115 protein-coding genes, 1 other RNA gene and 1 riboswitch (2 of these 117 cut by a window edge) are annotated in these 115343 nt (G+C 39.7%); of the genes, 21 read left to right on the top strand and 95 right to left on the bottom strand.

The window, feature by feature from the left end:
- Together IGI52_RS03645 and IGI52_RS03650 are read right to left on the bottom strand one after the other, a co-directional pair.
- A protein-coding gene (locus IGI52_RS03645; RefSeq protein ID WP_438780512.1) for a hypothetical protein crosses the window boundary here: on the bottom strand, nucleotides 1-381 show its 5' portion. The gene continues 237 nt to the left of window position 1, outside the view; only the first 381 of its 618 coding nucleotides appear in the window; the start codon lies at nucleotides 379-381; its stop codon lies beyond the left edge, outside the window.
- Between the two features lie 160 nt (nucleotides 382-541).
- Entirely contained in the window at nucleotides 542-1165 is a 624-nt protein-coding gene (locus IGI52_RS03650; RefSeq protein ID WP_438780513.1) for an NAD(P)H-binding protein, read from the bottom strand.
- A 191-nt stretch (nucleotides 1166-1356) separates the two neighbouring features.
- On the opposite strand from IGI52_RS03650, the gene IGI52_RS03655 reads away from it, so the two are divergent.
- From IGI52_RS03655 to IGI52_RS03665, 3 genes are read left to right on the top strand one after another with little or no spacing between them, the layout of a single operon-like run.
- Entirely contained in the window at nucleotides 1357-2154 is a 798-nt protein-coding gene (locus IGI52_RS03655; protein ID WP_242326893.1) for a bifunctional hydroxymethylpyrimidine kinase/phosphomethylpyrimidine kinase, read from the top strand.
- Nucleotides 2151-2645 carry an ECF transporter S component gene (locus IGI52_RS03660; protein ID WP_016180255.1) on the top strand — a complete coding sequence of 165 codons (495 nt, stop codon included), beginning with the start codon at nucleotides 2151-2153 and terminating at the stop codon, nucleotides 2643-2645. Before IGI52_RS03655 ends, IGI52_RS03660 begins: the two co-directional genes overlap by 4 nt.
- A 22-nt stretch (nucleotides 2646-2667) precedes the next feature.
- Entirely contained in the window at nucleotides 2668-3207 is a 540-nt protein-coding gene (locus IGI52_RS03665; RefSeq protein ID WP_016180254.1) for a TIGR01440 family protein, read from the top strand.
- Nucleotides 3208-3311: 104 nt separating this feature from the next.
- Here IGI52_RS03665 and IGI52_RS03670 read toward each other — a convergent pair whose 3' ends face one another.
- The 16 genes from IGI52_RS03670 to IGI52_RS03745 form a co-directional block, all read right to left on the bottom strand.
- Complete coding sequence (locus IGI52_RS03670) at nucleotides 3312-5546, bottom strand: AAA family ATPase (protein WP_438780514.1); 2235 nt, start codon at nucleotides 5544-5546, stop codon at nucleotides 3312-3314.
- Between the two features lie 23 nt (nucleotides 5547-5569).
- Nucleotides 5570-6049, bottom strand: coding sequence for a DUF6530 family protein (locus IGI52_RS03675; protein WP_016180252.1), 480 nt, complete (start codon nucleotides 6047-6049; stop codon nucleotides 5570-5572).
- Between the two features lie 683 nt (nucleotides 6050-6732).
- Entirely contained in the window at nucleotides 6733-7578 is an 846-nt protein-coding gene (locus IGI52_RS03680) for a DegV family protein (RefSeq protein ID WP_016180251.1), read from the bottom strand.
- An 81-nt stretch (nucleotides 7579-7659) separates the two neighbouring features.
- Complete coding sequence (locus tag IGI52_RS03685) at nucleotides 7660-8838, bottom strand: LCP family protein (protein WP_438780515.1); 1179 nt, start codon at nucleotides 8836-8838, stop codon at nucleotides 7660-7662.
- A gap of 97 nt (nucleotides 8839-8935) precedes the next feature.
- On the bottom strand, nucleotides 8936-9784 hold the full coding sequence (gene pheA / locus IGI52_RS03690; protein ID WP_438780516.1) for a prephenate dehydratase: 849 nt from the start codon (nucleotides 9782-9784) through the stop codon (nucleotides 8936-8938).
- Nucleotides 9784-10293 carry a shikimate kinase gene (locus IGI52_RS03695; RefSeq protein ID WP_438780517.1) on the bottom strand — a complete coding sequence of 170 codons (510 nt, stop codon included), beginning with the start codon at nucleotides 10291-10293 and terminating at the stop codon, nucleotides 9784-9786. Before IGI52_RS03695 ends, pheA begins: the two co-directional genes overlap by 1 nt.
- Before the next feature lie 98 nt (nucleotides 10294-10391).
- The gene (gene aroA, locus IGI52_RS03700; protein WP_438780518.1) at nucleotides 10392-11669 is read right to left on the bottom strand and encodes a 3-phosphoshikimate 1-carboxyvinyltransferase; all 1278 of its coding nucleotides are present in this window, start codon (nucleotides 11667-11669) and stop codon (nucleotides 10392-10394) included.
- A gap of 3 nt (nucleotides 11670-11672) precedes the next feature.
- Nucleotides 11673-12746 (bottom strand): prephenate dehydrogenase, encoded by a 1074-nt coding sequence (locus IGI52_RS03705; protein ID WP_438780519.1) that lies wholly within the window; start codon nucleotides 12744-12746, stop codon nucleotides 11673-11675.
- Nucleotides 12747-12762: 16 nt separating this feature from the next.
- Entirely contained in the window at nucleotides 12763-13923 is a 1161-nt protein-coding gene (gene aroC, locus IGI52_RS03710; RefSeq protein WP_438780520.1) for a chorismate synthase, read from the bottom strand.
- Nucleotides 13924-13929: 6 nt separating this feature from the next.
- A complete protein-coding gene (gene aroB, locus IGI52_RS03715) occupies nucleotides 13930-14988 on the bottom strand; it encodes a 3-dehydroquinate synthase (RefSeq protein ID WP_438780521.1) in 1059 nt (352 codons plus the stop codon).
- Between the two features lie 16 nt (nucleotides 14989-15004).
- The gene (aroF, locus tag IGI52_RS03720; protein WP_049219406.1) at nucleotides 15005-16045 is read right to left on the bottom strand and encodes a 3-deoxy-7-phosphoheptulonate synthase; all 1041 of its coding nucleotides are present in this window, start codon (nucleotides 16043-16045) and stop codon (nucleotides 15005-15007) included.
- A 21-nt stretch (nucleotides 16046-16066) separates the two neighbouring features.
- Nucleotides 16067-16945, bottom strand: a complete 879-nt coding sequence (aroE, locus tag IGI52_RS03725; protein WP_304569850.1) for a shikimate dehydrogenase — start codon at nucleotides 16943-16945, stop codon at nucleotides 16067-16069.
- 537 nt (nucleotides 16946-17482) lie between these two features.
- Nucleotides 17483-18265 carry an ABC transporter ATP-binding protein gene (locus IGI52_RS03730; protein ID WP_127979084.1) on the bottom strand — a complete coding sequence of 261 codons (783 nt, stop codon included), beginning with the start codon at nucleotides 18263-18265 and terminating at the stop codon, nucleotides 17483-17485.
- Between the two features lie 4 nt (nucleotides 18266-18269).
- Nucleotides 18270-19151 carry an ABC transporter permease gene (locus tag IGI52_RS03735; RefSeq protein ID WP_127979085.1) on the bottom strand — a complete coding sequence of 294 codons (882 nt, stop codon included), beginning with the start codon at nucleotides 19149-19151 and terminating at the stop codon, nucleotides 18270-18272.
- 4 nt (nucleotides 19152-19155) lie between these two features.
- A complete protein-coding gene (gene trpX, locus IGI52_RS03740) occupies nucleotides 19156-20169 on the bottom strand; it encodes a tryptophan ABC transporter substrate-binding protein (protein ID WP_304569847.1) in 1014 nt (337 codons plus the stop codon).
- A 393-nt stretch (nucleotides 20170-20562) separates the two neighbouring features.
- Entirely contained in the window at nucleotides 20563-21123 is a 561-nt protein-coding gene (locus IGI52_RS03745) for a hypothetical protein (RefSeq protein WP_438780522.1), read from the bottom strand.
- A 175-nt stretch (nucleotides 21124-21298) separates the two neighbouring features.
- Here IGI52_RS03745 and IGI52_RS03750 point away from each other — a divergent pair, with 175 nt between their 5' ends.
- Nucleotides 21299-22966 (top strand): phosphoenolpyruvate carboxykinase (ATP), encoded by a 1668-nt coding sequence (locus IGI52_RS03750; RefSeq protein ID WP_438780523.1) that lies wholly within the window; start codon nucleotides 21299-21301, stop codon nucleotides 22964-22966.
- Nucleotides 22967-23047: 81 nt separating this feature from the next.
- Complete coding sequence (efbA, locus tag IGI52_RS03755) at nucleotides 23048-24751, top strand: fibronectin-binding protein EfbA (RefSeq protein WP_438780524.1); 1704 nt, start codon at nucleotides 23048-23050, stop codon at nucleotides 24749-24751.
- Between the two features lie 26 nt (nucleotides 24752-24777).
- Here the strand turns inward: efbA and IGI52_RS03760 are convergent, their stop codons facing one another.
- The 38 genes from IGI52_RS03760 to IGI52_RS03945 all read right to left on the bottom strand — a co-directional run bounded on the left by IGI52_RS03760 (nucleotide 24778) and on the right by IGI52_RS03945 (nucleotide 63675).
- A complete protein-coding gene (locus IGI52_RS03760; protein ID WP_438780525.1) occupies nucleotides 24778-25794 on the bottom strand; it encodes an AI-2E family transporter in 1017 nt (338 codons plus the stop codon).
- Between the two features lie 261 nt (nucleotides 25795-26055).
- A complete protein-coding gene (locus tag IGI52_RS03765; RefSeq protein ID WP_118367996.1) occupies nucleotides 26056-26499 on the bottom strand; it encodes a cupin domain-containing protein in 444 nt (147 codons plus the stop codon).
- Between the two features lie 3 nt (nucleotides 26500-26502).
- Nucleotides 26503-27594, bottom strand: coding sequence for an ethanolamine utilization protein EutH (gene eutH, locus IGI52_RS03770; RefSeq protein WP_438780526.1), 1092 nt, complete (start codon nucleotides 27592-27594; stop codon nucleotides 26503-26505).
- On the bottom strand, nucleotides 27581-27877 hold the full coding sequence (locus IGI52_RS03775; RefSeq protein WP_127979090.1) for a EutN/CcmL family microcompartment protein: 297 nt from the start codon (nucleotides 27875-27877) through the stop codon (nucleotides 27581-27583). The genes eutH and IGI52_RS03775 overlap by 14 nt, the downstream gene beginning before the upstream one ends.
- Nucleotides 27828-28505: an ethanolamine utilization protein gene (locus IGI52_RS03780; RefSeq protein WP_438780527.1), complete on the bottom strand. Its 678-nt coding sequence runs from the start codon at nucleotides 28503-28505 to the stop codon at nucleotides 27828-27830. Before IGI52_RS03780 ends, IGI52_RS03775 begins: the two co-directional genes overlap by 50 nt.
- A gap of 13 nt (nucleotides 28506-28518) precedes the next feature.
- Nucleotides 28519-29145: an ethanolamine utilization phosphate acetyltransferase EutD gene (gene eutD, locus IGI52_RS03785; RefSeq protein ID WP_127979092.1), complete on the bottom strand. Its 627-nt coding sequence runs from the start codon at nucleotides 29143-29145 to the stop codon at nucleotides 28519-28521.
- Nucleotides 29146-29248: 103 nt separating this feature from the next.
- On the bottom strand, nucleotides 29249-29536 hold the full coding sequence (locus IGI52_RS03790) for a BMC domain-containing protein (RefSeq protein ID WP_016180229.1): 288 nt from the start codon (nucleotides 29534-29536) through the stop codon (nucleotides 29249-29251).
- A 42-nt stretch (nucleotides 29537-29578) separates the two neighbouring features.
- On the bottom strand, nucleotides 29579-31045 hold the full coding sequence (locus tag IGI52_RS03795; protein ID WP_438780528.1) for an acetaldehyde dehydrogenase (acetylating): 1467 nt from the start codon (nucleotides 31043-31045) through the stop codon (nucleotides 29579-29581).
- Complete coding sequence (locus IGI52_RS03800; RefSeq protein ID WP_438780529.1) at nucleotides 31036-31617, bottom strand: BMC domain-containing protein; 582 nt, start codon at nucleotides 31615-31617, stop codon at nucleotides 31036-31038. Before IGI52_RS03800 ends, IGI52_RS03795 begins: the two co-directional genes overlap by 10 nt.
- A gap of 14 nt (nucleotides 31618-31631) precedes the next feature.
- Nucleotides 31632-32285: an ethanolamine utilization microcompartment protein EutL gene (gene eutL / locus IGI52_RS03805; RefSeq protein WP_438780530.1), complete on the bottom strand. Its 654-nt coding sequence runs from the start codon at nucleotides 32283-32285 to the stop codon at nucleotides 31632-31634.
- A 17-nt stretch (nucleotides 32286-32302) separates the two neighbouring features.
- The gene (eutC, locus tag IGI52_RS03810; protein WP_438780531.1) at nucleotides 32303-33208 is read right to left on the bottom strand and encodes an ethanolamine ammonia-lyase subunit EutC; all 906 of its coding nucleotides are present in this window, start codon (nucleotides 33206-33208) and stop codon (nucleotides 32303-32305) included.
- 15 nt (nucleotides 33209-33223) lie between these two features.
- Nucleotides 33224-34588, bottom strand: a complete 1365-nt coding sequence (locus IGI52_RS03815; RefSeq protein WP_438780532.1) for an ethanolamine ammonia-lyase subunit EutB — start codon at nucleotides 34586-34588, stop codon at nucleotides 33224-33226.
- Between the two features lie 16 nt (nucleotides 34589-34604).
- The gene (eutA, locus tag IGI52_RS03820) at nucleotides 34605-36020 is read right to left on the bottom strand and encodes an ethanolamine ammonia-lyase reactivating factor EutA (RefSeq protein WP_438782224.1); all 1416 of its coding nucleotides are present in this window, start codon (nucleotides 36018-36020) and stop codon (nucleotides 34605-34607) included.
- A gap of 100 nt (nucleotides 36021-36120) precedes the next feature.
- Nucleotides 36121-37554 (bottom strand): sensor histidine kinase, encoded by a 1434-nt coding sequence (locus IGI52_RS03825; protein WP_438780533.1) that lies wholly within the window; start codon nucleotides 37552-37554, stop codon nucleotides 36121-36123.
- Complete coding sequence (locus tag IGI52_RS03830) at nucleotides 37547-38119, bottom strand: ANTAR domain-containing response regulator (protein WP_016180218.1); 573 nt, start codon at nucleotides 38117-38119, stop codon at nucleotides 37547-37549. Before IGI52_RS03830 ends, IGI52_RS03825 begins: the two co-directional genes overlap by 8 nt.
- Nucleotides 38120-38414: 295 nt before the next feature.
- Entirely contained in the window at nucleotides 38415-39542 is a 1128-nt protein-coding gene (locus IGI52_RS03835; RefSeq protein WP_438780534.1) for a 1-propanol dehydrogenase PduQ, read from the bottom strand.
- Nucleotides 39543-39816: 274 nt separating this feature from the next.
- Nucleotides 39817-39966, bottom strand: a riboswitch (adenosylcobalamin (AdoCbl) riboswitch).
- Nucleotides 39967-40010: 44 nt separating this feature from the next.
- Complete coding sequence (locus IGI52_RS03840) at nucleotides 40011-40586, bottom strand: cob(I)yrinic acid a,c-diamide adenosyltransferase (protein ID WP_127979100.1); 576 nt, start codon at nucleotides 40584-40586, stop codon at nucleotides 40011-40013.
- A gap of 25 nt (nucleotides 40587-40611) precedes the next feature.
- Complete coding sequence (locus IGI52_RS03845; RefSeq protein WP_438780535.1) at nucleotides 40612-41523, bottom strand: helix-turn-helix domain-containing protein; 912 nt, start codon at nucleotides 41521-41523, stop codon at nucleotides 40612-40614.
- A 245-nt stretch (nucleotides 41524-41768) separates the two neighbouring features.
- Nucleotides 41769-42395 carry an orotate phosphoribosyltransferase gene (gene pyrE, locus IGI52_RS03850; RefSeq protein WP_438780536.1) on the bottom strand — a complete coding sequence of 209 codons (627 nt, stop codon included), beginning with the start codon at nucleotides 42393-42395 and terminating at the stop codon, nucleotides 41769-41771.
- The gene (pyrF, locus tag IGI52_RS03855) at nucleotides 42396-43112 is read right to left on the bottom strand and encodes an orotidine-5'-phosphate decarboxylase (RefSeq protein WP_438780537.1); all 717 of its coding nucleotides are present in this window, start codon (nucleotides 43110-43112) and stop codon (nucleotides 42396-42398) included.
- Complete coding sequence (locus tag IGI52_RS03860) at nucleotides 43112-44029, bottom strand: dihydroorotate dehydrogenase (protein ID WP_438780538.1); 918 nt, start codon at nucleotides 44027-44029, stop codon at nucleotides 43112-43114. Before IGI52_RS03860 ends, pyrF begins: the two co-directional genes overlap by 1 nt.
- Nucleotides 44029-44817, bottom strand: a complete 789-nt coding sequence (locus tag IGI52_RS03865) for a dihydroorotate dehydrogenase electron transfer subunit (protein ID WP_370448000.1) — start codon at nucleotides 44815-44817, stop codon at nucleotides 44029-44031. The genes IGI52_RS03860 and IGI52_RS03865 overlap by 1 nt, the downstream gene beginning before the upstream one ends.
- A 33-nt stretch (nucleotides 44818-44850) precedes the next feature.
- Nucleotides 44851-48033, bottom strand: coding sequence for a carbamoyl-phosphate synthase large subunit (carB, locus tag IGI52_RS03870; protein ID WP_438780539.1), 3183 nt, complete (start codon nucleotides 48031-48033; stop codon nucleotides 44851-44853).
- A complete protein-coding gene (locus IGI52_RS03875) occupies nucleotides 48034-49113 on the bottom strand; it encodes a carbamoyl phosphate synthase small subunit (protein ID WP_016180209.1) in 1080 nt (359 codons plus the stop codon).
- A gap of 4 nt (nucleotides 49114-49117) precedes the next feature.
- The gene (locus IGI52_RS03880) at nucleotides 49118-50398 is read right to left on the bottom strand and encodes a dihydroorotase (protein WP_102872711.1); all 1281 of its coding nucleotides are present in this window, start codon (nucleotides 50396-50398) and stop codon (nucleotides 49118-49120) included.
- Nucleotides 50399-50411: 13 nt separating this feature from the next.
- Entirely contained in the window at nucleotides 50412-51338 is a 927-nt protein-coding gene (locus tag IGI52_RS03885) for an aspartate carbamoyltransferase catalytic subunit (RefSeq protein WP_016180207.1), read from the bottom strand.
- A gap of 41 nt (nucleotides 51339-51379) precedes the next feature.
- Nucleotides 51380-52651 carry a solute carrier family 23 protein gene (locus IGI52_RS03890; RefSeq protein WP_016180206.1) on the bottom strand — a complete coding sequence of 424 codons (1272 nt, stop codon included), beginning with the start codon at nucleotides 52649-52651 and terminating at the stop codon, nucleotides 51380-51382.
- Nucleotides 52652-52688: 37 nt separating this feature from the next.
- A complete protein-coding gene (gene pyrR, locus IGI52_RS03895; RefSeq protein WP_016180205.1) occupies nucleotides 52689-53225 on the bottom strand; it encodes a bifunctional pyr operon transcriptional regulator/uracil phosphoribosyltransferase PyrR in 537 nt (178 codons plus the stop codon).
- A gap of 387 nt (nucleotides 53226-53612) precedes the next feature.
- The gene (locus IGI52_RS03900; RefSeq protein ID WP_216407352.1) at nucleotides 53613-54521 is read right to left on the bottom strand and encodes an RluA family pseudouridine synthase; all 909 of its coding nucleotides are present in this window, start codon (nucleotides 54519-54521) and stop codon (nucleotides 53613-53615) included.
- On the bottom strand, nucleotides 54514-54975 hold the full coding sequence (lspA, locus tag IGI52_RS03905) for a signal peptidase II (protein ID WP_176674613.1): 462 nt from the start codon (nucleotides 54973-54975) through the stop codon (nucleotides 54514-54516). The genes IGI52_RS03900 and lspA overlap by 8 nt, the downstream gene beginning before the upstream one ends.
- A 2-nt stretch (nucleotides 54976-54977) precedes the next feature.
- Nucleotides 54978-55679, bottom strand: coding sequence for a CBS domain-containing protein (locus tag IGI52_RS03910; protein WP_016180202.1), 702 nt, complete (start codon nucleotides 55677-55679; stop codon nucleotides 54978-54980).
- 451 nt (nucleotides 55680-56130) lie between these two features.
- The gene (locus IGI52_RS03915; protein ID WP_118368028.1) at nucleotides 56131-56637 is read right to left on the bottom strand and encodes a DUF2922 family protein; all 507 of its coding nucleotides are present in this window, start codon (nucleotides 56635-56637) and stop codon (nucleotides 56131-56133) included.
- Nucleotides 56638-56668: 31 nt separating this feature from the next.
- Nucleotides 56669-57052: a hypothetical protein gene (locus tag IGI52_RS03920; protein WP_102871273.1), complete on the bottom strand. Its 384-nt coding sequence runs from the start codon at nucleotides 57050-57052 to the stop codon at nucleotides 56669-56671.
- 371 nt (nucleotides 57053-57423) lie between these two features.
- Nucleotides 57424-58566: an acetylornithine transaminase gene (locus IGI52_RS03925; protein ID WP_438780540.1), complete on the bottom strand. Its 1143-nt coding sequence runs from the start codon at nucleotides 58564-58566 to the stop codon at nucleotides 57424-57426.
- A complete protein-coding gene (gene argB / locus IGI52_RS03930; RefSeq protein WP_438780541.1) occupies nucleotides 58563-59312 on the bottom strand; it encodes an acetylglutamate kinase in 750 nt (249 codons plus the stop codon). The genes IGI52_RS03925 and argB overlap by 4 nt, the downstream gene beginning before the upstream one ends.
- A gap of 133 nt (nucleotides 59313-59445) precedes the next feature.
- Nucleotides 59446-60639: a bifunctional ornithine acetyltransferase/N-acetylglutamate synthase gene (gene argJ, locus IGI52_RS03935; protein WP_438780542.1), complete on the bottom strand. Its 1194-nt coding sequence runs from the start codon at nucleotides 60637-60639 to the stop codon at nucleotides 59446-59448.
- A gap of 22 nt (nucleotides 60640-60661) precedes the next feature.
- Nucleotides 60662-61693 carry an N-acetyl-gamma-glutamyl-phosphate reductase gene (argC, locus tag IGI52_RS03940; protein WP_438780543.1) on the bottom strand — a complete coding sequence of 344 codons (1032 nt, stop codon included), beginning with the start codon at nucleotides 61691-61693 and terminating at the stop codon, nucleotides 60662-60664.
- Nucleotides 61694-62001: 308 nt separating this feature from the next.
- The gene (locus IGI52_RS03945) at nucleotides 62002-63675 is read right to left on the bottom strand and encodes a formate--tetrahydrofolate ligase (RefSeq protein ID WP_049222019.1); all 1674 of its coding nucleotides are present in this window, start codon (nucleotides 63673-63675) and stop codon (nucleotides 62002-62004) included.
- Nucleotides 63676-63849: 174 nt separating this feature from the next.
- On the opposite strand from IGI52_RS03945, the gene IGI52_RS03950 reads away from it, so the two are divergent.
- The gene (locus tag IGI52_RS03950; RefSeq protein WP_016180194.1) at nucleotides 63850-64050 is read left to right on the top strand and encodes a cold-shock protein; all 201 of its coding nucleotides are present in this window, start codon (nucleotides 63850-63852) and stop codon (nucleotides 64048-64050) included.
- A 9-nt stretch (nucleotides 64051-64059) separates the two neighbouring features.
- Here IGI52_RS03950 and IGI52_RS03955 read toward each other — a convergent pair whose 3' ends face one another.
- Entirely contained in the window at nucleotides 64060-64494 is a 435-nt protein-coding gene (locus IGI52_RS03955) for an EbsA family protein (protein WP_049222018.1), read from the bottom strand.
- 37 nt (nucleotides 64495-64531) lie between these two features.
- On the opposite strand from IGI52_RS03955, the gene IGI52_RS03960 reads away from it, so the two are divergent.
- Nucleotides 64532-64912 (top strand): ribonuclease HI family protein, encoded by a 381-nt coding sequence (locus IGI52_RS03960; RefSeq protein WP_438780544.1) that lies wholly within the window; start codon nucleotides 64532-64534, stop codon nucleotides 64910-64912.
- Here the strand turns inward: IGI52_RS03960 and cls are convergent, their stop codons facing one another.
- From cls to IGI52_RS03975, 3 genes are all read right to left on the bottom strand, one after another.
- Nucleotides 64913-66373, bottom strand: a complete 1461-nt coding sequence (gene cls / locus IGI52_RS03965; RefSeq protein WP_016180191.1) for a cardiolipin synthase — start codon at nucleotides 66371-66373, stop codon at nucleotides 64913-64915.
- A 143-nt stretch (nucleotides 66374-66516) separates the two neighbouring features.
- Nucleotides 66517-69150 (bottom strand): alanine--tRNA ligase, encoded by a 2634-nt coding sequence (gene alaS, locus IGI52_RS03970; RefSeq protein WP_438780545.1) that lies wholly within the window; start codon nucleotides 69148-69150, stop codon nucleotides 66517-66519.
- A 266-nt stretch (nucleotides 69151-69416) separates the two neighbouring features.
- The gene (locus IGI52_RS03975; protein WP_118368045.1) at nucleotides 69417-70469 is read right to left on the bottom strand and encodes a DUF7278 family profilin-like fold-containing protein; all 1053 of its coding nucleotides are present in this window, start codon (nucleotides 70467-70469) and stop codon (nucleotides 69417-69419) included.
- Between the two features lie 70 nt (nucleotides 70470-70539).
- Here IGI52_RS03975 and IGI52_RS03980 point away from each other — a divergent pair, with 70 nt between their 5' ends.
- On the top strand, nucleotides 70540-70977 hold the full coding sequence (locus tag IGI52_RS03980) for a GNAT family N-acetyltransferase (RefSeq protein ID WP_016180188.1): 438 nt from the start codon (nucleotides 70540-70542) through the stop codon (nucleotides 70975-70977).
- 38 nt (nucleotides 70978-71015) lie between these two features.
- On the opposite strand, the gene IGI52_RS03985 is transcribed toward IGI52_RS03980, so the two are convergent.
- Nucleotides 71016-72365: a DEAD/DEAH box helicase gene (locus IGI52_RS03985; protein WP_438780546.1), complete on the bottom strand. Its 1350-nt coding sequence runs from the start codon at nucleotides 72363-72365 to the stop codon at nucleotides 71016-71018.
- Between the two features lies 1 nt (nucleotide 72366).
- The gene (locus tag IGI52_RS03990; RefSeq protein WP_438780547.1) at nucleotides 72367-73515 is read right to left on the bottom strand and encodes a VanZ family protein; all 1149 of its coding nucleotides are present in this window, start codon (nucleotides 73513-73515) and stop codon (nucleotides 72367-72369) included.
- A 314-nt stretch (nucleotides 73516-73829) separates the two neighbouring features.
- Between IGI52_RS03990 and IGI52_RS03995 the strand changes: the two genes are divergently transcribed.
- Complete coding sequence (locus tag IGI52_RS03995) at nucleotides 73830-74144, top strand: hypothetical protein (protein WP_016180185.1); 315 nt, start codon at nucleotides 73830-73832, stop codon at nucleotides 74142-74144.
- 13 nt (nucleotides 74145-74157) lie between these two features.
- Here IGI52_RS03995 and IGI52_RS04000 read toward each other — a convergent pair whose 3' ends face one another.
- From IGI52_RS04000 to IGI52_RS04025, 6 genes are all read right to left on the bottom strand, one after another.
- A complete protein-coding gene (locus IGI52_RS04000; RefSeq protein ID WP_049222008.1) occupies nucleotides 74158-74505 on the bottom strand; it encodes a hypothetical protein in 348 nt (115 codons plus the stop codon).
- Between the two features lie 112 nt (nucleotides 74506-74617).
- Complete coding sequence (locus IGI52_RS04005; protein WP_016180183.1) at nucleotides 74618-75262, bottom strand: HD domain-containing protein; 645 nt, start codon at nucleotides 75260-75262, stop codon at nucleotides 74618-74620.
- Nucleotides 75252-76415, bottom strand: coding sequence for a THUMP domain-containing class I SAM-dependent RNA methyltransferase (locus IGI52_RS04010; RefSeq protein WP_438780548.1), 1164 nt, complete (start codon nucleotides 76413-76415; stop codon nucleotides 75252-75254). The genes IGI52_RS04005 and IGI52_RS04010 overlap by 11 nt, the downstream gene beginning before the upstream one ends.
- A gap of 334 nt (nucleotides 76416-76749) precedes the next feature.
- Nucleotides 76750-77122, bottom strand: an RNA gene (gene rnpB, locus IGI52_RS04015) — RNase P RNA component class B.
- Nucleotides 77123-77136: 14 nt separating this feature from the next.
- A complete protein-coding gene (gene gpsB, locus IGI52_RS04020) occupies nucleotides 77137-77541 on the bottom strand; it encodes a cell division regulator GpsB (RefSeq protein ID WP_016180181.1) in 405 nt (134 codons plus the stop codon).
- A 68-nt stretch (nucleotides 77542-77609) separates the two neighbouring features.
- Complete coding sequence (locus tag IGI52_RS04025; RefSeq protein ID WP_049221672.1) at nucleotides 77610-78167, bottom strand: DUF1273 domain-containing protein; 558 nt, start codon at nucleotides 78165-78167, stop codon at nucleotides 77610-77612.
- A gap of 81 nt (nucleotides 78168-78248) precedes the next feature.
- On the opposite strand from IGI52_RS04025, the gene recU reads away from it, so the two are divergent.
- Together recU and IGI52_RS04035 are read left to right on the top strand one after the other, a co-directional pair.
- Nucleotides 78249-78854: a Holliday junction resolvase RecU gene (gene recU / locus IGI52_RS04030; RefSeq protein WP_048720491.1), complete on the top strand. Its 606-nt coding sequence runs from the start codon at nucleotides 78249-78251 to the stop codon at nucleotides 78852-78854.
- 4 nt (nucleotides 78855-78858) lie between these two features.
- Nucleotides 78859-81147: a PBP1A family penicillin-binding protein gene (locus IGI52_RS04035; protein ID WP_176674625.1), complete on the top strand. Its 2289-nt coding sequence runs from the start codon at nucleotides 78859-78861 to the stop codon at nucleotides 81145-81147.
- 23 nt (nucleotides 81148-81170) lie between these two features.
- Here the strand turns inward: IGI52_RS04035 and nth are convergent, their stop codons facing one another.
- The 5 genes from nth to IGI52_RS04060 all read right to left on the bottom strand — a co-directional run bounded on the left by nth (nucleotide 81171) and on the right by IGI52_RS04060 (nucleotide 86582).
- Nucleotides 81171-81824, bottom strand: coding sequence for an endonuclease III (gene nth / locus IGI52_RS04040; RefSeq protein WP_016180177.1), 654 nt, complete (start codon nucleotides 81822-81824; stop codon nucleotides 81171-81173).
- Nucleotides 81817-82530 carry a DnaD domain protein gene (locus IGI52_RS04045; RefSeq protein ID WP_176675738.1) on the bottom strand — a complete coding sequence of 238 codons (714 nt, stop codon included), beginning with the start codon at nucleotides 82528-82530 and terminating at the stop codon, nucleotides 81817-81819. Before IGI52_RS04045 ends, nth begins: the two co-directional genes overlap by 8 nt.
- Nucleotides 82531-82644: 114 nt before the next feature.
- Entirely contained in the window at nucleotides 82645-83988 is a 1344-nt protein-coding gene (locus tag IGI52_RS04050; RefSeq protein ID WP_176675739.1) for an NADH oxidase, read from the bottom strand.
- 263 nt (nucleotides 83989-84251) lie between these two features.
- Nucleotides 84252-86246, bottom strand: coding sequence for a transketolase (tkt, locus tag IGI52_RS04055; protein WP_176675740.1), 1995 nt, complete (start codon nucleotides 86244-86246; stop codon nucleotides 84252-84254).
- Between the two features lie 93 nt (nucleotides 86247-86339).
- Complete coding sequence (locus tag IGI52_RS04060) at nucleotides 86340-86582, bottom strand: DUF896 family protein (protein ID WP_016180173.1); 243 nt, start codon at nucleotides 86580-86582, stop codon at nucleotides 86340-86342.
- A 132-nt stretch (nucleotides 86583-86714) separates the two neighbouring features.
- Here IGI52_RS04060 and lexA point away from each other — a divergent pair, with 132 nt between their 5' ends.
- Together lexA and IGI52_RS04070 are read left to right on the top strand one after the other, a co-directional pair.
- Complete coding sequence (gene lexA, locus IGI52_RS04065) at nucleotides 86715-87338, top strand: transcriptional repressor LexA (RefSeq protein WP_016180172.1); 624 nt, start codon at nucleotides 86715-86717, stop codon at nucleotides 87336-87338.
- Nucleotides 87339-87443: 105 nt separating this feature from the next.
- The gene (locus IGI52_RS04070) at nucleotides 87444-87710 is read left to right on the top strand and encodes a hypothetical protein (RefSeq protein ID WP_016180171.1); all 267 of its coding nucleotides are present in this window, start codon (nucleotides 87444-87446) and stop codon (nucleotides 87708-87710) included.
- Nucleotides 87711-87813: 103 nt separating this feature from the next.
- On the opposite strand, the gene IGI52_RS04075 is transcribed toward IGI52_RS04070, so the two are convergent.
- The 8 genes from IGI52_RS04075 to obgE form a co-directional block, all read right to left on the bottom strand.
- The gene (locus IGI52_RS04075; RefSeq protein ID WP_016180170.1) at nucleotides 87814-88326 is read right to left on the bottom strand and encodes an adenine phosphoribosyltransferase; all 513 of its coding nucleotides are present in this window, start codon (nucleotides 88324-88326) and stop codon (nucleotides 87814-87816) included.
- Nucleotides 88327-88340: 14 nt separating this feature from the next.
- A complete protein-coding gene (gene recJ / locus IGI52_RS04080; protein WP_176675741.1) occupies nucleotides 88341-90620 on the bottom strand; it encodes a single-stranded-DNA-specific exonuclease RecJ in 2280 nt (759 codons plus the stop codon).
- A gap of 94 nt (nucleotides 90621-90714) precedes the next feature.
- A complete protein-coding gene (locus IGI52_RS04085; RefSeq protein ID WP_016180168.1) occupies nucleotides 90715-91143 on the bottom strand; it encodes a LapA family protein in 429 nt (142 codons plus the stop codon).
- Nucleotides 91144-91152: 9 nt separating this feature from the next.
- The gene (locus IGI52_RS04090) at nucleotides 91153-91941 is read right to left on the bottom strand and encodes an SDR family NAD(P)-dependent oxidoreductase (protein WP_176675742.1); all 789 of its coding nucleotides are present in this window, start codon (nucleotides 91939-91941) and stop codon (nucleotides 91153-91155) included.
- A gap of 39 nt (nucleotides 91942-91980) precedes the next feature.
- The gene (rnz, locus tag IGI52_RS04095; protein WP_016180166.1) at nucleotides 91981-92904 is read right to left on the bottom strand and encodes a ribonuclease Z; all 924 of its coding nucleotides are present in this window, start codon (nucleotides 92902-92904) and stop codon (nucleotides 91981-91983) included.
- Nucleotides 92905-92995: 91 nt separating this feature from the next.
- Nucleotides 92996-93547, bottom strand: a complete 552-nt coding sequence (locus IGI52_RS04100) for a DUF456 domain-containing protein (protein ID WP_176675743.1) — start codon at nucleotides 93545-93547, stop codon at nucleotides 92996-92998.
- 170 nt (nucleotides 93548-93717) lie between these two features.
- Nucleotides 93718-94452 carry a winged helix-turn-helix domain-containing protein gene (locus IGI52_RS04105; RefSeq protein WP_016180164.1) on the bottom strand — a complete coding sequence of 245 codons (735 nt, stop codon included), beginning with the start codon at nucleotides 94450-94452 and terminating at the stop codon, nucleotides 93718-93720.
- Between the two features lie 725 nt (nucleotides 94453-95177).
- Entirely contained in the window at nucleotides 95178-96491 is a 1314-nt protein-coding gene (gene obgE / locus IGI52_RS04110; protein ID WP_016180163.1) for a GTPase ObgE, read from the bottom strand.
- A gap of 266 nt (nucleotides 96492-96757) precedes the next feature.
- On the opposite strand from obgE, the gene gap reads away from it, so the two are divergent.
- Entirely contained in the window at nucleotides 96758-97768 is a 1011-nt protein-coding gene (gap, locus tag IGI52_RS04115; RefSeq protein ID WP_438780549.1) for a type I glyceraldehyde-3-phosphate dehydrogenase, read from the top strand.
- Nucleotides 97769-97923: 155 nt separating this feature from the next.
- A complete protein-coding gene (locus IGI52_RS04120; RefSeq protein WP_016180161.1) occupies nucleotides 97924-98673 on the top strand; it encodes a peptidylprolyl isomerase in 750 nt (249 codons plus the stop codon).
- 48 nt (nucleotides 98674-98721) lie between these two features.
- On the opposite strand, the gene fabZ is transcribed toward IGI52_RS04120, so the two are convergent.
- Complete coding sequence (gene fabZ, locus IGI52_RS04125) at nucleotides 98722-99171, bottom strand: 3-hydroxyacyl-ACP dehydratase FabZ (protein WP_016180160.1); 450 nt, start codon at nucleotides 99169-99171, stop codon at nucleotides 98722-98724.
- A 162-nt stretch (nucleotides 99172-99333) separates the two neighbouring features.
- Between fabZ and fabI the strand changes: the two genes are divergently transcribed.
- On the top strand, nucleotides 99334-100089 hold the full coding sequence (gene fabI, locus IGI52_RS04130) for an enoyl-ACP reductase FabI (RefSeq protein ID WP_016180159.1): 756 nt from the start codon (nucleotides 99334-99336) through the stop codon (nucleotides 100087-100089).
- Nucleotides 100090-100139: 50 nt separating this feature from the next.
- Here fabI and IGI52_RS04135 read toward each other — a convergent pair whose 3' ends face one another.
- Nucleotides 100140-101153 carry a branched-chain amino acid aminotransferase gene (locus IGI52_RS04135; protein WP_438780550.1) on the bottom strand — a complete coding sequence of 338 codons (1014 nt, stop codon included), beginning with the start codon at nucleotides 101151-101153 and terminating at the stop codon, nucleotides 100140-100142.
- A 157-nt stretch (nucleotides 101154-101310) separates the two neighbouring features.
- Here IGI52_RS04135 and IGI52_RS04140 point away from each other — a divergent pair, with 157 nt between their 5' ends.
- A complete protein-coding gene (locus IGI52_RS04140) occupies nucleotides 101311-102225 on the top strand; it encodes a mechanosensitive ion channel family protein (protein ID WP_271819487.1) in 915 nt (304 codons plus the stop codon).
- A 44-nt stretch (nucleotides 102226-102269) separates the two neighbouring features.
- On the opposite strand, the gene IGI52_RS04145 is transcribed toward IGI52_RS04140, so the two are convergent.
- The 6 genes from IGI52_RS04145 to racE form a co-directional block, all read right to left on the bottom strand.
- Nucleotides 102270-102860: a DJ-1/PfpI family protein gene (locus tag IGI52_RS04145; RefSeq protein ID WP_438780551.1), complete on the bottom strand. Its 591-nt coding sequence runs from the start codon at nucleotides 102858-102860 to the stop codon at nucleotides 102270-102272.
- Between the two features lie 89 nt (nucleotides 102861-102949).
- A complete protein-coding gene (gene rpsN, locus IGI52_RS04150; RefSeq protein WP_016180155.1) occupies nucleotides 102950-103219 on the bottom strand; it encodes a 30S ribosomal protein S14 in 270 nt (89 codons plus the stop codon).
- A 210-nt stretch (nucleotides 103220-103429) separates the two neighbouring features.
- Nucleotides 103430-103918 carry a cyclic-di-AMP-binding protein CbpB gene (cbpB, locus tag IGI52_RS04155; protein ID WP_016180154.1) on the bottom strand — a complete coding sequence of 163 codons (489 nt, stop codon included), beginning with the start codon at nucleotides 103916-103918 and terminating at the stop codon, nucleotides 103430-103432.
- A 91-nt stretch (nucleotides 103919-104009) separates the two neighbouring features.
- On the bottom strand, nucleotides 104010-104522 hold the full coding sequence (locus IGI52_RS04160; protein WP_016180153.1) for a metallophosphoesterase: 513 nt from the start codon (nucleotides 104520-104522) through the stop codon (nucleotides 104010-104012).
- Nucleotides 104519-105856, bottom strand: coding sequence for a ribonuclease PH (gene rph, locus IGI52_RS04165; protein WP_438780552.1), 1338 nt, complete (start codon nucleotides 105854-105856; stop codon nucleotides 104519-104521). Before rph ends, IGI52_RS04160 begins: the two co-directional genes overlap by 4 nt.
- A gap of 1 nt (nucleotide 105857) precedes the next feature.
- Nucleotides 105858-106679 carry a glutamate racemase gene (gene racE, locus IGI52_RS04170; protein ID WP_277956733.1) on the bottom strand — a complete coding sequence of 274 codons (822 nt, stop codon included), beginning with the start codon at nucleotides 106677-106679 and terminating at the stop codon, nucleotides 105858-105860.
- A gap of 140 nt (nucleotides 106680-106819) precedes the next feature.
- Between racE and IGI52_RS04175 the strand changes: the two genes are divergently transcribed.
- Entirely contained in the window at nucleotides 106820-107050 is a 231-nt protein-coding gene (locus tag IGI52_RS04175) for a hypothetical protein (protein WP_048719644.1), read from the top strand.
- A gap of 41 nt (nucleotides 107051-107091) precedes the next feature.
- Here the strand turns inward: IGI52_RS04175 and IGI52_RS04180 are convergent, their stop codons facing one another.
- Genes IGI52_RS04180 through IGI52_RS04195 form a run of 4 tightly spaced genes read right to left on the bottom strand, consistent with a single transcriptional unit; the run spans nucleotide 107092 to nucleotide 109988 of the window.
- Entirely contained in the window at nucleotides 107092-107742 is a 651-nt protein-coding gene (locus IGI52_RS04180) for an amino acid ABC transporter permease (protein ID WP_016180149.1), read from the bottom strand.
- A 20-nt stretch (nucleotides 107743-107762) separates the two neighbouring features.
- Nucleotides 107763-108407, bottom strand: a complete 645-nt coding sequence (locus IGI52_RS04185) for an amino acid ABC transporter permease (RefSeq protein ID WP_016180148.1) — start codon at nucleotides 108405-108407, stop codon at nucleotides 107763-107765.
- Complete coding sequence (locus IGI52_RS04190; RefSeq protein WP_438780553.1) at nucleotides 108407-109240, bottom strand: transporter substrate-binding domain-containing protein; 834 nt, start codon at nucleotides 109238-109240, stop codon at nucleotides 108407-108409. Before IGI52_RS04190 ends, IGI52_RS04185 begins: the two co-directional genes overlap by 1 nt.
- A gap of 10 nt (nucleotides 109241-109250) precedes the next feature.
- A complete protein-coding gene (locus IGI52_RS04195) occupies nucleotides 109251-109988 on the bottom strand; it encodes an amino acid ABC transporter ATP-binding protein (RefSeq protein ID WP_438780554.1) in 738 nt (245 codons plus the stop codon).
- Nucleotides 109989-110248: 260 nt separating this feature from the next.
- On the opposite strand from IGI52_RS04195, the gene trpS reads away from it, so the two are divergent.
- A complete protein-coding gene (trpS, locus tag IGI52_RS04200) occupies nucleotides 110249-111259 on the top strand; it encodes a tryptophan--tRNA ligase (protein WP_034877150.1) in 1011 nt (336 codons plus the stop codon).
- A gap of 65 nt (nucleotides 111260-111324) precedes the next feature.
- On the opposite strand, the gene IGI52_RS04205 is transcribed toward trpS, so the two are convergent.
- Together IGI52_RS04205 and IGI52_RS04210 are read right to left on the bottom strand one after the other, a co-directional pair.
- Complete coding sequence (locus IGI52_RS04205) at nucleotides 111325-112533, bottom strand: NAD(P)/FAD-dependent oxidoreductase (protein WP_016180144.1); 1209 nt, start codon at nucleotides 112531-112533, stop codon at nucleotides 111325-111327.
- 176 nt (nucleotides 112534-112709) lie between these two features.
- Nucleotides 112710-113612, bottom strand: a complete 903-nt coding sequence (locus IGI52_RS04210; protein WP_127979132.1) for a prenyltransferase — start codon at nucleotides 113610-113612, stop codon at nucleotides 112710-112712.
- A 180-nt stretch (nucleotides 113613-113792) separates the two neighbouring features.
- On the opposite strand from IGI52_RS04210, the gene IGI52_RS04215 reads away from it, so the two are divergent.
- Both IGI52_RS04215 and IGI52_RS04220 read left to right on the top strand, forming a co-directional pair.
- Complete coding sequence (locus IGI52_RS04215) at nucleotides 113793-114767, top strand: polyprenyl synthetase family protein (RefSeq protein WP_127979133.1); 975 nt, start codon at nucleotides 113793-113795, stop codon at nucleotides 114765-114767.
- 140 nt (nucleotides 114768-114907) lie between these two features.
- Nucleotides 114908-115343: the 5' portion of a glycerol-3-phosphate responsive antiterminator gene (locus IGI52_RS04220; protein ID WP_438780555.1), read on the top strand. It continues 134 nt past the right edge of the window; only the first 436 of its 570 coding nucleotides appear in the window; its start codon is at nucleotides 114908-114910; its stop codon lies beyond the right edge, outside the window.

Genomic DNA, 115343 nt, shown 5'->3' on the forward strand with positions numbered 1-115343 from the left:
TTCATCGAAATAACTTGTAGTTGCAACATTGATTACCAACGCAATCAACAGGAAATTATCTGTTACACTAGAACCGTCTAAATAACCATTGCTAAATAACCACATAACAAAGCAAATCAAAGCGATCATACTGAAAACCTGATACACTCTGAGTGCCTTTTCTCTTTCATTACGATCAGCGAATATGGGTTTTGCTTCATTAAACAAGGCAAGATAAAGATTATGCGCTTCAGCAAATTCAGGCTGTGTCTTAATTGCTGTATCGTACGCTTCTTTTTTTGTAAAGCCTTGCTGCTTCATGTAATATTTCGCAATCTTTCTTTTTCTGATCATTTGAACCCCCTCTTCGATTCTAAGATCATGGATATGTTGAAGATTCATAAGGCGACTCCTTAATCACGGAATTCTATGTTCGGCAGTCTCTATTTTATCATTAAGTTAGTAGAAAGACTAAGAAATTCTTTAATATTTTTCGCCTCGACTGAATTAAGAAAAGAGAAATCCACTCAGACTAGGATTCTCGTCGAGTGGACCAATTTCTTTATATTTTTTTTAGCCCTTCGTTAATTGGTGTATTGCCATCTCCCATTAAAATTACTTTCTTAATGGTATTTTCTTGTTCGAGCAGCTCTGCTAAAACAGCAGCAACGTTTTCAATAGAATTCTCAGATTTCTCTGTGATATTTGTAGTTATTTTTCCGCTTCCGGGAGTTTCTTTCAGACTGCCGGGTTGCAAAATTGTGTACTCTAAATTGGTTTTATCAATCAACCAATTGTCTGAGAAGAATTTTGAAATATTATAGTCAGTCAATGCGCCACTCCATTTGTCTGGTTGCAAAGCAAATAGCGAACTTAAATGAATGTACCGTTTAATTCCCTTTTTCTCAACTGCTTGCATCAATTTTACAGCGCCATATAAATCTGTTTGTAATAGATCTTTTCCTCGTGAACCAGCTACGAAATAAACTGCTTCTGCATCAGTTAATGTATTGGCGATTTCATCAATCGTGCCATGCAGATCTAAATGAACCGGGGTAACAGATTCGTTCGCTTCAATCGCGTCATCACGACGTGCGCCTGCGTAAACGGTGTGTCCTTTTTCAACTAAGTTTTTGATCAGTTCTTCGCCTACTCTTCCGGTAGCTCCGGCAACAAATATTTTCATATACATAATCCCCTTCCTCACTAGTTATGCTAACGTATTTCCCTAGCTGGTACAAATAATAGCACTTAAAATTGGATGAGTTAAGAAACAACCAATTGGCTGTTTCTTTTTTATTGTATAACTTTATAATGAGGTCATTGATTGAATTATAAAATAATTTGCATCTATACGTCTTAATTGGGGAGTTTTTTATGACAAGGACAATATTGACTATTGCAGGATCGGATACTTTAGCCGGTGGTGGTCTGCAATCAGATTTAAAGACATTTGAGGACTATCATTTATTTGGTTTGACTGCGATTACCTGTATTGCGGTTGTTAAAAATGGACAGTTTGCAATCACTAATTTGCCTACTGAACTTTTAAACGATCAATTGAATACAATAAAAGATAACCTTTCATTAGATGGGATAAAGCTTGGGCTAATCCATCAATTAGAGTCGTTGGAAATCGTCAAAAGCTTTTTGCGTTCATTTGATGGTCCAATCGTTTTAGATCCAGTTATGGCCTTCAAAGAAACTGATCATGTATATAATGATAGCTATCGAGAAAAATTGATTGAGCTATTTCCTTTTGCTACGGTAATTACGCCGAATTTAAAAGAGGCAGAGCTTTTAAGTCAGCAGAAAATTTCTAATCCGACGGAAATGGAGCAAGCTGCGAAAAAAATTATTGATCTTGGTGCACAATCAGTTGTAATTAAAGGTGGTCAACGTCTTTCTGGCAATTTAGCTTCGGACCTTTTTTATAATGGCGAGACTTTTCAGTATTTTTCTAAACCTAAATTGTCCAACGTAACGATTAATGGCGCAGGTTGTACCTTTGCATCAGCTATTGCAGCGAATTTAGTTTTAGGCAAAGATTTGGTTAACGCGATTGAAGATAGCAAGGAGTACGTTTATCAGGGGATCAAAAATGGACTACTTTTAAAAAACGGAGAGGGAAATGTTTGGTTTGGTGATAGCGTAAAATCGGAGGTTATGACATGAAAACAAAAGAAATGACAAAATTGGCGATGATGGTGGCTCTGACTGTCACTCTCTCAATTCTTTTCATTATTCCGATTCCTGCGACTAAGGGATTCGTGACATTATGTGAAGTGGGCATTTATGCTTCAGCTATGCTTTTTGGTCCGACTGGTGGATTTTTAGTAGGTGCGTTAAGCGGAGGCTTGATCGATTTGATTTCTGGATATCCGGAATGGGCAATTTTTTCGATTGTGATTCATGGACTACAAGGTTTCATTCTAGGTTATCTGTATAATAAATTTCCAAATCGAAAAGGATTATTTTTTGGATTCCTGTTTGCCAGTTTGTTCATGATTATCGGCTATGCAATAGCTACGGCATTGCTATTTGGTTGGCCAGCCGGTTTAGCCTCGCTGCCAGGTAATCTTGTACAAAATATTTTTGGTATCGCGGTGACCATTCCTCTTTATCACGCGTTGCAAAGAGTACTACGTCACCCTCAATATAAATAGTTAATAGAAGGAAGTCATTCAAATGGAAAAAGAAAAATTACAACAAGATTTATCAACGATTGTCAACGATGTTTTAGCAGAAGCCAACCTTAAAGCTGGTGACGTTTTTGTTTTAGGCTGTACGACTAGTGAAATCGTCGGTGGAAGGATCGGAAAAAATTCAAGTCAAGAAGTTGGTCAATGGGTTATCGAAACATTGAAATCGATCCTTGATCCTAAAAAGATCTATTTGGGTGTTCAAGGCTGTGAACACATTAATCGTGCTGTTGTTGTCGAGCGAGAGATTGCCGAGAAAAAGGATTGGGAGATTGTATCCGTTAAACCAGCGTTACATGCAGGAGGCTCTTGCTCTGTAGCAGCCTTTGAACAATTTAGTGATCCAGTGGAGGTTGAACATATTGTTGCTCAAGCAGGAATTGATATTGGCGATACTTCGATTGGGATGCATGTCAAACACGTTCAGGTTCCTGTTCGTCCTTCTATCAAAGAATTAGGTGGCGCTCACGTAACAGCTCTACGCAGTCGTCCAAAATATATTGGCGGACCACGCGCGACTTACTAAATCGATTTGAACGAACTTCTTTTAGAGAAATAGTTAAAAAGTTAAAGTCGAACACAGAAACACTTCCAATTAATAAGTGTCTCTGTGTTTGACTTTTTTAATCTTTAAATAAAACGGGCGATTAATTGAAGTAATTGTTGTGGCAAGGTAGAAATATCTGAAATATCAACAAAATTATTTTCACCATATAAAGCCCGCAACTGTTCCTTATCCTCACCAATCGCACAAGCAATAAAGAGAATGCCCTTTCGCTCATAGTCAGCTAACACGTTTTGGATATCTTGCCGAGCTTTTTCTCCAGTATAATCCGGTAATGCTTTCGGTTGTCCGTCGCTGATGGATAATAAAACTTTTGTATCCGCTGCTTGATGACTCAATTTTTCTGCTAATAATCGCAAAGGTACACCATCACGATTGTTTTGACGCGGCTTCATTGTAGACAGCTTTGCTGCTATGAAATCATAATTATCATCGAATTCCTTATAGGAGTATATCGATGTTTTTTCTCGCTGGCTAAGATCAGCAGAATCGCCATAAAGCATCAAAGGAATATTTGTCTTCTCGGCAAATAAACTTAGTGCAACAGCTGCTAATTTAGCATTTTGAATCCGGTCATCTCGCAGCATCGAACCTGATTCGTCGACACGGACGGCTAATGCCAATGATGGATTTTCACTTGGTGGATTTTTCTTGTCAAAATTCCGCAGATCACCATAGGCCACATGACTTGGATTAAAACGAGCCCCATAGTATTTGCCACTAGAAAAATCATTACTTACCTCTTTAGTCAGGAGGTCATTGATCACGCGACTTAAGCTTTCAACTTCTGGTAACACCTGCTGCGTTAATTCTTGACCGTTTTTGATGGCTGTCTCATTAATTGTTGGTCGATGAAGAATCGTTCCTTCCTTTGCATGAATTGTTTCCTTCAAGCATTCACGGATCTCGCGATTCAGTTCTTTTCGCTTCGCTTTATCGATTTCGGCCATTTCATCTAATGACATAGCAGAGCCGATTTTTTCTTCTTCATCAAATGAAGCGGAAGTACTTTCGGCTTCGACATCATTTCTGGTAGCATCATCAGGAATTTCTATAGAATCCGGTTGTTTTTCTTTTTCCGAAGCAACTTCTTCTGGCTTTGCTTTTTCCTCGTTTTCTACAGAGCCTTCAGTCTCTATCGCTTCATTTTTTAACGTTGCCTCTTCCGCCTCTTCTACGATATTTCGTTGGTCGGCTTCCGCTTGGCTGATTTTTCTGCCTTGCTTTAATTTTTGCTGATTTTTTACTTGTTGAAGTTCTGTTAGTAATCTACTTTGTTCTAAAGCATCTTGCAATATCTTTAATTCATTCTCATCTGTAGTCAACTTATACAGGACTTTAGGAAAAATACTCTCCAAAGGATCTTGTCCCTGCTTCAAGCTATTGACCCAAAAGAAATAGGAACGCATACCAGCAACCCCTTTGATTGCATTGGCTTTAGCTGTTTCATCTAATAATCGAATGATTTTAGCCATAATTTCCAGGTAATCATAGTCAGTAAAATTCGTTTTAGCCATTGCCCGGTCAATCATTACTTCAATAGTAGGCAGGTCCATTTTTTCTGCATGCTGCACCCGATCCCGCAAGGATTCGTTTAGCGGGCGGTTTCCTTGATAATTGCGATTGGTAGTGATGATAACGACACAATCAGGGTGTCGGCGAATGATCCCAGTTGGTATATTCAACAATCCGTTTGGCTCCAAAGCTGAGTTCAATGCAACCAAAACGGAAGCGTCACGAATAACTGTCGGTTCTTGGATTTCTAGCAAATAGCCCTTTTGCATTGCCCGAACGATTTCTGAGGGATAAAATTTATACTCAACACTTGTAGTATTATCCGCTTGATCGATTCGTTCGATTAGTTTACTTAAGCGTTCCTTTGCTTGGTTCGCATCAATTTGAAAGTGAGTTGCAATTACTGATAAAACTTCTTGTAAAGAATCCGTTTGATATATAGCTTCCAATAATTCTTGATCTTCATCGCTATCTGTTGAAACAACTGGCAATAGGGCACCGAAGACATCCGTTTTGTCCATATCAGCAAAACAAGTGACTTTGGTATACGGAAGCTGCAAATCATCTGATAAAGCTCGTGCCAGCTGAGTTTTGCCAGATCCGGCGTCTCCTTCTAGGAGCACATTCATGATCTTCATTTCAGGATCGAGCCAATTGTTTTTGATTTCTGATGCGATTCTTACTTCTTCCTGACTCGTTTTGTGACTAGCCGGTTTGCGCCAAATCATCTGTTCTTCTACTTTGGTAAACTTTCGTCCATTTGTAACGGCAAAAGAATGATCCATCCTTTCTCACCTCTTCCTTTGTTTTAGTAGCCTAGTTCATCCAAAAGACGTTTCAAGGTGCGATAACGCTGTGCAATCAAATCGCCATCTTTATTCATTGTATCGTTGAATAAAATGATATCTTCATCTATTTTTGGATTTTCTGTGTCAACTTGAACTTCCATCCGTCCTCCTTGTAGGCCGATAATTTCTACCTTAGGATTTTCAGGGTCATAAAATTTCTCATAGCGATAAGCATCTTGCAAATAGATACTTGATTGCGCTACTAAGATTGCCAAGTCCAAAATTCTCGTAATGGGTAATTCTTCTGATTGTCGGGACCACTTTTCACCAGTATGACGCCAAACTTTTCCAGAAATATCCACGCGGCCGCGATCGTTCCATTGTGCTAAGCCTAGCGTTAACCCTTTGGCGTCACTATCCCAGGCATGATGTCCGTCGATTTTATCATAATTTTCAACCAGAAAAACTGGTTTATGCTTTAAGTTAGTAGGGATTTTCATTGAACTTCCTCCTAGTCTGTTTCATTCATTGAATAAGTTTCTAATAATCGCACTAGTAATTTAGTAAATTACTAAACTACTAATGAAAAAAGAATACGAAATAAAACAAGTTTTTGCAACTAACTCCTACTAATGCATTCATTTTTTAAAACCCGAAAAAAAGAGTTTTATCTTCGTTGCGTGTACCATCAAACTAAACGGTTCTATTGAGATTTTGTGGGAATCGTTGTTCTCCACTTGTGCTGTATAAACTGTGAAAAGTTAGACTGGCAACTAACTCTTACTAATGTATTCATTTTTTAAAACCCGAAAAAATGAGTTTTATTTTCGTTGCGTGTACCATCAAACTAAACGGTTCTATTGAGATTTTGTGGGAATAGTTGTTCTCCATTTACGCTGAATAAACTGCGAAAAGTTAGAATGGTAACTAACTCCTACTAATGTATTCATTTTTTAAAACCCGCAAAAAATGAGTTTTATTTTCGTTGCGTGTACCATCAAACTAAACGGTTTTATTGAGATTTTATAGAGAATATCATTTTTTCGTTTGTGTTATGTTGAACTACGAAAAATACTACAAAAAAACCGACTGCCATATACCTTCGCAATGGAAAGATATAGGACGGTTCGGTTTTCTTTTTGTTAGTTTTTTTCTAAACTTGTTATAATCAATGAGCGGATAATTACTTCGCAACACCAAGAGCGATAGCTTTATCACCTAAATGAGTGCCGATTACTGGTCCAAATGTTCCGATTTCAATTGTCGCATCTGGATATTTTTTGCTTAGCTTTTCATATTCTTGTTGAGCCAACTCAGGATTGTTTCCATGGATTACGAAGATTCGTAAATCATGACCATTTTCCTGACGACGTTCTTCGATGATTTCTTCCGTACGTTGTAAGGCTTTTTTTAATGAACGAATTTTTTCTGCTAAAACAATCTTGCCATCTTCAAAGGTAAGGATTGGTTTGATTTTTAATAACCCACCAATAATCGCTGCGCCGTTCGTCAAGCGTCCTCCGCGAACCAAGTTGTCTAGATCGTCTACGATGATGTATGCATTAGTAGTGTCACGAATCTCATCAATCGCTGCCAATACTTCATCCAGTGATTTTCCTTCATCGCCTAACTCCAGTGCTTTTTCTACCATATAGCCCATAGGAACACTGGTGATTTTTGAATCATATGGAATGACCTGCAGTCCATCGATATCTTCTTTGATTGCTGTCAATGTGCGGACAAAACCAGAGATACCTTCAGACAAATGAATACTGATAACAGTATCGTAGCCCTGCTCCTTGATTGAGCGATACAATTCGAATACTTCGCCAAGTACTGGTTGCGATGTTTTCGGGAAATCCTTGCTGGTTTTCAATTTCTGATAAAACTCTTCATATCCAATATCTACCCCTTCTTCAAAAGGTTGATCATCTATGATGACCGGAATCGGAATAATAAATAAATCTTTATGATTGCGTATGCGTTCATTCAGATAGGCGGTACTATCTGTCACGATCGCTAATTTCATAATAGTTTTCCTCGTTTCAATCAAAATTTACAATAATTATAATATAGCACACTCATAGATTCATGGGAATCAAAAATCCAGTTACTTCCCTAAAAAGTCTTGAACCGCTTGAGCGTTTTGAGCAGTATCGACAGCTAATGCGCTGCCGGCATTCGCTGTATCAATGTAAGACCATGAACCATCAACGGGTAAAGTCAAGCGTTCGATTCCACCGACGGTTTTAGCAAAGTTGAATAGATTTCCTAATACAAACATGTTTGGCATGTCTGTCGATAAGTATCCCCAAATCTTTCCAGCTGCGTAAGGACCGCGTAATAAGACTAGTGGATTCTTTAATTGACCGAAGACAGATTGCATCACTTGCTGTTGTCTTCGAACACGGCCAAAGTCTCCTTCTTCATCCATTCGAAAACGAGCGTAGTTCAACAAAGTGTGTCCATTCATTCGTTGTGGGCCTTTCGTGATCGGCTCGTCAATATACGCACTCATATCCTTTTCAGCATCAATTTGTACTCCTCTTGGAAAAAGAGCATCAACACCTTTTTCAAATGTTTGGAAATCGACCATCGCATAATAGCGGCAATCAATTCCAAAGTTTTCTTTCAAGGTCTGTCGCACCAAATCTGCGCCGCCATAAGCGTAAGCCGCGTTCAGTTTATTTTCACCAACACCAGGGATATTAACATACATGTCCCGCATGAAGGAAACTAACTTAGGTTTGCCGCGACCATCAACCTGCAGCACCATCATAGAATCAGAACGTCCACTGATATTGTCCCGAGTATCGCTGCCTAAAAGCAGGATATTTTTTGAGCCGTTTTCTGATGCTGCACCATTAAATTCTTGTGTCTCCATTTTCGGCATAGAAGAATCAGTCTTGGCAGCAATATTCCCAACACCAAAGGCTACAACAGAATAGCCTAAGAGTGCGACTAAAATCATCACTAAAATTCTTTTCCAGCTGCGCTTTTTCTTAGGTTTCTGTTCATAGGGGTTTTTAGGTTTTCGTTTAAACGGATTTTTGATAGCCGGAAGCTTAATATTTGGCCGCTTCTTTTTGGATTCTTGATAATGATCCTCATAATAGAATTCTTCTTCTGGCTCTTGATGAGATTCTTCTACTTTTTCGTAATGAATGTCTTCAAAATCCCTTTTTTCTGTTTGCTTCTCTTTCTTCATCTCACGACGAAAGCCAAAAGGTTTTTTCTCTTCCTTTTGACTCTCCTCATGAATTTTTTTATATTTATCCATTCGGCTCATAGTGCACCTCTTCATCTTCATTGCTATTAGTATAAAAATAGCAAATCATCAAGAGTTTGTCTTATTTTTCACCAAAAAAATTAGAAAACCTTAACTACTAAGATTTTCTAAGATTCGGAAAATATGTTGGATAATTACCAATTAGAGTTACCGTAAAATGTTCCTCTTCAAATTGGCGTAAGACCCTCTGTAGCTTTTCTTGTTCAGGAGTTTCAAGATCAATAATAAAGAAGTACTCGCCTAATTTCGTTTTTTGAGTTCGCGATTCGATCTTTGTCAAATTAAGCTTCTCAGCTGCAAATATCGCTAAACACTGATACAGTGCCCCTGGATGGTCTGCAGCTAGATCAAATAAGACCGTCGCTTTGTTAATTCCTTTTTCTAAACTGCTGTTCAACGGTTGATTGCCCATTACCCAAAACCGTGTTTCATTTTCGCTGATGGATTGAATGTTTTCCTGTACGATTGTTAATCCAAATTGTTCCGCGGCTGCTCTTGAACCAATTGCTGCGTAACGTTTTTCTGGATGGTCTGCGACTTTTTGAGCACCCTGTGCAGTTGATCCCATTTGTTCAATAGTGACCGTCGGGAAATGATTCATCAGAAACACTTGGGACTGTGCCAAAGCCTGCTGGTGACTGCAAATTAATTCTGTATCCTGCCAAGAATTTGCATGGGCTGGATGCACCATCAATTGCTGCTGGATCGGCAAAATAATTTCTGCTTGAATTGTCGGCAGTGTCTGAAAGATCAAATCCAGCGTGGGTAATACTGAACCTTCGATTGTATTCTCGATTGGAACCACACAATAGTCTAAGGTTCCTTTTCTTTGCTCTTCAAGTAAGGCAGTCAAAGAATCATAAGGAGATAAAACCGTTTCCTCGAAAAAATTTGCCGCCGCACTATAAGTAAATGACCCTCTAGGTCCTAAATAGCCAACTTTCATTAGGAGATAACCTCGACTTGTCGAAGGATTTCACTAACGATCTCCGCAGGTGTTTTTTCTGAAGTGTCTACGGTAATTTTAGCCAATTTTTCGTAGAGCTTTTCTCTTGAAAAGAACAATCGTTTTAAATCGCCATCATCATTTTTTATGGCCAAAGGACGGATGTTTACCTTGTCTTCACGAATTCTTTTTATAAGAACATTCGCGTCAGCCTTTAAATAGACGACTAATTTATCGGCCAAGACTTTTTGATTTTCTTTTTGTAAAATGACGCCGCCGCCAGTGGCGATGACTGTCTCTTCATTTAGCGCTTCTTTTAAAAGCTTCGTTTCGTGCTCACGAAATGAAGCTTCCCCATGTTCTTCAAAGTATTCACTGATGGGTTGGCCGATCCGTTCAACTAAGATATCATCCATGTCTACCGAACGAGCGTTTAATGCAGTACTAAGTTCTTTACTGACAGTCGTTTTCCCGGCTCCCATAAAACCGATCAAGACAATTGATTTCATAAAACATTCTCCTTTTTCGTTTTCCTGTGAAAAGTTGGACTGAACTTTTTTGATAATGCTCGATTCAGTTATAAACCTTACCGCCAACATTTCCTCTGCTAATCTTCGATCAATGACTGTAAATCTGTGAAAAAGTTTGGATAAGAAATGTTAATCGCTTTTGGATTATTCAATTCAACGACATCATCTGTTAATAATGCGGCAATCTGCAGCATCATTCCAATTCGATGATCGCCATGACTATCGACATTTCCGCCATGTAAAGGTGTTGGTCCATGAATAATTAATCCATCGTCAGTCGTTTCGATCTTGGCACCTAATTTATTCAGCTCCTGAGCGGTAGCATCAATTCGATTCGTTTCCTTGACCTTCAATTCCTGAGCATCGCGGATAATGGTTGTCCCTTCTGCCTGAGTTGCTGCTAGGGCAATGATTGGCAATTCATCAATCAAACGTGGAATGATTTCTCCACTGATTTCTGTTGCCTTTAATGGCGCAGTCTTGATTAATAAATCCGCTGCTTGATTTTGCTTATCTAAAGCGACTTGTTTGATATTCGCGCCCATCTTTTCTAAAACATCTAAAATACCAGTACGGGTCGGATTGATTCCCACATGATTTAATTGCAGATTGCTATCTGGCAATAAACTTGCCGCTACGAGATAGAAGGCAGCTGAGGAAATATCTCCTGGAACGGTTACTTCCTGTCCGATTAATTGTTGCCCGCCCGTTACAGTAATGGTTTTATCAGCTACTGAAATAGTGCCGCCGAATTGTTTGATCATTTCTTCTGTGTGATTGCGTGATTTTTCTTTTTCAATAATAGTGGTTGTTCCTTTTGCTTGTAGTGCAGCAAAGAGAATCGATGATTTTACCTGTGCGCTCGCAATCGGCATTTCATAGGTGATCGCTGATAATTCACTGCCTTGTATGTCGATTGGTGGAAATTCACTGCCATCTTGCCCTTGCAAGTTGCCCCCCATTGATCGTAATGGTCCCATAACCCGTTCCATTGGACGCCGATTCAATGACGCATCCCCTGCAATTTTTGAAGTGAATGGTTGTCCTGCTAAAATTCCCAAAACCAAACGCATCGTTGTGCCGGAATTTCCTGCATCTAAGATTTCTTTAGGCTCTTGCAACTGCTCGAACCCTTTTCCCTCGATGAAAATATCTTTTCCGTCATCATGAATCGTTACACCTAATGCTTTAAAAACTGCAATAGTACTCATACAGTCCTCTGCTCTTAAAAAATTATGAACGATTGTTTTTCCATGACTGATTGCCCCAAACATAATACTACGGTGAGAAATCGATTTATCTGCTGGAATAGTCAATGCTCCAGTGAGACCTGCTTTTGTTTTTAATAATTTCATTTGTTAGCTCCTTCTGCGACACCGAAAATCTGCTTCTTCAATTAACAACTGCCCTTTTTCCAAGTCTGCTTGATTTTTAAAAGAAAGCTCTAAAACGCCGAAAATATCTTCTCGCGTTTCTTGGATTTTCAAATTGATAATAGAGATGTTGGCTTCACTTATGATAGTCATTACTTTAGCGATTGCTCCGGCGATATCTGGAATGTCGATGTAAAGATCGTAGAATGCCGGAATGACCCCGTGATCCTTGGTTGGTAAATGATCGCGAGAATGCTTTGCCTGACTAAAAAAGTCGTAGATGGCTGGCTGATCTTCCTGAACTAAGCTATCACGGATTTTGGACATTTCATCCTGCCAGTCGGAAATTAAATCTAGTAAAATTTCACGATTGGTTAATAAAATATCTGTCCACATTTGCGGATCGGATGAAGCAATTCGCGTAATGTCACGAAAACCTCCAGCTGCGAGCTGTGTTGCTCGTGGATGCTCTTCTGTTAGTTGATCACTCATTTTTACCAAACCTGATGCCACGATGTGTGGTAAATGACTCAAAACACCAACAATCTCATCGTGAGAATCAGGTTCGATCACAACAAATTTTGCCCGCGTCGGCTCTAGTAATTCCATTAAGGGATCGACATCTGCTCCTTCAGGTGGTGTCAAAATGTAGTAAGCTTCTTCAAAAAGATTCGGATTTCCTGCTTTGACTCCTGATTTATGCGAGCCCGCCATTGGATGCCCGCCGATGAAAGTAAACGGCAGACTCTGCGCCAATTTCATGACTTCATTTTTGGTGCTGCCGGTATCAGTAACAATCACTGACTCTTTTAGCGGCAAACGTGCCAACTCATGTAAATAGTGCAGTGTAGATAGAACGGGTACGGCTAAAATGATGACATCCATCTCAGGTGCTCTTTCAATAGAAGCAATGTGATCAACCAGTTCAACTCCACGAGCGATTTCACGAGTTTCAGGCGAATAATCCCAGCCAAACAACTCGATCGTTGGATTTTTAATTGCTCTGCAAAGTGAAGCGCCGATTAAACCAAGTCCTAAGACGAACACTTTCTTTCTCATAGACGTACCCTCTTTCTTAAAAGTTTTTGATTGCTTCACGGTATTCTGCTACTGCTTGTTGCAGCTCATCAATGGTATCTGACGAGAATTTTTCTAGAATTTCTTCTGCAAGAACGGTTGCCACCACATGCTCTGCTACGACAGATGCCGCGGAAACAGCTGTGCTATCGGAACGTTCAACGCTGGCTTTATATGGTTCTTTGGTGTCAATATCGACACTCATTAATGGTTTGTATAGTGTAGGAATCGGCTTCATAACGCCGCGTACGATGATTTGTTCACCATTGGTCATCCCACCTTCGAACCCGCCAAGATGATTACTTGTCCGACTGTAGCCGTTATTCCAAACGATCTCATCCATAACCTTTGAACCTGGTTGGTGAGCTGCTTCAAATCCAATACCGAACTCAACGCCCTTGAAGGCATTAATGCTTAACATGATTTGCGCGATCTTTCCATCAAGCTTTCGATCCCATTGGACATAGCTGCCAAGACCTGCGGGAACATTGTCGGTCCTTACTTCGACGACTCCGCCGATGGTATCTCCGGCTTTTTTGGTTTGATCGATTAATTCTTTGACCGCTTCTTCAACCGTTTCGTCTACCATGTTTACTTCAGAAGCAGCTGTTTTGGATTGAATTTCCGATACACTCATTTTTTCTGGTACGGTAGCTTCTATGCCGCCTAGTATGGCCACGTGGCTTGCGATCTCGATATCTACAGCAGCTAAGATTTGTTTCGCCAGTGCGCCGACAGCTACTCGCATCGTTGTTTCACGAGCAGATGATCGTTCCAAAACATTTCGCAAGTCGCTGTGATGGTATTTCATGCCACCAACGAGATCGGCGTGTCCTGGACGTGGTTTTGCCACTCGACGTAATTTTTCTGCTTTTTCTTCGACTGGTTTAACCGACATGACTTTCTGCCAGTTTTTCCAGTCACGGTTTTCTACGATCATGGTGATGGGTGAACCTAATGTTTTGCCATGTCGCACGCCTGATGTGATACGGATCTGATCTTTTTCAATCTTCATTCGGCCACCACGTCCATACCCACCTTGTCTGCGAGCTAATTCTTGATTGATGGCTTCAACGGAAAGTGTTAGTCCTGCTGGAACACCTTCAATAATTGTAGTTAATTCTGGTCCATGAGATTCTCCAGCTGTTAAGTAACGCATAAATGACTACTTCCCTTCTATTAAAAAGTCTTTGATTTCAGTTAATTTGATTTTTTGAATGCGAGCCTGACCGATTTCATCTAGTAGGATGATATTTAAACTTTCGCCCCGCGCTTTCTTATCATGGGTGATCGCAGAATAGAATTTCTCCGCTTCCCACGGCTGATAAGCATTCGGCAACCCGTATTTTTGATTCATCGCCTTGATTTCATCTGTGATACCCTTTGGCGAAAGTCCTTTTTCTTCTGCTGTTTGAGAAATTTGTACCATACCGATTGCGACAGCTTCACCGTGGCTAATTTTTCCATAGCCGGCAGTGTTTTCAATCGCGTGTCCGATAGTATGTCCAAAGTTCAGCAGTAGTCGGGAACCATTATCAAATTCGTCCTCTTCCACGACGGTTTTTTTCACGTTTAGCGCCTTTGAAATGATCGCTTCACTATGCTCCAGCAGATCTTGGAGTCCTGTTAGTTTCTCAAGATCCTGCCATAGTGAAGCATCACTGATCGCGCCGCATTTAATGATTTCCGCGATACCTTCACGTACGCGTAACTCCGGTAACGAGTTCAAGGTCTCCGGATCGATCATGACACCATCCGGCTGTGCAAAGGTTCCGATCATATTCTTGGCTTTACTTGAATTGACTGCTGTCTTCCCGCCAATACTAGAATCGACTTGCGCCAGTAAAGACGTGGGAATCTGCACAAACGCGATGCCTCGCATATAAGTTGAGGCAACAAAGCTTGCCAAGTCGCCAACGACACCGCCACCCAGAGCGATGATAGCATCGCTGCGGGTGAATTGTTGATCGGCTAGAAATTCATAGAGATTATTAGCCATGGTTAGAGATTTGCTGCTTTCACCAGCTGGTACGGCATAGTGACAGACCTCATAGTTAGTTAACTGATGACGGATTTTATCGCCATAAATCGGATAAACATTCTCATCGCTGATGATGGCGATTTTTTTATTTTGCCAAAGTGAGGCGATCCATTCACCGACGGAATCTAAGGCATGGCGTCGTACGATAATTTCGTAAGTTTTTTCTGGTAGAACAATTTCCATGAACGTTTCCCCCTGATTAGATAAGTGACGTTTCTTTGTTTAAGTCTTTGATTTTTTTCATTGCATCAACCATAACTTCAACTTCACTCATCATTTGCAAGTAATTTTTCTCATTCAATGATTGTTCTCCATCTGACCAAGCGTGTAATGGGTCTGGATGAATCTCCACGATCATTCCATCAGCTCCAGCTGCTACTCCGGCGCGAGCCATTGGTGCAACTAAGTCCCAAACACCTGTACCATGACTTGGATCAACGATAATTGGGAAGTGACTCAATTTTTTAATCAATGGCACAGCACTTAGATCAAATGTGTTTCGTGTAGCTGTTTCGTAAGTTCGAATACCTCGTTCAATGAAGATAATGTTTGAATTGCCTTGAACAGCAATGTATTCAGCGGCGTTTAACCATTCTTGGATCGTACCTGAGATCCCACGCTTCAAGCCAATTGGTTTGCCAGTTTTACCAACTGCTTCTAATAGACGGAAATTTTGCATGTTGCGAGCACCAATTTGGATAATGTCCGCGTATTGACATACAACATCGATATGGGCTTCATCCATCACCTCTGTTATCACTTTCAAGTCATGAGCGTCAGCGGCTTTACGCATGATCTTCAAGCCTTCTTCACCTAATCCTTGGAAAGCGTATGGAGAAGTCCGTGGTTTGTAAGCACCGCCGCGTAAAATTTTCGCTCCGCCAGCTTTTGCCATCCGTGCCGTTTCCATAATTTGTTCTTCGCCTTCAACGGAACAAGGACCAGCCATCGTTACGAAACTTCCGTCACCAATTTTTACTCCGTCAACGTCAACGACTGTATCTTGTGGATGGAATTCTCTTGATGTGATCTTGTAGGTATTTGAAATCGCCACTGCACGTTCAACTACACTGTAGGCTTGGAATGGTACATTCTGGATAATCTTTGGATCTCCTAAAAGACCAAGAACTAAACGATCTTTCCCATGATTGATTTGTACGCCTAACCCTTCTTCTTTGATACGAGATAAAATTGGGGATAATTCTGATTCTTGAATTCCTTTTTTAATAATTAAGATCATAATAATAACTTCCTTCACTTTTTATTTTTTAATTTCGTTTTCCAATAACGGTTGGATTTGATCGACTGGCATTTCCTTGCCTGTCCATAATTTAAAGGCGGCAGCTCCTTGGAATAACAGCATTCCTAAGCCATTAACAGCAGTTGCTCCAGTCGCCTTCGCTGCTTTTAAAAGTTTCGTTTCACCAGGATGATAGATGACATCGAAAACTGGCAAATCTTTTCTTAATACTTTTTCATCTGGAATTGGCATTTGATCGATATTAGGTGCCATACCAATATTGGTTGCGTTGATCAATAAGCTGCTTTTCGCTATCGCATCAGTCAATTGCCTTTCATCCGCTAAATCGTGTAATTGAATGTGACAGTTCGTTTCCTCTGCGATCATTGCCAGCTTTGGTTCAATTTTTTGATAGAAATCATCTTTGATGTTAAAAACATCAATGGCTGCTACTCCATCAATCGCCGCTTGGGTGATAATGGCAGTCGCCGCTCCACCAGCTCCAAGAATCGTCATTCTTTTGCCGATGATGTCAATTTTGTTTTGTTTCAGGCTTTCCATACAGCCAATTCCGTCTGTAATGTGTCCGATCAGCTTCCCATCTTGATTTACAATGGTATTGATCGCTCCGATTAATCGAGCGGCCTGACTAAGCTCGTCCATATGTTTGACAGCTTCCATTTTGTGAGGCATCGATAAATTGACTCCCAACATTTCAAGATCACGAATGGCTTGAATACTTTCGCCAAGTCTTTCTGGCTGAACATCGAAGCTTAGATAAACGGCATCCACCCCTGTTGCTTGAAACGCTGTTGTGTGCATGATCGGTGAAAAGCTGTGTCTTGCAGGCAGTGCATATAACCCGGCTAATCGTGTCTTTCCTGAAATTTCATTTTCCATCTTTCCTCACTCCTTCATTTTTTTCTTTTTTTGTTGCTTGTTATAACTCGCAGCTAGCTCGACTGATAGAAATTCATTTTTCTAAAACCGAGAAAAATGAACTTATTCTCGTACGCCTAACATCCAACTAAATTTCTTGTTCAAAAATTGATTTTTGATACTATTAATTTTCATCAAACTCAAAATTCTGCGAAAAGTTGGACTGACAAAAAAGGCCCACTGTAGAAAATCTACAATGAGCCTAGTCTCCCAAAAAAATACCAAAAGAAAAGCCACTATAGATTTTCATCTATGTGGCGTTAAGTCGAACTTAAAATCCTTAGCCATCATAGATACAAACTTGTTGTCGTTTGCATCCATGAACCATGAACACAAACCTATCTAAAATAGCTAAAGTAATAATTATTCAGTTGTGTGTGCGTACTCTTATTCTTATTCATAAAATTCGCTCCAAACTGATTTAAGATTGAACTTAGTATAGATTTGTTTTTCTCATAAGTCAACCCATTATTCTAATTTTCTGTAAAAAAAATTTTTTTACATTACTTCAGCTACTGTGTCACTCTCTTCAAATAGCAGGAATAGATCCGCCAATGTCATGCGTTTCTTCTCTTCGCCACTGATATCCTTAATGATCTCCCCTTTTTCCATCACGATCACGCGATCGCCGTAATGCAAAGCATCCTCCATTTTATGGGTGACCATTAAACAGGTGAGATTTTCTTCCTTGATTCGTTGATCGGTCAAAAGCATTAATTGCTTCGCGGTTTTCGGATCAAGTGCAGCTGTATGTTCATCTAGTAATAGTAAATCTGGTTTTGTGATTGTCGCCATCAATAAACTTAACGCTTGACGCTGTCCGCCAGAAAGGAAGCCCGTTGGTGTATCGAGATGATTCTCTAGCCCATTTCCGATCAGTTGGCAGAGTTCGCGATACATTTCCTTCTTTTGATTCAGCTGGCGTTGCCGCAAATGGCGTTTTTGTCCACGTTTTTCTGCTAAACCTAAGTTTTCTGCCACGGTCAAACGAGGAGCGGTGCCCATTTTTGGATCTTGGAAGACTCGGGCAATCGAGGTCGCTCGTTGTTCTTCAGAAAGCTTAGTTAAATCCTTGCCCATCACCGAAACTGTTCCATTGTCCAATTGCAGACTGCCGGAAATGCTGTTAAATAATGTACTCTTTCCTGCACCATTTCCCCCTAAGACTGTAACGAATTCCCCAGGAGCGATCGTTAAGCTGACATTATTTAAAATCTTGCGTTTGTCGTTCATGCCATTACTGATGGTTTTGCTGGCATTCTTTACTTCTACAGCGTTCATCTGACTACTCCCCCTTTTCTAATCCAGTCTTCAGGTTCAAGGCTTCTTTTAAGCGTGGAATCATCAAGCACAATGCCAAAATGATTGAAGAGAAAATCTTCAAATAGGTGGTATCTAAACCAGCTTTAATGATGACTAAAATTAATAATTGATAAATGATACTGCCTAAAACAATCGCAACTAACCGTTCAATGAAGGTCACTTCTCCGTACAAGACTTCTCCGATGATAATGGAAGCCAAACCGATAACAATCACACCAACACCTTTACCGATATCGGCATAACCGTCATTTTGGGCAATCAATGCACCGGATAAAGCGATCACGCCATTTGATAAGGTTAGTCCGATGACTTTCATGCGGTCAGTGTTGATACCAATTGAACGTGCCATATTTTCATTATCACCAGTCGCGATGTAGGCTTGACCGAAATCAGTAAAGAAGAAAAACAATAGCAGGCCTACGATAATTATGATTGCGATTAGCCCTAATAGGACGATATCAAAATGATCCGGCAGATTTAAATTCGTAAAGAAGTCTTGGATCTTAGGTTGTTTTAGTAAGGAAAGATTGGGTGTTTGCATAATAAACAGCATCACCGAGTTTAATCCCGACATAACGAGTATTCCAGCAAGAATGACCGGGATCTTTCCTTTTGTATACAGCATGCCGGTAATAAAACCTGCGCACATTCCAGCGACGATTCCTAACAGGGTCGCAAAAATTGGCGATACTCCGTTTGTAATTGCCGTTACACAGACTGCACCGCCTAACGGAAATGAACCTTCTGTTGTCATATCTGGGAAATTTAAGATGCGATAGGTCATGAAAATACCTAATCCTAAAATCCCCCATAGAAATCCTTGTCCGATTGCTGAAATAATCATCTGTCTACTCCCCTTTAACTACTTCTGCTTTTTCTTTGATTTTTTCTGGAATCGTGATCCCTAATTCTTTTGCTTTGTCTTCATTGATAATCATATCCCCATAATCAATCACGTTGACTGGTGTCGATGCAGGTTTTGATTTGCCGCTTAGAACATCTGCCGCCATTTTTCCAGATTCCACACCTAGCTCAAATTGATTCTGACCGACTGTCGCAATTCCGCCTTCTTTTACCATATTGTCTACGGATACAAATACTGGTTTTTTCGCTTTATCTGATTCATTGATCATCGTTTGAAAAGCACTGGCAATCGTGTTGTCTTGTGGAATGTATAAATAGTCGGTTTCTTGACAAGCTTGCTGTGTGATTTGAGCGATATCGTTACTTGAGCTGATTGCATATTTCTTCACGGTTAAGCCATCTTTTGTTGCGCGTTTTTCCGCTCGATCAATTTGTGATTTAGAATTTTCTTCTGAAGATGAATAGATCATACCGACTGTTTTCGCCTCTGGAAACATTTCCATCGCCATATCTAATTGCTGATCAACCGGTGTTAAATTATTGACTCCAGTGATATTTCCACCTGGCTTCTCAAGGTCTGTTACGAGGCCCGCGCCGATCGGATCGCTGATGGCTGACATAATAATCGGTGTATCACTGGTCGCGTTTGCCAATGCTTTAGCAGCTGGTGTTGCAACTCCGATTAATACATCGGAGTTTTTTTCTAATAATTGCTGACTCATACTGTTTAATTTGCTTTGGTCGCCTTGACCGTTTAAAAATTCGATTTTGATATTTTTACCGTCTTCAAAGCCTTCATCTTTTAGGCCTTTGATCACTCCGTCTTTGATTTGATCTAACGATGGATGACTAATGAATTGTAAAATTCCGACAGTTTTCAGTTCTTCTTTATTATCTGTTGCCGCGCCTGTTTGACGTGATCCCATTTGATAAGCAAAAACCCCGATTAATACAACTGCTAACGCGATGATTGATCCGATAATCCCTTTATTTTTCATGATAATTTCCTCCGATTTTTGTTTTTTAATGTATGCTTTTTCGATTTGCTAGTTGATTTAGAAAACAGTAAAGGACAACTACCTAAATATTTAACGGTAGTTGTCCTCGAAAAAAACAAAAACCGCATAGATGGTCTCTATGCGGGAATAAGCATGAAAAATATCCAGCATAGATACAAGATTTAGAAGTTGTCTAAACGTTGTATCTATGAGTGAATTCATAAATACAACTTATCTACGCCAGTTTTGCCAGCTATTTAATTGATTAGATAAGTTTGCGTGTTTCATGAATGTCACTCCTTTTTTAATGTTGAAGTTAGTTTAGCGGAAAAAAAATCAGGTGTCAACTCTTTTTATTAAAAAATGCTCATTTATTTTATTCGAAATCTCATTTTATTTTTTTAGCTTCCACATCGGCAATCGATTTAACTCAGGAATGAACTCATGATTTAAATCCTTTAGACTCTCCACCACAAAGCGATTTTTTTCTTTGCCATTGTGGAAGAAAATAAAGGTTACCTGTCTCGGATCTAGCTGATACTTTTCAGCAATCGTTTCACTATCATAGACGATCGGATAATAATAAAATTGACGGTTTAGCATAGGATTTTGTTCGGGATCATCAAGAATCGTCATGACATTGTTGAAGGATGTTCCATCTGGCTGGCTAAACATAATGGATATGGCTTTGGTCTCTTTTATTTTTTGATCCACCTTTTGATATTCAAGTGGAATGAGATGGTCTGATTTTAAAGAATCAAATACAAGCTCATTTAGTTGGTCTTGTCGAATCACCTTTTGTGCGAAAGCTGCAGAAGTTGAAAAAATGATTGCAAAGACAACAAGACTTGCTGCAATTAATAAGGATCGGCGTTCATTTTCTGATACAACAATAATAAATTTACGCCAAAAAATAAGGATTTTTTCTTTAACTATCGCTAAATATCTTTCCATAATAACGCCTCCTTGCTTATCATTATATTATTTTTACCTTAAGAGCGCTACCACCAGCGATCATTTTGGCTTTTTTTGCGTATTGGAGTTGAAAAAATCTGTTCTATATTGGATTGTTAGCGTTTTATTTTAATGCTATTATAATAATAACAATTGATTTCGGGGAGGTTTTAAGATGAGCAGTATTGAACATTTTTCGCACAAGGATATCAATAAAAAGAATCGACTTTTTTCGAATATTCGCAGTGTGATCGAGACAGCTTTTTATGGAAATAATGTGACGCGAATTCGTCACCTAACGGATGCCTATGCGTTGGCAAAGTCTAGTCCTGGAACGATCACCACTGATCTTGATGTTGCCTACACCAGTCGATTGCAGTTGCCTACTGATGCTAAGGTATTAGTCACAAATGATGGCAAGATTGTTGGACGAACAGCAGCCGCACGTCGAATTATTGGGCAAGAAGGAATTGATGCTGATTTTTATAGTGAGCTTTTACGAGAAGCAGTCTTTCAGGCAAGATCGAAGAAGTTCTATTCTGGGGAAGTCATCGTGGGTCTAGATGAAGAGTTTACGGTCAAATCACATTTGATGGTTCCTGCAGATTATAGCCCGAACCTCTACTCCTATTTATTGAATTTTCAAATTGGCGATGCGAAACACCTTTTCTATCAGCAATCGGACGAAATCTATACTGGAGATATCTTCATCTTTGCTGACCCGGACTGGGAGCATCCTGATTTTCCTGATGGTGTGGTGGTGATTGATCCATTACATAATTGTGCAGGAATTCTCGGGCTACGCTATTTTGGCGAGCTGAAGAAAGCGACGTTGACACTTGCTTGGGCAACTGCTCATCGCAATGGTTTTATCGCTTGTCATGGCGGTATGAAACAGTATCTATTAGAAGATAAAAAATACACGATGGCGGCTTTTGGATTGTCTGGATCAGGCAAGTCAACGATTACTTTAGCTAAACCAAAAAATAAAGGCGAAGTTCATGTTCTGCATGACGATGCGTTTGTCATTTCGAAGGATAGGGGCTCGACTACTGCGCTAGAACCTGCTTATTTTGACAAAACACAGGATTATCCGATGTCTAGTGAACAGATCAAATATATTGTTACGGCACAAAATGTTGGTGTGACCTTAGATGAAGAAAATAAGAAAGTGCTAGTGACTGAAGATATCCGAAATGGAAATGGTCGTAGCATCAAGAGTCGCTACGCAACGCCAAATCGAGTGGATCATATCGATGAAAAAGTCGACGGACTGTTTTGGATAATGAAGGATGACAGCCTTCCGCCAGTAATCAAAATCGAAGATCCTTCCCTTGCAGCGGTTTTTGGGGCGACATTGGCTACGAAGCGTTCAACTGCAGAAAATGTCGTTGGTGAAGTTGCCGATCAATTAGTCATTGAGCCCTTTGCAAATCCGTTCCGCTGTTATCCCTTACAGGAAGATTATCAGGATTTCAAAGACCTGTTCCAGAAGAAAAAGACGGATTGCTATATTTTGAATACCGGTGACTTTAAAGGACGGAAAGTGACGCCAGAAGAAACCCTTGGCAGTATTGAAAAAATCATTGATGGCTCCGCTGAATTTAAACCCTTTGGTCCGCTAAAAGGGATCAGCTATTTACCGGTCAAAAAGCATGAGCCGGACTTTAATAGTCATCACTATTTGATTCATTTAATGACCCGACTTGAAACTCGTTTAGCCTTTGTTCAGTCTCGGAAAACTTATCAAGGCGGCTATGATCGCCTGCCTAATGAAGCGGAGCAATTACTTTTATACCTGCTGGATCAGCTTCATAATTACAAAGAAACTATTACTGTCTAAGTTTTTGCCGGTGACTTGCTTGGTCACTGGCGTTTTTTTGTTTATAATAGAGCTATTATGAATAGAAATGAGGGATAAAAAATGTCCTTTGATGGAGTTTTTGCCCATGCGATGGTACGAGAATTAAAGGATCAGCTCGTTACTGGAAGAATATCGAAGATCCACCAACCTTATGAAAATGAAGTTGTTTTAGTGATCCGAGCTCAAGGAAAGAATCGGCGCTTGCTGCTTTCAGCTCATCCAAGCTACGCGCGAATTCAATTAACTGAAATTGCTTATACAAATCCAGACAATCCGCCGAATTTTGTAATGATGCTGCGGAAGCATTTAGAAGGCGCGATTTTAGAAGATATTCATCAAGTCGAAAATGATCGTGTGGTTCACTTCACCTTCAGTAAGCGTGATGAATTAGGTGATTTACAAAATATCGTCCTGATCGTTGAGCTTATGGGACGTCACTCAACGATTGTCCTGTTGAATAAGCAAACAGGAAAAATTCTTGATGCCATCAAGCATATTGGGCATTCACAGAATACCTACCGCTCCATCCTTCCCGGCAGCGAATATATTGAACCGCCGAAGCAAGAGCAGCTGAATCCATTTCACGCAACCAAGGAGCAAGTGTTCAAGATTCTTTCAACTGCCGAAACGTTGGATGGACGATATTTGCAGCAAAATTTCCAAGGATTGGGCCGCGACACCGCCGAGGAATTGGCTTATCGTATTGGCGAACGACCAAATGAAAAAATGGTTGTTTGGGCTGATTTTTGGGAAACAGTTCAATCCGAACTTACACCGACATTGGGACTCAAAAATAAAAAGGAATTCTTTGCACCGTTGGACTTTGAAACCTTCGAAGAAAGTACCGTATACGATAGTTTGAGCGCTTTGCTGGATGCTTTTTATGGGGAAAAAGCCGAAAAAGATCGCGTGAAGCAATTAGGAAATGACTTGATTCGCAAAGTTGAAAATGAGATCAAACGCAATCAGACAAAACTGGCTAAACGTGAAAAAACGTTAAGCGATTCTGAAAATGCCGAAGAATTCCGTCGCGATGGTGAATTACTGACCACCTTTATGGCGCAAGTTCCACGGGGAGCGGAAAGCATTGAATTACAGAATTATTATGAGGACAATGCGCCAATAACCATCAAATTGAATCCCGCATTAACCCCTAATCAAAACGCACAGAAGTACTTCCAGAAATACCAAAAGCTGAAAAATGCGGTCAAATTGATTTACGATCAAATTGCTGAGGCTAAAGACGAAATTGCCTACCTCGAATCCGTCCTAGCTCAATTAGAAATCGCTGGGCCGATGGATATTGAGGTCATCAAAGAAGAGCTGATTGCCAGCGGCTACTTAAAGAAAAAGCGCAGCAAGAAAAATCGCAAACAGGCCCCTTCTAAACCCGAGCGCTTTGTCGCGAGTGATGGCACAGAAATCTTCGTTGGGAAAAATAATCTGCAAAATGATCAACTGACCTTGAAGCAAGCACGAAAAAGTGATATTTGGCTGCATGCCAAAAACATCCCTGGCTCGCATGTCATAGTAAAAGATGACGCACCTAGTGAAGAAACGTTGCTGGAAGCTGCTGAATTGGCAGCCTACTTCTCAAAATTCCGGCAATCGGCACAGGTCCCGGTTGATTATGTCGCAGTTAAACATGTTCATAAACCGAATGGTGCTAAACCGGGATTCGTGATTTATGAAAATCAAAAAACATTGTTCGTAACACCAGAAGAATCAGTTATTGAGCAATTACGAAAAAATGGAACAGCCTAATCTGGCTGCTCCATTTTTTTGTTAGATTAGTCTTTTGTCAACTTCGTACGGATTTTAACTCCTAAGATTTCTAAGAAGAAATTGAAAATTGGAATACCCACGATCAATCCCCATACACCTAAAAATTTTTCACTGACTAATAAAATAACGAAAGTATAAAAAATCGGTAGCTTTGTCCGGCTCGACATAAACTTTGGATTCAAAATATAGGCCTCAATACAATGAACCACCACAATCAAAATTAATACATAAATGACGGTCTGAATCCCTCCTGTTGAATAAGCAATTAGCGTTAATGGAATACAAGAAAAAATCACTCCGGCAACAGGGATTAAGCTCAAGAAGAAAATCATGATCGCTAATGTTGGCAATTGTGTAAAACCAATCAGACCTAGACCAACTGTGGTAATTACTGTATTGACGATCGCAATCAGTAATTGAACCTCTACGACAACACCGAATGTTTCAACGAAGACTCTGGCAAAGTAAAACAAATCCTGGAAAAACCACGCATAATTACTACTCAGAAAATTCTTTGAAAATAGGATCGTTTTCTCTTTTTCTACCATGAAGAAAAAGCTCAATATAAACGAGACAATAAAAGCGATGGCTAAGCGACCAACATTTTGTAATTGTTCCAAAATAATTCCAGCACCGCTTTCAACCTTATCCTGCCAGTTATGATTCTTAAAATAACTAGAAATGAAGTTCGTTACCACGTCAGAATTGAATTCTTTATGCTGATAAAAATGAACGATTGAATTATAAGTCGAGACGACTTGATCGATCAAAATGGTTGAATATCTTGAGATTAAAAGATATAAAAGCCACAATTCAAACAGATAAAGAATGGTCGCCAGCAAGAATGTCGGAGCCTTGATATAGCGTTGAATAAATTTGACAATCTTAACGGAAATCAATGTAAAAATGAAAGTTAATAGGATGGGTGTCATAAAATCTCTGACTAAAAATAAAATGAAGATAACCAGTGCTAAGACTGTGAATCTTCGTAATCGAGTATTGCTTACAAATTTCTCATACATATTGGACCCTCTTATTCGTATTGATGTTTAATTTGCCTTTAGAAGAATCATTCTATTCGATAGTCGAAAAAGTTAAATAGGCTATCTTCTAAAAACTTCTGAAAATACTATACCATTAAACCTCATTTTCAGCTTCTAATATACTTTTCAATAGTATTAAATTTGATAGCTAGATCGTCATTTTTCTGATGCTTAACGTCTTTTTTGAAATATGAAAAAAACCGGTAGAATTACTTCTACCAGTCTCAAAAATAACTTATACTACTGACTTTGCCAATCAGCAGGATAGGTAACATAGATGAACCGTGCATCTCCGGTCACTGAAAACTTTATGCTGCTGCTTTTAGGGATAAAAATAATTTCGCCAGCTTTAGCAGATATTGTCCTGCCATCAATAACTACATCTAATTGACCAGAGATGATATAATCCACCTCATCGTATTCTAAAGTCCAATCAAATGTAGTGTCTTTCATTACCATTAATCCACAACCCAAACGAGGGCTTTCTTGAAGAGATACTAGATCTTTTGTATAAACGATGTCAGCGGGATTACCTGTGTCTAAACGATCCTCTTCCGCTACTTCAATTTCCGGTAATTTAATAGATAAAATGCCGCTTGGATCGACATTTTTTGTTGGCATCAAGTTTTCCATTACTAATTTCCGAATCAATTTTTCGAGCATTTCTTGATTCATTTCTGTCATTGTTTACCCCTCCTTCTTACCTAACACGCGATTTGCCATGAACATCCCTACAAAAATAGCAGTGATGCCAGCCACTAATTTGCCTACCATCATTGGAAAAATCATTTCTTTAGCAACACCTGCTGTAAACCCAAGATGATCTCCTAGCACGAAGGCAGCAGAAACGGCAAATGCCACATTGATAATTTTTCCTCTTTGATCCATATCTTTCATCATTTGGAACATCGGGATACTATTGGCTAAAGTAGCGACTAAACCTGCGGCCGCCACTTCGTTCATTCCCATGGCTTCTCCCAGTTTTAATAAGGGTTTACTAAAGACTTTGGTAATGACAGCTACTAAACAAAACGCTCCAGATAGAGTCAAAGCGATCCCACCAACTACTTCAATTCCTTCTGTAACTGGAGTAATTCCTTTGATAACGGTAATACCGACCAATTGTTGGATAGCGCCAATAACCAATCCGAAGATCGCTGCCGTTACCACGCCTTTTCCAAAAATTGTGAACCCCTTGATCATCCCTTTTGGCGCAAACCATAGACCAATCATGATTAATACAGCAAAAATTACGATCGGAATCAAATTGACTAAAATCATTCCAATAGGCATCCCCGCAGCTAGACCACCAGCCAAACACCCGATTGGAATTGTTACCATACCGCTTAATACACCAGTAGCTAAAAATTGTTGATCTTCTTTTTCAATGATTCCTAAAGCAACTGGAATTGTGAACACGATCGTTGGCCCCATCATGGCTCCTAAGATTGTTCCTGCAAAAAGACCCGCTTGCGGATCAACAGCCATCTGTTGTGCTAAAGCAAAACCACCCATATCATTTGCTAAAATAGTTGTCGCGAACATCGATGGATCAGCACCAAGCATACTGTATAAAGGAACGACAATTGGGCTTAATAAATTTGCCAAAATGGGGGCTAAGGTGATGATCCCAACCATTGATAATGCCAGCGACCCCATCGCCATGATTCCTTCTTCAAACTGCTCCCCTAATCCTAACTTCCCACCGATTACATGATCGACCGCACCAATGATCATGAAGACAACCATGATATACATAATTATTTCATTTATACTCATTCTCATCTCTCCTTGAATTATTTGTCTCCACCGAATCAACCACTCCAACAATCATGGCATCTATCGGGATTCCTTCATTTTCCGCGGAAATTCTTGCTGCCATTCCCTGCGTAATCAATACGAGGTCGCCAATTCCTGCTCCTGCATTGTCTGCAGCAACTAATAGTCCTTCTGCTTGTTCTAAGTTCATATTCCAAGTTTTTACCAGCATAAATTTAGAGCCATTTAATTTTTCATCTTTCCGTGTTGCCCATAAACTTCCTGTCACTTTTCCCAGCAGCATCCGCTTCTCCCCCAATCTGAATATTCATCTCTTGAACATAATCTTCAGCCAGAGGTGTCAACCGGCTGCCTTCAGGAATGACTAAAGAGTTCGTTTCTTTAGTCAATTCAATTAAATCTTTTTGTGTTAAGTATTTCGCTCGCTTGAAGGGGCTATCCTTGCTTTTTTGCTTGTGTATCCATTGATCGATTTTATCGATAGAAAATTCAAAGTCTAGACCAAATTGAACAGTTTCTTTTTTTAGTGCATCATATTTTTTTAATAACGCGAATTTCGCTTGTTTCTTCAATTTATTGTGATCGACTTCACTAGCCAGTACCCAAACTGGTTTTCCCTTTATTAAAAACCGAAGAATTGTTGCAGTTGTAGGATCGATCTCCTGAAGATTGGCTACAGCTGCAAGCTGCGATAAGGATAATGAGTTGACTAGAAGGGCACTTGCTGTAGGAGTATCAGTCTGTACCCAGTTCACTTTAGTGGAAAGACCTTCGATGACTGCTTTTGGGTACTCGCCAATTTGCCGAAGCAAAGCAATTGAAAGAGTTACGTCCGTTGTAGGAAGGCGAACGGGTTTTAGAACTTCTCGCGTTACTTTTTCAATGATGATTTCGATTTCATTTATCTTCATTACTGGCAATCTCCTATTTTACTATCACTCCCGTAACACCTTTCTTATATCCACAAGCGTTTGCCTCGTCATAATCAATATGCATGGCTGTAGCGAATTTTGAACTGACCCGAATTACCACGTCATCAAAAATTAAGGAGCGCTCACTATTTATTCTGACCTTGACGATTTCCTTATTTGAGACCTGTTGCTTTTTTGCATCCTCTGGTGTCATATGGATATGTCTTTTGGCAACAATCAATCCTTTGGTTAATTGAACGACCTGATCCCCGTTTAACACGGTGATGCCAGGTGTTTGTTCAATCATGCCACTTTCTCGAATCGGTGTATCAATTCCTAGAATTCGTGCATCGGTTAATGAAACCTCCACCTGGGATTCGTTTCGTTCAGGACCTAGAATTACTACATTTTGGAACATTCCCTTTGGTCCAGCGATGGTCACTCGCTCTTTGCAAGCAAACTGCCCAGGTTGAGACAGTTTTTTTGCCTCAGTAAGCTGATAGCCTTCTCCAAAAAGCTGATCGACATGTGCTCTTGAGAGATGGACATGTCTTCCTGATGCTTCTACCGGAATTTGCGACTGTTGTGTTTCCTTTATTTTTTTTACAATTTCATCGACAAGTGCATCATATTGCTTCACATTTTCGCCTCCTTCATTCAAGAATCTTTTTTACTGGAACTCAAAAGCGCTGCAAAAGGCAGTACGCTTTTGAGTAAAATTATTCGTGTGTTTGCTAGGAGACTTACTCTTGAATCATTTTTGGTAGAATTGCATCAACTTCGGTATGAGGACGTGGGATCACATGAACAGACAGTAATTCTCCTACTCGCTCTGCCGCAGCGGCTCCTGCATCGGTGGCTGCTTTTACCGCTCCTACATCGCCGCGAACCATGACTGTCACCAATCCACCGCCAACCTGCTCTTTACCCATCAATGTTACGTTTGCTGCCTTCACCATAGCATCTGCTGCTTCTACTGCACCTACTAATCCTCTTGTTTCGATCATTCCTAAAGCGTTTGTACTAGACATTATTATTTCCTCCTAAAAGTTTATTGTTAAAATTTTTTCAAATTATTGTAACCGTGCTAAAATTTGTGACACCAACGTATTAATTAATTCTTCGTTAGCTGTTAATGGGGATACTTCCTCATTTGTCGCCGTCTCATTACTACGAATCTCTTCTAACTCTGTGGTTCCATAAGCAACCCGTCTTAAATTGAAAAGATGCTGCGGGCCAATGTTATCAGATGTTGAGCTTCCTCCGATGCTACCGCAGCCTAGTGTGAGAGCGGGTACTAGATTGGTCGTTCCGCCGATACCGCCTAGCGCTGCTGGCGTATTCACTAATAAACGCGAGACGGGTTTTTCTAAGCCAAAAGCCTGAATAACCTTCCTGTTTTCGGTGTGAATGACCATCGTATGTCCAGCGCCTTCTTCCTTCAAAATTTCTTTTGAAAGATCGCAGGCGGCTTGCCAATTTTCAACTGTATAAAAAGCGATGATCGGTGCTAATTTCTCTCTGGAATATGGATATTTTGGTCCGACATGTTTTTCGTTGGCCACGATTAAGCGGCAGCTCTTCGGAATAGTCAAACCTGAAAGATCGGCGATATGTTGAACAGATTTTCCGACTATTTGTGGATTCATTGTTCCATTTGGTCGTAGAATAAATTTGGCTAGTTTGGCTGCTTCTTCCTCAGATAGAAAATATGCTCCCTGCTGAACTAATTCAGCTCGAACCTCTTTTTCATTAGCCGTCTCCACAATAATCGACTGTTCGGAGGCACAAATCGTTCCGTTGTCGAAGGTTTTTGAATCCATAATTCGTTTGACTGCTAGCTTGATATCAGCGCTGCGTTCGATATAGGCTGGTCCATTTCCAGGGCCAACCCCAATTGCTGGCGTGCCTGAAGAATAGGCCGCTTTAACCATGGCGTTACCGCCGGTTGCCAGAATCAAATTTGTGTCTTTATTGACCATAAGTTCATGGGTTCCTTCCATGGTAGGCATGGTCATAACGGATACACAGGCTTTTGGTATTCCTTCTTTTTCTAAAACTGTTTGAATAATTTTGACTGTCTCTGTGATGCAGCCTAACGCATTAGGATGTGGTGAAAAAATAATACTATTTGCTGCCTTAAGAGCAATCAGGGCTTTATAAATCACGGTTGATGTTGGGTTGGTTGAAGGAATCAAACCGACGATCACGCCTACTGGTACAGCTATCTCTGTAATTCTGTTTTCCACATCTTCTTTAATTACGCCAACTGTTCTCAGATCCTTAATATATTCATAAACTGTTTTTGACGCGAAGCTATTTTTGATCACTTTATCCTGCCAAATGCCAAAACCAGTTTCCTGATTAGCCATTTTCGCTAGTTTTTCCCGTTGGTTATAGGTTTCTTCAGAAATAGCCTGACAGATACGATCAATTTGTTGCTGTGACAAGCCCGCTAGTGTTTTTTGTGCTTTTTTGGCTTCATGGATCAAATTTCTAACTTCTTGAATCGATTGTAAATCTTTGTCGATTAATCCCAATCACTTTCACTCCCCTCGGATTCCATTAAAATAGCCTTGATTAAGCTCTCTTTTGTTGCAAATTTGATTTCCTTTTTCGTCAGTGATCGAAGGTTCATTTTATAGGCGATCGTTCGCAACTCAGAAACTTTTTTATCTACTAATTTTTTCTTCAACTCTTCATCTTCAACATTTTCGCGGATAATGGGCTGGTCGGGAATCTTTGCTTCTATAGTGGTTGCTTCAGCAGTTTCTTTCTCATTCATTTCTTGATGAGTCGTTTCTTCTGGTATTTCTTCACTATTCGTTTGAGAAGTTGTTTGTTCTGGCTCCCTCATCAAAGCTTTGGTTTGCTCATCTACACGAGCAATTACATGACTAGACAGAAGGCAATTTAAAATATTTGCCATTTGTGTCGCCGCCTCTACCGCTGCATTTACCGCCGCTACATCGCCAGTTAATTGAATGGTCGTTATACCGCCTCGAATGACTTCCGCGTTATTCAACGTTACATTGGCCGCCTTGAGTGCTGTATCGGCAACACTAACCGCTCCTAAATATCCACGGACTTCAATCATTCCTAGTGCTGTCATCTTGTATCACATCCTTAATAATCCTTGGGATCGGTTGCTACATTTTGAACATTTTGTGCGAATGCGTTACAAGCTGCTTTACAAGCTGATTGCGTACCAGATAACAAGGCGCCGCCGAAATTTGTTTCTGAGGGTGGGCCATAAAAGACCCCCATTTTTACATCTGCTGCTTTAAGAGCAGCGTCTAAACCTAGCATCGCTTCTAGTGGTGGCGCGATCAAGTAAGCGATCGCTTCTCCTTCAGTGATATTGGCTTCTTTGGATAGAAAACGGCCAGAACGTGAAATCACATGAGCAAAGTATGGAATGCTATCATCATCATTGGCACTGATAAAGCTCGCCTCATTTTCGATGACTTGAATAGCGATGGCTAAACCACTGCTCACTTCTGCTGGACTGGGACCAGCTAGGATCCCGATCACTTCACCCGCTAATTTTGTTGAAGCATTTCCAGCTCCTCCGTACATACTTTTAGCATAAACAACTTCGACTTCGGCAGCCTTCGTGGCTTCATCCAGTGCGACATAAGTCACATCATCGCAATCAGAAGTAATGATGCCCAATGATTTCATTCCTTTTGGCAGGTCAAACTGTTTTGCTAAGTCCTCGTCAGCATTGGCGATCATTTTTACACTTAGGACGTTTGCTCCTAAACGATCATTTCTCATTTTTTTCCCTCCTTCGGCTATTCCGCTTCCTTCAAATCAATTCCTGATTTCTTTTTCTGCAACATTTTATAGATCAGCTCGGCAATATAAGCACCTGCTTCAACGGCAGGAGTCCCGCCTTTATGAATATTGGAAATCACCGTTCGGCGCGCTTCTGGCATTCCTACTGTCGGACGATAAGCGATATAAGCACTCATGGATTCAGCGGTTACCAAACCAGGCCGCTCTCCAACAAGCAAGCAAACAACCTCTGCTTCGGTTAATTCCGCAATTTTATCCATTGCAGGAACTCGACAGTATTTAACAAATAGTACTTGGTCAAAATCCAGATCATACATTTTCAAGCCTTGTTTAATAGATGGGAGAATTTCTTTGACATTGGCTTCTATTGCCGCTGAGCTAAGTCCATCACCAACGACAATTTGTAATTTAGCGCCTTTTTGGCATTTGTCTTTGATCAGTTCGCAATTGGTTTCATCGAAAACTCGACCATAATCTGGTCTGGTTAAATACTCATCTTTACTTTGGCAAATGGTTTGAGTCGGAATTAAGTTCAACTCTTTAATTAATTCCTCTGAAACATCTGAAAACACTGCATCTTGTGCGGCAGCATGATCTGCGCGAAAGCGCAAGACGGATTGAGTCATATAACGTTGTCCCGCACGACCGACGCCGATGCGTGCCGGCGTAAAGGATTTCATTTTCAAATAGCCATCCGCATCATTTGGTTCAGTCACTAACAGTTGTTTTCTTAAATCGACTTCCGTAATGTCCGGGATACTACAGTTCTCATCAACGTTTTCGCATGCTTTATCATTTGCTGATTCCGAAACATTATTAATTGCTACTGCCGTATTTCCTTGCTGATCCACTAAATCGGTTAAAATTGATTCCACCATTTTCTTGATATCTTGTTCGTTCATTTTCTTCACCCTCTCTTATTTAAGAAATAATGAGGCATCGCCAGCTCGTTGAGTCAGCTTGCCATTTTCCATAATGCCCATTTTTTCCAACCATTCTTCAAACTCCTTGATTGGTCTTAAATTGAACATTTCGCGTATCGTCGCTGTTTCATGGAAGCCGGTGGTTTGGTAATTCAGCATGACATCATCCCCATGAGGAATTCCCATGATATACGTACAACCAGCTGAGGCCAGCAGGACGGTAAGATTTTCCATATCATTTTGATCAGCCTTCATGTGATTGGTATAGCAGACATCACAGCCCATTGAAATGCCTGTTAGCTTGCCCATAAAGTGATCTTCTAGACCTGCTCGAATAACCTGTTTGGAGTCATAAAGATATTCTGGCCCAATAAAGCCTACAACGGTGTTGACAATATATGGATCATATTTTTTAGCAAAACCGTAACAACGAGCTTCCATCGTAACCTGATCTGCCCCGAAGTTGGCTTCTGATGAAAGCTCAGAACCTTGTCCTGTTTCAAAATACATTACGTTTGGCCCTACCGCTTGTCCCTGCTGTAAAACTAAATCTCGTGCCTCTTGAATTAAACCGCCGCTAATTCCAAAGGCCGTGTTGCCCTTTTCTGAACCTGCAATTGATTGGAAGACTAGTCCTGTTGGAGCCCCTTGGCGAATCGCCTCCATTTGCGTCGTTACATGGGCGAGCACACAGGTCTGTGTCGGAATGTCCCATTCACTTCTGAATTCTTCAAACTTATTAAGGATACGCACGACACTTTCAGTTGAATCATCTACGGGATTTAGACCGATAACAGCATCACCGACACCGTATGACAATCCCTCCATGACCGAAGCCATGATTCCATCCACATTATCAGTAGGATGATTCGGCTGCAGACGAGCAGAAAATGTTCCTGTTTTTCCGATGGTGGTGTTCGCAGTTTTTTGGATTTTGATCTTCTTAGCACCAACAATCAAATCCATATTCGACATTAATTTACAAACCGCTGCTATCATTTCAGCTGTTAAACCTCTGGATATTCGTTTAATATCAAAGTCACCTGTTTTATCAGATAGAATCCATTCCCTAAGCTCCTCCACGGTCCAGTGTTTAATTGAATCAAAAATCTTAAGGTTGACTTGATCAACGATAATTCTCGTTACCTCGTCTTCATCATAATCAACAACTGGATGATTAAATAAATCCTCTAAAGTTAATTGCGCGAGAACTACTTTAGCAGCAATTCGTTCCTCGGAGCTCTCAGCCGCTACTCCTGCCAGCTTATCGCCGGATTTTTCTTCATTGGCTTTGGCTAGAACTTCCTTGACGCTTTGAAACTGATAAGTCTTACCAAAAAGCATGGTTTTCAAAATCATTTCTATTTCACTCCTTTTAATTAAATACTAGTGTTTTAACAATCACTGGCAGAACGGCTCCGCCAGCCATTGGTTTTCCGATATCAATATAATCGCCGTTTTCAACTAAGATCGAATCCAGACAGACAAATGGATAATTCCTTGGCAGCCGGGCATAGAGACTATGTCCTAGTGCTTTAGCCATATCTTCTTTGACGAGTACGATCAAAGGAAATTTTTCATCAATCATTGGCTTCAATCCTTTAACAATTCCGGCTGCGTATCTTTGAATTTCGATAAAACTGGGGTTCTTTTTCCCTTCAATAGCTAGAACGATTTGCGACAAATCGTCTTCCAACCGATGCCAGTTCAGTTTTTCCTTAATTTGAAGCGCCATCTGTTCTGTGTTTTGTGTTTCATCATTTCTCGAAAGCTTCAGAATCGGTAAATTTTTTAATGGCAATAACTTTTCTGTATAGGAAATGGTACTTCCGCTCACCTCAGCAGTATGAGAACCGGCTCCGACGACCGTTGCTCGAATGGTTTCTTCGGAAGGCAGGATCTCCAGCTCTGAAAATAATCTGGATTCTTTTAATTGCTGGCCTAACAATAAACCGATATCTCCGTATTTGAAGCAATCCTTTTCCTGACTTTCAAGACAATCTGCGACTCCGCCTGAAAATGTTAGAGAGGTAAGATCGTAATCCAGCTTTAAACCATGGTTAGTCATCAGCAAATCATAATAGACACTTTTTTCTCCTATTCCCACGCTGTTTTCAAGAACAGTTACTAACTCTGCAACGACCTTTTTCAACTCTTGCTTTTCTGCTGGTTGACCTTCTTCTATCAATAGCTTTTGCTCTTTGATGATTTGTTTGAGCTTTGGTGAAATGTATTGGATGATCTGTGTTTTTGAGTCTATTTTGATTAAGCGACCGCCAATATCAAAGCAAGCTGTATCTAACGTATCTCCGTCTCTAAAGGCTGCTAAATTTGTGGTTCCTCCACCAATATCTAAGTTGACAATGGTTCCTTTGTACTGCTTCGATAACTTCTCCGTTCCTGCCCCTTTTCCTGCAATAATGCTTTCCAAATCCGGTCCAGCAGTGGCTACTACGAAGTCTCCAGCATAACCGCTGAGTGCCTTCAACACTTTACTAGCATTTGTCTTTCTCGCCGTCTCACCTGTAATAATGACAGCACCCATTTGGATATCACCTTTTTCGATTCCTGCCTGTTTGTATTGTTCGGTCACGAATCGTTTGATGGGTTCATCATCGATTTCCTTTTGATTTATCAGAGGTGTAAAAATAATCTCACTACGATAAATGACTTTCTTCTCAGAAATCGTAATTCTGGGAACTGAGAAGGCAGATGCGTAATTTTCGATTGTCAGATCCGACAAGACTAGCTGCGTAGTTGATGTTCCTAAGTCGATGCCAACGGTTAACATTTTTTCTTTTCCCAAAACCTACCCTCCTGTCAAAACATAAAAAAGACGCTTAAAAAAGAGAAAATTTCTTTCCACTTTCTTAAGCGTCTTTGCTTAATTTTTAAACAACGTCAATGTTGTCATTTTCAAAGGTGAAACAGGCTTTTGTACCGTTTCTCCCCGATTCAATTTTTATCCTGCCTTTTAATTTATCCTTTACATAGCTAGTGATGATCATTAATCCAAGACTGTCGCCGTGATCCGCCTTTGGATCAAAGCCCTTCCCGTTATCCTCGACTGTAATGGAGATTAAACTCTTCTCCTTTTTGCCGATAATCCTTACTTGTCCCGATTGGTGGGAGTCAAAAGCATGATCGAACACATTTTGCAGCAATTCATTCACAATCAAAGAGATGGTGACCATTTCATCACTTAGAACCTGAATCTCCTGGTCAATATCTAAAGTCAAATCAATTTCTCGCTCTGGCGAACTTTGGATGATGTGACGAAAATTGAAGACAACTGCCTCCAGAGTTTGATACAGCGAAACTTGATCTTCAACCTGCTTAGAAAGTAATTCGTGAGAAGCCGCAATGGCCATAATCCGTGAAACGCTCTCCCGAAGAATTTTTTTGGCTTCTGTACTGCTAGTTCTTCTTTCTTGAATCCTTAATAAAGAGACGATCGACTGCAAATTATTCTTTACACGATGATGGATTTCTCTAATAACAACCGATTTGGAAATGATCTCGGCCTCTTTGCTTTTGACATCGGTATTGTCCTGGATAATGACTAATAATTTTCCGCCCTTTTCAATCCAGATCTTCTTAATGATAAAATAATAGCTCAAATAAGCTGTTTCATTTTCAATCGTTTGATTGGGAGCTTGCCGGCCGATTTGATACATGATGTAATCAAAGGTTGTGTAATCAAGGGTCAAATTATCGTAGTGCATATTCTTGATTCGATCTTTGTAGCCTAACCTGCGATAAAGGTTCTTCGCTTCTTTATTGCTAGAAATTAAAAATCCATACTTATCATAGACGAGTATCGCCTCAGGCAGCTGATTGACGAAGGATTGATCTAAATGACTTAGAGTTTCTGATGACGGAAGCCTATCAGAAATTCGATCATTGCTTTCTTTTATATCGTCTTCGGCTACCCCCTTTTCCAGAATGATCACGCCGATCGTTTTTCCGTTATTTTTAATTGGAAAAACCGATTGCTGAATTAAAATGTTTTCCTGGCTGACGGCCATGAGCTTCACCGAGTTTAAACCCGTTTCTAAGGTTCTCAATGCCCCCGGTTCATTTTTTAATAAGGCATCTTCGCCGACAATATCGCGTTTGTATAAGGATTTTTGAGTCTTTGGCCGCTTGTGATAAATCACCAATGCTTCTTTTTTCATTTCGTTATAAACATCGATGAACACATCGATTTCTTCGTAATGAGGATTCTTTTCAACCTGCTGAGCTGAATGAAGCAAGGCTTCGATGTCGTCAGGAGAAAGAGAGGTATATTCCTGACAAAGTTGAATCATTCCGGCATCACTCATCGTTTATCACAATCAATTCAGCAATTTCACTCATTGGACAACGCTTGTCCATGCTTAACTTACGAATCGTTTGGTAGGCTTCAGCTTCAGATAAGCCGTTTTCTTTACTCAAAATGCCTTTTGCTTTTTCGATGATTTTTCGCTCGTCTAATTTTGTCTTTAATTTTTCGACCTGCTTGATTAAATCTTGAGTTTCTTTACCACGAGCAATACTCATTTCCAACGTTGGGATCAATGATTTTTCATCTAAGGGTTTTACCAGATAGCCAATTGCGCCAAGATTCTTTGCTTTGGTCGTATTTTCAACATCACTGTAGGCTGATAGAAACACAATGCTGCTGGCTGTATTGTCCTGAATAATTTTTTTTCCTGCTTTTAGTCCATCTAAAACGGGCATTTGAATATCCATTAAAACAACATCCGGGCGCGTTTTCTTACAAATCTCAATGACTTCAAAACCATCTGCTGCTTCGCCAACGACTTCGTAGCCCGCTCCTTGCAGAATATCGCGAATATCAAATCTTGTAATTGGCTCATCATCCACTATTACAACTCTTCCATTCATCCCTTCACATCCTTACATTTTTTCAAGAATCCGCCTACTTCCCTTGTGCAAAAATAATCTCTAGTGATCTATCTAACAAACCTCATTAAAAAGTACGCGAAATTTCTTTTTTGTACTTCAACAAGTGCTCCTTTATGAGAGAAAAATAAATAAAGTAGACATAAAAAGCTCCCAAAATAAAAAACAATAACAAAATGTCTGTTTTCTATCAAGGAGCTTCATTGCTCTTAAATTTTGGGAGCACCTCGTTGTGCTAGTTCGATTATATGGTAGTTTGAAAGGGCTGTCAATGCTTTTATAAAATCTCTTGAATGATCGTTTCGATGTCCTGGAGAGATGGCACAACAGGATTTGTTTTTGTGCAAGCATCATTTATTGCTGCTTCGGCAATTGCTGGTATTACTTGTTCAACCTCTCTCTTTTCAAGGCCAAATTCTGAGAGTGTTGCTGGCATTTTTAAGCTGTTCCGCAACTGAATAATTTGACGAATCAGCGTGTTCACACCCATACGCGGATTGTTTGTTGATGCACCTAAGCATTTAGCTAGTTTCAAATATTTCATTGCTGCACGATTTTGGAGATGTCCTGACTCATTTAAATCAGCATTGAAGTGAATCACACTAGGTAATAAAATCCCGTTGACTCGACCATGAGGAATGTGTAAGCGAGCACCCGCGGCGTGAGCAATCCCGTGATTGATTCCTAATGATGTTTGATTAAAGGCGATACCAGCTAAACAAGATGCAAGATGCATCATTTCTCTTGCCTGTCGATCCTCACCATTTTTGTGGGCCCTTTCCAAATATTTAAAAACAAGTTTGACAGCTTTTTCACAATAAGCATCGGATAAAACAGTGGACTTGATCGAAACATAGGATTCGAGGATATGAGTTAAGACATCCATTCCTGTATCCGCAGTGATTGCAGGTGGGACGCCCATGACCAAGTTCGTATCTAAAATGGCGATATCCGGCTGAATTTCATCAGTAACTAGAGGAAATTTCGTTCCTCTTTCAGGAATCGTGATGATTGAAAAATTTGTTACCTCTGACCCCGTTCCGCTTGTCGTAGGGACAGCAATTAATTGATCAATCTTGTTTGTTAGTATTCGATTGGCAAAATACTTCATGGCTTTTGCTGCATCAATTGCCGATCCTCCGCCAATGGTCAATATAATGTCTGCTTGGAAATCAACGATTTGCTTCAATCCACTGACAATCTTTTCAACTGGCGGATCTGGGACGATATCACTAAATATCAAGTAGTCGTTATGATCAATGTGGCGAACGATTTCATTGATCTGGTCATTTTCGATCAAAAAAGGATCTGCTACTAAAAAGATTCGTCTATTTTTCAGCTCTTTAAGCCCCTCAAGAACCTCTGAACCCAGCCAGATCGTTGTCTTAAAATGGATTTTTTGCATACTATTCCTCCTTAAATAAAAAAGACACTCCAAACAATCATTCATTGTCTGGAGCGTCATTGCTCTGCATCATTACTACCTTGTAAAGACTGGTTATTTAATTATAAAAATTTCAATAAAAGGGAGTCAGCAGTACATCCTTGTACCTGTAATCTCTTTCCGCTTTGAAAGACCAGCCCATTCCCATTACTGTACAGCAATGTACAATAAAACGGTTAAAACAGTTATCTTATTTTAGTTGGGCTGGATCTTTTATCTTAACAAGGGTTTGTAAAGAAAACATCCTGCTTTGCAACGAAACAGCATGCCCGCTAATGAAAAGAATAAAAAGATCTGACTACAAAGCATGCGCTGCTTCTCACAGTGGCGGCACCGTACCAGATTTACACTGGTTTCCATTTATCCTTTTCATAAAATAACTATTGTTGACCTACAGATAAAATAGCATAATTCGTAAGCGAATACAATCTATAAGCCCGTACTTTTAATCTTATGGAAAACTTTTTCACCACGCTCGTAAAAGACGTCCTCTTGTTTTTCCCGCGCATTGATGACTCTCGCCAGTGCGTAAAAATAATCGGACAGACGGTTAATAAAAATGACAATTTCACTATTTAAGCTAGATGTCCAGCTTAAGGTCACTATAGATCTCTCTGCTCTGCGGGTGATTGTTCTGGCGACATGGAGCATACTTGCAGTTGTTGTTCCGCCAGGTAGAATGAAACGTTCAATTTCCGGAGCTTCATCGGTGTAGCGATCAATTCTTTCTTCTAGCCAGCAAGAACTTCCGGAATACAGGCGTCCTTCAGTTCTGGTACTTTCTGGTGTTGCTAAATCTGTTCCCAGATCAAAAAGCATTTGCTGAATTTCTTGTAGTTCTTTTTTGATTTGTGTGTCTTGGGTTTCTGAAATAATAAAGCCGATCCATGAATTTAATTCATCGATTGTTCCATAGCTTTCTACCCGATCGGAATCCTTTGCGACCTGAGCACCACCAACTAACTTTGTCATACCCTTATCGCCTGTCTTTGTATAGATTCGCATGCTATCCTCTCCTTTTTTTAAATTGTTAGACAGTCATCGTTTGTTTTAACGGTTGAGAATTTTCGCTGTTTATTTCTTTGCGAAAGCTAGAAGGAGATTTTGAAGTGATGTCCCTAAAGCTTTTGCAAAAATAGCTTGTTTGTGAGAAGCCGACACGTCGGGCAATTTCATCGATGCTCAAGTTTGAATGACGGAGAAACTCTTTGGCTTTGATTACTCGTTGGTATTTTAAATAGGTTATAAAATTCATCCCTAGTTCCTTTTTAAAAAGCTTGCTGAAATAGTACTGACTTAGATACACCTTGTTTGCGACCTCTTCTAGACAAATTTTTCGATGAAGATTTTTTTCGATATACTTTACTGCATTGATAATTTCTGTTTTTTTAGGAAACATCTCGATCATTTCATTGGCGTCTCTTAACTGTCCAACATCGATTTTTCGTTTAGGGTTCGAATTTGTTAAGGTACTTTGCGCAAGGCTGACAAATAGTTCGATAATTTTTTCCAATCTTTCTGCTGAAAAATAGGTTGTCATCCTCAATTCTTCAGAAACATTACTAGATTGATTTTTTTCAATCAGATGGCGATTCTGTGCCTCCGCCAACCGTCCAATAATGAGATATCCGACTAAAATATTGTTGATATAAACTGGCAAGGGAACATGAGTAAAGCCTGCATGGCAAAGATACTTGTTGATGCTTCTTCTTTTTATGGGATAAATCATCTGATGCATTTGGCAATTTTCACAGGCGGCTTTTTCTTTAGCAGTTGATTGGATCATTTCACATAGGCTATGACTTTCGGGAATCTCTGACTGTTGATACCCATTGATATCAGTAATAAAAAAACAAACACCGACCGCTAACGAATAATCCTTCATCAATTTAAATAACTGCGGCTCCTTTTCCTCACTTAATATGAAATAGCTCTTACTCATGCTTCCATCCCTTTCTGAAAAAGACAAAAAGAGACCTAGTATCAACAATTTTTGTTGAATACTAAGCCTCTTTGCTTATTTAATTAAATCCTCTATGATTTAACTTATTTAATTTTTTAACGTACTGCCTTTCAAGTGAACACTTCACTACGTTGTAAAGTGCTTTCAAGAACTTAACAATATTATATACTAAATAGAGGAAATCAGCTAGAGAAAATATATTAAATAACAATATTTAAATTTTGTTAGTTTAACCAGTTCTCAGGATCTTTCCGCCATTTTTTTAACAGCTCAAGCTGTTCCTGATTGATGTAATTTTCTTGTAAGGCACTTTCAATCAAGGTTGAATAGTTTGTTAAAGTGGTTAATGGTGTGTTAGCCTCTTCGAAATTTTTCTTGCCCTTATCTAGTTCGTAGGTGAAGATTGCTGCAACTCCTAAGACATCTGCGCCTTCGCGTTTTGCTGCGGCAGCAGCTTCCAGCACACTTCCGCCAGTTGAGATTAAGTCTTCGATTACGACCATCTTCTGGCCTTCAGTAATTCGGCCTTCGATTTGATTGCCGCGTCCATGGTCTTTGGCTTTACTGCGGATATAAACCATTGGTAAATCTAGAATTTCTGCTACCCAAGCAGCATGAGGAATCCCAGCCGTTGCTGTTCCGGCAATCACTTCTACGTTAGGAAATTCTTCTTTGATTTTTGCGGCTAAGCCTTGCGCGATGGCACGGCGTACTTCTGGATAGCTCATGGTTACACGGTTATCACAGTAAATAGGTGATTTGAGTCCGCTTGCCCAAGTAAAAGGCTCGTCGGGACTTAAGGAGACTGCTTCGATTGATAATAAGTCTTTGGCGATTTGTTCTGCGATCATTTATGCTTCACCATTCCATTCTTTTTTGATTTGTAAGTAACTTTCATAAGGATTTTCAGCTTGCGTGATAGGTCTTCCGACCACGATATAATTTGAGCCGATCTCACGAGCTTTAGCCGGTGTCATTACGCGTTTTTGGTCGCCAACGCTGGCCCCTTGCGGACGAATTCCCGGTGTTAAGCAGATAAAAGTATCATTTGTCGCGTGATGGATTTTTTCTACTTCATGGGCCGAACAAACAACGCCCTCTAATCCAGCTTTTTCTGCACATTTTGCGTAGTGCAGCACGCTTTCTTGCAGACTGACTTCAATTAGCTGATCCTCATGCATTTGTTCTTCGCTGGTAGAGGTTAATTGGGTAACAGCGATTAATTCAGGAATTATTTGACCCTCTTTTGTTCCTTCAGTCAACCCTTGCTTCGCCGCTTGCATCATTTCCACACCGCCGGCTGCGTGAACATTCGTGATTTTCACGCCCATCTTTGCGATCCCCCGCATTGCTTTTTGTACGGTATTAGGAATGTCGTGAAGCTTCAAATCAAGGAAAATGTCATGTCCTTGATTACGTAGAAAATTAACGATTGCTGGTCCTTCTTGATAAAAAAGTTCCATCCCGATTTTCACGAATAGTTTTTCACTGATGGGAAAATGGGTTAAAAAGGTTTCAATTTCCTGTTTTGAAGCGAAGTCAAAAGCAATAATCGGTCGATTTTCCATTAGAACCCTCCTCTAGTCTCTTGTCTTAGCTGCTCCAAAGATTCGATCCCAAGCTCTGCCATTCTGATCGGCAGCTCGTCGATTAGTTTTGGACAAATATATGGATCGGTAAAGTTGGCTGTACCAACTGCTACCGCACTTGCTCCGGCCATAAACATTTCTAAAACATCATCAACGGTTTGCACGCCGCCCATGCCGATGATCGGTAGTTCACTGACTGCTGCTACTTGATTGATCAGACGGATTGCGACTGGTTTGATGGCTGGTCCGGATAAGCCGCCGGTTCTATTTGCTAAGATTGGTTGGCGCGTTTTTAAGTCGATCCGCATGCCAAGTAAGGTATTGATCATAGTGAAACCATCAGCTCCGCCTTTTTCAATGGCCTTTGCGATCGGTACGATATCGGTCACGTTGGGACTTAATTTGACATAGACCGGAACTGTTGCGACTTCTTTGACTGCTTTTGTTAATCGATAAGCAACCTCTGGGTCGGTCCCAAAAGCGATTCCGCCGTGTTTTACATTTGGGCATGAAATATTTAATTCAATTGCTTTGACGTTTGGTGCATTACCGATTTTAGCGCAGACTTCGACGTAATCTTCTTCGCAGGCACCTGCCACATTGGCGATAATTGGCAGTTCCTGGTACTTTTCTAAACTTGGTAAGATCTCTTCTAATACGACATCCATGCCGGGATTTTGCAGGCCGATGGCGTTTAGCATCCCGCTTGGTGTTTCCGCTACGCGCGGTGTTGCATTACCAAAGCGTTCCTTTGGTGTAGTCGCCTTAATCATGATGGCGCCTAATTGATTCAAATCATAGTAATCCGCATACTCCTTGCCAAATCCGAAGCATCCGCTTGCTGGCATAATCGGATTCTTCAGGTCTAATCCGGGTAACTTCACTGCAATACTCATTAAAAGATGACCTCCCCTGCTTGGAAAACGGGCCCGTCTTCACATACTTTGACACTCTTGTTTTCATCCTCAGGTACATGGCAGACGCAAGCATAGCAGGCGCCCATCCCGCAAGCCATGCGGGATTCTAATGAAAGCTGCACATTGGCGACTTCACTGTACAATTGTTCGACTGTTTTTAAAAGACCGTTATTGCCGCAAGCAAAAACTGCATCTGGTTGACGTTCTTCTGCCAGCAATAAATTACCGACATTGCCTTGAATCCCAAGTGTTCCGTCATCTGTCGAAAAACGGGTTTCTCCTAGGGCTTGAAATTCATCCGCATAATAAACCACCTCTTGGGTCCCAAAACCCAGAAAATGAATCACCTTCACGCCCTTTGCCTTCAGCTCTTTTGAAAGTTGATAAAGCGGCGGTACGCCGATACCCCCACCAACGATAAAGGCAGTATCTCCAGCGTTTAGGCTGTCAATTTCAAAGCCATGGCCTAGTGGTCCCATCACATCTAGCTGATCTCCGGCCGACATTTCAGAAAAATATCTGGTTCCATCTCCTTCAACACGATAAATGATCGTGCAGGTTCCCATAGATTGGTCGTATTGATTAATACTGATCGGACGACGCAATAATAAGTCGCTTCTTGGTACGCGAATATGCAAGAATTGCCCAGGCGTTGACATTTCTTTGACTAATTCTCCGGTTAAAACCAGTTCATAGATTCTCGGAGCTAACTCTTGTTGACGAACAATCGTCATCATTTCCTGCTTCATAACGGCCTCCCTATAAATCGACAGAGTGAAGCATGCTTCACTCTGTGTGAATTAAATTTCTTGAATTGAAAATGCCCGTGATTCCATCACTCTTAAGATGGCATCCGCTGTATCTAAGGATGTGAATAATGGTACACCGTGCTCAACTGCTTCACGGCGAATGATAAAGCCGTCTTCGGATGAATTTTGGCGATTTTTATCGGTCGTATTGATGACCACTTGCGCTTTGCCCGTGCGAATCAACTCAATCACATTGTGATCATCTGATTCAGAGATTTTCGCGATTCGTTCCGCACTTAAGCCATTTTCTTCTAAGAAATTGGCTGTTCCATCTGTCGCAACTAAGCTGTAGCCGACATCCTTGAAGCGTTTGGCTAAATCTAAAGCTTCGTCCTTGTTTTCATCGGCTACTGTAAACAAGACTGCGCCGAAATCTGGTAAATGTAATCCAGATGCTGCGAAGGCTTTATACAGAGCTTTTGCTAAATTACTATCGGTTCCCATGACTTCGCCTGTTGATTTCATTTCAGGTCCTAAGTAGGTATCGACCTTTTGCAGCTTCGTGAAGCTGAAGACTGGTGCTTTAACGTGAACCATGTCGCTTTCAGGATAAAGTCCATCTTCATAGCCAAGCTCCTTCAGGCTTTGGCCTAAGATTGCTTTTGTTGCGATCTGTGCCATCGGAATATTCGTGATTTTACTCAAGAATGGCACCGTTCGACTCGCACGAGGATTGACTTCGATGACAAAGACTTCATCGTTATGGATAACGAACTGGATGTTCATCATGCCGATGCAGTTCATCCCTAATGCTAACCGGCGTGTATAATCTTCAATCGTTGCCTTCAACTCATCGGAGAAGGTTTGTGGCGGATAGACCGCCATCGAATCGCCTGAGTGAACCCCTGCGCGTTCGATATGTTCCATAATTCCTGGGATCAAGACGGTTTCGCCGTCACAGATGGCATCTACTTCACATTCCTTACCGACTAAATAGCTGTCGACTAAAACAGGATGTTCAGGAGAGGCTTTGACCGCGTGGGCCATATAGTCTTCCAAATCGGATTGGTTTTCAACGATTTCCATCGCCCGTCCGCCTAAGACATAGCTTGGACGAACCAAGACTGGATAACCGATTCTTTCAGCGATTTTAACTGCTTCTACCGCGCTCGTTGCTGTATCACCTGGCGGTTGCGGAATGGATAGACTTTTCAGCACTTGTTCGAACTGATCACGGTCTTCCGCGCGGTCTAAATCTTCGATGGTTGTTCCTAAAATTTTAACCCCGTTATTAACTAAAGGTTCAGCAAGATTAATCGCGGTTTGTCCACCGAATTGGACGATCACGCCAATCGGTTGTTCTAACTCGATCACGTTCATCACATCTTCAAGGGTTAACGGCTCGAAATAGAGCTTGTCTGAGATGGAGAAATCAGTAGAAACAGTTTCTGGATTGCTGTTCATAATGATCGCTTCATAGCCAGCTGCTTGAATTGCCTTTACTGAGTGAACGGTTGCGTAGTCAAACTCCACTCCTTGCCCGATTCGAATCGGACCTGAGCCTAAAACTAGAACAGATTCTTTGTCAGAACGGATACTTTCATTTTCAAATTCGTAGGTACTGTAAAAGTACGGTGTTTGTGATTCAAATTCCGCCGCACAGGTGTCTACCATCTTGTAGACTGGAACGATTTTTTCAGCAGTTCGGAATTCCCGCACTTCATTGGCTGTCATGTCCCAAAGCTGTGCGATCTTCACATCCGCAAAACCATTCTGTTTGGCTTTCTTCAATAGCTCAACATCTTTTTTGTTTTGGGCTAAAGCTGTTTCTAATTCAACAATATGAAGCAGCTTATCTAGGAAGAAGAGATCGACTTTGGTCAACTCATTGATTTCTTCGATTGAATAGCCGCGACGAATTGCTTCGGTTAGATAGAATAAGCGATCATCTTGTGCCTTGACCATTTTTTCAGTTAATTCGTCATCAGTCACTTCGCTTAGTTCTGGTAATTCCGCATGGTAAGTTCCAATTTCTAGTGAGCGAACGGCCTTCAATAATGATTCTTCGATGTTCCGACCGATCGCCATGACTTCACCGGTGGCCTTCATTTGTGTGCCTAAGACACGTTCGCCACTTTCGAATTTATCAAAGGGCCAACGCGGAATTTTGGCAACGACATAATCTAGAGCCGGTTCAAATTCTGCATAGGTCGTTTCTGTTACTGGATTTTTCATTTCATCCAGCGTCAAGCCTACCGCGATTTTTGCTGCCAACTTCGCAATTGGATAACCTGTTGCTTTACTTGCCAAGGCTGATGAGCGAGATACTCGCGGATTTACTTCGATTACATAGTAGTTGAAGCTATGTGGGTCAAGAGCCAGCTGCACATTACAGCCGCCTTCGATTTTCAAGGCGCGAATGATCGATAAGGAAGCATCCCGCAGCATTTGATATTCATAGTCAGATAGCGTCTGGCTTGGCGCGAATACGATAGAATCTCCGGTGTGCACACCAACTGGATCGAAGTTTTCCATGTTACAAACCACGATGGCATTGTCAGCTGAATCCCGCATCACTTCATATTCGATTTCCTTGAAGCCAGCGATTGATTTTTCAATCAAACATTGCGTCGCTGGTGAAAGCTTCAACCCGTTTTCAGCGACAGTCCGAAGCTCTTCTTCGTTGTCACACATCCCGCCGCCAGTTCCACCTAGTGTGAAGGCTGGACGAACGATGATCGGATAACCGATGGTATTGGCGAAGGCTACCGCTTCTTCAACGGTATTCACGATCTCAGATTCAGGAATTGGTTGATTCAATTCTTCCATTAATTGCTTAAACAAGTCGCGGTCCTCTGCTTGATCGATCGCCGACAATTTTGTTCCCAGCAATTCAATTTTTAACTCATCTAAAATGCCTGAATCTGCTAATTCCATTGCCATGTTCAAGCCAGTTTGCCCGCCTAATGTTGGCAGGATCGCATCTGGCAATTCTTTGCGCAGGATGCGAGAAACAAATTCGAGCGTGATTGGTTCGATATAAACACTGTCTGCAATTTCTTTGTCGGTCATGATCGTTGCTGGGTTTGAATTTACCAGAACAACTTCATAGCCTTCTTCTTTTAACGCTAAGCAAGCTTGTGTGCCGGCGTAATCAAATTCCGCGGCTTGTCCGATCACGATAGGTCCAGAACCGATCACCATGATCTTTTTAATATCTGTACGTTTTGGCATTTATGCTTGCTCCTTCCATGCATCCATCATTTCCATAAACTCATCAAATAAATGAACCCCGTCGTGTGGTCCCGGCGCAGCGTCTGGGTGATACTGAACGCTGAAGGCTGGGTAATTCCGATGACGAACCCCTTCAACCGTGCCATCATTGACTTCTACGTGGGTAACCATTAATTTTTCTGGATCAATTGTTTTTTCATCGACTGCAAATCCATGATTCTGTGAAGTAAAATCGATGCGACCGGTAGCGATTTCCCGCACCGGATGATTCAATCCGCGGTGTCCAAACTTCATTTTGTAGGTATCCGCACCGTTGGCTAATGAGAACAGCTGGTGTCCAAGACAAATCCCGAAAATCGGCACTTTTCCTTGAATCTGCTGAATCATTTCGATTGCTTCTGGCACATCTTTGGGATCTCCAGGGCCATTGGTCAACATCACACCATCCGGACAAAGGTCTAAAATCGTTTGAGCATCAGTGTTATAAGGCATCACAGTCAAATTACATTCGCGACGCGACAATTCTCGCAGAATACTGTGTTTTAAGCCGAAGTCGATCACGACCACATTGCGTCCCACACCTGGGCTTGGGTAAGGAGTAACTGTTGAAACTTGTGCAACTTGGTTCGTTGGTAAGACCGTTGCCTTTAGTTGATCAAACGAATGTTCAAACTGATCGGCTGGATCAACAATGCTGCCCTTCATGGTTCCAACGCTGCGTAATTTTTTCGTTAATGCGCGAGTGTCAATTCCGGAAATTCCTGGAATCCCTTTACGCTTCAAAAATTCGTCTAGCGTCATTTGGTTGCGCCAGTTGCTGGCTAAGCGGGCGTGTTCTTTTACGATCACGCCTTTACAGGTGGGTGCGATGGATTCATAATCATCGCGGTTCACGCCATAATTTCCGACCATTGGATAGGTGAAGGTAATGATTTGTCCATTGAAGCTTTGGTCCGTAATCGTTTCTTGATAACCGGTCATACTTGTGGTGAAAACCACTTCGCCGACCACATTTGCTTCGGCGCCGAAGCCTTCCCCTTCAAATACTGTGCCATCTTCTAATATTAAAAGTCTTTTCAACGTCTTAGTCCTCCTTGTTGTATACCAACTGACCATCCACGAAGGTCATCAGTGTCGCACCCTTGACTGGCCAGCCAGTGAAAGGCGTGTTCACTCCTAATGAAGCAAATTTTTTGTCATCGATTTTTTCTTCGTGACTAAGGTCAAATACCGCGATGTCCGCTGGCTGACCAATGTTTAAGGTTCCCACTGTCATTCCGAAAATTTCCGCTGGCTTGACTGCCATCCAATCAATCACTTGTTCTAAAGTAAAGCGTCCTGTTTCAACAAAGTGTGTATAGATTAATTGGAAGGCCGTTTCGCTGCCGACGATTCCGAATGGTGATTTCAAGAAGCTTTGATTTTTTTCTTCGAAGCCGTGAGGCGCATGGTCGGTTGCGATACAGTCGATCGTACCGTCAAGCAAACCTTCGATCAAGGCTTCGCGATCCTCCACTCCGCGTAACGGTGGATTCATTTTCCAGTAGCCGTGATCCTCTGGAATATTTTCATCGACTAAGATCAAGTGATGCGGAGAAACTTCTGCGGTTACGTGCACACCGGCTTTCTTCGCGTCGCGGATGACACGCACACTTTCTTTAGTAGAAACGTGGCAAACATGGTAGTGTACGCCGGTTTCCTCTGCTAAGATCAAGTCTCTAGCGATTTGTGAAGATTCAGTCGCACTTAAAATCCCTGGTAAATCAAGCTTTTCACTGATTTTCCCGTGATGCATTACGCCGCCGAATAATAAGGATTCATCTTCGGTGTGAGCGACTAGCGCCATATTATTTTCCGCGGCTTCCTTCATGGCTAGATACATGGTTCCAGCTGTTTGTACCCCTACTCCGTCATTCGTGAAGGCGAAGGCACCGGCTGCTTTCAAGCCTTTTTGATCGGTTAAGGTTTCGCTGCGAAGTTCCTCTGTAATCGGTGCGTATTGATGGACTTTTACGACTGCATCCTTATCAATGATTGCTTTTACGTCGTTGAATTTTTCAACGGTGTCAGGAACTGGATCAAGATTCGGCATGGCGCAGACTGTTGTGTAGCCGCCGCGAGCTGCCGCCTTTGAGCCATCCTTGATGGTTTCTTTATAAGTAAAGCCTGGTTCTCGTAAATGAACATGAACATCAACTAAACCTGGTGTGATTAATTGATTGTTTGCGTCGTACTCGTGATCAAACGAAATGCCCGAAAAGTCTTTGCCGATACCGGCGATAATCCCGTTCTCTAGCCAAAGGTCACATGCCATTGTTTGATTGTCTTTTGTTACGATCTTTCCATTTTTAATTAATGTTTTCATATTATCTGCCCCTTTACGCTTTTCCATTAAGTACTGCTTCTAAAATAGCCATCCGAATATAGACACCATTGGTCATTTGCGGAACGATTCGTGACTGTAAGCTTTCAACTAAACTGTCTGCAATTTCGACATCGCGATTGACTGGCGCCGGATGCATAATAATCGCTTTTTCTTTCAATTGCTTCCCGCGTTCAATCGTTAAGCCGTATTTTTGATGATATTCTTCCTTTGAAAAGCTTTCCTGTCCATCATGTCGTTCGTGCTGCACTCTTAAGAGCATCATGACATCCACCTCAGGTACAAGCTCATCCAATGGACGATAGGTACCATACACATCAAAGCTTTCGTCATACCATTCTTTCGGTCCAGAAAAATAAACTTCTGCGCCGAGGCGTTTCAACATTTGCATATTAGATTTTGCGACGCGCGAATGGGTAATATCTCCTGCAATCGCGACTTTTAATCCAGCAAAGCGGCCAAACTCTTGATAAATCGTCATTAGGTCAAGCAAACATTGAGTAGGATGCTGCCCACTGCCGTCCCCACCGTTGACGATCGAACATTGAATCGTTTTGCTTTGGATTAATTCATCGTAGTAGTTCTCATCGCTATGGCGAATTACTGCTACATCCACCCCCAATGCCGACATCGTTAATACCGTGTCATAAAGAGTTTCCCCTTTTTGAACCGAGCTGGTTTTGGCGTCAAAATCAATCACATCTAGTCCGAGTTTTTTCTCAGCGACTTCAAAACTTTTATGGGTTCGGGTACTATTTTCAAAGAAAAGATTGGAAACAAAGTATTGGTCCTTGTGGGGTGTCCATCGCGCACCTTGTTTGAACTGCTGCGCTCGACGAATCAGTCCCATCACCTCTTGATCGGTTAAGGCTTCCACCGTCAATAAATGTTTCAGACTGATCTCTTCAGACTGGATGATCATGAAATTTCCTCCTTTAATTCCTAGATAAAATGCTTGGCTGTCTATTTCTCGCTACGTGCCTGCTCCGGCAGGATTAAGTTCAAGATAATTCCTAAGACTGTGGCTAAAGCCATAGCAGATAATGTGAAGGTGCCTGCTTCAAAGACCAATCCGCCAATTCCAATGACTAGGATAGTTGAAGCAATCAATAGATTCTTTTTCTTATCAAAATCAATTTTATTTTCAATTAAAATTTTCAATCCGCTGGCTGCGATGACTCCAAACAAGATGAAGCTGATGCCTGAGATTACCGGCCCTGGGATACTTAAGATCAAGGCGCTGAGTTTGCCGACAAATCCTAATAAGACTGCGAAGATCGCGGCACCGCCGATAACGAACACACTGTGTACGCGGGTGATTGCCAGTACGCCGATGTTTTCTCCGTAACTGGTTACCGGAGGTCCGCCTACTAGGCCTGCGACGATTTGGGCTAAACCATCCCCCATCAAGGTGCGATCCAAACCAGGATTTTCGAAGAAATTGCGCTTCGTTAATTTATTTAATACCATCAAGTGGCCGATGTGTTCAGTCATGGTGACAAAAGCGATTGGCGCCATTGTTGTAATCGCGTTAACGTACAGTTTTGGCTGATAAGTAGCGAATGGCACACTGAACGCTGGCATCGCCAACCATTTTGCATCGATGATCGGTTGATAGTCGATGATGCCGAAGATCATTGCTGTAATGTAGCCGCCAACGATTCCTAACAGAATGGGAATCAATCCCAAAAATCCGGTGAAGAACATATTGAAGAAAATTGTTAAGGCTAAAGTAATCAAAGCAACTAACACATATTTGAAGCTGTATTCGCCGTTGTTATACATGGCATTTTGTGCAGCGTTGCTGGCTAGGCCTAAGCCAATAACCATTACCACTGGTCCAACGACAATCGGCGGTAAGATTTTATCCAGCCAGCCAGAGCCGATTTTTTTAATAATGAAGGAAACGATCAGGTAAACCAAACCGCAGGTCAAAGCCCCTTGGGCAACTGCTGGATAGCCGTCACTTTTCATTAATAATTTCATCGCCGCGATAAAGGCGAAGCTACTACCTAAGTAAGCGGGGATTTTCCCTTTGGTTACCGTTAAGTAAACCAAGGTTCCTAACCCCGAACTTACTAGAGCGATACTTGGATTGATTCCGACTAAGATCGGTACCAAGACGGTCGCACCGAACATGGTGAATAAATGTTGAATACTTAATCCGACCCAGTGGCCTGCACTTGGGCGGTCGTGAATATCTAAAACAACGTCATCATTGTGAAACTCTTGCATTGGATTTCCTCTTTCTAGTGTCTAAATATTTGTCTGATTAGTCTTCTTTTTGAATTAAGATGCGGTCCTGCCCGTCGTTTTCTTCCATTTCAACGACAATTTCCTCCGTCAAGGCTGTTGGGATATTTTTCCCAACATAATCCGCGCGGATTGGCAATTCGCGATGGCCGCGGTCAACTAAGACTGCCAGAGAGATACGGTTTGGACGACCTAAGTCGATGACAGCATCTAGAGCTGCACGAATTGTTCTGCCGGTGAACAAGACATCGTCGACCAAGATTACTTCTTTGCCCTCAATTGAAAAAGGAATATCTGATGAATGTAATTCCGGTTCAGCTTCCGCTACATTCACATCGTCCCGATACAATGTAATATCCAACTCCCCAACCGGGACATCGATGTGCTCCAATTGCTTAAGGCGTTCTGCGATTCTTTGTGCGATAAAAATTCCGCGGGTTTTGATCCCGATCAAGACGATATCCTGAACCCCCTTATTTCGCTCGATGATCTCGTAAGTAATCCGAGTCAACGCTCGTTTCATTGTTACCTCATCTACTACCTCTTTTTTATACATCCTGTCTCCTCCTTATTTGTTTTAATGAATTAATTTTTCAGGGAAAAATTAGTTCGATTCAAATGCCGTATATCATTCAACTAGAGTGTTCACGCGGATGATCGGCTCAGCTTTTGGAACTAGTTTCTCTTCCTAAAGTAAACTGCGAAAAGTTGAACTGACATCCTTATTCGTTTAAATGCCTTTATTTTTCGCAAAAAAAACTCCTACCCGTAGTTAGGTAGGAGGAATGTTATCGACTTCGTCAAAATGATAGTGTTAACCTAGGCGCACCTAGTCTAAATCACTATCTACTTCCTTCTTAGCCTCACGGGACTACTCTTAAAGGATTACTATTTAGTTATTTATTTCTTACTACAGACACTATACTATTCCTGATTTAAGAAATCAATCTTTTTCTTTTAACTGTTTCAAAGTTTTTTTGAAAATTTCTGGCAGCGGTGCTTCAAAGACCATCATCTCGCCTGTCGTAGGGTGTTCAAAGCCCAATAATTTCGCATGCAAAAATTGTCCATTGCCCTTCAAGGTTTTCTTTGGCCCATACAAAGGATCGCCAGCGACTGGATAACCGATGTATTGCATGTGTACTCTAATTTGATGAGTACGCCCCGTTTCTAGCTGTAATTCAATTAACGTGAAGCCTTCAAAACGTTTCAAGACTTCAAAATGTGTCACAGCCGGTTTGCCGTCTTCGATCACGGCCTGCATTTTTCGATTAACTTTTGAACGACCAATTGGTGCTTCGATTCGTCCCTTTTCGTGAGGAATCTCTCCGTGAACTAGCGCCACATATTTTCTTAAAGAGGTTTTATCTTTCAGCTGTTTCGCTAATGCTTCATGGGAGCGGTCATTTTTCGCCACCATCAATAAACCAGAAGTATCCTTATCGATACGGTGGACGATCCCTGGGCGAATCACATCATTGATCGTTGATAGGCTTTTGATTTGATACAATAATCCATTCACCAGCGTACCTTTGGGATGGCCCGCAGATGGATGAACCACCATGCCTTGAGGTTTATTTACCACCACGACATCGTCATCCTCATAGACAATATCCAAATCTAAATTTTCGGGAATAAGATCCAATTCTTCGGGTTCAGGAATCTCGATCAGGATTTTATCTCCAGCATTTACTTTGTAATTTGCCTTGATGACTTTGCCTTCAATGGAAACATGTTGTTCCTTGATCCATTGTTGAATCTGTGAACGAGAATAATCAGCCAGGCGGTCATTCAAGACCTTATCGATCCGCCCGGTTTCTTCTTTTATCATTACTTCAATTTGATTAGTCATTTTTCTTGTCTCTCTCATCTAATAGAATATAAATAAAAATCATAATGACACCTATCACTAAAGCCATGTCAGCGATATTAAAAATTGGAAAATTAATGAAATCAAAACGGAACATATCCACGACATAACCTAAACGGAAACGATCGATGAAATTACCGATGGCCCCAGCTAAAAAGAAGCTCAAGCCTAAGGTCAGCCATTTACTCTCCTGTAAATGTTTGACTAGATAATAAATCACCGCAACTACTGCAACAATCGTGATAACAATAAAAAAGATTTGCTGTCCTTCAAAGAGACTAAACGCGCCTCCGGTATTGCGAATATGGGTTAGTGACAAAATATTTGGAAGGATCGTTTGACTTTCGCCAAAATTATACTGATTGACGATCCACCATTTGAACCATTGGTCGAGCGCGATGATTCCTGCACTTAATAATAAATAAATGACTAACAAGCTTATTGCTCCCCTTCTTGACTATAAATATCTCGCGGCCGAATGATGCCCAACAGGTTGCCATCCGAATGTCCATCTTTGGTAATCAAGATCGCTTCTAAAATGGCTTCTGTCTGAAACATTTTTTCTACCTCAGAAACTTTTGTATCAGCTGAAACAAATTTGAAATTCGTGCGCTTGCCGTTTCCTAACAATAAATCTTCAGCTATACGACCCTTAAGACTAACAGAACCAGATAGACTAGCTTGGGCAAAATAAAACCCAATGGTTCTCAAAGTAATCAAGCCCATAAACTTTCCAGAGTCATAAACCGGAAACTGGGAAAAACGTTTTTCCGTGATGATTTTCATGATTTCTACCAATGGCAAATTTCGTTCAAATCCAGTGACTTTTTTACCAAACCTTGGCAACACCTTTTCTGGACGCAATAAGCTTTCCTCGATTTGTTTAATGCGTGTAACTGCCCAATCATTCGGCTCAGCAATAACAAAATCATCCGCCACTTGATCATGCACAATCGCATTGCGCAATTGTGCCAGCTGCAGCAAATCGTTCTCACTGTCGCCAATTAAGTTATCTCGCCGTTTTGATAAGCGTCTCACCGCTTCACTAAAGCTCATATTCACCGGATTGCCTAATTGTCGCTTTAGTTCCTTTTCAATCCGATTAAAGGTACTCAAAAAAATATCCGCCCGTTCTCCCATTCGACTGCTCCTTATTTCTTACTAATGAAATTTTTTCTTTTGAATCACCTAACTAGATTTTTCAAACGATTTCTGAAAAAATTTTTTTGATTCTAATTCAGGTAAAATTCGATAGCTCCAGTATAAGTGAAAAAAAGCGTGATGGAAAGTCTCAGGTGTGAGGAAAATTAGAAGTGAACATTTAGAGAAGTGTTTGAGGAATAAAGGTAAGTGAAATTTACTTGGTTCGCTGAACGTTACGCAGCTGACTCTCAGCGAAGTTAATAAAACTGTGAAAAATCGGACTCGTCAAATAACCCGCTATTTCAGCAGGTTTAAAAATTTTGATTTTTTTCTTACGCCAACTAAGCCTATTATTGTTGAATGTCCGCTTTATACCAACGTTGGATTTCTGATAAAGCAAACAAAAGTTTTATAAATGCTGTTTTTGTATTTTCTTTAAAATGATTGGTTAGCTTTTCAATCTCTCAATCAATGTAATTTGATTGTCTTCAAGCCAAACATCCTTCAGCTCAGCATTGACGTGCATGCAAGCAATTAGGATCGAAGTCGTCTGTTGATCATTCAATTCTTGAAGATCAATTCCCTTAGGCAGTCCAATTTTTTGGATCAAAATATCTGGTTCTGGTCTTTCTTCTGTAATGATCAGATCCTCTGGAATTCGAATCAATTGTTTTTCGGACGCCGCACTTTTTTCTTGAAGCGTATCTTCATCGTTTCGGTTATCAAAGATTTTTGACTCAGTGGTTTCGACAAATTTTGCTTCAACCGCTTTTTTGAAGAGTCCCACACCGTCTTGGTCAAATAGATCAACGATTGCTAGTTTTCCCAAAGAGGATTTGATTTTTTCTGCTGGCAAGTCACGATTGACGTCTTTGATACTAAAACGATGATAGTTTCCGTTGCTTTTTTCATATTTAACTTGTAATCTTATTCTCGTTTTGCCTATACTCTCCACCCCTTTTCTATTTATCCTGAAAAAATCAGCTTCATGAACCGACCAAGCTTTCCAAAGGCATTTTGGCAAAATGGGTATATAGTTTTTCTAGCTTATCGGCAATGAAATGTTTGACCGTAAATAATCTTCGTGATACCACTTTCCATTCTTTTTTATCAAAGTAATCTTCGAAAAAAATAGACAAACGGCGCAATAAACGCGTATTTTTAGTTTTCATGAAGATATGTTTGACGATATCCACCATCATAAAAGAAAAATCGTCATTGGTTAATTCTTCTCGTACTTGCAGTACAAGTAAAAATTCCAAGGTATCTTTTGCATCGCCAGTTTCAAAATAGTATTTTCTTATGCGCTTTTCTAACGTCTTTCGCTTCAGTGAAAAAAGCTGATTTTTGTTTAATAGATGCTTCTTCATAGACATCCTCCTCTCTTTAGATTATCTATAGTCAAGTATTGGCTGCTCTTCCTCAATAGCTGTGCACCGCCGTTGCTAAAAGAGAAGCGCGTACAATTGTTTTCTTAGTTAAGAATCGTTCGTGTTTATCTCACGCTTAAAAGATAGCTCTTTTTTTAACCGTTTACATTCCTAAATGTTTATTATTTTTTAAACATAATGATCATCACAAGTCAATTCGTTGGTAGAACAAAGTTTATTGGGTTTTAAAATAACGATGATAAATTCTATCTTTGTTGAAAATGTTGGGTTATTCTAACAAATCAACCAAAAAATCCTCAGCATCGAATAAAATGCTAAGGATTTTTTATGGATATTGAGTTAATATCGACCTATTTTAGTAATACAGAGTTAATAATTTCCAAGCCTTTTGTCAATTCTTCTTGGCTGATGGTCAAAGGGGGCAGTAGTCTAAGCACGTTTTTACCAGCTTTGATTGCTAAAAGATTTTGTACCTTCAACTCTTGAATTGTCTGTTGCAGCGTTTCTGGCGAATTTAACTCGATCCCCACCATCAAGCCTTTTCCTCGAACATCGAGGACTTTTTCAGATTTTTCACTCAATTTGATCAGTTCATCCAATAAATACTGGCCCTTAACAGCAACTTCTGCTAAAAATTCCGGCTGATTAATCTCACTAACTACAGTATCGGCCACCCTCATCGCCAGATTGTTCCCGCCAAAGGTCGTACCGTGAGAACCAGGGCCAAAAGCTTCAGCTAATTCGATCTTTCCTAGCATCGCACCCACTGGAATGCCGTTAGCCAAAGCTTTGGCGATCGTAATGATATCTGGTTCGATCTGATAAGCTTCAAACGCGTAGAAGGTTCCTGTTCTTCCCATACCGGTTTGAATTTCATCAATGATCAATAAACTGCCATTTTCTTTACATAGTTTTGCGACGGACTGAAGCCATTCTTTTTTCGCTGGTATGATTCCGCCTTCGCCTTGGATAACCTCTAACATGACTGCGGCCACGTTTTCATCTAACTGTTCCTTCAATGGAGCTAGTTCGTTGTAAGGAAGATAGTCAAATCCTTCGACGAGTGGAAAAAAGCCTGCTTGCAGCGCCGGCTGTCCCGTTGCACTCAAAGCCCCGTAAGTCCGTCCGTGGAATGATTGCTCAAAGCTAAAAATTTTCGAACGCCCAGTGGCTTTTCTAGCTAATTTAATCGCCGCTTCATTGGCCTCGGTTCCGCTATTGCAAAAGAAAGCTAAATAATCCTTTCCCTTGTTCAATTTTTCAGCTACCTGCTCTTGCAGATGATTGGAATACAAGTTCGAGCTGTGCCAAATTTTATCTGCTTGCTCAGCCAATGCCTGCATCACTTTTGGATTGTTATGACCTAAATTTGTGACAGCGATTCCGCTCATAAAATCCAGATAGCTGTTTCCCTCTTGATCATACACATAGCTTCCTGAACCCTTAATTAGATCAATCGTGTCTCTTGCATAATTTGGAAACAAATGACTCATGCAAAGACCCCCTCCTTTACGATTACAGTACCTGCACATTCGATACAATTGGTAATATGAACTTCTGAAACACCATTTTCTAACGCATCGACAGCACTATTTAGTTTAGGGATCATGCCCCCAGTAATCACTTTCTCCGCTTTCAATTGCTCAACTTCATGGATTGATAGTTTTTCAAGCCATTGTTCGTCTTGCTTCACTCCTGGTACATCTGTCAACAAATACAATGCATCTGCTTCAAGGGCTTCAGCGATTTTACACGCAGTATCATCCGCATTGATATTAAGCCATTGGCCGTTTGCTGTCATTCCTAAAGGAGCGATAATCGGAATGTAATTCTTATGCAAACCCCCCTCAATGGCTGCAGGATTAATTTCGGTAATCTCACCAACGTAACCTAATTTTTCTTGATCAATAAACGTTCCTTGAATCATATTATCGCTAGAGGCATTAAGACCAATCGTTCCAAAACCTTGCTGTTGGAATAACGTTGTAATCGTCGGCTGCACCTGACCCATCAGAACCATTTGAGTAACCTTTAATGCTTGCTCTGTTGTGACACGTAACCCTTCATTGATCATTACAGGGATATTTAATCGCTCCATCATTTCCGTGATGTAGTATCCCCCGCCGTGAACAATAATGATTTCATGTCCGTGAGCCTGCCATGATTCAATTTGCTCAAAAAAATTATTTGTTAAATTATCACTGGCTACCCCACCGATTTTTACAACTATTTTACCCATGCTTTTCGCTCCTTATATGAATTTATTTTTCCACCAGAAAAATAAGTCGTTTCCCATGCCATATATCATTCCTCAAAATTTCTTGCTTTTTGTCTTGGAGGAACTGAGAACTTGAACTGTCGATCTGATATTTTTATGTGTGGTACAATGCGTTCACTTCAACGTATTTATAGGTCAAATCACAACCCCAAGCCTGCCCGCTTTGCTCTCCGATATTCAGATCAACGGTAATATTGATTTTTTCTTTTTCTAAAGTCTGTTTCATGATGGTTTCGTCAAATTCTTGCGGCTGGCTGTTTTTCAACAGTTGCTGATCACCGATCCACATATCGATTTTTTCGGGATCAGTGTGTGAACCGGCATAGCCGACTGCGCAAATGATTCGTCCCCAATTAGGATCTTCTCCAAACATTGCGGTTTTTACTAAACTGGAGCCGACGACTTTTTTAGCGACTAAACGGGCTTCACTTCCGTTGAGCGCTCCGACCACTTGTGCTTCGATCAATTTAGTGGCTCCTTCTCCGTCTTTGGCAATCTTCTTTGCTAACGTTTCACTAACTAGCTGAAACATCGCCACGAATTGTTCAAACGCTTTGGAATTTTTTTCGATCACTGGATTTTCTGCCAAGCCATTGGCTAAGACTAACACCATATCGTTGGTGGATGTATCCCCATCTACAGTGATTTGATTGAAGGTTGTTTCAGTTTTAACTGCTAAAATTTCCTGCAGCAATTCTTCTGAAATTTGAGCATCGGTTGTAATGAATGCCAGCATCGTCGCCATATTAGGATGAATCATCCCTGATCCTTTGGCTACACCTGCCATTGTTACCTGCTGACCATTGATTTCTTCAGTAATGACGATTTCCTTTGTCGCTGTGTCAGTTGTTAAAATAGCTTCATGAAAAGCATAGGGTTCTGGCTTTTCCAGATCGATATTGCTGATTCCTGCTTCGATGATTTCCATTGGCAGTTGTTTACCAATCACACCGGTTGAAGCAACAGCCACGCTTTCTTGCGGGATATTCAAATGTGTCCCTGTTATCGCCTGCATCTCTTTTGCATTTTCCAATCCTAGTTTTCCGGTGCAGGCATTGGCGATACCTGAGTTGACTACCACTGCCTGAATGGTGGTATCCTTCATTGCCTCTTTTGTAACAAAAATCGGTGCTGCCTTTACTTGATTTGTCGTATATACTGCCGCAGCATTGGCAGGAACTTCTGAATAAAGAACTCCTAGATCTTTCTTCTCTTTTTTTAATCCTGCATGTAGGCCAGTGGCATAAAAGCCTTTGGGACTGGCAATCGTTCCATCTATGATTTGCATATTCTTCACACTCCGGCATTTTTTATGGATAAATTGGTACTAGGTTTAGTCCAGTAGTTTCTGGCCAACCTGCTAGATGATTTAGATTATGAACGGCTTGACCAGCTGCGCCCTTTACTAAATTATCCAAAACTGTAACAACAGTAATGATATTGGTCACTTCATTGTAAGCTACTCCAATATCACAGAAATTCGAACCGACGATCTGATGTAAGTTTGGGTAAACATCTTGATCTTGAACTCGGACAAATGGTTTTTCTTGATAGAAGGTTTGAAATAAATTTAAAACCTTTTCTTGTGTCAGTTTTTCCTTGCTGCGAGCATAGGTTGTAATGAAAATACCGCGAGTCACTGGAATTAGGGAAGTCGAAAATTGGATTGCTGGAATACTTTCGTTCCATTTTTTTAATTGCTGCATGATTTCTGGAATATGCTGGTGGCTGTTCATTTTATACAACGTCATATTTTCATTGCTGTTAACAAAATGACTAGACTCCGATAAATTCTTGCCTGCGCCTGATAAACCAGATTTTGCATCAACGATAATTGAATCGCATTCGATAATTTCTTGCTGAACCAGCGGTGCCAAAGATAAAAGTGTTCCCGTAGCATAGCATCCAGGATTAGCGATTAATTTTGACGTAGATTCTGCATAAAAATCAGCTAATCCGTAATGAGCGTTTTGTAATATTTCAAAGGGTGCACTTGAATTTTTATACCATTTTTCGTATTGCCCATCTGTTTTTAATCGGAAATCACCTGAAAGGTCAATAACTGGAAAATCTGCCTCTACAAAAGTTGTGGCGATCTCTTTAGAAATACCTGACGGTGTAGCGAAAAAAACTAAATCTGACTGCTCCATGATTTTTGTGGAATCAATTGGTTCCAGAGGAAGGTTCAACAATCGATTTAAATGCGGCAAATACTCATCAATATCTTTGCCATTTTGCGAATGACTGTGAATAGAACTAATCTCTACGTTAGGATGCTGCAATAGTATTCGGACCAGCTCGATCCCACTGTAGCCTGTCACTCCGATAATCGAAACTTTCAAATTAATCCCTCCTTTTTCTTCTGATGTTCAAGCCGTATATTATTCCATTAGCTTGGTGAACTTTTGGCGCGCCTTATTTTTTGTTCACTATATAGACCGCGAAAAGCGGAGCTGATATTCTTGGAATTGAATAATAATACGATTAGAAATCTGCTATTTCTGACGATTATACGTGTAGTATTTATACAAGTCAATGGTTTTTTATAAATTATTTTGCATATTTTAGTAAAAATATGCAAAATCTGCTTTTGAATATACAAAAATGGAGCAAACTCCCGCTTTCACGAGTGTTTGCTCCATTTGTCATGCTAGAACAAGCCGATAGCATTGCCCTTTTCATCAACATCCATATTTAAAGCAGCAGGCTTTTTAGGTAATCCCGGCATCGTCATGACGTCACCAGTCAGCGCTACGACAAATCCTGCGCCAATCTTCGGTACAAATTCGCGGATCGTCACATCAAAATCAATTGGAGCCCCTAATTTACTTGGGTCGTCTGATAATGAATACTGTGTCTTCGCCATGCAAATAGGCAAACGATCCCATCCATATTTCTTGAAGCTGGCCAATTGCTGCTGTGCTTTTTTACTATAGATAACTTCATTCCCGCCATAAATCTCGCGAACGATCGTTTCAACTTTTTCAGTTAAGTCATCATGTTCTCTGGTAAAGATTGAATGGAAATGATTTTCTTCATTTGCAATCGTCTCAACAACTGTCTTTGCTAAATCGATGCCGCCGTCAGGTCCTTTCTCCCAGACGCTAGCCAACTCGACCTTCACATCTTCTTGTTCGCAAAGTTCTTTTAATAGTGTAATTTCCTTGTCAGTGTCACTGATAAATTCGTTGATAGCAACAACTACTGGTAATCCATATTTGCGCATATTACGAATATGCTTGGCCAAATTGCTGAAGCCGTTTTTCAATGCATCAAGATTTTCCATACTTAAATCAGCTTTAGCCATTCCGCCATGCATCTTCAGTGCTCTGATAGTTGCAACGATCACTACAGCGTCGGGAGCTTTTCCTAAACTAGGAACTTTAATATCCAAGAATTTTTCCCCGCCAAGATCCGCACCAAAGCCCGCTTCTGTGACCACATAATCACCGCAGTGCAGAGCAGCTCGAGTTGCTAAAATACTATTACAGCCATGAGCGATATTCGCAAATGGTCCGCCATGCACAAACGCAGGTGTTTGATAAATGGTTTGAACCAAATTAGGTTTGATTGCGTCTTTAAGAACAAGCGCTAGTGCTCCTTCCACCTTCAAATCGCCGACTGTTACGGGCTCACGATCAAAGGTATAGGCAACAACGATATTTGATAAGCGCTGCTTCAAGTCTTCAATATCTGTTGCTAAACATAAAATTGCCATAATTTCGCTGGCGACAGTAATATCAAAGCCGTCTTCACGGGGAACTCCATTGATCGGACCGCCCAAGCCAACAGTGATATGGCGCAACTCACGGTCATTCAGATCAACAACCCGTTTCCAAATCACGCGCCGGGCATCGATGTTTAATTGATTTCCTTGATGGATATGATTATCCAGTAAAGCTGATAACGCATTATTTGCCGTTGTGATCGCGTGCATATCGCCAGTAAAGTGCAGATTAATATCTTCCATAGGTAAGACCTGTGCATAGCCTCCACCAGTTGCGCCGCCTTTGATACCCATCACTGGTCCTAAAGAAGGCTCACGAAGAGCGATCACAGTCTTCTTGCCTATTTTATTTAAAGCATCGCCTAATCCAATCGTAACAGTTGATTTTCCTTCCCCTGCCGGCGTTGGATTGATTGATGTGACAAGAATTAATTTGCCTTCTGGATTTTCTTTCATCCGTTCTAAAGCATCAAACTCAATTTTTGCTTTGTATTTGCCATGCAATTCCAAATCATCAAAAGATAAGTTGATTTTTTCTGCGACCTCCGTAATTGGTGCTAAAGTCGTCGCTTGAGATATTTCGATATCAGTTTTCATAAAAACTCCCTTTCCCGAACGTTACTCAGAAAAATACACTTTTTTATTCGTTCCTTTTTATTATAACGAATTTTTTAAAGAAAAACACCACTTAGAATTATCAAACGTATTGATTCGCAATTTTTGTTTCCTTCACGTATAATAAAACCAGCAATTGCAAAGGGGTGTTGCGTAATGAATAGTGGCATTGTTAAATGGTTTGATGAAAAAAAAGGGTACGGTTTTATTGCTTATGATGAAAATCAAGAAGTTTTTGTTCACTTCACCGCGATTGAGGAAGATGGATTCAAAAGCTTGGATCCGGGTGACGAGGTTGATTTTGTAATTGTGGAGGGTGCTCGCGGGATGCAAGCAGCTCATGTAAAAAAGAAATAAACGAAAAGATCAGTCATGACTGATCTTTTCGTTTATTTCTCTGATTTCAATTTCTGGATAAAACGTTATAAAGTCTTTTATAAAGGCTTCTTTTCTTTTTTTACGCATAGCAAAATGGAAAGCTGCTCCGCTAAGTCCTTTTCGCTGGATAATCACCCCGTCTTTACACGGTGTTAAATAATCGATATGCTCCCGTAAAAGAGTTTCACGGCGCCAAACTCTTGCGTATCGGACTCTTATACCGGTTTCGTCAATGTTCAAATAGCGATGAAGGCCGACAACAGCAAATAAAATGGCGATGCCGATCACAATATTACCCTGTAAATAAGGCCGTGTTTTCTCTAAGGTCAGAATCAAACCATAAAAAAGAACAATAAAGGTCAACGACCAATAAATAATGCTGATTGACAGCTCTGGTTGCCAAAAATAGCGTTTTGTCTTCATTCATATACTCCTACTCTTCTAAAAAAGGATGATCATTATGTTAAAAGTTTATACTGATGCGGCTACGAATACTCAAAAGAGCGGCGGCGGCATTCTTATTATTTCTGAAAAGCAAGAACAGCTTGCAATCTCACTGCCTGAAACCAACAATCATCAAGCAGAATTAGCAGTGATTCTCCATGCACTAACCTATTTGATCGACCAAAAGCTGAACGATCAAACGGTTTTACTTTATTCCGATAGTAAAACTGCAATAAAAATTTTAGACCAAGGACAAACAAAAAACAAGCTCTTTCAACCATATTTATCAGAGTTTAATGAATTAGCGCCGCAATTTCCCCTGCTGGTTCTACAATGGATTCCAGAAGCAAAAAATAAAGGGGCGGACAATCTTGCCCGCCAAGGTTTGCGAAAATAACTATAAAACAGGTGATAATAAACGTGAGAAGCGCTGTTTGAAATTCAACCAGTGAGATTGATTGGCGATTATTTCATCTGTTAACAGAATACATTCCTTCATATCCTCTTCAAAGATAGTTCGGAATAGCTGTGCAATCGCTGGATCATAGATGAAGCTGCTGACCTCGAAGTTTAACTCATAGCTGCGGATATCTTGATTGGTTGAGCCGAAACTAGCCAGCTCATCATCAACGACAATCGTTTTGGAATGTAAAAAGCCGTCTGCGTAATGGTAAATTTTTACGCCTCGTTGATGGAAATAATTAGCATAATATTGAGTAGCTCGGTAAATAAATGGATGGTCTGGCATATTTGGAATCATGATTCTTACATCAATTCCTGATCGTACTGCAATTAAGATAGCAGAAATCATGGTCTCATCTGGTACAAGATACGGACTTTGAATCCAGACACTTTTTTCAGCTGCTAAGATCATGCGAACAAAGCCGTCTTTAATAATCTGTTCGCTGGAATCAGGACCATCGGCCACGATTTGCATTGGTACACCTTTTTCAATCTGCTTTTGCGGTAAAACAAAATATTCTGGTAAATAACTCATCCGATCGGCTTTGTTCGTGACAGAAGCATTCCAATCGCGAATAAAAATTTCCTGCAACGTGAAACTAGCTGTTCCCTCGATCCGACCGTGAGTATCGCGCCATCTTCCAAAGCGTTTAGATTCCCCGAGATACTGATCTCCGACATTAAAACCGCCTGTCCAACTAATCTGACCATCTACCACAACAATTTTTCGATGCAAATGATAATTTAAGCGTGTCTTAGCCAAAATGTTTCTTGAGGTAATAAAAGGCGCCACCTTGCCGCCATTTTTAATCAAGGTTGAAAAAAAGCTTTTATTTGTTTTCGGCGCCCCCCACGGATCATAGATCATTCGTACTTCCACGCCTTGAGCTGCCTTTTCCTCCAAAATACGCATGAAGCGATTACCGATGCGGTCATTAAAGAAGGCGTAATATTCGACGTGAATCGTACTTTGCGCATTACGCAAATCCTCAAATAAGCGTTCAAATTTCGCCGTTCCATCTAGGAAAAATTCTAACTCGTTACGGATTGCCAACGGTGATTCATCCAAATTTTTAAAATATTTCACCATGGCTGTTGCTGCTGGATACAATTGATCTGGTTCGTTGTGGTCGACATGACGATTGTCTTGCTGGATAATTTCATTAATCTCTTTAACTCGAGCCTCGTCATCTTGCTCGAAAAGATACATGGTTTCGCCGTCAATACCACGACCGCAAAAGGCATAAATTAAAAATCCGATGACTGGCAAAAAGATCAAGGTCAAAAGCCAAGCCCAAATTGTTGTGATATTCCGCGGTTTACGAAAAACAGTAATGATTGCCCCCACTAAGTTGACAATAAAAATAAATAAAATAATTTGCTCAATAATTCCCAAATGGTCCCCTCTTTTCAGAAAAATAATTCTCTCATTTGAATTATACCTAAACCGCCTTAGTAATAAAAGAAAGTCGCTATGGAATAGTCATATTCTCATAAAAAAAGGACAGCGTCACAAAGATGCTGTCCTTTAATTGGAAATTATGCTAACCAGTTGGCCACTTCTGCTAATGCATCAGCTAGACCTGCTGGATTTTTCCCACCGGCTTGAGCCATGTCTGGACGTCCACCGCCGCCGCCGCCGACTTTTGGCGCAATCGCTTTGATCAGATCGCCAGCCTTCAAGCCTTTTTCATTGGCTGCTGGACTCATGGCTGCTAGCAGATTCACTTTCTCCCCTTGAACGGTTCCAAGAACCAACACATCAGACAAAGCTTTTTGCTTCCATTGATCCGCTAGTTGACGCAATTGATTCATATCTTTTACGTTAACCTGAGCAGTAATCACGGTCGTACCGTTGATTTCTTTGACATCCTTGAAGACGTCGCCTGCTTGTTGGTTCGCTAGTTTTGTCGCTAGTTGTTCATTTTCTTTTTGCAGCTCACGTAATTGCTGTTGCAATTGCTCAGTTTTGCTAACAACTTCTTTGATTTGTGGTGATTTCACGATTTGTGCCACTTGCATTAATTGTTCCTCTTCATCACGGAAAGCTTCATAGGCTTCTTTGCCGGTCAACGCTTCGATCCGACGTACGCCGGCACCGATACCTGATTCAGAGACAATCTTGAATAAGCCAATATCTTCTGTGTTCGCTACATGCGTACCTCCGCATAGCTCGATCGACCAGTCGCCGATGTTTACTACACGTACATCATGTCCGTATTTTTCACCGAACAAGGCCATTGCGCCCATATTTTTCGCTGTGTCGATATCGGTTTCGATTGTTACCACAGGAATAGCTTCCCAGATTTTTTGGTTGACGATTTTTTCCATTTCTTTTAGTTCAACCGCAGTTACTTGACCAAAATGTGTAAAGTCAAAACGTAAATGTTTGTCCGTCACTAATGAACCGGCTTGGTTCGCGTGATCGCCTAGCACTTCCTTCAAGGCTTTGTGCAGAACATGAGTCGCTGTATGATTTTTGATGATCTTATTGCGGTAAGCGGCATTGACTTGCAAAAAGTATTTTTCGCCTTCTTTTAGTGATCCAAGGACTTCAACCGTGTGCAAAGCTTGCCCATTTGGCGCCTTTTGGACATCGGTAACATTAGCGATAATTTTACCTGCGCTATCAACAATGATTCCTTTATCGGCGATTTGTCCGCCCATTTCAGCATAAAATGGTGTTTCCGCAAAAATCAAACGCGCTTCGCCTTCTCCAACCATATCAACGATGGCATCATCTTTCAGGATAACAAGCAATTCACTTTCACTTTCCAAATGTTCATAGCCGACAAACTTGCTTGCTACTTTGATATCACCCAATAAAGCCGTTTGAACGCCCATTGATTTTTCTGTTGTACGAGCAGCCCGGGCACGTTCTTTTTGCGCCTGCATTTCTACTTCAAAGCCTTGATGATCGACCTTCAAGCCTTCATCTTCTGCGACTTCTTCCGTTAATTCTACAGGGAAACCAAACGTATCGTACAATTTGAAAATAACTTTTCCATCTAACGTGGTTTCATTTTTCGCTTTTAATTCAGCTAACACATCGTTCAGCATCGATAAACCGTCATTGATGGTTTCATGGAAACGTTCTTCTTCTGTCCGAACGACTTTTTCAATGAAAGCCTCCTGTTGCTTCACTTCTGGATAATAGCTCACCATGATTTCGCCGACAACAGGAACCAGCTTGTACAAGAACGCTTGATCAATACCTAATTTCTTACCGTGCATGACCGCACGACGTAATAAACGACGCAAAACATAGCCACGGCCTTCATTTGAAGGTAACGCGCCATCACCAATCGCAAAGGCTAAAGAACGAATATGATCCGCGATAACCTTGAAAGAAATATCCAATTGCTTATCAGCACCATATTTTTTGTCGCTTAACTCCTCTACTTTACCAATGATTGGTAAGAATAAATCAGTTTCGAAGTTGGTAGGGGCATCTTGGATGATGGAAACCATTCGTTCAAGCCCCATCCCTGTATCAATATTTTGATGAGGCAATGGTTCATAAGTATCCTGTGGCGTATGGTTAAATTCTGAGAATACCAGATTCCAAATTTCTAGATAGCGTTCATTTTCGCCGCCAGGATAATTTTCTGGATCGTCTTCAGCTAGATCGTTGAAGGCTTCGCCGCGGTCATAGAAAATTTCTGAGTCGGGACCGCTTGGACCAGCGCCCAAATCCCAGAAATTGTCTTCAATTTCAACCACGTGATCTGCTGGAATTCCGACTTCTTCTAACCAGATCCGTTTTGCTTCTTTATCTTCAGGATAAACCGTTACATACAATTTATCTGGATCAAAGCCGATCCAGTCAGGTGAAGTTAAGAATTCCCAAGCCCATTCGATTGCTTCTACTTTGAAATAATCACCGATTGAGAAATTTCCTAGCATTTCAAACATCGTATGGTGACGCGCAGTTTTACCTACATTTTCAATATCATTTGTACGAATAGACTTTTGTGCATTGGCAATCCGTGGATTTTCTGGCACGACACTGCCGTCGAAGTATTTCTTCATCGTCGCAACCCCTGAATTGATCCATAGCAAGGTAGGATCGTTCACCGGTACTAATGACGCACTCGGTTCAATCATATGATTCTTGGTTTTAAAGAAATCTAAAAACATTTGGCGCACCTGTGCGCTTGATAATTTTTTCATCTGTTCTCCTCTTTTCTCAAAAAATAAAAACTACCACTGCAGTCAAGGACGAAAACTCGCGGTACCACCTTGATTGCAATGATAGTTTGATCATTACCTCTTCAGCTCGTTAACGCTGAGCAGCGTTGATTTTTCAATCAAAAAATGTCGGGAGCAATTCATTACACGCAACGTGCAGCTTTCAGCAATCGTGCACTTTCTGTGGAGGCGAAAATAATAAACCTTATCCTTTTAAGAGTATAGAAAAAAGTTTGTCAAAAGTCAAACTAGATCTTGATTAGAATTGCTTTACGATACAAATAATTACTTGGTGAGAGAATCTCCTCATGCATCATTGTTGTCGTATTGCTGTAATAACTAGATAGCGGCAGGAAATCAACAATTGGAATTCCAACATGATTCTTCTTATTCGTCAGTTTTAATACACCGGGATCTTCGGTAATTTCAAAGCGTTCCATTGAGGTATCAAAGAATAAGCCGAACATATTCTCTTGTTCCATCATCTTCCGAACGTTCTTGCCGCGATAAGGATCAGTGACATTTAGATCATTGCCCCACCGAAATAGACGGCGGCTGCCTGCACCATTAACGTATTCCCACTGATCTTCTGTTAATAAATCAAAATTTTTCTTGCGAATTTTCTTTCGTAGACTGGTGTAGGTATGCTCTTCATGACTAAACACATAGTAGCTGTCTGAATGAGGGATCATTTCAATATACCAACGTCCTTCTTTTAATACGTTCTTAGGAAAAGACCAAGTCATGCTTTCTTCCGGCGTCAAATTTGGTGACAAGACATTTTTAATTTCCTCTTCATAGGTAGAAAATTGATCTGCTTCTCCTGAAAAACTCCCAGTTACCGAATCATAAACTCCCAAATAGTTTGTTCCCGCTGGTAAAGCATGACGCTGAACAAACATTGGCGGGATTTGTACTTTACGCAAACTTGTTGTTTTATCATTTATTAGTTCTCCTAAAGAATCAACATCAAAAAAGTTATATTGTCCGCGTAATTCTTCTGGGATCATTATTTCTGGAGAGTTCGGTGCGGTTTCCAACAATGACAGACCTTTTGTTCCTAAGTTCCAGCCTAAAATGGCATCTTTATTTCCTGGGATAAAGACAAATTCCTCTTCATCAATCAGCAACTGAAACGTCTGACATTTGATACCGTACAAATCAAAATCCTTTAATTCAATATCTGAAATCTTCATTAATGGATTGACAAAATGAAGCAAAAGCTGGCTTAACAAGGTACGTTTTTCTTTTGGATTCAGTCGCTTCCAATAGGACCAGTCTAATTGATCTAATAAGTTCATAAATCTTTCTGCCTCCTCCAACACTCATATGTTAGAATTATACCATTATCACAAAGAAATGAGGAAAAAGATGAAGGAAATTTTTGGAGCTTCACCAGAATTGCAGGCTGCTGCCTTTTTTTTACGCTACCAGGTTTTTGTTTTGGAACAAAATATCTTGCCCGAATTGGAGTTTGATCAATTGGATACAGTGGATCGTCAATATCTCGTTTTCTTTGATGAGCAAATCCCCATCGCCACTGTACGCTATCAAAAATTAGATGAATCGACGTTGAATCCTGACCGTCTATGCGTCCATCCTGATTATCGCAATCAAGGTTTAGGGACAAAACTTCTAGCTCGGATAGAGTCACAGGCATTTTTCGAAGGCTGTCAGACATCTGTTCTTTCGGCCGAACTTAGTGCGCAGGCTTTCTACGAGAAAATCGGCTATCGCGTTGTTTCGGATATTTTTGAAGAAGACGGTATTCCTTGTGTCAAAATGCAAAAAGAACTTGTATCGGATTAACAGATACAAGTTCTTTTAATAGTCATTTCTCTAAAGTTTTAAGAGTTTGAACGTTTTTTATTCTTCCGTGCGCCACGTTCTTCTTGACGACGTGCCACGCGACGTTTTTGTTTATTCGACTCTGAAATTGCGCGATCGATTTTTTTCTTGTAGCCAGGCTTAATTTTTTTCTTTGATTTTTTAACCAAACCAATTAGAGTTGGATCTAGCTCATCTTTTGATTTTTCGCGTTTCTTTCGACGATTACGATCATAAGTATCGATGATTTCCCCATTTTTGATCTCTTTTGGTTGGAAAGTCACACCGAGATTTTCAATTAAATTAACATCGTTCTCATCGCTTGGACCATACAAAGTAATCGCCGTACCAGACAAGCCGTTCCGACCTGTTCTGCCCACACGATGAATAAAGAAATCCAAATCTTGGGGAATCTCTGCGTTAATAACATGAGAAACCCCTTCAATGTCAATTCCTCGAGCAGCCAAGTCTGTTGCGACAACATATTGATAATCTAAATTTTGTACTTGGCGCATTACACGCTTCCGCTCTCGCGGTGAAATATCCCCGTGAATCTTCGCGACTTTTAACCCTTGTGATTTTAAATAATCACTGATCTCATCGACGTGTTGTTTCGTATTGGCGAAAACAATCGCTAAATATGGATGACCAATCGTCAATAATTGATAAATCAAACGATTCTTGTCCTGTCCTTTAGTAGAAATGAGCCAATTTTCGATCGTATCGGAAATTACTGCTTTTGACTTGATTTCTTCAATCACAGGATTTTCCATATATTTTAATAGGAAGGGACGTAATTTTTCTGGAATCGTTGCTGAAAAGACCAACATTTGTAAATGCTTCGGTAAACGGCCAGCAATTTGATCGACTTCAGCTAAAAATCCCATATCCAAAGTCATATCCGCTTCGTCGACCACAAAACACTCTGCCGTATGGACTTTCAACGCTTGTTCGTTCATCATGTCTAAGATACGACCAGGCGTTCCGATAGCGACATGTGGTTGATGCGTCGCTAATTTGTCGATTTGCCGTTGCTTGTCGGTTCCGCCCACAAAATTGGTTACGCGGATTTCATTTGGTGAAAATTTTGCAATTTGAATGGCGGCTTGATAAATTTGCGTCGCTAGTTCGCGGCTTGGCGCTGTGATGACGATTTGAACCTCATCTTTAGCGGCGTCGATCTTATTCATTAATGGCAGCAAAAACGTATGGGTTTTTCCTGAACCTGTTTGTGACTGTCCGACAACATTTTTCCCTTTTTTAATTAAAGGAATTAATTTTTCTTGAACTGCTGTTGGTTCAGTAAAACCCTTATCCTTGATGGCTTCAAGAATAAACGGCTGGAAATTGAATGATTCAAAAGTTCGCATGTTATACCTCTTTCTTTAACGTACTAATCGTATACGTGTGACTCGCTTTATCATGGAATAGGCGGGTTTTTCTTCTTATGAGAGCATACAATAAGTTGAATAGAAATAAAAGTAAAATTCCTAAACTTAACATTCCTAATGTCGCATAAGCGATAAATAGCGTGTGATTTACGGCAATTAAATGTGTCATTGTGTATTGAAAAATTTGCAATAGCCCGAAGAAAAGAAAGTAAAGCGCAGAATACCGCAGGATCAGTCGGCTCAAACGAATATGCTTGTGTCCATCTTCGATAACTTGAATGCGAACAACCTTTTTTCCAAGGGTTTGACCGTTTAAGAGATAATTGATTAACATAAAGTAAACGACTACTTCAATGATGAACACCGACATCGTATTACTTAAGATTTCACCGGCTTTAGGCGGTAATACATTTGATAGATAATTAATTATTGGACTAAACAAACCAATGATAAACCAATCGATCGCCAGTGCGACAAAACGTCTTATTATTGTAACCTGCCGTCCCTTCTCCAATGATTCTGAGTCCAGTTCACTTCGTGTTGGTAAAAAGAAAGTGAATAGTGGCGCACAAGCAAAGCCCAGTATCCCTCCTAATGTATCATGGAATAAGTCATTGACATCAAATAATCGATAAGGACGCGGATAAATAAAATACAGACCACTTAATTGCGTTAGCTCAAAAAATAGCGATAAGCAGAAGCTTACCAAAATAGTTTTCCAAAATGAAAATTTAAAATAATAACGACAATATACGCCAAATGGAAAAAGTAGAAAAATATTAAACACAGGTTCCAAAAAGACGCTTTGTCTCATTGCTGGCAAATAGGTGCTTGGGTTATTCAATTGCAGTACCGTTTGATTCATGAAATTATGCCAAGATTGAAATAAATGAAGTTCATAACGCGGACCAGTCATCTGTGCTACCGTACTGACTTCAGGTAACGGCAAGATCACTAAATAATATGCGCATAACAAGTAAAAAACAAACGAATACAAGATCAGACTTCTCAGCTTGCCTAGTTCTCCATATTTTCGATAATAATAAATTAAAATAGGTGCAGTGATAAACATCGCCAAAAAAGGAAAAGTAAGCACCGCCACTTTAATCGGTAACGTGTAACTGTTCATAGATAGCTCCTTTGTTCAATTTACGTTCATAACTATTCAGCTGCAATAAGAGCAACAGCCTCATATAGCTCAGTTTAAAATATCTTCTTTCTAAATGCGAAGGAAAAGTCTCTATTTTATAGTAGTTACCATTTTTACCGCTGATGACAAATCTGATAGTAGCAATTTAGTAATTTGAAAACCTGTTAACTAAAAAAAGAATATTGTCGAAAAATCCTTATTCCTTCAATTTCTAATCATCAGGGATTTTTTCTAAATTGTGGTAAAATGAACACAAAATAAAAATTATATCAGATTTTTAAGGAGGTAAAAAAATGCTTAACCCGCTTTTTGCTTTTGGTGTTCCAGCGGCTTTGATGGTCGTTTATATAATTTTCTTTTTTGTCAAAAAAATGAAAAATAGTGATTACCGTCGCTTTGCGTTAACTTTGATCTCAGTTTTTTTAACGACTTTTAGCTATCAGGTGTATAACTACAGTCAAACGGTTGTTGCTTTGACGTCTTCAGAAAGTTTTCAAAAGAACTTTGGTTACAGTCAAGGGCGCCTGATAGTTCCTTTTGTACTAGGTGCGATTCTCACTATTATTAATGTTTATTACCTATTTCGTCAGTTTAGAAAAAAAGAATAACAGGCTTATCCTGTTATTCTTCCAAATCAAAAAATTTAATTTTCACATTAGTTAAACGTTTCAAGGTATTCAAATCTATGTTGACCCACTCTTTTGATGCAGGCTGATAATGATTTTCCTCAAATGACCGCTCAATTTCATTTAAAAGTTGCTCTGGTGTTCCAAAAAAGCTTTGATCCTTTTTCAGCAAGACACTAATCAGTGCTGGATTTTCTATTAAAAAATAATCCTCTTGATATTTATATAAAATAATTTGATAGGTCTTATTTGTAAGTTTGCAACGAATAGCGAATAATCCCTCAGATAAGTTGGGCATTCTTTCTAAAACTTCTTCGGGACTCAATATTTCACGATGTAGCATTTAGAGTTCCTCCTAACCAAGGAACATTATAGGAGAAAAAGAAGTTCACTGGAAATAAAACGTCTCAACTAAAGGATATTTTTATTTTTAATTTACTATTTTCATCTCTCATTTATGATAAATCCCACTCAGCGTAAAATCTTTTTAAAAATTCTTCCATAAAATGCATGCGCTTTTGTGCTTCTTTTTTTCCAGCTTGCGTGTTCATTGTAGCAGGCAGCTTAAACAATTTTTCATAAAAATGATTGATTACTGTACTTTTTTTGCGATATTCTTGTTTGCTTTTAAACTCTTGCGGTGCAGTGTTAGGATCATATAATGGACTTTGCGTATGGCCGCCATAATAAGCAGTTCGTAAAATGCCTATTGCGCCAAGTGCATCAATCCGGTCCGCGTCTTGCACGATCTGTCCAACTAAAGTTAGTTCAGCTTTTCCGTTTTCTATTTCTTTAGAAAAGGAAATGTTTTCAATGATTTTAAAAATTTCCTGTATTTCTTCGACAGAAAAACTAAGTTCTTTTAAAAACCTTTTAAGATCTTCTTGCGCCCTTGTCACATCTTCAACGACCTTATCGTCAATCACATCATGTAAATAACTAGCGGTTTCAATCATCAACGTATCTGTGACGCCTTCTTGTTCAGCTAAATTTTTAGCGATTTTAGCTACGCGCTGGACATGATAAAAATCATGTCCACTGCGATCAGCACCAAGTTTCTCTTTGGCATACTTGCGAATTGCTTCTATTTTATTCGGCATCGTTACGCGGCTTTCTTGGAGGGCGTTCACCCCAATATTGAAACAGATCCGTTCTTATAGCGCCATTATACAATTTCCTTTTCTTTGTTGCTTTAGCCCCGTAAAATTCCTCAAATGCTAAATCACTGGTCAAAATGTATTTACTCCAGGTTTTCAATGGGCGGAAAACCTCTCCCATTTCACGATACAATACGCGAACCTGTTCTTCTTCGCCTAAACGTTCTCCGTATGGCGGATTTGCAACAATCACACCGTAATCCTTTTCCGTTTTAAAATCTTTAACCGCCTGCTGTTTAAATTGAATCGAATCACCTAATCCGATTTCTTCAGCATTTGCTTGAGCAATCTCAATCATCCGACCATTGATGTCTGAACCAGCAATATCTAACTCGATATCATAATCCGCTGCTTCATCCGCTGCAGAACGAACTTTATCAAAGACAGCGGCATCAAACCAATCCCAGGCTTCACAGGCAAAATCACGATTGAATCCAGGCGCAATGTTGTGACCTATCAACGCAGCTTCAATACATAAAGTCCCTGATCCGCAAACTGGATCATAAAAAGGACGATCCTTTCGCCAATTTGTCAACATTACTAATGCCGCCGCCATATTTTCTTTTAATGGAGCGCCACCTTTTTCTAATCGATAGCCACGTTTAAATAAGCTTGGCCCAGTTGTATCTAAAGTTAATACGACATGATCCTTTAGTAAAGCAACCTCTAGCTGAAATAGTGCACCCGTTTCTGGTAGAGGCACTCGCGCTGGACGATGGTAGACTTCTCGTAGACGTTCAACGATTGCCTTTTTCGTGATTGATTGGCAATCAGGGACACTGTACAATTTTGATTTGATCGAACGTCCTGCCACTGGGAATTCAGCATCCATTGGCAGATAACCCTCCCAAGCAATCGCCTTAACCTTTTCAAATAATTCATCAAACGTAAACGCGTCAAACTCCCCGACAATGATTTTCACGCGATCAGCAGTTCGCAGCCATAAATTTGCGGTAGCGATCGTTTCTAAATTTCCTTTAAACCGTGCCCGTCCATTTTCGACTTGGCAATCGATGCCTAAATTACGTAACTCTTTGCCTACTAACGCTTCGATACCCGCAGCGGCAGTGGCAATTAAATTATACTCTTTCTCCATAATTGCTCCTTTATATAATAGTAGTAATAATTTTTTCCGATGTACGACGAATTAACCTTTTAAACTAACGTATCAATCGTATCAATTTTTTTCAAAAACTAAAAAAAATAGGTTTTATTCTCGTTTCGCATATGGTTTCACTAATTGCGGTAAGCGTGAAGTGGAACTCGCAGCTATTTCATTTTAATGTATTCATTTTTCTAAAGACCAGAAAAATGAGTTTTATTTTCACTTCGCATACCATTTTTCTAACCTGCTAAAGCAGGAAGAAAAACTGGCAAAAAAAGACCTTCACAACGCAAAGTTGGAAGGCACACCCTGAATTGCTGCAATTTTCTGTAAGCCATGTTTTGTACGACGATCAACTCAGGGAAGTGTGATCATCGTGGCAATCATCTATCTCCGACATAAATGCCGTCTCTTTCATCGTTCATTTCCTTAGAAAAAGCGCCCCTACCATAGTTTGGGTTGCTCGCTCGAGGGGTTTACCGCGTTCCACCATTTTGATTTCTCAAAATGCTTCGTCACTGTGGCACTTTCAAGAATACTCAGGCATAGATTACTCCTTAGCCTTTTTTTCTGCCGTTACTTCAAAAGAAGTACCTTAGCTTATGGTTTCGCTAAGCACGAACACTACAGACATCTCAGTCTGTGCGAGCATGGACTTTCCTCAGCCTGCTTAGTGCAAACCGCGATCACCCAAAAATTGCATCATTCAAATTTAAAATTGACGAGTTTTCTCAATATCGCTCTCATCTTGAGTATAGCTTTGACCAAAATCAGAAGGAGCTGTTTGGTTTGATGCCTGTTGATCAAGCTTTTTGCCAAACACTTCTCTTTCAAGATTGGATAAACGCTTCAAGATATCAAAGTTTGTAACAGCTGAACTTTTAGGCGCTGCTTCTTTCACACGTGAAGGAGCTGGCTGAGCTTTGGATAGTTGTTCAACTTTTGCTTTCAAGCGATCATTTTCTTCTCTTAGTGTTAATAATTCTTTGTTATAAGCTTCATAATCTTTAATTACATTGTCCAAAAATTCGTCGACCTCAATTGGATCATAACCACGCATTTTTGTTTTAAATTCTTGCTCCAAAATATCATTAGGAGTATAGATTACATTCGCCATTTTTCCACCTCATTAGCTCTTATCTTAATTTACTTTCCTATATATTCTAGCTGATAAACTTAAGGAAATCAAACACTATCCCCGAAGTCTGAGGAATTTTCTAAATCATCCATCGTAATTGTAAGCAAATCGTAGGGATTTTGTTCTTGAAATTTTTCTACATCAGCTAAAAAGAATTTGCTTTTACCAGGATACTCATTATCATATACTAACAATGCTGCCTCAGTGTGCTGCAGTAAAAAATTTACATGATTTTTAAATTGTTGAGGATTCTGATAGGGTTGATGACTGACCGAATCCACGTAATCCGCTGTTTGTACAAGCTCGCTCAAAAGTAATTGATTATGTTCTTTCCAGTTATTTCCAAACGCTTCAAATGGAAAAATAATCGCTAATTTTATTTCAGGATAATCTTGCTTCAATTCATTGACTACCTGCCCTGTCCAAATCTCTGTACCAAGACTACCGCTGATCATTACCCACTGAAGACCATTTTCGATCAAAGCCGTCAATTCTTTTTTTAAAACATTCTTAATGACTTGCACGCGAGGGTCCTGTTCACTGAAGATTCCTAGCTCATAGCTCTGATATCCTGTTACGTATATTCGCTGTATTGTTTCATTCATTGCATTTTCCTTACTTTCACTTAAAAATAAAATATCTTTCAAAAAAATTTGCTATAATAGCAAACAGGAGTGTGATGAAATATGGCCTTTCACTACCCCAATGGTCAGCTCTTTTCACAAAAGAATCCACGAGAACGCTCATTACAAAAAGAAACAACGTTTGCTAATCGCGGTATGCGCTTTGAAGAAGCAATCAATCAAAGCAATGAATACTACTTAACCCATGATAAGGCAGTTGTCCATAAAAAGCCAACGCCACTTCAGATTGTTAAGGTCGATTATCCAAAACGGAGTGCCGCAGTTATTAAGGAAGCCTATTTCAGACAACCTTCCACAACTGATTATAATGGCGTTTATCAAGGATACTATTTAGATTTTGAAGCAAAGGAAACAAAAAACAAACGCTCTTTCCCGCTAAAGAATTTTCATCAGCATCAGATCACTCATATGCAGCAATGTCTGAAGCAAAGGGCGATTTGTTTTGTTCTACTTTGGTTTTCAAGCTTGAATCGTTGCTTTTTTCTTTCTGCTGAAGAACTGGTAAACTATTGGCAGAGTCAAGAAAATGGCAAAAAATCAATACCGCTAGAACACATAGAAACAGTTGGTATCGAGATCACACCGCAAATTGCTCCAAGAATCCCTTATTTAACAGCGGTGGAACAATATCTTGAAAAAAGGAGTTAATCAAATGGCTAATCCCTCACGTTCGCAGAAAAAAAAGCGGACCTCTCAAGGAAAGGAACCTAAACAAAAAAATAAAAAGAATCGTCATATTGGGCTGAAAATTGCGATCGCAATCGTTGGGCTGCTTTGCGTCGCATTACTCACTGGTATCGGCATCTTTTTCTACTATGTAAAAGATGCACCTGCTTTAAGTGAAAAAAAATTAGAAGCAACGGTCTCTTCTAAGCTTTTTGACAGTGATGGTAATATTTTTGAAGATCTTGGCGCCGAAAAGCGAGAAAAAGTCAGCGCAAATAAAATTCCGCAAGAATTAGATGATGCGATTGTTTCCGTCGAAGATCGTCGTTTTTTCAAGCACAACGGTGTGGATCCTGTCCGAATCGCCGGATCGGCCTTGCATAATCTAACCAACAAAGGTGGTCTTCAAGGTGGTAGTACCTTAACCCAACAACTGGTTAAGCTTTCCTTCTTTTCAACAACTACTGAAGAAGCCGATAAAACGTTGCGACGTAAAGCACAGGAAGCTTGGTTGGCTATCCAGCTAGAGAAAAAACACTCGAAACAAGAAATATTGACCTATTATATCAATAAGGTTTATATGGCAAATGGCTTGTATGGGATGGAGACAGCTGCTGAAACATATTTCGGTAAAGAATTACAGCACCTGACTATCGCACAAACGGCATTATTGGCGGGTATGCCACAAGCACCTAATTCTTATGATCCCTATAAACATCCAGATGCTGCAAAAGAGCGTCGTGATACAGTGCTCTATACTATGCTTAATAATAAGAAAATCTCTCAAAAGGATTATGACGCGGCGATCAATGAACCGATTGATCAAGGCTTGTTACCTTTAGAAACAGATAATCAGGAACGTAAAGTTGCCGACAACTACGTCAAAGAAGTGATTGCCCAAGTTGAAGACAAAACGGGCAAAAATGTTTATACTGACGGATTAGATATCTATACGAATTTGGATACTGACGCACAGAATCATCTTTATTCGATTGTAAATGGGGATGAATATGTCCAATATCCTGATGAGGATTTACAAATAGCTGCTACCCTAATAGATAGTGAGACTGGTAAAGTGACTGCTCAGATTGGCGGTCGAAATATCGCTGATGACGTCTACTTAGGATTGAATCGTGCAGTAAGTACAAACCGTGATTTTGGTTCAACGGTTAAACCAATAACCGATTATGGTCCAGCTATAGAATATAAGCAAAAATCTACTGGGGAACGAATCGTCGATCAACCTTATTATTATGAAGGAACGAAGACAGCAGTTAAGAACTGGGACAATAGTTATCAAGGAAATATTACGTTGCGTCAGGCTCTGTATAATTCTCGAAATGTCCCAGCTGTGAAGCTTTTCAATGAAGTAGGACCAGAAAATGTATCGAAATTCTTGAAAAACTTGGGCATTCAATACAAAGAAATACAACAAGCGAATGCAATCTCAAGTAACACTGAGACACAAGATGGAACGAAATATGGCATTTCCACAGAAAAAATGGCAGCAGCTTATGCAGCCTTTGCGAATGGTGGAACCTATAATGAACCACTCTATATCAATAAAATTAAATATCAAGATGGTTCTGAACAAACCTTTGAAAACAAAGGAAAAAAAGCAATGGAACCTTACACAGCTTATATGATTACGGATATGCTAAAAGATGTAATTACAAAGGGTACCGGAACCTATGCACAGATTCCTAACCTTTTCCAAGCTGGCAAAACTGGAACGTCTAACTACACGGATGATGAATTAGCAAAGATTCCACATTATGGATCAATTTCGCCAGATGTAATGTTTACTGGGTATACTCCCCATTACTCTTTATCAATTTGGGCAGGCTATGATAAGCGACTGACACCAATAACTTCACAATCTGAAAATATCGCACAGGATGTTTATCGTGAAATGATGAGTTATGTATCGCAAAATGTCTCAAATGAAGATTGGGTTATGCCAAATGATGTTCTTAGAATCGGAAATGAGCTTTACGTTAAAGGCGCTTCATCAGTTCCAGCGCCTAGCTATTCCTATCAAAGTTCTTATTACAGCAATAGCACTTTCAGCGAAACCACGAGTTCCAGCAGCAGTATAACATCGGAATCAAGTTTCTCTGAATCATCGACAGTGACTCCGCCGGCCAGCAGCAGTGTGCCACCTGCCAGTTCAAGTCCGACGCCAGCTTCATCTGCCGATCCGCAACCATCTCAGCCATCCTCTAGTAGTCAGCCGCCTGCTCAGACCCCAGCTGTGCAAAATGAACAACAATAATTAATCAAAAAGAGCCGCTCGATCTATTTTCGAGCGGCTTTTAGTCTGTCTTTTCCTTCTTGGCACATATCTAATAAAGGGCAAATTTCACATTTTGGGGATCGAGCGGTACAATGATAGCGCCCAAAGAAAATTAAGGTATGATGGCTTTTGACCCATAAATCTTTCGGTATTTTACGCATCAAAGTCGCTTCGACTTCAGTTACAGAAGCGTTCAATTTGCAAATCCTTAAACGTTTGGTCACTCGTTCAACATGAGTATCAACCGCAATTGCAGGTACACCGAAAGCATCACCAAGAACCACGTTCGCTGTCTTTCGCCCAACTCCTGGTAATTTAATTAACTCCTCTCGAGAATTTGGTACCACGCCATCGTAATTATCTAGCAGCATCTGTGCACAAGCTTTGATATTCTTCGCCTTATTACGATACAAACCAATCATTTTGATTTTTTCAATAATATCTTCTATCGGCGCTTGAGCTAATGCCTCTGGTGTAGGATAAGCCTTAAAAAGTGCAGGTGTTGCCTTATTCACCGAAACATCTGTTGCCTGAGCACTTAGAATGACTGCAATCAATAATTGGAAGGGAGAATCAGAATGGAGCTCTCCAACTGCGTCTGGAAACATGTCGTACATTCGCGATAAGGCTTCCATCGTTTTCTCTTTGCTAAGCATCGGGATCTTTCCTTTCTAACCAATTGTATAAAGAGACTTTCGGCAATTCTTCAGATTGCTTTTGTTCTTCGTCTTTTTGCAGTAGAATTTGTTTTCTTCGTCGTTGTTCTTCTTCTACCTGAGCTTTAGATCGAATGTTTTTCTTTTCCCAGCTTTGCAAGACCGTCTCAATATATTTGAAATTATAGGCTTGATTCAAGACGGCTTCTTGTAATGCCAATTCGATCAGTGATGGTGAATAATGGTCATCATTTAACCAGTAACCAATTTTTTGGTATTCAATTGGTGATAAGGGGCGGCCGAATTCCTGCTCAAAGGAGCGCAGCATTTTCTTTTGTGCTGCCAAGTCATTTTCTTCTTCCGCTTCAAAGCGTTGTTGTTCCTTCAGTACATCCAATTTTTCAAATGCTGGGAGTAAATTATAATGATCGCTTTGTCTTCCTTGTTCATCTAATGCAGTCTCAAGGGAGACAAACTCCTTTTCAACAAGCGTATTCAAAGCCGCATAGATTTTTTCGGTCGTACTTCCCATATTTTGAGCAATTATGGTCAGATCAGGGAAATCTTCGCCAGCTTGGTGAGAGGCATAAAGTTGTAACCATAGCATAAACTCACTAGTGGTTAGCCCAAGTTTAGTATAATTTTGCAAAAGCAGATTGGAGATTGTCGTCTCTCCGCCTGACAAATATTCTTTCAATGAAATCATTAGAAATCCTCCGTTCACTTTTTTAGTTTACACTAAAAAAAGAGGAAGTCCAATACTAGCGAATAGTTCTTTATAAGCAAAAAAACAGGAAGGTCTCCCTTCCTGTTTTTGGCTCTATTCTGCTTCAGCTAACGCCGCTTGCGCTAAGATATTCAAGTAATTCCACGGACGGTCAAAATGAGGCTGGAAGAAGAAATCTTGTAAAGCTAAATCTTCCAACGTCATTCCATTTTGGATCGCTACTGATAAGGTGTTGGCTGATTGAGTGATATCATACTTTGATAGGAATTGAGCACCCAAAATCTTATTGGTACCTTTTTCTGAGACGATTTCCATTAAGACTTTTTCCGTTGTCGGCATAAACTCTGGACGATAATTGTCCTCGATCACTGTGACGTTCGCATCAATTCCATTTAAGGCAGCACTTTCTTTTGTCAATCCAGTTGAACCGATTGTCCAGCCAAATAAATAAAGTCCTGATGTTCCTTGTGTTCCGCGATACTTCATTTTTTGTTCCACTAAATTTTGACCAACTAACATTCCCTGACGTACAGCATTGGTTGCTAGTGGAATATATTGATCTTGACCTGTTGGATTATAGTGAACAACTGTTGAATCACCAGCTGAGAAAATATCTGGATCGCTTGATTGCATGTATTCGTTCACCTTGATTGCACCACTTGGCAACATATCAACTTTTCCTTTAAGCAATTCTGTATTCGGACGGAAGCCTACACATAAGATTACCATGTCAGCCTCGAATTCTTTACTTGCTGTCACGACTTTTTCAACAGTACCCGTTTCGTCAGCCACAAATTCTTCAACATTTTCTCCTAGAGCTAGTGTAACACCACGATCAACCAGTTCTTTTTCTAAACGACTTGTAAAAGGTTCATCCAAGTATTTATTCAAGATTCGCGACAATCCATCAATCAATGTTACCTCTTTACCAGATTCAGCAAATGCTTCAACTAATTCGATTCCAATGTAACCGCCGCCGACAACAACAACTTTTTTCGCATCTTTAGCTTGCTCAATGATGACATTTGCTTGATTATAGTTTTTACATAAAAGAATATTCTCAGAATCGATTCCTTTAATTGGCGGAATAATCGGCCAAGAACCTGTTGTCACGACTAATTTATCATAATCAACGATTTTTTCTTCATTGGTTTTTAAATCTTTTGCTGTTACTTTTTTTGCATCTGTATCAATGTTTGTTACATCGTGTTCCATGTTCACTTTTGCACCTAAAGAGGCAAGCTCCTCAGGGTTAGAATAAAATAAACCTGCTGGATCTTTGACAACTCCACCCACGTATAAAGCGATTCCACAAGATAAGAAAGAAACGTTATCGTTCCGTTCAAAGACTGTCACCTCTGCATCTGGGTGATTTGTTAAAATATTTTTAACAGCCGCGGTACCGGCATGTGTACATCCTACTACTACTACTTTCATTGTCATCCCACTTTCGTTGATTCTTTATTTGTTTGCAATCTTTTGCACAAGGACAGTATAACAGATTTTATATTCTGTCTAAATTATTTTGCTCACAAACACACACTTTTCTTTTGATGTAGGAAATTTTGTAAACGCGTTTAGAGATTTATTCGATAAAAATATTATGTAAACTTTCCCGATTATGTAATTGAAGCTTTTTAATATTAAATCGTTAAAAAACTGAGAAGAAAAAATTCTCCTCAGTTCAATTAATCTGATTATTATAATTCGTTGAAAGTATTTACTACATTATCAACAGTGAACCCGAATTGTTCTAACACAAAATCGCCAGGTGCAGAAGCGCCGAAGTGATCAATACCAATCATCTTACCTTCTGACCCAATGTAACGTTCCCAGCCAAACGGAGACGCTGCTTCGATCGCTACACGTTTTGTCACTGCTTTTGGTAAAACAGATTCTTTGTATGCTTCATCTTGAGCTTCGAATAGATCAAAGCTTGGGAGAGAAACAACAGAAACATCTTTTCCTTGAGCTTTCAATTCTTTTTGTGCTTGAACAGCTAAGTTCACTTCAGAACCAGTTGCGATTAGGATACCTTCTGGTGTATCTGACTCAGCTTTAGAAATCACATAACCACCTTTAGAAACGCCTTCTTTAGCCATTTCTTTACTATTTGGTAAGACTGGCAAGTTTTGACGGCTTAAGACTAAGATTGTTGGTTTGTCAGTTGTTTCTAATGCTTGAATCCAGGCAGCAGAAGTTTCATTGCCGTCTGCTGGACGAATCACTTGGACATTCGGCATGCAGCGAACACTAGCTAATTGTTCGATTGGTTCATGAGTTGGACCATCCTCACCAACAGCTACTGAATCATGTGTCAATACGTAAATGACAGGTAAGTTCTGAATCGCTGACATCCGAACTGCTGGACGTAAGTAATCTGTAAATACAAAGAATGTTCCTCCATATACGCGTGTTCCGCCATGTAAATGAATTCCATTCATGGCGCTAGCCATCGCAAATTCACGCACACCAAACCAAATGTTACGGCCTTCATAAGAACCAGGTTGGAATTCTTTTTCATCAGCGATAGTTGTATTGTTTGAACCAGATAAATCAGCTGAACCGCCCCATACATTAGGAACAGCTTTGGCGATTGCTTGAATCGCATCTTTGCTTGATACACGGCTTGCTTGTGCTGTACCTTCTTCATAAACTGGTAAAGCTTCTTCCCAGTTTGCAGGAAGTTCGCCGGCAAAGGCCGCCTTGAATTGTTTTGCTAATTCAGGATGTGCTTTTTCGTAGTTTGCGAACATCGCATCCCATTTTGCTTCTGTTTTAGCACCTTTATCGTTGATTTCTTCCTTGAACCGTTTCGCCACTTCTTCAGGCACGGTGAAATCAGGATATTCCCAACCGTAAACAGCTTTCGCAGCATCGATTCCATCTTGTCCGATTGGAGCGCCGTGTACTGCTGATGTGCCCTCTTTTGGTGAACCAAAACCAATGACTGTTTTAATCTCGATCAATGATGGTTTCTCTGTTTCAGCTTTCGCTTCATCAATTGCTTTAGAAATGGCCTCTAAATCATTGCCATCCTTAACTAAAATATGCTGCCAACCATATGCTTCATAACGTGCACCGACATTTTCAGTGAAAGCTTTCGATGTTGGTCCATCTAAAGAGATATCATTTGAATCATATAAAACGATTAGTTTACCCAGTTTCATGTGCCCGGCCATAGAGCTAGCTTCAGCGGAAACTCCTTCCATCAAATCCCCATCGCCACATAGTGCATAAGTATAATGATCCATTACATTGAAGCTATCGCGATTATAAGTGGCTGCTAAATGTGCTTCAGCCATCGCCATACCAACAGAAGTTGAAATACCTTGACCTAGAGGACCTGAAGTCGCTTCAACACCATCTGTATGCTGATATTCAGGATGTCCTGGTGTCTTGCTTTCCCATTGACGAAAGTTTTTCAAATCGTCAATCGTCACTTGGTAGCCTGCTAAGTGCAACAAGCTATATAACATTGCTGAACCATGACCTGCTGATAAAATAAAGCGGTCGCGGTTAGGCCAGTTTAATGAAGTTGCTGGATTGACATTCAAATGCTTCGTCCATAAAGCATAAGCCATTGGAGCCGCACCCATTGGTAAACCTGGATGTCCTGAGTTTGCCTTTTGAATTGCTTCAATACTTAACGTTCTGATTGTGTTTACACCTAGTTGATCGATTTTGTCGAACAAATTAGTTCCTCCTTTTTGGTCATAAATACTTTAATTACAGATTCATTGTAACCGATTTATTTTAACATTTCAATCACTTAACCAGTAAAAGATTTATTTTCTATTGTGCAGACCCTTTTCTTTCTGAATCTTTTTTAACTTCTCTGGCGTGACATCATTTCCTTTTGGATCGACGACTTTCATTCCTTCGATGTGATGCCGCATTCCGCTACGAAACGAAGCAATGTATTCTTCTCTTAAGACCTTCTGCTCATGAGCTTCAGCGTCCGTTAAGCCGACTGTCTTCTTTTTTTTAGCTAGTTCATTAATGCGTGCGATAGTTTCATCGTTAATCATCTTGAGCACCTCTTTTCCCCTTCTAATTATACATAAAAAAAAATAAGTTGAAAGTACCAAGAAATACGAACGCTTGTTTGATTTGTTGGAATAACTATGCTACACTAAAAAAAACGAAAGAAGGTGCGGGCATTGGCAAAAAGAACGGAAACAAAACAATTAGAAGTTTTACGTTTCATTCATGAACGCGTTGAAGATAAAGGTTATCCACCCACTGTTAGAGAAATAGGAGAGGCTGTGAATCTTTCATCTACTTCTACAGTTCATGGTCATTTATCCAGATTAGAAAAAAAAGGATGGATCCAACGCGACCCAACAAAACCAAGAGCAATTGAATTAACCATTACTGGATTAGAAAAAATCGGGGTGGCTCCGCAAGTCATACCTATGTTAGGGGTCGTTACCGCTGGTGAACCTATTTTAGCAGTAGAAGAAGCTTCAGACTTCTTTCCAGTTCCCCCAGATCTATCAAGCGAAGAAGGCAGCTTGTTTATGCTGACGATTCGCGGAGAAAGTATGATCAACGCTGGAATTTATGACGGCGATCACGTCATTGTCAGAAAACAATCAACAGCGACTAATGGTGAGATTGTGATCGCTATGACGGATGAGAATGAAGCAACCTGTAAGAGATTTTATCGAGAAGCTGATCACATTCGTTTACAACCTGAAAATGATGAGTTAGCACCATTGATTTACGATAATGTTTCTATTCTTGGAAAAGTTGTCGGATTGTACCGTAACCATATTTATTAATCGGAATTGCATTCCGATTATTTTTTTCTTTACAAAACGAACAAACATTCGTATAATAGATATACAAACACACGTTCGCGTATTTATATATAGGAGTGATTATTGATGAAAGCAGTAAGAAGATTTGGTTTGATTATCGCTGTATTGTTGCTAGGATTATTGATCGGTAAGTTAGGTTCTTTAGCTACGGTTGTTATTTTCTCTGGTTTGTTTCTTGTCTGGTTCATGTTGTGGGATGAACGTAAGTATGCACAGCACTATGCTGAACGTCACTACGATGAAGAAGAGTTCGAAGAAGAACAATACTATAAGGAACCAGCCGAAGATTTCTACTACGTGACTTACGATCATCAGTATCACAAGTCCGCATAAATTATTTTACAAGCTGCTAGATTCTCATCTGGTAGCTTTTTTTGCGTTACATTTGAAAGTGAACACAAAAAAGAGTTGAAGAAATTCTTCAACTCAAATTTTTCTAATAGTCCATCAAAGTTAAGATATCATACCCTTGAATTTTATCGCGACCATGTAATTCTTCTAATTCAATTAAGAAAGCACAACCAACTACAATGCCACCCAGCTTTTCAACTAGTTCGATCGTTGCCTTGATTGTTCCGCCAGTTGCTAACAGGTCATCAGTAATTAATACGCGCTGACCAGGTTGGATTGCATCGCTATGAATCGTTAACGTGTCCATTCCGTATTCTTTTTCATATTCTACCTCAATTACTTCACGAGGCAATTTGCCAGGTTTTCGAACAGGTGCAAAACCTAATCCTAGTTCAAATGCCACTGGACATCCTACGATAAAGCCTCGAGCTTCCGGTCCAACAACCATATCAATTTGTTTTTCTTTCGCGTAATTAACAATCTGTTTTGTTGCTTCCCGATAGGCTTCACCATCTGCCATAAGTGGTGAAATATCACGGAAAACAATCCCTTCTTTTGGATAATCTGGGATACTAGCAATATAGTCTTTCAAATTCATCTCGGTATTTCCTCCTAGCCTTTCAGCCAATTTCTAATTGTTTGAATATCATTCATTAATAAAAATTCTTCACTATCAATTCGAGCTATGCGTTTTTGATAAATCTCACTTTCTTCAAAAGCTCGATTTTGTGGAGCTTCTACCATTTGTAAAACGCCGTCGTCTATTGTAACAAATTTTAGCTCAGAAAACACGTGAATCATGAATACTAATAACTTTTCCGGGATTCTTAAGTAATTCGACACAACTTTCAGCTTGAAACGAATGTCTACTCTCGGTTGTTTTCGGAAAAATTGATAAAGCTTTGCAAATTGATCGCGCTTAGGCAATCCATTCAAATAAGCCTCGTCAGGACTATACAGATATAAATAAATTCGCGTAAAGCTTCCTTCGTTTGCAATTTCTTTCAATAAATCTTTTTGATCAGGACAATCAAGTACGACTAACTGATCATAGTCTGACCAGGTAATTGTCGGATCGTATAAAGTTACTGTTTTTTGCAACTCTTTTGTAAAATATTTCTGACTTTTCGTTTGAAAAGCTAAATAAAGAATTCGATCGCCCTCGATATTTTGATCCCAGGTATATTTCGCCCGGCGATCAATTACCTGTAAGCCATCAGAAGCAAAATCGACCAAACGAAATTGGACTTTTTTCTGTCCGTTCCATTCATTGATTTCTAAGTCACCAACAAATCTAGTATCTGGCTGTTGAATTTCTTCGCTCTCGTCACCAAAACCAAAGCCAATCGCATCTATTTGACTATCTTCATTTTTTACTGAGAATTTAATATGTTGCTGATCGCTGCCGATACGCTTGAATAGATTGATATTTCCTTCGATTAAAAAATGCGGTGCTGGATTATCCGTTCCAAAAGGCGCTAACTGTTTTAATTCTTCAACAAATTTCAGATTAATTGCAGATAAAGGTAAAACTTCATCAATTAATAAGGAAGTGCCTTTGCTTAAATCGATCTGCTCAGCAGAAATATAGTCATTCATCATTTTTCGAAGAACAGGGATATTCTCTGCTGGCATAGTCAATCCTATGGCTGCAGCGTGTCCTCCAAAATGAGTAAATTCAGAACGCATCGTATTTAGCATACCAAATAAATCTAAAGCTTCGATACTTCGACCAGAACCCTTTGCAACGCCATTCTCATCAATAGATAAAATGATTGTCGGGTGTCCCGTCTGCTTTAAAATATTTCCTGCTACGATTCCTAAAACACCAGGATTCCACCCTTCTGCTGCAATCAAATGAACAGCATCCTCTGGATTCACTAGCGCAGTTGCTTCGGAAGTTATATCCTGCACGATTTGCTTTCGCTCATCGTTGATCTGGTTTAATTTTTCAGCTAACTGATGTGCGACCTCTTCATCAAACGTTGTCATTAACTCGACAGCAGGATTAGGATCACCTAAGCGTCCAATGGCATTCAATCTTGGTCCAACACTGAAACCAATACTTGTTTCGTCCACCTTTTGCAAATCAACACTGCTGATCTTCAGTAATTCTAATAATCCCAAACGCTGTGTTTGCTTAATGGCCTGCAAACCTAGTTTTACAAGATTTCGATTCTCTCCAGTCATTGAAACTAAATCTGCAACTGTTCCAATCGTGACTAGATCTAACATCTCTAACGGTACCTCTTCTAATAAAGCAGTCGCTAATTTAAAGGCAACGCCTGCACCGGCCAACTCTCCAAATGGATAATGCCCATCTGGATGTCGCGGATGGACAATACAATAGGCATCCGGTAAAACTGGCGGCATCTCATGGTGGTCTGTAATAATCACATCAACACCCTGTGAATTTGCGAAATCAATGGCCTCGTTACCTGCAACGCCATTATCAACTGTAATAATTAATTGAATTCCTTCATTTATTTTCTCGGCAAAAAGCTCTTTATTAGGTCCGTAACCATGAATAAATCGATTCGGCAACACATAGTGAACATCAGCTCCGATCATCTCCAATGTTTCTAACATGATCGAAGTGCTCGTAATTCCATCTGCATCATAGTCGCCGTAAATCAAAATCCGTTGTCCTTCCATGATAGCGTTTTGAATTCGTTCTACCGCTTTGTCCATGTCGTGCATCAGAAATGGATCATGCAAATCATCAATATTTGCTTTTATTAACTGCGAAAAATCATCTGTTGTATGTATATTTCGATTCCATAAAAGTTCTGCAAATGTTTCGCTATATCCCTGACTCACCATTTCTTCTTTAAAGGTAGAATCAATCGGACTCGTGCTTCTAATTTGCCAATCGAAGTTTGCTTTTTTCACTCTATCACTTCCCAACCGTATTAGTATAGCAAAAAAGAAACAGACAAGAAAGAGAAGAAGACCTTAGTTTTTTTCTAACTAAGGTCTTCTTCTCTTAATCGTAATAATCAATCGGATGAGTTTCCTTCTTTTCGGACTGCGAACTTTGCATTGCAGCTAACGCATCATCTTTTTCCTTTAAAAGACTTTCGTAGTTAGCTTTCAGCACTGCCATTTCATTTTCTTGCTCACGTTGAAAAGCCGCTTTTTCTTCCGCTAGTTTTTGTTCATTATTCGCTTCGTAGCTTTGAATCGACTCTTTCAACTGCTTGATTTCTTTTCGCTGTTGAAAGAAAGTAGCTCCTGAGGTTAATAAAACAACCAATGCCCCTATCAAGGCTGAGCCGATAATCACTAAAACTAGAGAAAGATAAATTTTTTTGATCAAGAAATTGACTGGAACTTCTTGGCTATTGGAAAGTGCGAAGATCACAATCACTAAAACTAAAATGAATCCTAAAAAAACTTTCCATTGCTTTTTCATTTTGCTTTCCTACTTCCTATTAAACAGACCGCCCGCTAAAAAATCTCCAATATGAGGGAATAAGCCGTAAAAAATACTAGCCCCTTCCATGATAAATGGGCGATTGATCTCGCGGGTGGGTTTCCCCATTTTATTTACGATCGTTTTGGCTAGTTTATGCGGATCTAAAACGATCCCCCCTAAGTTTTCCAAGTAACTGCCGCTTGGATCAGCCTTGTCGAAGAATTCTGTAGCAATTGGTCCCGGATTAATAGTCGTAACATAAACATTTGCAGGCCGAAGCTCTAGCCGTAAAGCATTAGAAAAACCCAGTACCGCGAATTTTGTTGCCGAATAAACTGTTGATTTTGGCGTTGCCATTTTCGCTGCCATAGATGCCACGTTAAAAATATGCCCAGACTTATTATTAACCATTGAAATAGCAATTTTTTGTGTAAAATACATAATCCCTAAAACGTTGACTTCAAACATATTTTTTGCTACATCTAGGTCAAAATCGACAAAATTGTCAAACAAACCAAATCCTGCATTGTTCACCAAAACATCCACATCACCAACTTCAGCGGCGATTTTTTCGATCACTGCCTCCACGCTATCTGGATCAGCAATGTCTAGTTGAAAAGCATAGGCGTCTTTGCCGCTCAATTCAGTGCAGCGTTCTCTAACCTGTCCGATCAAATTAATCCGGCGAGCACAAGTGACAACAATTGCTCCGCGTTTAGCTGCTTCATAACAAACTTGTTCACCTAATCCAGCAGAACCTCCAGTTACCACAACTACTTTATCGGTTAAATCCATTTAGTTTCCTTCTCTCTGTGTAAAATATATTGCGTGTTTTTATGAAAATGGAATATCAATGATATCGAAATCCTTGGCAATTTGTGTATTTGGAAAGATATCGCGAGCCTCTTCTTCCAATTCCTTCGCTTCTTTGGCAAGGTATCTTGCAGAAATATGTGTCAACATCAGTTTTTTTGCTTTCGCTTCTTTGGCAATAGTTGCCGCTTGATGAGTTGTAGAATGAAAGTAAGCTCGCGCAAGTTTTGCTTCATTTTTATTAAAAGTACTTTCATGGACGATCACATCGCTATCTTTAGCAAATTCACTTGATTTACTCGTGAATCGTGTATCACCAAAAATTGTTACGATCCTTCCCTTTTTGCTCTCTCCCACAAAGTCTTGTCCGTTGATTTCCCGTCCGTCTGAAAGAGTTACCTTTTGACCTTGCTTCAACTTTCCGTATATTGGACCAGCAGGAATACCTAGTGCAACCAATTTTTCTACAAGAAGCATGCCTTCATGATCTGCCTCCTTCACACGGAAGCCATAACTGTCAATCCCATGATCCAGTAACATACATTCAACCGTAAATTGCTTGTCCTTAAAAATGATACCTTCACTCAGTTCAACAAACTGTAAAGGATAAGCCAAACGAGTTTTCGTAACCTGCAAAGATGTTCGCACATAGTTTTCTAGTCCGGCTGGACCATAAATTATGATGGGTTCTTCACCGCCTTGAAAGGAACGACTGCTTAATAAACCAGGCAAACCAAAGATATGATCACCATGCAAATGAGAAATAAATATTTTCTCAATTTTGCGTGGTTTAATATTTGTTCGTAAAATCTGCATTTGGGTTCCTTCGCCGCAATCAAATAGCCAGATTGCATTACGTTCATCCAACAATTTCAAAGCCAAACCGCTGACATTCCGATGTTTCGCAGGTACACCCGCACCTGTTCCTAAAAATTCTAATTCCATAATTTCCCTGACTTTCTATCAAATTAATCTTATTTTAGAAGAAAGTCCTACTTAGTGCAATCTAATAAAGGAAATCTTTCTCTGCTTTAGCTTACTCTTGTGAATTTTTATCATTTTCTGCTTCTTCAGATTCATTTGATTTTTTAGCCATTTCTTGTGCCTTTTTCACTTCATTTTCTACTTCATCATAATCAAGACGAGTGATTTCGCCCCCTAATTCCATCATGATTAACTGGTTTAATGGACGATTGTCCTCTTCTTCAGCAATCAAAAGTAGTGCAGTATCACCTTCACCGATCTTATCGACTAAAAATTCAAAAACTCCAGTAGCATCTCGAACTTCCTTAGCATCCTGTGTCGCACCAATCATGCCACCAGTAAACCAGCCTAATAAAATCCCCACCGGACCACCAAGAATACCGACCATCATACCGATTAAGCCACCAGTTGAACTTTTATTGCTACCAGTAAAATCCAAAAAGTCTTCAATCTCAAATTTGTGCTCTCCGTCGTTCGAATGATGGACGACCGCCATTTGCTCACCCTTAAAAGATTTGTTCATGTGAAGACGCTTTGCCTTTGAAAAGGCTTCATAAGCTTTTGATTCTACATCGAAGTTCATAATTATTACACGTTTTTCCATTATTTTTCGCTCCCTTATTCTTTTAATCTTAGTGTAGCAAGAAATGAATTTTTTGGAAAATAGAATGAGTTTAAATGATCATAATTTAGTTATGTAAACTAGATAAAGCGATTAAAAAAGACCATAGTCAAATACCTGAAAAAGGAATTTGTCTACAGCCTTAATAAAAATTAATTTCCAGTTTTTATTTCTTCCATAATTCGGTCATCAACAATATAGTGATCAAAAAAGACTTTAGACAGCTGATACCCTTCGCCCCAATTTGTGCGAATCACGTCATATTCAACACCGTCAATTTTTAGCTTGTTTCTTAAATGTTTGATAATCGTTGATAAACGTGTCATGTGACTAGCTGAATCGCTGTCACCCCAGATTTTGACTGCCAAATCATTTCGGCTGATCGGTGCATCTTTAGTCGAAATCAATGTACTTAACATCTCACGTTCTGATCGTGTTAAATTCCATAAAGGAATCGGACGTTTTTCATGTTCATCTTCCTCTTGTTTTCCGCGCATACCAAATCCAATTGAATAAACAGATTCTTTCAATGTTTTCTCAGCAAGCTTCTCTCTTAACCCGCTAAGTGTTTCATCTTCAAGTAACCATTCATCGACACCTTTTGACTCCCAATCTGCTTTTTCTTCTTTTTGAGGCATCCGATCAGTCTCTCTAATGATCGTGAATTTCTCGCCGACCTCCTCAAGAATAATTGTTAATTCTTGATCGGAAATCGTTTCGCTAACGATTAGAACATCAAAAAAGCTCATTACTTCTAATGGTACTTGTTTTGTTTGAAGCATGGTTAATAATTTTGCTGAGCTTAAAACTTCAATATTTAAGCGTTGTAGCTTTTCAACTAAAGGTCTCTCCACTAAGATATTGTGCGTTAAAATTAATACTTGCATCACATTATTCCCCTTTTTTATTATTAAAAATAAGTTTCCGAACAGTTGGCTAGGAAAGTTTTATTAATTAACAATATAATTATTACTTGTTACAAGGTTAGTTTACACCGGCTGAGGCTTCGGCGCTACCCAAAAGCTTATAATTCAGTAATCACAATTAGAATTATTGATAAAAATTTTGGGTTAAAAAAACTTTTCCTAGATAAAATAATTCAATTATCATTTTTAAACAACACTTTTTTCGATCGTTCATAAAAATTTAGAACAAATAACAGCTGTCATTCCAATTGATTCTAATTAACAAAATAAATTCTTTTATATCTCCCATATTGTTCCTAATGCTGAAAAAATACGATTTAATCATTTTACTTTACACATTTATTTTTCAACTAATATTTCATAACTGATTTAGCTGGATAAGAATATTTAATATTAATTCGTTTTTAAAACCACAAAAAAATATCGATTATTAACATTAAAAATAACACGCATTTTCTATAGATTTGTTCTCTCATTGTTTTTTAAACAATTCAAAATTCTTCAATCAATAATTTCTCTTAAAGATAAATTAATAAATGGCAATATCTTTGACATCGATTTTCTTTGTTCTTCTAGAAAAGTCATACTTATTTACAATTAAAAGCACTTTCTTTTTGCTTTTATCATACAAAAAAATACCGCAAAATAAATTGCGGTACAGCTTAAAATTAGTTACGATTTTATTTTTAGTCTACAAATTCAAATTCAAATTTGTCGATGCGAACAAGATCACCATCTTTGGCTCCGCGAGCTCTTAAAGCTTCGTCGACTCCCATTGATCGAAGTTGACGAGCAAAGCGCATTACTGTCTCATCATGATCAAAGTTCGTCATCTTAAAGAGTTTTTCCAATTTTTCTCCACTAAGTACCCAAGTTGCATCAGGTTCACGTGTAATGGTAAATTCTGGTTCATTCGATTGGAAGCCGTAGTTTACAGTATCCTCTTCTACTTCTTCGTCATACAACAAGAATTCTGGTGTCACTTCTAATAGATCCGCCGTCGCATTTAGCAAATTATCTAATCCCTGCTTTGTAATTGCTGAGATTGCAAAAACAGGAATATCATCAGCAAATTCATCTTTCTTATCCTTCTTCAAAGCATCTTTAAACTTCTTCAAGTTTTCTTCAGCGTTTGGCATATCCATTTTATTAGCAACGATAATTTGTGGACGCTCTAACAAACGCAAATTATGTGAACCTAACTCTTTATTAATTGCTTGATAGTCTTCGTATGGCTCGCGCCCTTCCATTCCGCTCATATCAATCACGTGCAAAATAACCCGTGTGCGCTCAATGTGTCGCAGAAATTGAGTTCCTAAGCCAACGCCTTGCGAGGCACCCTCGATCAAGCCGGGTAAGTCGGCAGCAGCAAAACTGCGACCATCACTGGTTGTTACCATACCTAAATTAGGTACTAACGTAGTGAAATGATACGCGCCAATTTTCGGACGTGCAGACGAAATCACTGACAGGATAGTTGACTTTCCAACTGATGGAAAACCGACTAAACCAACATCAGCTAGGACCTTCAATTCTAATTCAATGTTGCGTTCTTGTCCGGGCTCACCATTTTCAGCAAGCTCAGGCGCAGGATTTCTCGGTGAAGCAAAACGTGTGTTGCCACGGCCGCCGCGTCCGCCATGAGCAACAATCAGTTCTTGGCCATTTTCGATTAAATCACCAATTAAAGCTCCCGTATCAGCATCACGAACAGTTGTGCCTGGTGGAACGCTGACGTAAGTATCTTCAGCCCCACGACCATGCATTCCTTTGCTCATGCCATTTTCGCCTGGAGTAGCTCTAAAATGACGATTGTAACGAAAGTCCATCAGTGTACGCAATCCTTCATCCACTACTAAGATGACATCGCCGCCACGTCCGCCGTCACCTCCAGCTGGCCCACCATCTGGCACATATTTTTCACGACGAAAGGCGACCATCCCATCTCCGCCCTTACCGGCTTTGACATCGATCGTTACTTGATCTAAAAACATGGACATTTTCGTGTCCTCCTTATCTCTTTATTCTATTGACTAATGAATCTCCACATAAACAAAGTCTCGTTTATTGTAGCTAGATTAACTGAAAAAGTCCATTCTTATTGATAGAAGCTTAAAAAAAATTTGGTGCTTTCAATTTTTTTAGTAGTTTTCCGTTAAAAATTTTTCTCAGGTAATATCTTTTGACAAAAAAATTGATGCGTTGCACAATAAAAAATGTAAGGCGTCAAGCTTTGCTTGATATAAAAAAGGAGGAACTTTTGGTTATGACAGTAAAAGTAGGTATTAATGGATTTGGACGTATTGGTCGTTTAGCCTTCCGTCGGATCAAAGAAGTATCAGACGATATTGAAGTAGTAGCGATCAATGACTTAACAAGTCCTACAATGTTGGCACAATTATTACAATTTGATTCAACACATGGCACATATCCTGGCACAGTTACTGCGACAGAAGATTCAATCGTTGTTGACGGCGAAAAAACTCGTGTATATGCTGAACCAGATGCAAGCAAAATCCCATGGGTAAAAGAAAATGGCGTAGATATCGTGCTTGAATGTACTGGCTTCTATACTTCAGAAGAAAAAGCACAAGCACACATTGACGCAGGTGTAAAACGTGTGGTTATCTCAGCTCCTGCTGGACAAATGAAAACAATCGTATACAACGTAAATGATGATACTTTGGACTCAACTGACAAAATCATTTCAGCTGGTTCTTGTACAACAAACTGTCTAGCTCCTATGGCTTACTTCTTAAATGAAGAATTCGGTATCGAAGTTGGTACAATGACTACCGTACATGCTTACACTTCAACTCAAATGTTGTTAGATGGACCGGTTAAGGGCGGTAACTTACGTGCTGCACGTTCAGCTGCTGATAATACGATCCCACATTCAACTGGTGCTGCCAAAGCGATTGGCTTGGTAATCCCAGAATTGAACGGAAAATTACAAGGACATGCTCAACGTGTTCCCGTTGTTGATGGTTCATTGACAGAATTGGTTTCAGTTCTTAAAACAAAAGTTACTGCTGACCAAGTGAACGAAGCGATCAAGAAACATACAGTTGATAACCCATCATTCGGCTACGATGATCGTGAAATCGTATCTGGTGACGTCATCGGAACAACACAAGGATCAATCTTTGACCCAACTCAAACAGAAGTAACTTCTGCCGGCGACTATCAATTAGTTAAGACAGTTGCTTGGTATGACAACGAATACGGCTTCACCTGCCAAATGATTCGTTTGCTAGAAAAATTTGCAAACCTATAAAATTCAAATAGTTTTTTAAGGAGATCATTTTCGATCTCCTTTTTTTATGCTCGTTTCTATGAATTTTTTGAAGTAAAAGTCACCTTTTTTTCATAGGAACTATGTTAAAAGTTTGTTATCATAGGAATGATAATAAGTTTGAAAAGGAGAATTATATGCAATTCAAAAAAATAATGATCGGTGCAAGCTTAGCCTTGTCAATTGGGCTATTTGCGGCTTGTGGCAACGATACTGCTACGAAAGATACAAAAGAAAGTGCAACAAAAACAACAGAATCCAGTGTAGATTTAAATAAATTGGATCTGCCTCAGCTCAACGACAAAGTCACTGATGATGAATACTTAGTTGAACTTGTTACAACTGAAGGAAACGTAAAAATCAAACTTTTCCCAGAACAAGCACCAAAAGCAGTAGAAAATTTTGTGAAGCACGCTAAGGATGGGTACTACAAAGACACTCCTTTTCATCGAGTGATCAAAGACTTTATGATTCAAGGCGGTGATCCAAAAGGTGATGGCACTGGCGGAGAAAGTATTTGGAAAAAAGGCTTCAAAACAGAAGATTCCAATCAACTTTATAATATCCGTGGTGCCCTTTCAATGGCTCGTGCAGAGTCACGCAGCAGCAATGGCAGTCAGTTTTTTATTGTAACTAATAACGAAGATCAAAGCGATGGTTTGGCGATTCAATACTATCCTGAGAAAATCATTGAAGCCTATAAAAAAGGTGGCGCGCCACAACTTGATGGCGAGTATACCGTATTTGGACAAGTCACTGAAGGTATGGATGTAGTCGATAAGATCGCTAGCGGCGAAGTGAAAGATAATGGTTCCGGAGAGAAATCTACACCTACAGAACCAGTCAAAGTTACTGAAGTGAAGGTTTTGCAAGAACCTAAGAAGTAGTCAAAAAGAACCGAATTTTCTCGAAGGAGAATTCGGTTCTTTTTTAAATTATTTTTTTTGTTCCTTATCGCCAACAATAAAGGTAAATTCACATTCTGTTACAGTCTTATCCTCCACTGTCGCCCATGCTTTGGCAGTTCCCACCGGGCCTTTGACCTTTTGAATATCAAAATTCAAGAATAAGGTATCGCCTGGACGTACGAATTCCAAAAAATGTGCTTTATTGATGCCGCCGATATACGCAGTCTTCCCTTCGAATGCTGCTGATTTCAGAATTAATAATGATCCTGCTTGTGCCAACGCTTCAACAATCAGTGTGCCGGGCATGATTGGTTCACCTGGGAAATAGCCTTGGAAAAAGTCTTCATTCATCGTTAAATTTTTCATCGCTGTGATATGCTTTTCATCTTCAAATTCTGTGACTGCATCTAAATAATAAATGGGAAAGCGATTCGGGATCGCAGCCATGATTTCTTCGACATTCATAATCTTTTTCATTTTGCACCTCTATGAATATTTTATTTGATTATCAAACTATCATATTCTTGCAGTTTAATCAAGACGTATTGGAATAATCAAAAAAATAGTTTGACAATCAAAGCTTTTTCCAACATAATGAGAGCATATTATTTTTTATATTATTTAGGAGTGTGTCATTTAATGTCTATTTTAACGGGAAAAAAAATTATCGTGACAGGCGTAGCCAATAAAAAAAGTATCGCTTGGGGATGTGCCAAAGCGATCGCTGAACAAGGCGCGGAAATCATTTATACTTATCAAAACGATCGAATGAAGAAAAATTTAGTCAAGTTAGTTGGCGAAGATGCAAATATGTTTGAACTTGATGTTGCTAGTGATGAAAAAATTGAGGCTGCTTTTTCTTTGATCAAAGAGAAATTTGGTTCGATCGATGGTTTGGTCCATTCGATTGCTTTTGCCAATAAAGAAGAATTATCTGGCAATGTAACAGAGATCACTCGCGACGGCTTCCAACTAGCTCAAGACATCAGTGCTTATTCGTTATTAGCTGTCTCTAAATATGCTGCTCCATTGATGACTGATGGCGGAAGCATCGTGACAATGACTTACATGGGATCTGAGCGTTCGATCCCTAACTACAACATGATGGGCATTGCCAAAGCTGCTTTAGAAGCAGAAGTTCGCTACTTAGCAACAGAACTTGCGCCGAAAAATATTCGTGTCAATGCGATCTCTGCTGGAGCAATCAAAACATTAGCTGTAACTGGCGTGAAGGACTACCAATCATTATTGAGCTTATCCGAAGAACGTACACCTGATAAAGTCGCTGTAACAATCGAAGAAGTTGGAAACTCATGTGCTTTCTTACTTAGTCCATTAGCGACAGGTATCATTGGAGACGTCATCTATGTCGACAAAGGCGTTCACTTAAGCTAAACAATATCAAAAAATCGCCGTTCTCCATGAACGACGATTTTTTTAATTTATTAGACTTCAAAAATCCAACCATCCGGCGCTTCAACATCACCAAACTGAATACCTACCAGCTCATCGTACAATTTCTTCGTTACGGGCCCCACTTCTGTCTCACTATAAAAGACATAGAAATCATCGCCATTTTGAATTCCGGCAATCGGTGCGATAATCGCCGCAGTTCCACAAGCTCCAGCTTCTGCAAATTTATCCAATTCATCCAAGCGAACATCTCCCTCGATTGCCTCTAAACCAAAGCGTTCACTAGCAAGATACAGCAAGGAGTATTTCGTAATGCTTGGCAGAATCGATGGAGATTTTGGTGTGACAAATTGATTATCCCTTGTAATTCCGAAAAAGTTTGCTGATCCGACTTCTTCAATCTTTGTATGCGTTGCTGGGTCTAAATAAATACAATCAGAGAAATTACGGTCGTGTGCGATTTGACCAGGCAATAAACTTGCAGCATAATTTCCGCCGACCTTCGCTGCTCCAGTTCCAAATGGTGCGGCTCTATCATATTCGGAAACAATGAAATTGCTTGGTGCTAATCCACCTTTAAAATACGGACCAACTGGCATACAAAATACGCCAAATATATATTCTGGTGCAGGAACGATCCCAATATTTGGACCTACGCCAATTAAATAAGGGCGTAGATATAAAGTTGCCCCAGTACCATACGGAGGTACATATTCTTCATTAGCATTTACAACTTGTTTTACTGCATCGATAAACTTGTCTTCTGGAACGGCTGGCATCTGAAGACGTTCAGCACTCTTATTCAAACGTTTTGAGTTTTCATCTGGGCGGAATAAATTAATTTTTCCGTCTTTTCGGCGATATGCCTTTAATCCTTCAAAACATTCTTGACCATAATGGAGACATGTCGAGCCTTCATTAATGGTGATGGTGTTATCCTCTGTTAATACGCCATCATCCCATTGCCCATTTTTCCAATGAGAAACATAGCGGAAAGGTGTCTTGATATAATCAAAGCCTAACTCTTCCCATTTTATATTCACCATTCTATCATCTCCTTCTTATTTAAATGTTAGTCTATCACTTTCTTTTATCGTTGTCATGATTTTTTTCAATAAAAAGAAAATGAGGGTGTGTTTTCCCTAGTCGACAGAAAAGCGAAAGATTGTTACACTATTTTTATTAATCTAATGGGAGTGGCTTATGATTTTATTTACATCACAAACAGTGGATTCCAGCACTACCAATGTTGTCGATCAGGCGACGGAACAATTGTCAGCTTGGCAAAAATATTGGCAATCGATTGATTGGGATCACGTTTTTTCAGTTTTAATTCAAAAAGGCATGACAATTATTGCTGTTTTGATTCTATTTTATCTAATTAGAAAAATCGGAAGCTTTTTGATCAATCAATCTTTTGATCGGCAGAAAAAGAAAATGGCAGATAATGCCACTCGAGTTGAAACAATCCATGCTTTGTCAATGAACGTCTTTTCTTACACACTCTTTTTCTTTTTCCTTTATTCGATTTTGGATACGCTTGGGATTCCTGTGGGTTCACTATTAGCGGGTGCCGGAATTGCCGGAATTGCCATAGGTTTGGGAGCACAAGGGTTCACTAATGATATAATCACTGGTTTTTTCATTATTATGGAACAACAGATCGATGTCGGTGACTATATTCGATTAACCGATCTGCAAATTGAGGGAACAGTTACCTCTGTTGGAATTCGTATGCTGCAAATGAAATCTGCAGATGGAACTGTTCATTTTATACCTAATCGCAACATTACAACCATCAGCAATCTTTCTCGTGCCCATATGCAAGTAAAGGTTGATATTCGCATCCAACCAGACGAAGGATATGATAAGATTATCCATTTGATTGATGAAACGAATCAAAAGCTTTCCGACGAGTTTAAGGATGAGATTTTTGATGGACCTACTCTATTCGGAATGGTTGACTTAGGCAATAGCAACTATGCAATTCGAACAATTCTGTATGTAACGAATGGAAAACAATACAAGCTACAGGAGGAATTTTTATCTGCTTATGTCCAAATCTTGACTCAAAACGGTTTTAGTATTCCCAATAATCCAGTTGCGTATGGAAAATAAAAAGAAGTTCGCTCCATGATAAATTCATGGAATGAACTTCTTTTTTATTGCTCAAATGGATACCCATATTTTTCCCGATAATCATAAAATCCTAAACGGTACAAATCAACTTCTTTTTTCGCTTCAATCAGATTATCTCCGATTAATTGTAAGACAAACTCAGTAAAATCTAACGCTGCTGTTCCGTTTGCTGTAACAAGATTTCGATCACTGACGGCCTGCCTTTCTATAAAGTTCTCAGGAGACCGATAGTTTTGAAAATCCTGCCACGAAACACGACTATTTCCTGTATGCTTATACCCTTCTAAAAAACCATGAAAAGCAAGATAATCTACTGCACCACAAATCCCAGCAACTGGTAAATTATTGTTTAGCTGTTTTTCGATCATTCGATAAAGTTCTTGATTTTGAATATTCCAAGAATCACCGCCAACCAAAACAAGCAAATGATACATCCGATCAATTTCTGAAAAATTTAGATCAACTGTTGTTTGTAATCCACCGATTGAATGTACCAGAGGTAAATTTGAAGCAGTCTGTATTTGCCAATCGTCTCTTTGATTCAGCAGACTCAACAGATACGCTGCTTCCCAATCAGCATATTGATCTAACAAAACAAATAGGGCCGTTTTCACACTATCTCTCCTCTCCACTTTGTTGAATACTTTCAGTTTAACAAAATTGGAGTAGGAAATCTTCCAGAATTGACTAGCTTATGGCTTTTTTACCAACTCGCTTTTTTAACACCGGGAATTTGCCCCTTATGAGCTAATTCACGAAATTTGATTCGTGACATACCGAATTTTCGCATGTAGCCTCTTGGTCGGCCATCGATTAAATCACGGGACTTTAATCGATTAGGATTTGAATCCCGGGGTAATTTTGCTAATCCCTCGTAATCTCTAGCAGCTTTTAATTTTAGACGTTCTTCAGCGTAACGTTCAATCAAAGCTTGTTGCTTTTGCATCTTGATAATTTTAGATTTTTTTGCCATTGATTTCTCCTATTTTTTATTCAATCAAGCTTAACCGTAATGGTTACTGTTTAAACACTTGATAAAAATAGCATGCCTATTGCTGAATGTCAATTTATCTGTATCCATCATTTAAAAAGCTAAGGGATTTATTTCACACAAAAAGAACAGACTCCACTTTAAGTACTTGCTTAGAGTGGAGTCTGTTCAATATAAAATTCAGTTTTTTAGTTAGTTTGATGAATTCGCGTGAAAAATTAATTGAGTTTCAGGATTTTTCCGCTGAAAAGCATGAAAGGTATAATTTACCGCCTTTAAAATTTCTCTACGTGTTACGATTCCACAGAATACCCCGTTGTGATCCAACACAGGTAAGAAAGAAGCATCTACTAATAAATGTAAAATATCTTCTAGTTCGGCATCTGGGCGCATCACTGCAACGTCTGTTTTCATGACATCCGCAACAGTTAATTCTTCCAAATTGGATGTATCAATACCATCGATCCCTAACATTTTTTTTACAATGTCATTCAAGCTCAATAAACCAACAAAATGATCCTCTTTATCTAAAACTGGAATCGTTGAATATCCAGCCTGCGACAACAGCAGTAACGCATGCTCTAATGGATGTTCCTTCATCACATTTGCAACATTTTCTGCCGGAATCATCATGGTTTCCTCATGTTCCATCATTAATTGTTCAATTGCGGGACTAATCATATGACGCCTCCGTTCTAATATCTTCACCTTATTTTACCGTAACGGCAAAAAGAAAGCGGTATTTCACCAAAAATTTAATAAAAATTAGGAACTAACGTTCAAAGGTTGCAGCTAACTCTTCAATCGGTTGATGGGCACGATTATAGTATTGAATACGATATTCATTGTTCTCGCTGTCAATGATCGCATAACTTGGGATACGCACAGGTCCACGTGGCTGTGAGATACTACCAGGATTTACGAATAAAATATTTTTATCAAGCTCCGCTACTGCTTGGTGGATATGTCCAAACAAAGCGATATTCGCTCCCGCCTCTTGTGCTTGTAAAGAAAGCATCGTAAGTCCAAAACGTACATTTGATAAATGTCCATGAGTCATGTAAATAACATCATCACCGATTGAAACAACTTGTTCCTTTTTATATCCAGGATCATAATCACAATTTCCAGTAACGACCGTGAAATGTTCCCATAGCTCATCATTTGCTTTCAATTCTGAGTCACCGCAATGAAACATATGATCGACCCTATCAACATAGCGATTAACGATCTCAACTAAGATGTTGCGATCACCGTGGTTATCACTAACGATTAAATACTTCATTTATTCCCCTCCAGCCATTCTTTCCAAGTTCTTTCTAATTCTTTGACTGCCATCCCACGATGACTGATTTTATTCTTTTCTTCAGAGGTCAATTCAGCAGATGTTTTATCATAGCCAGGAACAATAAATAATGGGTCATAGCCGAAACCATTATCTCCTTGTGGAATTCGCGCGATTCGGCCATCCCAATCCGCCTCCACCACTAGGCTTTCCTTTTGTGGTGCCGCAAAGATCAAGGTGCAGTGGAAGTGTGCAGTTCTTTGCTCATCAGGAACATTCGTTAATTCATGAAGTAGCTTCGCATTATTTGCGGCGTCACTTTTTCGTTCTCCAGCAAAACGAGCAGAAAAAATTCCAGGCATACCATTTAGCACATCAACGACTAAACCAGAATCATCCGCTAAGACCGGCTGCTGTAAAAGCTGTGCAATTGTTTCTGCTTTTAATCGAGCATTTTCTTCGAAGGTTGTTCCTGTTTCTTCGACATCTGGCAAATCAGGATAATCTAATAGTGTTTTGATTTGATAGCCTTCCTTTGCGAATAAAGCCGCAAATTCTTTAGCCTTTCCTGGATTACGTGTAGCAATCACGATTGTTTTTTCTTCTATTTCTACTGCTTCGAAAAGAGCTTCCTTTTGATAAGCTATTAATTCAGCAATTCCGGCTTTGCCATGTAAAATCAACGCGTTCAACTCATCATCATTGAAAGTAGCTTCTTCTCCAGTACCTTGAATCTCCACGAAACGGCCAGATTCAGTCATTACGAGATTCATATCAACTGCAGCCGAAGAGTCTTCTAGATAGTCTAAATCAGTCACGACAGTTCCATCTGGTAGCATGCCAACGCTAATTGCCGCTAAATGTTCTTTAATTGGATCTTCTGCTAATTCGCCACTGGCTAACAACTTGTTAACAGCTAAACGCAAGGCGACGAATCCACCAGTAATGCTGGCCGTTCTCGTACCACCATCAGCTTGGATGACATCACAGTCCACAATGATACTGCGTTCACCCAATTTTTCTAAATCAATCACGGCACGCAAAGAACGTCCGATCAAACGTTGAATCTCCATCGTGCGTCCTGATAGTTTTCCTTTCGAGCTTTCGCGACGATTACGTGTATTTGTGGCTCTGGGAAGCATACTGTATTCAGCTGTCACCCAGCCGGATTCACTGCCGCGTAAAAACGGCGGAACTGAATCTTCTAGTGTTGCTGAACAAATTACTTTGGTATCGCCAAAAGAAATGACGACTGATCCTTCAGGATGTTTAAAAACATTCGTTTCAATCTTAATCGGCCGTAATTGCTGGACCGCTCTTCCATCATGTCGCAAGTTATTCTCCTCCTAAATCAATGTGTGTCACATTCAAATTCGTAATATCTAACCATTCACCAGCGATATCTTTAAACATCTTAGGTGAGCCGGTTGTGTAAAAAGATCTCGATTTTGTTTCAGCTTGTTCATAATTATTTAAATTAAAATAATCCAATAATGTACTAACATCATTAACGGTTTCCGCCCCAGAATCAATTAATGTCACCTGTTGACCAATCACATTCTGAATAATTGGGCGTAACAATGGGTAATGGGTACATCCTAAGATTAATGTATCCAATTTTTCTTTTTTTAAAGGCACCAATGTTTGCGAGACAATTTTTTTCGCTACTGAGCTATTAAACTGATTACTTTCCACGATAGGAACAAATTTTGGACAAGCAAGACTAGATACATGAGTATCTGGTGCCTTTTCTTGCAGCTCCTGCTTATATGAACCACTTTTGACCGTTCCTAATGTTCCGATAATTCCAATACGTCCTGTGTTACTGGCTTTTAATGCTGCGCGCGAACCAGGTTGTATCACACCAATCACAGGAATATCAACAGCCTTTTTGATTTCATCTAACGCTACCGCCGTTGCAGTGTTGCAGGCGATCACAAGCATCTTTATATTTTTCTTCAATAAAAAACGAGTCATCTGCCAGGTAAACTCAATGACTTGCTCGGCTGGTCGAGGACCATACGGACAACGAGCCGTATCTCCAAGATATAAGATTTCTTCATTAGGTAGCTGACGCATGGCTTCCTTGACTACAGTCAAACCGCCTACGCCAGAATCAATAAATCCAATTGGTCTTTCATTTGACAAAACGCTCATCCTATCTTGTTACAAGTTTCATCTTATTTTCCACTTTTTAACGAAATATTTCAAGCCCTAGAACCCCGTCTTATAAAAAGCGTTTTCTTTTGAATGAATAACAATTAATGCTACACTAATTCTGAGAGAGGTGGATGAAAATGGATAAAAAAGAACTAACTGAAAACATGGGAAAAGTTTCTGCTGGTGATCGTAATCAAGATCCTGCAATCAAAGCAACCGAAGAGGAAACAGAAAAAAAGAAGGAAAACCGTAAAGACGAACATGAGCCTAGTGTTTTAGAAAAACTGGGAAAAACGGAAGCCGGCGCTATCTATGAAGATCCAGCTATGAAAGAAACTGAACGTAAAACAGAAAAAGAAAAGGAATAGAAAAAGTGAGGCTCTCATTCTTTGAGAAGAGCCTCACTTTTTTAATAGTTATATTTACTTGTTTCTAACAGATTTGAAACCACTGATAATAAATAGCAAACAACAAAATACATAGCTGTCATAGCAATGAACATCGGTATGACGTAATTGGTATTCTGTCCATAAATGATTTTCGCATTATGAGTCAGCTCTGGCAGTGAAATAATCACAGCCAACGATGTGTCTTTAATTAGAGAAATCAACTGACTCAAAATAGCCGGCAACATGGATTTGAAGGCTTGCGGCATAACTATCATGGTCAAGGTTTGGACATAAGTTAAACCAGATGACATTCCCGCTTCTGTTTGTCCAGACGGAACAGCATTTAATCCGGCACGGAAAATTTCAGATAACATCGCTGATTCAAAAATGGTCAGTGCAGCAACCGCTGCCCAGAAAATATTCAGTTTGATTCCAATTTGTGGTAAGGCAAAATACGTGAAAAAGATGATTAGTAATAATGGTAAATTACGAATAATATCAACGATTATGCCTACAACCTTTGAAAGTATCGGAATGTTACTGTAACGAACAGTTCCAGCGATTCCCCCAAGTATCATACTAAAAATAATCGAAACAACTGAAACTTGAATCGTCACCCACAGCCCATCCAAAAGGAATCGTAAATTAATCCATGAAAAAGCATCACTCATTATTTTTTACCCCTTCCTTTTTAGGCATTTGACCAATGCTTATCTAAATAGTTCATCAGATAAGACAATGGCAGTGTTAAAACTAAATAAAACAGACCAACGATAATGTACGTATCAAACGTATTAAAAGTCGTACTGGCAATCAAATCGCCTTGATACATTAAATCTAACCCAGCAACCATTGCCAAAATTGAAGAATTTTTGATTAAATTGATAAATTGATTTCCTAATGGTGGCACCACAATTTTAAACGCTTGCGGCAAAACAATGTAACGCATTGTTTCAGAATAAGAAAAACCCGAAGAGAGTCCTGCCTCCATCTGCCCCTTTGGAACTGTTTGGATGCCAGAACGGACTGTCTCCGCTATAAATGCCGAGGTATAAATCGTTAAACCGATTGTTCCTGCTTGAAAACCATCAAAGCTATAAAAATACATCGGTGCTACAACGTAAAAGAACATCACGATGATCAGCAAAGGAATATTTCGGAAAAACGCGACATAAGCCTTTGCTAGACTCCGAATAATCCGATTATGAGACAATTGCAGGATTGCCATTATCGTTCCAATAATTAGACTAAAAACTAGCGCCAATAAACTTGCATAGATTGTATACTTAAATCCACTGACGAAATCAGCTGAAAATGTTTGAAATAATTGTGTCATTAGAACTGCGCCCCCTTTTTCGCACGACCATCTGCATCTTTAGGGAACCATTTTTCGAAAATTTTATTGTACGTACCATTATCATGCATTTTATGAAGTGCTTGATTAACTTCTTTTAAGAACTCATCTTGCCCTTTATTGATAGCAATCCCATATGGTTCATTCGTGAATGTGCCACCAGTCAATTCATAATGATCATTTTCTGATGCCATCCCTAGTAAGATTGCATTATCTGTTGTCATCGCCTGACCTTGTCCAGATTGCAAAGCGGTAAATGCTTCCGCATAGTTTTCTAATTCAAGAATTTTGGCCTCTGGTGCATGTTTGCGAATGTTTATGGTTGAAGTCGATCCTTTTACTGCCAATACCGTATCTTTAGCTGTTAGATCTTTGATGTTTTTAATGTGACTTCCTTTTTTTACCAACAAAGATTGCCCTGCATCAAAATAGATGTCTGAAAAATAAACTTCTTTTTTACGATCTTCCGTAATTGTCATGGTAGCGATAATTGCATCGATATTCCCATTTTTAAGTAATGGAATCCGCGTCTTCGAAGTCACTTCAACAAATTCAGCCTTGCCGTCCTTGCCAAGAATTTCTTTCGTGATCGCTTTAGCTATATCTATGTCAAAGCCTTCAACTTTTCGCGTTTTTATGTCCATCATGCCGAACAAACGTGTGTCGTACTTCACGCCCCAGGTGATCGTTGGTTCATCTTTGATTCGCGTCGCGATATTTTCATTTGCGACGCTTTCTCCTTTACATCCTGACAACACTATTACAAGCAGCAATGGAAGAAATAGTAAGGAGAACATTCTTTTTAACTTCGACATAAACTGCCTCCTAATGATTAATTACTTTGCTAACAAATTGTTGTGCACGGACTTCTTGTGGCTTTTCAAAGAATCCTTTGATATCCCGTGTATCTTCTAAGACTTCGCCGTCTGCCATGAAAATGATCCGATCCGCTACTTCTTTAGCAAATCCCATTTCATGAGTTACGACGATCATTGACATGCCATCGCGAGCAATTTTCTTCATAACATTCAGCACGTCACCAATCATCTCTGGGTCCAGTGCCGATGTTGGCTCATCAAAAAGCAGCAAGTCGGGATTCATCGCTAAACCACGGGCGATGGCGATCCGTTGTTGCTGTCCTCCAGATAACATGGAAGGATATGAATCCTTCTTATCTAACATATCCACTCTATCTAACAGTTTCTCAGCAGCCTTTGTTGCTTCCTCTGGCGACTGCTTTAAGACTTTGATTGGCGCTAACGTAATATTTTCTAACGCGGTTTTATTAGGATAGAGATTAAAATGTTGAAAAACCATTCCAATGTTTTTCCGAATATCTTTTAATTTTACTTCTTTACTATGGAGATTCTTATTATTTACGAGCAACTCTCCAGAAGAAATATCTTCTAGTCCATTAATGCATCGAAGCATTGTGCTCTTTCCTGATCCAGATGGTCCGATCACCACGACGACTTCGCCCTTTTCAAAGGACAAGTTAATCTTTTTTAAGGCATGAAACTTCCCATAGTATTTTTCCACATGCTTAAATTCAACCATTGGCATGTCTTACCACCTCATTTTCCTTATCGTTCTCTAATTTTTCCAATGTGAGCTTAATTATAAGCTAAGTTTTTTTACTTTGTAAAGAAAAAAACTCAATGTTCGAAAAAAATATTTCAATTTTTTCCACTTTCATGTAACGTTTGTTAACATCAATAAGGTTTCGTTTAGGATAAAAAATAGTAATATGAGTTGTCATGTTTGAAAAAAAAAGGTAGTATTTGAAGAGACTATTGAAAGAATTTTTACGAAAAGGTGAGTTAATGAAAAATACCATTTTGACTGGAGATCGTCCAACTGGACAATTACATTTAGGCCACTATGTTGGCTCGTTGAAAAATCGTGTACGAATGCAAGAAGACCCTGAAAACGAGCTATTTATTATGATAGCTGATATGCAAGCTTTGACTGATAATGCGAAGAATCCTGAAAAAGTTTCCTCTAATGTTTTACAGGTTGCGCTTGATTACATGGCAGTAGGTTTGGATCCTAAACGCTCCACTCTCTTTATTCAATCGCAAATTCCTGAATTAGCAGAACTGACGATGTACTATTTGAACTTAGTGAGCGTCGGACGTGTTCGGCGTAACCCAACAGTTAAATCAGAAATTGAGCAAAAGAAATTTGGAGAAAGCGTTCCTACAGGTTTCTTCATTTATCCTGTATCTCAAGCTTCAGATATTACAGCGTTTAAAGCAAATCTTGTTCCAGTAGGCGAAGATCAAAAACCTATGTTGGAGCAAACACAAGAAATTGTTCAAAGTTTCAATCATACTTACGGCGATGTACTTGTCGAACCAAAAGGCGTTTTTCCAGAAAAAGGTCAAGGGCGTTTACCAGGTATTGACGGAAATGGCAAAATGAGTAAATCGTTGGGCAACGGTATTTACTTAGCCGATTCTGCTGATGTTCTAGCAAAAAAAGTTATGAGTATGTATACCGATCCAAATCACATTCATGTGGAAGATCCAGGCCAAGTTGAAGGCAATATGGTTTTCACCTATTTAGATGTTTTCGGTAAGGACAAAGAAAAAATTGCTGAGCTTAAAGAAAACTACCGTCGCGGTGGACTTGGCGACGTTAAAATCAAACGTTATTTAATAGATGTCTTAGAAGCTGAATTCGGACCGATTCGCGCACGTCGGGAGGAGTTTGCTAAAGATCCAGATGCGATCATGCAAATGTTGAAAGAAGGTAGCGAAAAGGCACAAGCTGTTGCTGCTGAAACTTTGGCTGAAGTGAAGCGAGCGATGGGCATCAATTATTTTGGCTAATATGAAAAGCACTCGGATTAAAATTTCGAGTGCTTTTTTATACGATTCATTTCTTGTTTTTCGGTTTAATGATAGAAATCAAAACGACCTTTCGCCATTACTTCTTTAACACCGCCTGTTTCAAATAGCGAGCGATCCATAATCGCTTTTTTGATAAATGATGCAGGATAAGCTGTTACTTCTGTGCTACCCACGACCCCAAAGGCATGTGTGTTCCCAATCGACGCGACAGACCCTAATGATTTGAATGAAAATGGCTTACTTGGCTCACCTTTTAGTTGATTCAAAATATCCTTGCCAGCGTATGAACCCATTTTCAACGCAATTTGTGCAGTCGTTGGATAAGGTCGGTTACTTGCTGGATCCATCACTGCTGAGACATCTCCCAGTAAATAGACGTCATCGTGATTTGGATCAGTTAAATTTGGCTTGACCATCACACGGCCGCGGCGTTCCTCGAAGCCCGAATCTCCTACTACATGACTTCCGCTAACTCCAGTCGTCCAAATAATCGTTTTGGCTTTAAGTGCAACAAGATCATTTTCATCGTCTCTTGAATTTTGATAAATAACTGCGCCTGGTTCAACCTTTCTGATAGGTTTACCAGTCAATAATTTAACATCCCATTTATCTAGATATTTTAAACAGTATTGCCCTAACTTATCACTAAACATTGGCAAAATCTTATCAACGGCTTCTACGCAATAAATTTGGATGTCACTAGGTTTGACACCAGCTATATCTGCGAAATTTTTACTACCTTCAACTAATGCTCCGACCAGTTCAATTCCTGTAAAGCCCGCGCCGCAAACAACGATTCGTAAATATTCCTCATTTTGAGTTTCTTTATAATTCTTCATTTGTTCTAGAATATGTTTATGAACTTGATCAGCAGTTTTCACATCTACCATTTCAAGGGAGTTTTCCTTTACACCAGGGATGCCAAACGATTCAGATTGAAATCCTAGAGCTACAATCAAGTAGTCGTAATTCAGCGTTTGATTTTCTAAGTAAACTTTTTTTTGATCCGCATCAATTTTTTCTACTGTATCTTGAATGAAAGTTGTTTTATTGGGATTGACCACATCTTTTATACTATAGCAAATTTTTTCATCTGGTTGCGTACCAGCTGCAACTTCATGAAGACTTGTTGATTCATAATGATAATCATTCCGATCAACTAAAGAAATATGGATATCTGCTCCAGATTTTTGTAATACATGCAAAGCCCGCAATCCTGCGTAACCCGCGCCTAATATAGCGATTTCTTTCATTTTTTGTTTCCTCCTTATTCGTCTTTAATAAATTATTTCTCAGAAAAAAATTAGTCCGATTCGAATCCTGTATATCAATCTATACTTCGCATCGTCTATTCTTGAGCTAGCTCGTGTGTCAGTTCAAATTTTTCTGACGTAAATATTCGAACTGACAAAATTAAATTGATCTCTTTTTAAAATAGAAACGTCAATGCAAAGCTAATCATTTGTGTAGCAGCCCCAACTGCTAAGATTCTAACTGCGCAAATGAACGTTTCACTCTTAACTTGCTTTGTAAGAAATATTTGAACCTGTTTGTTAATAAACGGTGCGGCTATAAAGGTACCCAGCATAGACCATGGTGCAACTCCAATTAACACCGAAATTAGAATAGCTAGAAAAGCGATGACATTCATCCCTACAAATAAATGAAGTGCCTGTTGCTTTCCTAAATAATGAACCAAAGTAAAGCGATTGTTCTTTTCGTCTTCTTCTAAATCACAGATATTGTTTGCCAACATTAAATTTGCAATCCACAACGTATTTGGTAACGAAATCAGAAAAACTCCACCTAAATTAGTAAAGTTCCACTGAAATACTTCGTACGTATTCAGATAGACACACAAAAGTGTAATCATAAACCCCATTGTTAAACCAGAAAAAACTTCACCCAATGGCAGACTGGATAATGGTCTTGGACCAGACGAGTAAAAAATTCCAACCCCATAGCAAAATAACCCCATCAATAAAAAAGGCCATCCGACTAAGAAAGACAAACCGATTCCAATCAGTGCCGAAACAATGATCATTCCAATCATCATTCGGAAAACAATTGTTAAATCTAAGTTCTCTCTTCCAATGATATTGGTTTTTTCTCGATAGTCGTGAATTTCCGTCGCATGGTGATAGTCATTGTAATTATCCAGAATATCGACAGCCATATTAAAAATGAACATCGCGATAAAATACAACAGGACTAAACCTAAATGAAGTTTGTGAAAATTATACAGGCTAAAACAAATCCCAATAAAAAAAGGCAGGACACTCGCGGTTTTCGCTTTAAATTCCACGAGTTCCAAGAAAACGGTTAAATTCATTTCACCCAACTTTCTTAAATTTCTTTTCGTATTTATTATGCTATTTTTATACTTTTTCTTCAAAAGATTTGCTTGTCAATCATACGTGTCCTTTCAATAAACATTCATTAAGCATTCTAGTAGTCATTAATAGCGCTATGCGCTAAAATATAAATGAAAACGTTGTAAGAAGGAGTTCCCATGCTAGATTATTGGAATGAATATCCCAAAATACAGGAAAATCTAATTCAAGTTAAGAAATTGATCTCACAAAGACTTGTTATTAATAATAAATCGATTGAAGAGGCCATCACAAAATTTTCTTCTACAGGAGGAAAAATGATTCGTCCGGCACTCTTCTTTCTTTTCGCTGATTTTGGAGAAAAAAAAGACTACGAACAATTAATAAAAGTCGCAGCTTCGCTTGAATTGCTGCATTCTGCTACGCTTGTCCATGATGATATTATTGATGACTCTCCTACACGTCGAGGAATGCCCTCGATCCAAACACGCTTTGGAAAAGACGTCGCTGTTTACACTGGAGATTTTATGTATACTAGTTACTTTGAATTACTCGCCGAATGTATGAGTCATACTCCTTTTCTATTGAAAAACGCTCAAGCAATGAAAAAAGTTCTTCGGGGCGAATTGACACAGATGACTTGTACATTTAATCCCGATCAAACTGTCAACGATTATTTACGGAACATCAATGGGAAAACGGCTGAACTTATTCGTCTTAGTTGTCATGAGGGCGCCTATTTTGGTGGCGCTGATAAAATCTTACAGGCTCGAGCAAAACGGATAGGATCGGCTATTGGTTTAGCCTTTCAAGTTTATGACGACATTTTGAATTTTTCCTTAGCATTAGGAAATAACCAAAAGCCTATTTTAACTGATGTACAACAAGGTATTTTTACTTTACCTTTATTGATTGCTCGAGATAGTCAGCCTACTGTTATTCGACCTTTCCTAGAAAAGCCTGAAACATTATCACGTAATGATTTGATACAACTGGCTTATTATGTAGAAAGTTTCGGTGGAATAGCTGGCTCACTTGATTTTGCTCAGAAACTAACGAAAAAGGCGTTAGCGGAAATACATGAATTACCCGATACCAAAAGCAAAGAGGTTCTAAGACATGTTTCTATGCAATTATTAGAAAGAACCTATTAAAAATTTGCTGTCTTTTCTGAATAAACGGTTCAAAGCTCTTAATTCGAGAGCTTTTTCTTATAGGTCGTATAAAGAGAGCTATCTCTTCCTTTTTTCTCATGGTAAAATGAAAACGGAGAAAGCATAAGGAGCTACGATATATGAACACTCATGAACTTTATAAAAAATTGGAACTCTCACCAGTAATAGCAGCCGCAAAAAACGAACATGAGCTTGAAGCCGCTGTGAATTCTGAAGCTGAGGTTATTTTTATTTTGCAATCACACCTAATGGAGTTAGCAGAACTATCCCAAAAAATCAAAGCAAGTGGAAAAGCGGCAATTCTTCATGCTGATTTGGTCAAGGGATTGTCTTCAGATGAAAAAGCCATTGATTATATAAAAAAGGCTACTTCATTTGATGGAATTATTTCAACGAAACCAGCAATCATTCGCCATGCTAAAAAGCATCAATTATTAGCTATCCAGCGTTTCTTTCTACTAGACTCTTCTGCTTTAGAGAATGTGGAACGTCAATTGAAATATACTGAGGCAGATTTAGTAGAAGTTCTTCCCAACGTTTCGCCAAAAATCATTA

Origin of the sequence: Enterococcus sp. DIV0187 (genome assembly GCF_051713785.1) — a bacterium.
In the GTDB taxonomy this organism is placed as follows: Bacteria; Bacillota; Bacilli; order Lactobacillales; family Enterococcaceae; genus Enterococcus_A; species Enterococcus_A avium.

Excerpts from the sequence above, each read along its gene's own strand:
- IGI52_RS03650 (WP_438780513.1), bottom strand. The coding sequence starts at position 1,165 with ATGAAAATATTTGTTGCCGGAGCTACCGGAAGAGTAGGCGAAGAACTG.
- IGI52_RS03655 (WP_242326893.1), top strand. The coding sequence starts at position 1,357 with ATGACAAGGACAATATTGACTATTGCAGGATCGGATACTTTAGCCGGT.
- IGI52_RS03660 (WP_016180255.1), top strand. The coding sequence starts at position 2,151 with ATGAAAACAAAAGAAATGACAAAATTGGCGATGATGGTGGCTCTGACT.
- IGI52_RS03665 (WP_016180254.1), top strand. The coding sequence starts at position 2,668 with ATGGAAAAAGAAAAATTACAACAAGATTTATCAACGATTGTCAACGAT.
- IGI52_RS03670 (WP_438780514.1), bottom strand. The coding sequence starts at position 5,546 with ATGGATCATTCTTTTGCCGTTACAAATGGACGAAAGTTTACCAAAGTA.
- IGI52_RS03675 (WP_016180252.1), bottom strand. The coding sequence starts at position 6,049 with ATGAAAATCCCTACTAACTTAAAGCATAAACCAGTTTTTCTGGTTGAA.
- IGI52_RS03680 (WP_016180251.1), bottom strand. The coding sequence starts at position 7,578 with ATGAAATTAGCGATCGTGACAGATAGTACCGCCTATCTGAATGAACGC.
- IGI52_RS03685 (WP_438780515.1), bottom strand. The coding sequence starts at position 8,838 with ATGAGCCGAATGGATAAATATAAAAAAATTCATGAGGAGAGTCAAAAG.
- pheA (WP_438780516.1), bottom strand. The coding sequence starts at position 9,784 with ATGAAAGTTGGCTATTTAGGACCTAGAGGGTCATTTACTTATAGTGCG.
- IGI52_RS03695 (WP_438780517.1), bottom strand. The coding sequence starts at position 10,293 with ATGAAATCAATTGTCTTGATCGGTTTTATGGGAGCCGGGAAAACGACT.
- aroA (WP_438780518.1), bottom strand. The coding sequence starts at position 11,669 with ATGAAATTATTAAAAACAAAAGCAGGTCTCACTGGAGCATTGACTATT.
- IGI52_RS03705 (WP_438780519.1), bottom strand. The coding sequence starts at position 12,746 with ATGAGAAAGAAAGTGTTCGTCTTAGGACTTGGTTTAATCGGCGCTTCA.
- aroC (WP_438780520.1), bottom strand. The coding sequence starts at position 13,923 with ATGCGTTACTTAACAGCTGGAGAATCTCATGGACCAGAATTAACTACA.
- aroB (WP_438780521.1), bottom strand. The coding sequence starts at position 14,988 with ATGGAAATTGTTCTACCAGAAAAAACTTACGAAATTATCGTACGACGC.
- aroF (WP_049219406.1), bottom strand. The coding sequence starts at position 16,045 with ATGATCTTAATTATTAAAAAAGGAATTCAAGAATCAGAATTATCCCCA.
- aroE (WP_304569850.1), bottom strand. The coding sequence starts at position 16,945 with ATGGAAAATGAAATTTCAGGAAAGACACGATTAGCCGGGTTATATGCA.
- IGI52_RS03730 (WP_127979084.1), bottom strand. The coding sequence starts at position 18,265 with ATGAACGCTGTAGAAGTAAAGAATGCCAGCAAAACCATCAGTAATGGC.
- IGI52_RS03735 (WP_127979085.1), bottom strand. The coding sequence starts at position 19,151 with ATGATTATTTCAGCAATCGGACAAGGATTTCTATGGGGGATTTTAGGA.
- trpX (WP_304569847.1), bottom strand. The coding sequence starts at position 20,169 with ATGAAAAATAAAGGGATTATCGGATCAATCATCGCGTTAGCAGTTGTA.
- IGI52_RS03745 (WP_438780522.1), bottom strand. The coding sequence starts at position 21,123 with ATGGAAAGATATTTAGCGATAGTTAAAGAAAAAATCCTTATTTTTTGG.
- IGI52_RS03750 (WP_438780523.1), top strand. The coding sequence starts at position 21,299 with ATGAGCAGTATTGAACATTTTTCGCACAAGGATATCAATAAAAAGAAT.
- efbA (WP_438780524.1), top strand. The coding sequence starts at position 23,048 with ATGTCCTTTGATGGAGTTTTTGCCCATGCGATGGTACGAGAATTAAAG.
- IGI52_RS03760 (WP_438780525.1), bottom strand. The coding sequence starts at position 25,794 with ATGTATGAGAAATTTGTAAGCAATACTCGATTACGAAGATTCACAGTC.
- IGI52_RS03765 (WP_118367996.1), bottom strand. The coding sequence starts at position 26,499 with ATGACAGAAATGAATCAAGAAATGCTCGAAAAATTGATTCGGAAATTA.
- eutH (WP_438780526.1), bottom strand. The coding sequence starts at position 27,594 with ATGAGTATAAATGAAATAATTATGTATATCATGGTTGTCTTCATGATC.
- IGI52_RS03775 (WP_127979090.1), bottom strand. The coding sequence starts at position 27,877 with ATGCTGCTGGGAAAAGTGACAGGAAGTTTATGGGCAACACGGAAAGAT.
- IGI52_RS03780 (WP_438780527.1), bottom strand. The coding sequence starts at position 28,505 with ATGAAGATAAATGAAATCGAAATCATCATTGAAAAAGTAACGCGAGAA.
- IGI52_RS03790 (WP_016180229.1), bottom strand. The coding sequence starts at position 29,536 with ATGTCTAGTACAAACGCTTTAGGAATGATCGAAACAAGAGGATTAGTA.
- IGI52_RS03800 (WP_438780529.1), bottom strand. The coding sequence starts at position 31,617 with ATGACAGCACTAGGAATGATTGAAGTCCGTGGATATTTAGGAGCGGTT.
- eutL (WP_438780530.1), bottom strand. The coding sequence starts at position 32,285 with ATGAGAAATGATCGTTTAGGAGCAAACGTCCTAAGTGTAAAAATGATC.
- eutC (WP_438780531.1), bottom strand. The coding sequence starts at position 33,208 with ATGAACGAACAAGATATCAAGAAAATGGTGGAATCAATTTTAACCGAT.
- IGI52_RS03815 (WP_438780532.1), bottom strand. The coding sequence starts at position 34,588 with ATGATTTTGAAAACCATGCTTTTTGGTAAGACTTATCAGTTTCAAAGC.
- eutA (WP_438782224.1), bottom strand. The coding sequence starts at position 36,020 with ATGTTAACCGTTGGCATCGACTTAGGAACATCAACTACGCAGCTAGTC.
- IGI52_RS03825 (WP_438780533.1), bottom strand. The coding sequence starts at position 37,554 with ATGAGTGATGCCGGAATGATTCAACTTTGTCAGGAATATACCTCTCTT.
- IGI52_RS03830 (WP_016180218.1), bottom strand. The coding sequence starts at position 38,119 with ATGAATGGAAGAGTTGTAATAGTGGATGATGAGCCAATTACAAGATTT.
- IGI52_RS03835 (WP_438780534.1), bottom strand. The coding sequence starts at position 39,542 with ATGCAAAAAATCCATTTTAAGACAACGATCTGGCTGGGTTCAGAGGTT.
- IGI52_RS03840 (WP_127979100.1), bottom strand. The coding sequence starts at position 40,586 with ATGCGAATCTATACAAAGACAGGCGATAAGGGTATGACAAAGTTAGTT.
- IGI52_RS03845 (WP_438780535.1), bottom strand. The coding sequence starts at position 41,523 with ATGAGTAAGAGCTATTTCATATTAAGTGAGGAAAAGGAGCCGCAGTTA.
- pyrE (WP_438780536.1), bottom strand. The coding sequence starts at position 42,395 with ATGATCGCAGAACAAATCGCCAAAGACTTATTATCAATCGAAGCAGTC.
- pyrF (WP_438780537.1), bottom strand. The coding sequence starts at position 43,112 with ATGGAAAATCGACCGATTATTGCTTTTGACTTCGCTTCAAAACAGGAA.
- IGI52_RS03860 (WP_438780538.1), bottom strand. The coding sequence starts at position 44,029 with ATGAGTATTGCAGTGAAGTTACCCGGATTAGACCTGAAGAATCCGATT.
- carB (WP_438780539.1), bottom strand. The coding sequence starts at position 48,033 with ATGCCAAAACGTACAGATATTAAAAAGATCATGGTGATCGGTTCTGGA.
- IGI52_RS03880 (WP_102872711.1), bottom strand. The coding sequence starts at position 50,398 with ATGAAAACATTAATTAAAAATGGAAAGATCGTAACAAAAGACAATCAA.
- IGI52_RS03885 (WP_016180207.1), bottom strand. The coding sequence starts at position 51,338 with ATGATCATCCAGTCTGAAGAGATCAGTCTGAAACATTTATTGACGGTG.
- IGI52_RS03890 (WP_016180206.1), bottom strand. The coding sequence starts at position 52,651 with ATGCAAGAGTTTCACAATGATGACGTTGTTTTAGATATTCACGACCGC.
- pyrR (WP_016180205.1), bottom strand. The coding sequence starts at position 53,225 with ATGTATAAAAAAGAGGTAGTAGATGAGGTAACAATGAAACGAGCGTTG.
- IGI52_RS03900 (WP_216407352.1), bottom strand. The coding sequence starts at position 54,521 with ATGACTAATCAAATTGAAGTAATGATAAAAGAAGAAACCGGGCGGATC.
- IGI52_RS03910 (WP_016180202.1), bottom strand. The coding sequence starts at position 55,679 with ATGGGAGAACGGGCGGATATTTTTTTGAGTACCTTTAATCGGATTGAA.
- IGI52_RS03920 (WP_102871273.1), bottom strand. The coding sequence starts at position 57,052 with ATGAAGAAGCATCTATTAAACAAAAATCAGCTTTTTTCACTGAAGCGA.
- IGI52_RS03925 (WP_438780540.1), bottom strand. The coding sequence starts at position 58,566 with ATGAGTCATTTGTTTCCAAATTATGCAAGAGACACGATTGATCTAATT.
- argB (WP_438780541.1), bottom strand. The coding sequence starts at position 59,312 with ATGGGTAAAATAGTTGTAAAAATCGGTGGGGTAGCCAGTGATAATTTA.
- argJ (WP_438780542.1), bottom strand. The coding sequence starts at position 60,639 with ATGCAAATCATAGATGGAACGATTGCCAGTCCCAAAGGCTTTTATGCC.
- IGI52_RS03945 (WP_049222019.1), bottom strand. The coding sequence starts at position 63,675 with ATGAAAACTGATATCGAAATATCTCAAGCGACGACTTTAGCACCAATT.
- IGI52_RS03950 (WP_016180194.1), top strand. The coding sequence starts at position 63,850 with ATGAATAGTGGCATTGTTAAATGGTTTGATGAAAAAAAAGGGTACGGT.
- IGI52_RS03955 (WP_049222018.1), bottom strand. The coding sequence starts at position 64,494 with ATGAAGACAAAACGCTATTTTTGGCAACCAGAGCTGTCAATCAGCATT.
- IGI52_RS03960 (WP_438780544.1), top strand. The coding sequence starts at position 64,532 with ATGTTAAAAGTTTATACTGATGCGGCTACGAATACTCAAAAGAGCGGC.
- alaS (WP_438780545.1), bottom strand. The coding sequence starts at position 69,150 with ATGAAAAAATTATCAAGCGCACAGGTGCGCCAAATGTTTTTAGATTTC.
- IGI52_RS03975 (WP_118368045.1), bottom strand. The coding sequence starts at position 70,469 with ATGAACTTATTAGATCAATTAGACTGGTCCTATTGGAAGCGACTGAAT.
- IGI52_RS03980 (WP_016180188.1), top strand. The coding sequence starts at position 70,540 with ATGAAGGAAATTTTTGGAGCTTCACCAGAATTGCAGGCTGCTGCCTTT.
- IGI52_RS03985 (WP_438780546.1), bottom strand. The coding sequence starts at position 72,365 with ATGCGAACTTTTGAATCATTCAATTTCCAGCCGTTTATTCTTGAAGCC.
- IGI52_RS03990 (WP_438780547.1), bottom strand. The coding sequence starts at position 73,515 with ATGAACAGTTACACGTTACCGATTAAAGTGGCGGTGCTTACTTTTCCT.
- IGI52_RS03995 (WP_016180185.1), top strand. The coding sequence starts at position 73,830 with ATGCTTAACCCGCTTTTTGCTTTTGGTGTTCCAGCGGCTTTGATGGTC.
- IGI52_RS04000 (WP_049222008.1), bottom strand. The coding sequence starts at position 74,505 with ATGCTACATCGTGAAATATTGAGTCCCGAAGAAGTTTTAGAAAGAATG.
- IGI52_RS04005 (WP_016180183.1), bottom strand. The coding sequence starts at position 75,262 with ATGCCGAATAAAATAGAAGCAATTCGCAAGTATGCCAAAGAGAAACTT.
- IGI52_RS04010 (WP_438780548.1), bottom strand. The coding sequence starts at position 76,415 with ATGGAGAAAGAGTATAATTTAATTGCCACTGCCGCTGCGGGTATCGAA.
- gpsB (WP_016180181.1), bottom strand. The coding sequence starts at position 77,541 with ATGGCGAATGTAATCTATACTCCTAATGATATTTTGGAGCAAGAATTT.
- IGI52_RS04025 (WP_049221672.1), bottom strand. The coding sequence starts at position 78,167 with ATGAATGAAACAATACAGCGAATATACGTAACAGGATATCAGAGCTAT.
- recU (WP_048720491.1), top strand. The coding sequence starts at position 78,249 with ATGGCCTTTCACTACCCCAATGGTCAGCTCTTTTCACAAAAGAATCCA.
- IGI52_RS04035 (WP_176674625.1), top strand. The coding sequence starts at position 78,859 with ATGGCTAATCCCTCACGTTCGCAGAAAAAAAAGCGGACCTCTCAAGGA.
- nth (WP_016180177.1), bottom strand. The coding sequence starts at position 81,824 with ATGCTTAGCAAAGAGAAAACGATGGAAGCCTTATCGCGAATGTACGAC.
- IGI52_RS04045 (WP_176675738.1), bottom strand. The coding sequence starts at position 82,530 with ATGATTTCATTGAAAGAATATTTGTCAGGCGGAGAGACGACAATCTCC.
- IGI52_RS04050 (WP_176675739.1), bottom strand. The coding sequence starts at position 83,988 with ATGAAAGTAGTAGTAGTAGGATGTACACATGCCGGTACCGCGGCTGTT.
- IGI52_RS04060 (WP_016180173.1), bottom strand. The coding sequence starts at position 86,582 with ATGATTAACGATGAAACTATCGCACGCATTAATGAACTAGCTAAAAAA.
- IGI52_RS04070 (WP_016180171.1), top strand. The coding sequence starts at position 87,444 with ATGAAAGCAGTAAGAAGATTTGGTTTGATTATCGCTGTATTGTTGCTA.
- IGI52_RS04075 (WP_016180170.1), bottom strand. The coding sequence starts at position 88,326 with ATGAATTTGAAAGACTATATTGCTAGTATCCCAGATTATCCAAAAGAA.
- IGI52_RS04085 (WP_016180168.1), bottom strand. The coding sequence starts at position 91,143 with ATGAAAAAGCAATGGAAAGTTTTTTTAGGATTCATTTTAGTTTTAGTG.
- IGI52_RS04090 (WP_176675742.1), bottom strand. The coding sequence starts at position 91,941 with ATGGATTTAACCGATAAAGTAGTTGTGGTAACTGGAGGTTCTGCTGGA.
- rnz (WP_016180166.1), bottom strand. The coding sequence starts at position 92,904 with ATGGAATTAGAATTTTTAGGAACAGGTGCGGGTGTACCTGCGAAACAT.
- IGI52_RS04100 (WP_176675743.1), bottom strand. The coding sequence starts at position 93,547 with ATGGAAAAACGTGTAATAATTATGAACTTCGATGTAGAATCAAAAGCT.
- IGI52_RS04105 (WP_016180164.1), bottom strand. The coding sequence starts at position 94,452 with ATGCAAGTATTAATTTTAACGCACAATATCTTAGTGGAGAGACCTTTA.
- obgE (WP_016180163.1), bottom strand. The coding sequence starts at position 96,491 with ATGTCCATGTTTTTAGATCAAGTAACGATCGATGTCAAAGCCGGTAAG.
- gap (WP_438780549.1), top strand. The coding sequence starts at position 96,758 with ATGACAGTAAAAGTAGGTATTAATGGATTTGGACGTATTGGTCGTTTA.
- IGI52_RS04120 (WP_016180161.1), top strand. The coding sequence starts at position 97,924 with ATGCAATTCAAAAAAATAATGATCGGTGCAAGCTTAGCCTTGTCAATT.
- fabZ (WP_016180160.1), bottom strand. The coding sequence starts at position 99,171 with ATGAAAAAGATTATGAATGTCGAAGAAATCATGGCTGCGATCCCGAAT.
- fabI (WP_016180159.1), top strand. The coding sequence starts at position 99,334 with ATGTCTATTTTAACGGGAAAAAAAATTATCGTGACAGGCGTAGCCAAT.
- IGI52_RS04135 (WP_438780550.1), bottom strand. The coding sequence starts at position 101,153 with ATGGTGAATATAAAATGGGAAGAGTTAGGCTTTGATTATATCAAGACA.
- IGI52_RS04140 (WP_271819487.1), top strand. The coding sequence starts at position 101,311 with ATGATTTTATTTACATCACAAACAGTGGATTCCAGCACTACCAATGTT.
- rpsN (WP_016180155.1), bottom strand. The coding sequence starts at position 103,219 with ATGGCAAAAAAATCTAAAATTATCAAGATGCAAAAGCAACAAGCTTTG.
- cbpB (WP_016180154.1), bottom strand. The coding sequence starts at position 103,918 with ATGATTAGTCCCGCAATTGAACAATTAATGATGGAACATGAGGAAACC.
- IGI52_RS04160 (WP_016180153.1), bottom strand. The coding sequence starts at position 104,522 with ATGAAGTATTTAATCGTTAGTGATAACCACGGTGATCGCAACATCTTA.
- racE (WP_277956733.1), bottom strand. The coding sequence starts at position 106,679 with ATGAGCGTTTTGTCAAATGAAAGACCAATTGGATTTATTGATTCTGGC.
- IGI52_RS04175 (WP_048719644.1), top strand. The coding sequence starts at position 106,820 with ATGGATAAAAAAGAACTAACTGAAAACATGGGAAAAGTTTCTGCTGGT.
- IGI52_RS04180 (WP_016180149.1), bottom strand. The coding sequence starts at position 107,742 with ATGAGTGATGCTTTTTCATGGATTAATTTACGATTCCTTTTGGATGGG.
- IGI52_RS04185 (WP_016180148.1), bottom strand. The coding sequence starts at position 108,407 with ATGACACAATTATTTCAAACATTTTCAGCTGATTTCGTCAGTGGATTT.
- IGI52_RS04190 (WP_438780553.1), bottom strand. The coding sequence starts at position 109,240 with ATGTCGAAGTTAAAAAGAATGTTCTCCTTACTATTTCTTCCATTGCTG.
- IGI52_RS04195 (WP_438780554.1), bottom strand. The coding sequence starts at position 109,988 with ATGCCAATGGTTGAATTTAAGCATGTGGAAAAATACTATGGGAAGTTT.
- trpS (WP_034877150.1), top strand. The coding sequence starts at position 110,249 with ATGAAAAATACCATTTTGACTGGAGATCGTCCAACTGGACAATTACAT.
- IGI52_RS04205 (WP_016180144.1), bottom strand. The coding sequence starts at position 112,533 with ATGAAAGAAATCGCTATATTAGGCGCGGGTTACGCAGGATTGCGGGCT.
- IGI52_RS04210 (WP_127979132.1), bottom strand. The coding sequence starts at position 113,612 with ATGAATTTAACCGTTTTCTTGGAACTCGTGGAATTTAAAGCGAAAACC.
- IGI52_RS04215 (WP_127979133.1), top strand. The coding sequence starts at position 113,793 with ATGCTAGATTATTGGAATGAATATCCCAAAATACAGGAAAATCTAATT.